This is a genomic window from Corallococcus silvisoli, from assembly GCF_009909145.1.
Lineage (GTDB): Bacteria > Myxococcota > Myxococcia > Myxococcales > Myxococcaceae > Corallococcus > Corallococcus silvisoli.
This window is the reverse complement of sequence record NZ_JAAAPJ010000005.1, coordinates 115,344-225,056: the sequence shown is the minus strand read 5'-3', so window position 1 is coordinate 225,056 and position 109,713 is coordinate 115,344. Positions and strand designations below refer to the sequence as shown.

114 protein-coding genes and 1 tRNA gene (2 of these 115 running past the window's edge) are annotated in these 109,713 nt (G+C 69.7%); 48 read left to right on the top strand and 67 right to left on the bottom strand.

What is annotated here, in order from left to right; all coding sequences use genetic code 11:
• A protein-coding gene (locus GTY96_RS10015) for a phosphatase domain-containing protein (RefSeq protein ID WP_235685506.1) crosses the window boundary here: on the bottom strand, positions 1-636 show its 5' end (the start). 666 nt of this gene lie to the left of the window's left edge; only the first 636 of its 1,302 coding nucleotides appear in the window; its start codon is at positions 634-636; its stop codon lies beyond the left edge, outside the window.
• A 29-nt stretch (positions 637-665) separates the two neighbouring features.
• Here GTY96_RS10015 and GTY96_RS10010 point away from each other — a divergent pair, with 29 nt between their 5' ends.
• Entirely contained in the window at positions 666-1,448 is a 783-nt protein-coding gene (locus GTY96_RS10010) for a 4'-phosphopantetheinyl transferase family protein (protein ID WP_186001869.1), read from the top strand.
• A 4-nt stretch (positions 1,449-1,452) separates the two neighbouring features.
• Here GTY96_RS10010 and GTY96_RS10005 read toward each other — a convergent pair whose 3' ends face one another.
• Positions 1,453-2,205 (bottom strand): hypothetical protein, encoded by a 753-nt coding sequence (locus GTY96_RS10005; RefSeq protein WP_161664589.1) that lies wholly within the window; start codon positions 2,203-2,205, stop codon positions 1,453-1,455.
• 73 nt (positions 2,206-2,278) lie between these two features.
• Entirely contained in the window at positions 2,279-3,049 is a 771-nt protein-coding gene (locus GTY96_RS10000) for a thioesterase II family protein (protein WP_143900809.1), read from the bottom strand.
• Positions 3,050-3,274: 225 nt separating this feature from the next.
• Between GTY96_RS10000 and cysD the strand changes: the two genes are divergently transcribed.
• From cysD to GTY96_RS09970, 6 genes are all read left to right on the top strand, one after another.
• A complete protein-coding gene (cysD, locus tag GTY96_RS09995) occupies positions 3,275-4,180 on the top strand; it encodes a sulfate adenylyltransferase subunit CysD (RefSeq protein WP_221938228.1) in 906 nt (301 codons plus the stop codon).
• Positions 4,180-5,445 carry a sulfate adenylyltransferase subunit 1 gene (locus GTY96_RS09990; protein ID WP_143900805.1) on the top strand — a complete coding sequence of 422 codons (1,266 nt, stop codon included), beginning with the start codon at positions 4,180-4,182 and terminating at the stop codon, positions 5,443-5,445. The genes cysD and GTY96_RS09990 overlap by 1 nt, the downstream gene beginning before the upstream one ends.
• Positions 5,446-5,457: 12 nt before the next feature.
• Positions 5,458-6,018: an adenylyl-sulfate kinase gene (gene cysC / locus GTY96_RS09985; protein ID WP_143900803.1), complete on the top strand. Its 561-nt coding sequence runs from the start codon at positions 5,458-5,460 to the stop codon at positions 6,016-6,018.
• A gap of 141 nt (positions 6,019-6,159) precedes the next feature.
• A complete protein-coding gene (locus tag GTY96_RS09980; protein ID WP_161664719.1) occupies positions 6,160-7,950 on the top strand; it encodes an FHA domain-containing protein in 1,791 nt (596 codons plus the stop codon).
• An 8-nt stretch (positions 7,951-7,958) separates the two neighbouring features.
• Positions 7,959-12,050 carry a TOMM system kinase/cyclase fusion protein gene (locus GTY96_RS09975; protein WP_235685505.1) on the top strand — a complete coding sequence of 1,364 codons (4,092 nt, stop codon included), beginning with the start codon at positions 7,959-7,961 and terminating at the stop codon, positions 12,048-12,050.
• Position 12,051: 1 nt separating this feature from the next.
• Positions 12,052-12,471, top strand: coding sequence for a BMA_0021/BMA_0022 family TOMM bacteriocin (locus GTY96_RS09970; RefSeq protein ID WP_143900799.1), 420 nt, complete (start codon positions 12,052-12,054; stop codon positions 12,469-12,471).
• A 41-nt stretch (positions 12,472-12,512) separates the two neighbouring features.
• Here GTY96_RS09970 and GTY96_RS09965 read toward each other — a convergent pair whose 3' ends face one another.
• Genes GTY96_RS09965 through GTY96_RS09950 form a run of 4 tightly spaced genes read right to left on the bottom strand, consistent with a single transcriptional unit; the run spans position 12,513 to position 19,211 of the window.
• Complete coding sequence (locus GTY96_RS09965) at positions 12,513-13,898, bottom strand: SagB family peptide dehydrogenase (RefSeq protein WP_161664587.1); 1,386 nt, start codon at positions 13,896-13,898, stop codon at positions 12,513-12,515.
• Positions 13,899-13,908: 10 nt separating this feature from the next.
• Entirely contained in the window at positions 13,909-15,066 is a 1,158-nt protein-coding gene (locus GTY96_RS09960; protein ID WP_161664586.1) for an amidohydrolase family protein, read from the bottom strand.
• 3 nt (positions 15,067-15,069) lie between these two features.
• Positions 15,070-17,022, bottom strand: a complete 1,953-nt coding sequence (locus tag GTY96_RS09955) for a radical SAM protein (RefSeq protein WP_161664585.1) — start codon at positions 17,020-17,022, stop codon at positions 15,070-15,072.
• An 8-nt stretch (positions 17,023-17,030) separates the two neighbouring features.
• Positions 17,031-19,211: a TOMM precursor leader peptide-binding protein gene (locus GTY96_RS09950; protein ID WP_143900791.1), complete on the bottom strand. Its 2,181-nt coding sequence runs from the start codon at positions 19,209-19,211 to the stop codon at positions 17,031-17,033.
• Positions 19,212-19,303: 92 nt separating this feature from the next.
• On the opposite strand from GTY96_RS09950, the gene GTY96_RS09945 reads away from it, so the two are divergent.
• Positions 19,304-20,980 (top strand): S53 family peptidase, encoded by a 1,677-nt coding sequence (locus GTY96_RS09945; RefSeq protein WP_161664584.1) that lies wholly within the window; start codon positions 19,304-19,306, stop codon positions 20,978-20,980.
• Positions 20,981-21,227: 247 nt separating this feature from the next.
• Entirely contained in the window at positions 21,228-23,633 is a 2,406-nt protein-coding gene (locus GTY96_RS09940; protein WP_161664583.1) for a M20/M25/M40 family metallo-hydrolase, read from the top strand.
• Between the two features lie 37 nt (positions 23,634-23,670).
• Here the strand turns inward: GTY96_RS09940 and GTY96_RS09935 are convergent, their stop codons facing one another.
• The gene (locus GTY96_RS09935; protein WP_161664582.1) at positions 23,671-25,260 is read right to left on the bottom strand and encodes an MBL fold metallo-hydrolase; all 1,590 of its coding nucleotides are present in this window, start codon (positions 25,258-25,260) and stop codon (positions 23,671-23,673) included.
• 980 nt (positions 25,261-26,240) lie between these two features.
• On the opposite strand from GTY96_RS09935, the gene GTY96_RS09930 reads away from it, so the two are divergent.
• Positions 26,241-26,954, top strand: a complete 714-nt coding sequence (locus tag GTY96_RS09930; RefSeq protein ID WP_161664581.1) for a DUF4476 domain-containing protein — start codon at positions 26,241-26,243, stop codon at positions 26,952-26,954.
• An 82-nt stretch (positions 26,955-27,036) separates the two neighbouring features.
• Here the strand turns inward: GTY96_RS09930 and GTY96_RS09925 are convergent, their stop codons facing one another.
• Both GTY96_RS09925 and GTY96_RS09920 read right to left on the bottom strand, forming a co-directional pair.
• Positions 27,037-30,384 (bottom strand): Ig-like domain-containing protein, encoded by a 3,348-nt coding sequence (locus GTY96_RS09925; RefSeq protein ID WP_161664580.1) that lies wholly within the window; start codon positions 30,382-30,384, stop codon positions 27,037-27,039.
• A gap of 636 nt (positions 30,385-31,020) precedes the next feature.
• The gene (locus tag GTY96_RS09920; protein WP_143900779.1) at positions 31,021-31,713 is read right to left on the bottom strand and encodes a DUF1361 domain-containing protein; all 693 of its coding nucleotides are present in this window, start codon (positions 31,711-31,713) and stop codon (positions 31,021-31,023) included.
• 291 nt (positions 31,714-32,004) lie between these two features.
• Here GTY96_RS09920 and GTY96_RS09915 point away from each other — a divergent pair, with 291 nt between their 5' ends.
• Positions 32,005-32,784 carry a glucose 1-dehydrogenase gene (locus GTY96_RS09915; protein WP_235685504.1) on the top strand — a complete coding sequence of 260 codons (780 nt, stop codon included), beginning with the start codon at positions 32,005-32,007 and terminating at the stop codon, positions 32,782-32,784.
• A gap of 251 nt (positions 32,785-33,035) precedes the next feature.
• Positions 33,036-34,001 carry an aldo/keto reductase gene (locus GTY96_RS09910; RefSeq protein ID WP_201755994.1) on the top strand — a complete coding sequence of 322 codons (966 nt, stop codon included), beginning with the start codon at positions 33,036-33,038 and terminating at the stop codon, positions 33,999-34,001.
• A 319-nt stretch (positions 34,002-34,320) separates the two neighbouring features.
• Here GTY96_RS09910 and GTY96_RS09905 read toward each other — a convergent pair whose 3' ends face one another.
• The 3 genes from GTY96_RS09905 to GTY96_RS09895 form a co-directional block, all read right to left on the bottom strand.
• On the bottom strand, positions 34,321-35,883 hold the full coding sequence (locus GTY96_RS09905; protein ID WP_161664578.1) for a tyrosine-type recombinase/integrase: 1,563 nt from the start codon (positions 35,881-35,883) through the stop codon (positions 34,321-34,323).
• Between the two features lie 3 nt (positions 35,884-35,886).
• The gene (locus tag GTY96_RS09900; RefSeq protein ID WP_161664577.1) at positions 35,887-36,093 is read right to left on the bottom strand and encodes a helix-turn-helix domain-containing protein; all 207 of its coding nucleotides are present in this window, start codon (positions 36,091-36,093) and stop codon (positions 35,887-35,889) included.
• Positions 36,094-36,638: 545 nt separating this feature from the next.
• The gene (locus GTY96_RS09895; protein WP_161664576.1) at positions 36,639-36,917 is read right to left on the bottom strand and encodes a hypothetical protein; all 279 of its coding nucleotides are present in this window, start codon (positions 36,915-36,917) and stop codon (positions 36,639-36,641) included.
• Between the two features lie 739 nt (positions 36,918-37,656).
• Here GTY96_RS09895 and GTY96_RS09890 point away from each other — a divergent pair.
• The 3 genes from GTY96_RS09890 to GTY96_RS09880 all read left to right on the top strand — a co-directional run bounded on the left by GTY96_RS09890 (position 37,657) and on the right by GTY96_RS09880 (position 38,619).
• Positions 37,657-37,941, top strand: coding sequence for a hypothetical protein (locus tag GTY96_RS09890; RefSeq protein WP_161664575.1), 285 nt, complete (start codon positions 37,657-37,659; stop codon positions 37,939-37,941).
• A 37-nt stretch (positions 37,942-37,978) separates the two neighbouring features.
• Complete coding sequence (locus GTY96_RS09885; RefSeq protein ID WP_161664574.1) at positions 37,979-38,197, top strand: hypothetical protein; 219 nt, start codon at positions 37,979-37,981, stop codon at positions 38,195-38,197.
• A 68-nt stretch (positions 38,198-38,265) separates the two neighbouring features.
• Positions 38,266-38,619: a hypothetical protein gene (locus GTY96_RS09880; RefSeq protein ID WP_407926973.1), complete on the top strand. Its 354-nt coding sequence runs from the start codon at positions 38,266-38,268 to the stop codon at positions 38,617-38,619.
• A gap of 3 nt (positions 38,620-38,622) precedes the next feature.
• On the opposite strand, the gene GTY96_RS09875 is transcribed toward GTY96_RS09880, so the two are convergent.
• Both GTY96_RS09875 and GTY96_RS09870 read right to left on the bottom strand, forming a co-directional pair.
• Positions 38,623-41,034, bottom strand: a complete 2,412-nt coding sequence (locus GTY96_RS09875; protein ID WP_161664573.1) for a fibronectin type III domain-containing protein — start codon at positions 41,032-41,034, stop codon at positions 38,623-38,625.
• A gap of 1 nt (position 41,035) precedes the next feature.
• A complete protein-coding gene (locus GTY96_RS09870) occupies positions 41,036-41,869 on the bottom strand; it encodes a hypothetical protein (RefSeq protein ID WP_161664572.1) in 834 nt (277 codons plus the stop codon).
• A 289-nt stretch (positions 41,870-42,158) separates the two neighbouring features.
• Here GTY96_RS09870 and GTY96_RS09865 point away from each other — a divergent pair, with 289 nt between their 5' ends.
• The gene (locus tag GTY96_RS09865) at positions 42,159-42,971 is read left to right on the top strand and encodes a BRO-N domain-containing protein (protein ID WP_161664571.1); all 813 of its coding nucleotides are present in this window, start codon (positions 42,159-42,161) and stop codon (positions 42,969-42,971) included.
• 61 nt (positions 42,972-43,032) lie between these two features.
• On the opposite strand, the gene GTY96_RS09860 is transcribed toward GTY96_RS09865, so the two are convergent.
• The 12 genes from GTY96_RS09860 to GTY96_RS09805 form a co-directional block, all read right to left on the bottom strand.
• Positions 43,033-45,660, bottom strand: a complete 2,628-nt coding sequence (locus GTY96_RS09860) for a phage tail tape measure protein (RefSeq protein WP_161664570.1) — start codon at positions 45,658-45,660, stop codon at positions 43,033-43,035.
• A 24-nt stretch (positions 45,661-45,684) separates the two neighbouring features.
• On the bottom strand, positions 45,685-45,885 hold the full coding sequence (locus GTY96_RS09855; protein WP_161664569.1) for a hypothetical protein: 201 nt from the start codon (positions 45,883-45,885) through the stop codon (positions 45,685-45,687).
• A gap of 23 nt (positions 45,886-45,908) precedes the next feature.
• The gene (locus GTY96_RS09850) at positions 45,909-46,292 is read right to left on the bottom strand and encodes a phage tail protein (RefSeq protein WP_161664568.1); all 384 of its coding nucleotides are present in this window, start codon (positions 46,290-46,292) and stop codon (positions 45,909-45,911) included.
• A gap of 47 nt (positions 46,293-46,339) precedes the next feature.
• Positions 46,340-46,777, bottom strand: coding sequence for a phage tail tube protein (locus GTY96_RS09845; RefSeq protein WP_161664567.1), 438 nt, complete (start codon positions 46,775-46,777; stop codon positions 46,340-46,342).
• A 13-nt stretch (positions 46,778-46,790) separates the two neighbouring features.
• Positions 46,791-47,222, bottom strand: coding sequence for a hypothetical protein (locus tag GTY96_RS09840; protein WP_328700819.1), 432 nt, complete (start codon positions 47,220-47,222; stop codon positions 46,791-46,793).
• Between the two features lie 39 nt (positions 47,223-47,261).
• Positions 47,262-47,666, bottom strand: coding sequence for a minor capsid protein (locus GTY96_RS37155; protein WP_201755963.1), 405 nt, complete (start codon positions 47,664-47,666; stop codon positions 47,262-47,264).
• Positions 47,666-47,986, bottom strand: coding sequence for a hypothetical protein (locus tag GTY96_RS09830; RefSeq protein ID WP_161664717.1), 321 nt, complete (start codon positions 47,984-47,986; stop codon positions 47,666-47,668). Before GTY96_RS09830 ends, GTY96_RS37155 begins: the two co-directional genes overlap by 1 nt.
• Positions 47,986-48,642 carry a hypothetical protein gene (locus GTY96_RS09825; protein WP_161664565.1) on the bottom strand — a complete coding sequence of 219 codons (657 nt, stop codon included), beginning with the start codon at positions 48,640-48,642 and terminating at the stop codon, positions 47,986-47,988. The genes GTY96_RS09830 and GTY96_RS09825 overlap by 1 nt, the downstream gene beginning before the upstream one ends.
• Positions 48,643-48,728: 86 nt before the next feature.
• Positions 48,729-49,181 carry a hypothetical protein gene (locus tag GTY96_RS09820; protein WP_161664564.1) on the bottom strand — a complete coding sequence of 151 codons (453 nt, stop codon included), beginning with the start codon at positions 49,179-49,181 and terminating at the stop codon, positions 48,729-48,731.
• Positions 49,182-49,226: 45 nt separating this feature from the next.
• Positions 49,227-50,417, bottom strand: a complete 1,191-nt coding sequence (locus GTY96_RS09815; RefSeq protein WP_161664563.1) for a phage major capsid protein — start codon at positions 50,415-50,417, stop codon at positions 49,227-49,229.
• A 63-nt stretch (positions 50,418-50,480) separates the two neighbouring features.
• Positions 50,481-51,206, bottom strand: coding sequence for an HK97 family phage prohead protease (locus GTY96_RS09810; protein ID WP_161664562.1), 726 nt, complete (start codon positions 51,204-51,206; stop codon positions 50,481-50,483).
• 28 nt (positions 51,207-51,234) lie between these two features.
• On the bottom strand, positions 51,235-52,602 hold the full coding sequence (locus tag GTY96_RS09805; protein WP_161664561.1) for a phage portal protein: 1,368 nt from the start codon (positions 52,600-52,602) through the stop codon (positions 51,235-51,237).
• Between the two features lie 205 nt (positions 52,603-52,807).
• Between GTY96_RS09805 and GTY96_RS09800 the strand changes: the two genes are divergently transcribed.
• Together GTY96_RS09800 and GTY96_RS09795 are read left to right on the top strand one after the other, a co-directional pair.
• Positions 52,808-52,996 (top strand): transposase, encoded by a 189-nt coding sequence (locus tag GTY96_RS09800; protein ID WP_161664560.1) that lies wholly within the window; start codon positions 52,808-52,810, stop codon positions 52,994-52,996.
• A gap of 62 nt (positions 52,997-53,058) precedes the next feature.
• Complete coding sequence (locus tag GTY96_RS09795; RefSeq protein ID WP_161664559.1) at positions 53,059-53,568, top strand: hypothetical protein; 510 nt, start codon at positions 53,059-53,061, stop codon at positions 53,566-53,568.
• 77 nt (positions 53,569-53,645) lie between these two features.
• On the opposite strand, the gene GTY96_RS09790 is transcribed toward GTY96_RS09795, so the two are convergent.
• Together GTY96_RS09790 and GTY96_RS09785 are read right to left on the bottom strand one after the other, a co-directional pair.
• Positions 53,646-55,163, bottom strand: coding sequence for a terminase large subunit domain-containing protein (locus tag GTY96_RS09790; RefSeq protein ID WP_161664558.1), 1,518 nt, complete (start codon positions 55,161-55,163; stop codon positions 53,646-53,648).
• Positions 55,164-55,292: 129 nt separating this feature from the next.
• Complete coding sequence (locus GTY96_RS09785) at positions 55,293-55,859, bottom strand: hypothetical protein (RefSeq protein WP_161664557.1); 567 nt, start codon at positions 55,857-55,859, stop codon at positions 55,293-55,295.
• A 418-nt stretch (positions 55,860-56,277) separates the two neighbouring features.
• Between GTY96_RS09785 and GTY96_RS09780 the strand changes: the two genes are divergently transcribed.
• From GTY96_RS09780 to GTY96_RS09760, 5 genes are all read left to right on the top strand, one after another.
• On the top strand, positions 56,278-56,886 hold the full coding sequence (locus tag GTY96_RS09780; RefSeq protein ID WP_161664556.1) for a hypothetical protein: 609 nt from the start codon (positions 56,278-56,280) through the stop codon (positions 56,884-56,886).
• 34 nt (positions 56,887-56,920) lie between these two features.
• Positions 56,921-57,124: a hypothetical protein gene (locus tag GTY96_RS09775; RefSeq protein ID WP_161664555.1), complete on the top strand. Its 204-nt coding sequence runs from the start codon at positions 56,921-56,923 to the stop codon at positions 57,122-57,124.
• Positions 57,121-57,339, top strand: a complete 219-nt coding sequence (locus tag GTY96_RS09770) for a hypothetical protein (protein WP_161664554.1) — start codon at positions 57,121-57,123, stop codon at positions 57,337-57,339. Before GTY96_RS09775 ends, GTY96_RS09770 begins: the two co-directional genes overlap by 4 nt.
• Before the next feature lie 242 nt (positions 57,340-57,581).
• Entirely contained in the window at positions 57,582-57,959 is a 378-nt protein-coding gene (locus GTY96_RS09765; RefSeq protein WP_235685503.1) for a hypothetical protein, read from the top strand.
• Between the two features lie 379 nt (positions 57,960-58,338).
• Entirely contained in the window at positions 58,339-58,791 is a 453-nt protein-coding gene (locus GTY96_RS09760; RefSeq protein ID WP_161664552.1) for a C40 family peptidase, read from the top strand.
• Between the two features lie 9 nt (positions 58,792-58,800).
• Here GTY96_RS09760 and GTY96_RS09755 read toward each other — a convergent pair whose 3' ends face one another.
• Positions 58,801-59,427 (bottom strand): hypothetical protein, encoded by a 627-nt coding sequence (locus tag GTY96_RS09755; RefSeq protein WP_161664551.1) that lies wholly within the window; start codon positions 59,425-59,427, stop codon positions 58,801-58,803.
• 225 nt (positions 59,428-59,652) lie between these two features.
• Here GTY96_RS09755 and GTY96_RS09750 point away from each other — a divergent pair, with 225 nt between their 5' ends.
• The 3 genes from GTY96_RS09750 to GTY96_RS09740 are packed head-to-tail and all read left to right on the top strand — an operon-like array spanning position 59,653 to position 60,821.
• Complete coding sequence (locus tag GTY96_RS09750) at positions 59,653-59,931, top strand: hypothetical protein (protein ID WP_161664550.1); 279 nt, start codon at positions 59,653-59,655, stop codon at positions 59,929-59,931.
• Between the two features lie 51 nt (positions 59,932-59,982).
• Entirely contained in the window at positions 59,983-60,606 is a 624-nt protein-coding gene (locus GTY96_RS09745) for a hypothetical protein (protein ID WP_161664549.1), read from the top strand.
• Between the two features lie 23 nt (positions 60,607-60,629).
• Positions 60,630-60,821 (top strand): hypothetical protein, encoded by a 192-nt coding sequence (locus GTY96_RS09740; protein ID WP_161664548.1) that lies wholly within the window; start codon positions 60,630-60,632, stop codon positions 60,819-60,821.
• A gap of 54 nt (positions 60,822-60,875) precedes the next feature.
• On the opposite strand, the gene GTY96_RS09735 is transcribed toward GTY96_RS09740, so the two are convergent.
• The 5 genes from GTY96_RS09735 to GTY96_RS09715 all read right to left on the bottom strand — a co-directional run bounded on the left by GTY96_RS09735 (position 60,876) and on the right by GTY96_RS09715 (position 63,486).
• Positions 60,876-61,586: a hypothetical protein gene (locus GTY96_RS09735; RefSeq protein ID WP_161664547.1), complete on the bottom strand. Its 711-nt coding sequence runs from the start codon at positions 61,584-61,586 to the stop codon at positions 60,876-60,878.
• Positions 61,587-61,686: 100 nt separating this feature from the next.
• Positions 61,687-62,082, bottom strand: a complete 396-nt coding sequence (locus tag GTY96_RS09730) for a hypothetical protein (protein ID WP_235685502.1) — start codon at positions 62,080-62,082, stop codon at positions 61,687-61,689.
• On the bottom strand, positions 62,079-62,549 hold the full coding sequence (locus tag GTY96_RS09725) for an SMI1/KNR4 family protein (RefSeq protein ID WP_235685501.1): 471 nt from the start codon (positions 62,547-62,549) through the stop codon (positions 62,079-62,081). The genes GTY96_RS09730 and GTY96_RS09725 overlap by 4 nt, the downstream gene beginning before the upstream one ends.
• 3 nt (positions 62,550-62,552) lie before the next feature.
• The gene (locus GTY96_RS09720; RefSeq protein ID WP_161664546.1) at positions 62,553-63,191 is read right to left on the bottom strand and encodes a hypothetical protein; all 639 of its coding nucleotides are present in this window, start codon (positions 63,189-63,191) and stop codon (positions 62,553-62,555) included.
• Positions 63,192-63,228: 37 nt separating this feature from the next.
• A complete protein-coding gene (locus GTY96_RS09715) occupies positions 63,229-63,486 on the bottom strand; it encodes a hypothetical protein (protein WP_161664545.1) in 258 nt (85 codons plus the stop codon).
• Between the two features lie 108 nt (positions 63,487-63,594).
• Here GTY96_RS09715 and GTY96_RS09710 point away from each other — a divergent pair, with 108 nt between their 5' ends.
• The 3 genes from GTY96_RS09710 (at position 63,595) to GTY96_RS09700 (ending at position 65,586) form a co-directional block, all read left to right on the top strand.
• Positions 63,595-64,161 (top strand): RusA family crossover junction endodeoxyribonuclease, encoded by a 567-nt coding sequence (locus GTY96_RS09710; RefSeq protein WP_161664544.1) that lies wholly within the window; start codon positions 63,595-63,597, stop codon positions 64,159-64,161.
• A 136-nt stretch (positions 64,162-64,297) separates the two neighbouring features.
• On the top strand, positions 64,298-65,305 hold the full coding sequence (locus tag GTY96_RS09705) for a sigma factor (protein ID WP_161664543.1): 1,008 nt from the start codon (positions 64,298-64,300) through the stop codon (positions 65,303-65,305).
• Positions 65,306-65,307: 2 nt separating this feature from the next.
• Positions 65,308-65,586 carry a hypothetical protein gene (locus tag GTY96_RS09700; protein WP_161664542.1) on the top strand — a complete coding sequence of 93 codons (279 nt, stop codon included), beginning with the start codon at positions 65,308-65,310 and terminating at the stop codon, positions 65,584-65,586.
• 9 nt (positions 65,587-65,595) lie between these two features.
• Here the strand turns inward: GTY96_RS09700 and GTY96_RS09695 are convergent, their stop codons facing one another.
• From GTY96_RS09695 to GTY96_RS09645, 11 genes are all read right to left on the bottom strand, one after another.
• Entirely contained in the window at positions 65,596-66,321 is a 726-nt protein-coding gene (locus GTY96_RS09695; RefSeq protein ID WP_161664541.1) for an HlyD family secretion protein, read from the bottom strand.
• A gap of 143 nt (positions 66,322-66,464) precedes the next feature.
• Positions 66,465-67,007 (bottom strand): hypothetical protein, encoded by a 543-nt coding sequence (locus GTY96_RS09690; protein ID WP_161664540.1) that lies wholly within the window; start codon positions 67,005-67,007, stop codon positions 66,465-66,467.
• A gap of 624 nt (positions 67,008-67,631) precedes the next feature.
• Entirely contained in the window at positions 67,632-67,925 is a 294-nt protein-coding gene (locus tag GTY96_RS09685; protein WP_161664539.1) for a hypothetical protein, read from the bottom strand.
• A complete protein-coding gene (locus GTY96_RS09680; RefSeq protein WP_161664538.1) occupies positions 67,922-68,581 on the bottom strand; it encodes a hypothetical protein in 660 nt (219 codons plus the stop codon). Before GTY96_RS09680 ends, GTY96_RS09685 begins: the two co-directional genes overlap by 4 nt.
• A complete protein-coding gene (locus tag GTY96_RS09675; protein WP_161664537.1) occupies positions 68,578-70,230 on the bottom strand; it encodes a DNA cytosine methyltransferase in 1,653 nt (550 codons plus the stop codon). Before GTY96_RS09675 ends, GTY96_RS09680 begins: the two co-directional genes overlap by 4 nt.
• Complete coding sequence (locus GTY96_RS09670; RefSeq protein WP_161664536.1) at positions 70,227-70,658, bottom strand: hypothetical protein; 432 nt, start codon at positions 70,656-70,658, stop codon at positions 70,227-70,229. Before GTY96_RS09670 ends, GTY96_RS09675 begins: the two co-directional genes overlap by 4 nt.
• The gene (locus tag GTY96_RS09665) at positions 70,651-70,830 is read right to left on the bottom strand and encodes a hypothetical protein (RefSeq protein WP_161664535.1); all 180 of its coding nucleotides are present in this window, start codon (positions 70,828-70,830) and stop codon (positions 70,651-70,653) included. The genes GTY96_RS09670 and GTY96_RS09665 overlap by 8 nt, the downstream gene beginning before the upstream one ends.
• The gene (locus GTY96_RS09660) at positions 70,823-71,161 is read right to left on the bottom strand and encodes a hypothetical protein (RefSeq protein WP_161664534.1); all 339 of its coding nucleotides are present in this window, start codon (positions 71,159-71,161) and stop codon (positions 70,823-70,825) included. Before GTY96_RS09660 ends, GTY96_RS09665 begins: the two co-directional genes overlap by 8 nt.
• The gene (locus tag GTY96_RS09655; RefSeq protein ID WP_161664533.1) at positions 71,158-71,775 is read right to left on the bottom strand and encodes a hypothetical protein; all 618 of its coding nucleotides are present in this window, start codon (positions 71,773-71,775) and stop codon (positions 71,158-71,160) included. Before GTY96_RS09655 ends, GTY96_RS09660 begins: the two co-directional genes overlap by 4 nt.
• Positions 71,772-72,044, bottom strand: coding sequence for a hypothetical protein (locus GTY96_RS09650; RefSeq protein WP_161664532.1), 273 nt, complete (start codon positions 72,042-72,044; stop codon positions 71,772-71,774). The genes GTY96_RS09655 and GTY96_RS09650 overlap by 4 nt, the downstream gene beginning before the upstream one ends.
• 170 nt (positions 72,045-72,214) lie before the next feature.
• Positions 72,215-72,288: transfer RNA gene (locus tag GTY96_RS09645), tRNA-Arg, on the bottom strand.
• Positions 72,289-72,521: 233 nt separating this feature from the next.
• Here GTY96_RS09645 and GTY96_RS09640 point away from each other — a divergent pair.
• On the top strand, positions 72,522-73,151 hold the full coding sequence (locus tag GTY96_RS09640; protein ID WP_235685500.1) for a LysE family translocator: 630 nt from the start codon (positions 72,522-72,524) through the stop codon (positions 73,149-73,151).
• Between the two features lie 77 nt (positions 73,152-73,228).
• On the opposite strand, the gene GTY96_RS09635 is transcribed toward GTY96_RS09640, so the two are convergent.
• Entirely contained in the window at positions 73,229-74,560 is a 1,332-nt protein-coding gene (locus GTY96_RS09635) for a carotenoid oxygenase family protein (RefSeq protein WP_161664531.1), read from the bottom strand.
• 442 nt (positions 74,561-75,002) lie between these two features.
• On the opposite strand from GTY96_RS09635, the gene GTY96_RS09630 reads away from it, so the two are divergent.
• Positions 75,003-75,686 (top strand): hypothetical protein, encoded by a 684-nt coding sequence (locus GTY96_RS09630; protein ID WP_161664530.1) that lies wholly within the window; start codon positions 75,003-75,005, stop codon positions 75,684-75,686.
• A gap of 82 nt (positions 75,687-75,768) precedes the next feature.
• On the opposite strand, the gene GTY96_RS38770 is transcribed toward GTY96_RS09630, so the two are convergent.
• Positions 75,769-76,512, bottom strand: a complete 744-nt coding sequence (locus tag GTY96_RS38770) for a putative quinol monooxygenase (RefSeq protein ID WP_235685499.1) — start codon at positions 76,510-76,512, stop codon at positions 75,769-75,771.
• Between the two features lie 331 nt (positions 76,513-76,843).
• Between GTY96_RS38770 and GTY96_RS09620 the strand changes: the two genes are divergently transcribed.
• Positions 76,844-78,235: a hypothetical protein gene (locus GTY96_RS09620; RefSeq protein WP_161664529.1), complete on the top strand. Its 1,392-nt coding sequence runs from the start codon at positions 76,844-76,846 to the stop codon at positions 78,233-78,235.
• Between the two features lie 67 nt (positions 78,236-78,302).
• Here GTY96_RS09620 and GTY96_RS09615 read toward each other — a convergent pair whose 3' ends face one another.
• The 11 genes from GTY96_RS09615 to GTY96_RS09565 all read right to left on the bottom strand — a co-directional run bounded on the left by GTY96_RS09615 (position 78,303) and on the right by GTY96_RS09565 (position 87,317).
• The gene (locus GTY96_RS09615; protein WP_235685498.1) at positions 78,303-78,929 is read right to left on the bottom strand and encodes a CHRD domain-containing protein; all 627 of its coding nucleotides are present in this window, start codon (positions 78,927-78,929) and stop codon (positions 78,303-78,305) included.
• A gap of 111 nt (positions 78,930-79,040) precedes the next feature.
• Positions 79,041-79,925: a LysR family transcriptional regulator gene (locus GTY96_RS09610; protein WP_143900769.1), complete on the bottom strand. Its 885-nt coding sequence runs from the start codon at positions 79,923-79,925 to the stop codon at positions 79,041-79,043.
• Positions 79,926-80,059: 134 nt separating this feature from the next.
• Complete coding sequence (locus GTY96_RS09605; RefSeq protein ID WP_161664528.1) at positions 80,060-80,857, bottom strand: outer membrane protein assembly factor BamD; 798 nt, start codon at positions 80,855-80,857, stop codon at positions 80,060-80,062.
• The gene (locus GTY96_RS09600; protein ID WP_143900763.1) at positions 80,854-81,402 is read right to left on the bottom strand and encodes an RNA polymerase sigma factor; all 549 of its coding nucleotides are present in this window, start codon (positions 81,400-81,402) and stop codon (positions 80,854-80,856) included. Before GTY96_RS09600 ends, GTY96_RS09605 begins: the two co-directional genes overlap by 4 nt.
• A gap of 78 nt (positions 81,403-81,480) precedes the next feature.
• Positions 81,481-82,497 carry a hypothetical protein gene (locus tag GTY96_RS09595; RefSeq protein WP_143900761.1) on the bottom strand — a complete coding sequence of 339 codons (1,017 nt, stop codon included), beginning with the start codon at positions 82,495-82,497 and terminating at the stop codon, positions 81,481-81,483.
• Between the two features lie 47 nt (positions 82,498-82,544).
• Positions 82,545-83,162, bottom strand: coding sequence for a hypothetical protein (locus GTY96_RS09590; protein ID WP_161664527.1), 618 nt, complete (start codon positions 83,160-83,162; stop codon positions 82,545-82,547).
• A gap of 93 nt (positions 83,163-83,255) precedes the next feature.
• Positions 83,256-83,522 (bottom strand): hypothetical protein, encoded by a 267-nt coding sequence (locus GTY96_RS09585; RefSeq protein WP_161664526.1) that lies wholly within the window; start codon positions 83,520-83,522, stop codon positions 83,256-83,258.
• Positions 83,523-83,690: 168 nt separating this feature from the next.
• Entirely contained in the window at positions 83,691-84,080 is a 390-nt protein-coding gene (locus GTY96_RS09580) for a hypothetical protein (RefSeq protein WP_143900755.1), read from the bottom strand.
• Positions 84,081-84,244: 164 nt separating this feature from the next.
• A complete protein-coding gene (locus GTY96_RS09575) occupies positions 84,245-84,766 on the bottom strand; it encodes a hypothetical protein (protein ID WP_143900753.1) in 522 nt (173 codons plus the stop codon).
• A gap of 15 nt (positions 84,767-84,781) precedes the next feature.
• Positions 84,782-86,434, bottom strand: a complete 1,653-nt coding sequence (locus tag GTY96_RS09570; protein ID WP_161664525.1) for a DUF6923 family protein — start codon at positions 86,432-86,434, stop codon at positions 84,782-84,784.
• A gap of 304 nt (positions 86,435-86,738) precedes the next feature.
• Entirely contained in the window at positions 86,739-87,317 is a 579-nt protein-coding gene (locus GTY96_RS09565; protein WP_161664524.1) for a helix-turn-helix domain-containing protein, read from the bottom strand.
• 48 nt (positions 87,318-87,365) lie between these two features.
• Between GTY96_RS09565 and GTY96_RS09560 the strand changes: the two genes are divergently transcribed.
• Together GTY96_RS09560 and GTY96_RS09555 are read left to right on the top strand one after the other, a co-directional pair.
• A complete protein-coding gene (locus GTY96_RS09560) occupies positions 87,366-88,058 on the top strand; it encodes an AzlC family ABC transporter permease (RefSeq protein WP_143900747.1) in 693 nt (230 codons plus the stop codon).
• Positions 88,055-88,363 carry an AzlD domain-containing protein gene (locus tag GTY96_RS09555; protein ID WP_143900745.1) on the top strand — a complete coding sequence of 103 codons (309 nt, stop codon included), beginning with the start codon at positions 88,055-88,057 and terminating at the stop codon, positions 88,361-88,363. The genes GTY96_RS09560 and GTY96_RS09555 overlap by 4 nt, the downstream gene beginning before the upstream one ends.
• Positions 88,364-88,370: 7 nt before the next feature.
• Here GTY96_RS09555 and GTY96_RS09550 read toward each other — a convergent pair whose 3' ends face one another.
• From GTY96_RS09550 to GTY96_RS09540, 3 genes are all read right to left on the bottom strand, one after another.
• Complete coding sequence (locus tag GTY96_RS09550; RefSeq protein WP_161664523.1) at positions 88,371-88,670, bottom strand: hypothetical protein; 300 nt, start codon at positions 88,668-88,670, stop codon at positions 88,371-88,373.
• 352 nt (positions 88,671-89,022) lie between these two features.
• The gene (locus GTY96_RS09545; RefSeq protein ID WP_143900741.1) at positions 89,023-89,730 is read right to left on the bottom strand and encodes a phosphatase domain-containing protein; all 708 of its coding nucleotides are present in this window, start codon (positions 89,728-89,730) and stop codon (positions 89,023-89,025) included.
• Positions 89,731-89,817: 87 nt separating this feature from the next.
• Positions 89,818-90,246, bottom strand: a complete 429-nt coding sequence (locus GTY96_RS09540; protein WP_161664522.1) for a DUF4326 domain-containing protein — start codon at positions 90,244-90,246, stop codon at positions 89,818-89,820.
• A 107-nt stretch (positions 90,247-90,353) separates the two neighbouring features.
• Between GTY96_RS09540 and GTY96_RS09535 the strand changes: the two genes are divergently transcribed.
• The 4 genes from GTY96_RS09535 (at position 90,354) to GTY96_RS09520 (ending at position 94,249) form a co-directional block, all read left to right on the top strand.
• Complete coding sequence (locus GTY96_RS09535) at positions 90,354-91,619, top strand: CCA tRNA nucleotidyltransferase (RefSeq protein WP_143900737.1); 1,266 nt, start codon at positions 90,354-90,356, stop codon at positions 91,617-91,619.
• A gap of 93 nt (positions 91,620-91,712) precedes the next feature.
• Positions 91,713-92,759, top strand: a complete 1,047-nt coding sequence (gene mnmA, locus GTY96_RS09530) for a tRNA 2-thiouridine(34) synthase MnmA (protein ID WP_161664521.1) — start codon at positions 91,713-91,715, stop codon at positions 92,757-92,759.
• A gap of 173 nt (positions 92,760-92,932) precedes the next feature.
• A complete protein-coding gene (locus GTY96_RS09525) occupies positions 92,933-93,859 on the top strand; it encodes an SPOR domain-containing protein (protein WP_161664520.1) in 927 nt (308 codons plus the stop codon).
• Positions 93,860-93,886: 27 nt separating this feature from the next.
• On the top strand, positions 93,887-94,249 hold the full coding sequence (locus GTY96_RS09520) for a cupin domain-containing protein (RefSeq protein ID WP_143900732.1): 363 nt from the start codon (positions 93,887-93,889) through the stop codon (positions 94,247-94,249).
• 45 nt (positions 94,250-94,294) lie between these two features.
• On the opposite strand, the gene GTY96_RS09515 is transcribed toward GTY96_RS09520, so the two are convergent.
• Positions 94,295-94,855, bottom strand: coding sequence for a CREC-EF hand family protein (locus tag GTY96_RS09515; RefSeq protein WP_161664519.1), 561 nt, complete (start codon positions 94,853-94,855; stop codon positions 94,295-94,297).
• Between the two features lie 135 nt (positions 94,856-94,990).
• Between GTY96_RS09515 and GTY96_RS09510 the strand changes: the two genes are divergently transcribed.
• The 9 genes from GTY96_RS09510 to GTY96_RS09470 all read left to right on the top strand — a co-directional run bounded on the left by GTY96_RS09510 (position 94,991) and on the right by GTY96_RS09470 (position 104,478).
• Positions 94,991-95,173 (top strand): ribbon-helix-helix domain-containing protein, encoded by a 183-nt coding sequence (locus tag GTY96_RS09510; RefSeq protein ID WP_014397342.1) that lies wholly within the window; start codon positions 94,991-94,993, stop codon positions 95,171-95,173.
• Between the two features lie 24 nt (positions 95,174-95,197).
• Entirely contained in the window at positions 95,198-96,157 is a 960-nt protein-coding gene (locus GTY96_RS09505; RefSeq protein WP_143902092.1) for a UDP-glucuronic acid decarboxylase family protein, read from the top strand.
• Positions 96,158-96,230: 73 nt separating this feature from the next.
• Positions 96,231-97,175 (top strand): NAD-dependent epimerase/dehydratase family protein, encoded by a 945-nt coding sequence (locus tag GTY96_RS09500; protein WP_161664518.1) that lies wholly within the window; start codon positions 96,231-96,233, stop codon positions 97,173-97,175.
• Between the two features lie 159 nt (positions 97,176-97,334).
• On the top strand, positions 97,335-99,146 hold the full coding sequence (lepA, locus tag GTY96_RS09495; protein ID WP_143900727.1) for a translation elongation factor 4: 1,812 nt from the start codon (positions 97,335-97,337) through the stop codon (positions 99,144-99,146).
• A gap of 4 nt (positions 99,147-99,150) precedes the next feature.
• A complete protein-coding gene (gene lepB, locus GTY96_RS09490) occupies positions 99,151-100,398 on the top strand; it encodes a signal peptidase I (RefSeq protein ID WP_143900724.1) in 1,248 nt (415 codons plus the stop codon).
• A gap of 76 nt (positions 100,399-100,474) precedes the next feature.
• Positions 100,475-101,368 carry an aspartate carbamoyltransferase catalytic subunit gene (locus GTY96_RS09485; RefSeq protein ID WP_143900722.1) on the top strand — a complete coding sequence of 298 codons (894 nt, stop codon included), beginning with the start codon at positions 100,475-100,477 and terminating at the stop codon, positions 101,366-101,368.
• Positions 101,365-102,666, top strand: coding sequence for a dihydroorotase (locus GTY96_RS09480; protein ID WP_186001867.1), 1,302 nt, complete (start codon positions 101,365-101,367; stop codon positions 102,664-102,666). Before GTY96_RS09485 ends, GTY96_RS09480 begins: the two co-directional genes overlap by 4 nt.
• Positions 102,666-103,793, top strand: a complete 1,128-nt coding sequence (carA, locus tag GTY96_RS09475) for a glutamine-hydrolyzing carbamoyl-phosphate synthase small subunit (protein ID WP_161664517.1) — start codon at positions 102,666-102,668, stop codon at positions 103,791-103,793. Before GTY96_RS09480 ends, carA begins: the two co-directional genes overlap by 1 nt.
• 19 nt (positions 103,794-103,812) lie before the next feature.
• Entirely contained in the window at positions 103,813-104,478 is a 666-nt protein-coding gene (locus GTY96_RS09470) for a hypothetical protein (protein WP_143900719.1), read from the top strand.
• Between the two features lie 30 nt (positions 104,479-104,508).
• Here GTY96_RS09470 and pyk read toward each other — a convergent pair whose 3' ends face one another.
• The 3 genes from pyk to GTY96_RS09455 all read right to left on the bottom strand — a co-directional run bounded on the left by pyk (position 104,509) and on the right by GTY96_RS09455 (position 107,413).
• Positions 104,509-105,909, bottom strand: a complete 1,401-nt coding sequence (gene pyk, locus GTY96_RS09465; protein WP_143900717.1) for a pyruvate kinase — start codon at positions 105,907-105,909, stop codon at positions 104,509-104,511.
• Between the two features lie 213 nt (positions 105,910-106,122).
• Entirely contained in the window at positions 106,123-106,914 is a 792-nt protein-coding gene (locus GTY96_RS09460; RefSeq protein WP_186001866.1) for a bifunctional nuclease family protein, read from the bottom strand.
• A 127-nt stretch (positions 106,915-107,041) separates the two neighbouring features.
• Positions 107,042-107,413 carry a hypothetical protein gene (locus tag GTY96_RS09455; protein ID WP_143900715.1) on the bottom strand — a complete coding sequence of 124 codons (372 nt, stop codon included), beginning with the start codon at positions 107,411-107,413 and terminating at the stop codon, positions 107,042-107,044.
• Between the two features lie 80 nt (positions 107,414-107,493).
• On the opposite strand from GTY96_RS09455, the gene GTY96_RS09450 reads away from it, so the two are divergent.
• Entirely contained in the window at positions 107,494-109,311 is a 1,818-nt protein-coding gene (locus tag GTY96_RS09450; protein WP_201755962.1) for an AMP-dependent synthetase/ligase, read from the top strand.
• Positions 109,312-109,401: 90 nt separating this feature from the next.
• Here GTY96_RS09450 and GTY96_RS09445 read toward each other — a convergent pair whose 3' ends face one another.
• A protein-coding gene (locus tag GTY96_RS09445; protein ID WP_143900713.1) for a citrate synthase crosses the window boundary here: on the bottom strand, positions 109,402-109,713 show its end. 993 nt of this gene lie beyond the right edge of the window; the window shows 312 of its 1,305 coding nt (coding positions 994-1,305); its start codon lies off the right edge, out of view — the gene reads right to left on this strand; the stop codon is at positions 109,402-109,404.

The window sequence follows — 109,713 nt, the reverse complement described above, 5'->3', positions numbered from 1 at the left end:
GCGGAAGAACGTGTCGTCGATGTCGCTCAGGACCTTGTTCTCACCGCTGGGAGAGGCCGCGGCCTCCCGCTGGAAGTGGGTGAGCAGCGCCTCGCGCACCGCCGGGTCGTCCACGTCGTCGAACACAAGATGGTGCAGGTCGTGGGAGTCGCCGCCCGCGTCGAGCAGGTTCTTGAACGCGGTCAGCTCGCGGCCCTTCAGGCCCAGGAACAGGTCGCGCAGCCGCGCTTCCGCCTTCGCGCGCGTGGCGCCCTTCTGGAGCGCGGTGGCCAGCGACGCGCGCACCGGCAGGGACAGCTCCGCCGCCCGGCGCGCGCACAGCAGCTCCAGGAGCGCGGTGCGGTGGTCGGGGCCCAGGAGCCGGTCGTCCAGGTCCGACAGCAGCCGCACCAGATCCACGTTGGCGAGCAGGAAGTTCAGCTCCTCGCCGGTGGCGCCCTCCAGCAGGTCCAGGATGCGGCGCTCGTCGGTCCGGTCCGTGTGGCCGTTCATGTCCCGGCGCAGCGCCTGGAGCTTGGTCGTCGCGGCGGACAGGTCCATGCGGCTGTTCTCCCCCAGGTGCGACAGGCCCGGCGCGAGCGCGCGGCCCGCGGAGCCTACGCGGCCCCGGCACGGGCGGACCAGCCCCCGTGACATGCGCGGCGGTTCCTGCTTCCCTGCGCGACATGACGGTGTCCTCTTCCTTCTCGCCCCTGGCCCTGGGTTCCGACGAGGTCCACGTGTGGCTCGTCGAGCCCGAGCGCATCGACGACCCGCGCCTGCTGGAGGCCTACAAGGCCCTGCTGGACGGTGGCGAGCGCGAGCGGCAGCGGCGCTTCCACTTCGAGCGCCACCAGCGTCAGTACCTGGTGTCGCACGCGCTGGTGCGGCTGACCCTGTCTCGCTACGCGCCCGTCGCGCCAGAGGCGTGGCGCTTCGTCCCCAACGAATACGGGCGCCCGGCCATCGCCGGTCCGGAGGGGCAGTGGCTGCGCTTCAACCTGAGCCACACCGACGGCATGGCGCTGGTCGCGGTGGGCCGGGACGTGGACCTGGGCGCGGACATCGAGGACGCGGAGCGCCCCGGGGAGAGCGTGGAGATCGCCGACCACTACTTCGCGCGCGCGGAGGTGCAGGCGCTGCGCTCCCTGCCGAAGGAGCGCCAGCGCGAGCGCTTCTTCGAGTACTGGACCCTGAAGGAGGCCTACATCAAGGCGAGGGGCGCGGGCCTGTCGCTGCCGCTGGATCAATTCGCCTTCGACCTGGTGCCGGGGCAGATGCCGCGCATCAGCTTCGACCCTCGGATGCAGGACCTGCCGGACGTGTGGCAGTTCATGCAGCACCGGCCGTCCGCCCGTCACCAGGCAGCGGTGGCCTTCCGCAGGCCCCGCGGTGGGGCGCTCACGGTGCGCTGGCAGCACACCGTGCCGCTCTCCGGTGACGCGCCCCCGCGCATCGTGACGGCCTAGCGGATCAGGTGAAGGTCGCGTCGTCCAGCGCCACGGTGCCCCCTGGAAGGGGACCCTCGGCGCGGTACAACTCCAGGACGATGTCCGGCGGGGTGGCCGCATCGAGGGCGCGCTGGTAGCGCACGTGGAGCGCGTCGTATCCCTCCCGCTTGACGCGCAGGCGCCTCCAGCCCGTCGCGGCGGCGATGAGCGCGGCGAGTACGCCGAGGACGAGCCCGCCTCGCAAGAGCACGGTGGCCACGACGGTGGCGACCGCCGCCCCGGTGATGAGGGCGTTGGTGCGGAGGGCCTTCCCCTGCGAGCGGTACCGCGCGAGCTCCTCCTCGGTCAGGGCCCGCGCGGCTTCCTCGTGGGAGCGCTGCTCGTCCTCGTCCGACTCCATCCGGTTGAGGTGGACCCGGACGCGATACCAGGACGGCTCGACCTGGAGCCGGTCGTCCGCGGACGTGATCTGGGGGCGGGGACTGCGAAAGTCCTCGCACCCACCCGCCAGCGCGCTTCCCGACCCCAGGTGGAGCCCGAACTCGCGTCCGAGCGTCTCGAACGGCGGCGAGGCCGGCGGAACGAACGGCTCGTCGACGTGGACCTGGAGGAGGTAGCCGCCGTCCGCGCTGGTGTGGATGGCGAGCAGCTCTCCGCGCGCCGCGCTCGCGTCCAGCATCTTGTCCGAGAGGGGGCGCTCCGAAGGGGGGAGCCCCGCGTCCCAGATTCCCACGCACGCGATGTCCGTCCCGGCATGGATGCGGTGCTGAGCCATGCGCGGAAGTATCCGCCGGCCCGGCTTCACGCGCGAGCGGCCGGAGGGCGAAGGGCCCGTCCTCCGCGGAGGCCTAGGGGGTCGTCATCCAGCGCGTCAGGTCCTCGCGCACGGCGGCCAGCACCGGCGGCCCGTGCGTGCGGATGAAGAAGTGGCCCCCCTCGAAGTGGCGGATGCGCACGTCGGCGGTGGACTCCGCGCGCCAGTGCTCCATCGTGTCCAGGCCCACGTGCTTGTCCCCCTTGCCCGCGTACACGGACAGCGGGATGTCCAGGGGGACCGCGTCCTTGCCGTCCTCGGACCAGGCCAGCGCGAAGTCCGCGCGCAGCGTGGGGAGGATGAGCTCCAGCAGCTCCTTGTGTTGAAGGACCTCCTCCGGCGTGCCGTCGTAGTCGCGCAGCTTCGCGATGAAGCCCGGGTCGTCCAGCTTGTGGATGGCCTCCCGCTCGTTGTGCGCCGGCGGGGGCGCCGCCGCCGCGATGAAGCCCAGGGGCTGGGGCCCGCCCTGGCGCTTCAGCGTCCGCGCCACCTCCAGGCCGATGCGCGCCCCCATGCTGTAGCCGAACAGCGCGAAGGGCCGGTCCATCAGCGGCGTCAGCGCCGGCATCAGCACCGCCATCAGCTCCGGCAGCGACTTGAGCGCCGGCTCCATCAGGCGCCGCTCGCGGCCGGGCAGCTGCACCGCGCACAGCTCCACGCCCGTGGGCAGCGCCATGCTCCAGGGCGTGTAGATGGCCGCGCTCCCGCCGGCGAACGGCAGGCAGAACAGGCGCAGCCGAGGCTCGGGCTGCGGCTTGCGGGACGGAAACCAACGATCCAGGACAGGAGTGGAAGCGCTTGCCATGACGCGGCCGTCTATACCATGTGCCGTCGGGGCGGAACGCCTTCCCGCACACTGCGCGAGCCCCCGCGCCACCCACCCGGAGTGCGGCCCCGTGAAGGCGTCCACCCCGTCAGGTCGGGCCGTCGTGTTTCATCACCGGCCCCCGCATGTCTCATCTGGCGTGTCTCACGGAAACTTTCACAGCCACGGTTGGGTGGAGGGACGGTTGTGGTACCTTGCTTGGCCGTGAGCTACGAGCTTTCACATCTTGAGGCGCTGGAAGCCGAGTCCATCTTCATCATCCGGGAAGTCGCGGCGGAGCTGGATCGGCCGGTGCTGCTCTTCTCGGGTGGGAAGGACTCCGCGGTGATGTTGCACCTGGCGGTGAAGGCCTTCTGGCCCGCGCCGCTGCCGTTTCCGCTGATGCACGTGGATACGGGGCACAACTTCCCGGAGGTCCTCCAGTATCGCGACGAACGGGTGGCGGAGCTGGGCGCGCGGCTCATCGTCGCGTCGGTCCAGGAGTCCATCGACGCGGGGAAGGTGACGGAGGAGCGCGGCCCCCGCGCTTCGCGCAACCGCCTTCAGACGCAGCCGCTGTTGGAGGCCATCGAGAAGAACGGCTTCAACGCCGTCTTCGGTGGCGCCCGCCGCGACGAGGAGAAGGCCCGCGCCAAGGAGCGCGTGTATTCCTTCCGCGACGAGTTCGGCCAGTGGGATCCGAAGAACCAGCGGCCGGAGCTGTGGGCGCTCTACAACGGCCGCCACCGCCGGGGCGAACACCTGCGGGTCTTCCCGCTGTCCAACTGGACCGAGCTGGACATCTGGCAGTACATCGGCCGGGAGAACGTGGCGCTGCCGTCCATCTACTACACGCACCGGCGCGAGGTGTTCCGGCGCGACGGGATGTTGATGGCCTGGTCGCCCTTCCTGCCCATGCTGCCCGGGGAGCAGGTGACGACGGAGACGGTGCGCTTCCGCACGGTGGGCGACATGACGTGCACCGCCTGCGTGGAGTCCACCGCGTCCACGGTGGAGCAGGTCATCGCGGAGGTGCAGGCGTCCCGCGTCACCGAGCGCGGCGCGAGCCGCGCGGACGACAAGTTCAGTGAGACGGCGATGGAAGACCGCAAGCGCGAGGGATACTTCTAGTGGAACTGCTGAGATTCGCGACCGCGGGCTCCGTGGATGACGGCAAGAGCACCCTCATCGGGCGGCTGTTGTTCGACACGAAGTCCATCCTCGAGGACCAGCTCGCCGCGGTGGAGCGCACCAGCCACGCGCGGGGCGACGAGTACGTCAACCTGGCGCTGCTGCTGGACGGGCTCAAGGCCGAGCGCGAGCAGGGCATCACCATCGACGTGGCGTACCGCTACTTCTCCACGGTGAAGCGCAAGTTCATCATCGCGGACACGCCCGGGCACCTGCAGTACACGCGCAACATGGTGACGGGCGCGTCCACGGCGGACCTGGCGCTCATCCTGGTGGACGCGCGCAAGGGCGTGCTGGAGCAGACGCGCCGGCATGCCTTCATCGCGTCGCTGCTGCGCGTGCCGCACCTGGTGCTGTGCGTGAACAAGATGGACCTGGTGGACTTCGACGCGAGCGTCTTCGAGCGCATCCGCGAGGAGTTCCGCCAGTTCTCCATGAAGCTGGACGTGACGGACCTGTCGTTCATCCCCATCTCCGCGCTGGGCGGGGACAACGTGGTGACGCGCTCGGAGCGGATGCCCTGGTACCAGGGGCCCACGCTCCTGCACCACCTGGAGAACGTGCACATCGCGTCCGACCGCGACCTCATCCACCTGCGCTTCCCCGTGCAGGGGGTCATCCGGCCCGCGTCCGCGAAGAAGTTCCACGACTACCGCGCGTACTCCGGGCAGCTCCTGGGCGGCGTGATGCGGCCGGGCGACGAGGTGATGGTGATGCCGTCCGGCTTCACCACGCGCATCAAGTCGCTGGAGCTGGCCGGCAAGCCGCTGACGGAGGCGTTCCCGCCCATGTCGGTGAACGTGTCGCTGGAGGAGGAGCTGGATATCAGCCGCGGCGACATGCTGTGCCGCCCGGGCAACCCTCCCGTCGCGAGCCAGGACATCGACGCGATGGTGTGCTGGCTGTCGGACCAGACGCAGCTGAACAGCGGGTCTCGGCTGGCCATCAAGCACACCACCCGCATGGCGCGCGCGATGGTGAAGCAGCTGCACTACCGGCTGGACGTCAACACCCTGCACCGGGACGACCAGAGCCAGGGCCTGAAGCTCAACGAAGTGGGGCGGGTGACGCTGCGCACGACGGTGCCGCTCTTCTTCGACGAGTACCGGCGCAACCGCAGCACCGGCAGCTTCATCCTCATCGACGAGAGCACCAACGCCACCGTGGGCGCGGGGATGATCAACGGTCCCGCGGTGGACAGGTAGGAGCAGACAGCGATGCAACAGCGTCCGGGCTTCATCCTCTGGTTCACTGGCATGTCCGGCGCGGGCAAGAGCACGCTGTCCACCGCGGTGGCGCGCCAGCTCTCGCCCGTGCAGCGCGTGGAGCTGCTCGACGGGGACGAGGTGCGCACGTACCTGTCCCGCGGCCTGGGCTTCAGCCGCGAGGACCGCGAGGAGAACGTCCGTCGCATCGGCTACGTGGCGCGCGTGCTGGCCCGGCACGAGGTGGGCGTCATCACCGCCGCCATCTCTCCGTACAAGAGCTCCCGGGACGAGGTGCGGGCCCTGGCCACCCAGGCCGGCATCCCCTTCCTGGAGGTCTACGTCCAGGCCAGCCTGGAGGCCCTCATCGCCCGCGACGTGAAGGGGCTCTACAAGAAGGCCCTGGCGGGGGAGATCCCCCACTTCACCGGCGTGTCGGATCCCTACGAGCCGCCGGAAGCGCCGGAGATCATCGTGCGCTCCGACGCGGAGACGGTCGAGGCGGGGCTGGAGCGCATCCTCGACACGCTTCGGGACCGGGGGCTGCTGGTCCCCGCCGCGAGCGCCGCCTAGCACACCGCCGTGGGCCTCCGCTTCGCGCCGGGATGCGTCGTTGTCCCGGCGAACGACTCCCTGGGACGTGCGGGCAGGGCAGGGTGGCCGCGGGGGCTTTTCGGCTAGGCTTCGACACTGGAGGGGGTCCGCGCCGTGCCGATGCTCGTCTACAACCCCGGTCAGTCGGATGAGCTGACCTACCCCCTGGGGGACGCGACCATCACCATTGGCCGCGCCGACGATCAGGCCATCTGCATTCCGCACCGCAGCCTGTCGCGCCAACACGCCCGCATCGAGTCCGCCGACGGCCGCTTCATCGTCACCGACCTGCAGAGCAAGAACGGCACCTTCGTCAACGGCGTGCAGATCCGCCGCAAGGAGCTGCGCCCCGGCGACACGCTGACCCTGGGCGAGCTCGTCTTCCTGCTCACCCGCGACCCCCCGCCCGGGGTGGCCCCCGGCCGTCCTGGCGAGCCGTCCGGTGCCTCCGACGAGCCCCGTCCCCAGCTCACGCGCGCGCTCACCCGCGTGCCGCTGAAGACGCTGGTGCAAGCCGTGTCCGGCCAGGAGCCATCCGCCGAAGAGGCCGCCAGCGCGGCCCGGCGCGCCCGCGAGCGCATGCGCCTCCTCCAGGAGGTGGCCAAGCTGCTGTCCGTCACGGACGACCTGGACGCGCTCCCCGGCCGGGTGCTCGACCTGGCGTTCCAGATCCTCCCCGTGGACCGGGGCGTCATCCTGCTCCTGGACGAGGGCTCCGGGAAGCTGGAGCCGCGCGTGTCGAAGACGGCGGAGGGCGCGGCCGTGCGCGGCCCCATCTTCAGCCAGAACATCGTGGACTTCGTCCTGCGCCGCAGCGTGGCGGCCCTGTTCTCCGACGCGGTGAATGATCCGCGCCTGGGCGCGGCCGACTCCGTCATCTTCAGCTCCATCCGCGCCTCCATGTGCGTGCCGCTCAAGCCGCGCGACGAGGTGCTGGGCGTGCTGTACGTGGACAACGTGTCCGCGCCCCGGAGCTTCTCCGAGGACGACCTGGACTTCCTCGTCGCGTTCGCGGGACAGGCCGCGCTCGCGCTGGAGAACGCCCGGCTCTATCGCCGCATCGAAGAGGAGACGGTGCAGCGGATGCAGCTCATCATGGACGCGAAGCTGGCCTCGCTGGCGGCCATGGTGGGCGGCATGGCGCACGAGCTGCGCAACCCGCTCAACTTCATCAGCAACTTCGCCGGCCTGTCGGTGGGCCTCACGGAGGACCTGGCCGGGGTGCTGGAGCCGCAGCGGGGACAGCTGACGCCGGCCTCCGCGCGCGACGTGGACGAGGCGCTCGCGTGCCTGCGCACCAACGTCCAGAAGATATACGAGCACGGCCGCCGCGCGGACGCGCTCATCCAGGGCATGCTCCAGCACGCGCGCCGCGCGCCCGGCCCGCGCGAGGAGGTGGACCTCAACACCCTGGTCGCGGAGAGCGTCGCCCTGGGCCAGGGCGGCATGCGCGGCGAGCCCCTGCCGGTGCGTCTGGACGCGGAGTACGCCCCGGACGTCGGACGCCTGGAGCTCATCCGCGCGGAGGTCGGCCGCGTCATCATCAACATCGTGGACAACGCGCTCTACGCCATGCGTCAGAAGCGACAGGCACAGGGCGCCGCGTACGTGCCGGTGCTCAAGGTGCGCACCCTGGCGCGTTTGGATCAGGTGGAAGTGCGGCTGCGGGACAACGGTCCCGGCATCCCCACGGAGAGCGCGGGCAGAATCTTCGACCCGTTCTTCACCACGAAGCCGCCCGGGCAGGGGACGGGGCTGGGGCTGTCGCTCAGCCATGACATCATCGTCCAGGGCCATCAGGGCACCTTCCGCATGGAGTCGGTGCCGGGCGAGTTCACGGAGTTCGTCATCACGCTGCCCCGGCGGGGCGGTGCACGGTCGTCAATGGAGCGAGGCTCGGGAACGCGATGAAGAACCCCATGGACCCCCACCTGCTGGACGCCTTCCAGGGCCGCTACGAAATCCTGTCCGAGCTGGGCGAGGGCGGCTTCGGCCGCGTCTACAAGGCCCGGCAGGTGACCACCGGCCAGAGCGTCGCGGTGAAGCTCTTGCGGCTGACGGAGGGCGCGACGCCGGAGTCGGTGGAGCGCAGGAGCGCGCGGTTCGAGCGCGAGATGAAGCTGTGCGCGCAGATGCACCACCCGAACATCGTGCGCCTCATCGACTCCGGGCGCGCGCAGGGCGGCGCCGTCTACTCCATCTTCGAGTTCGTCCCGGGCAGGAACCTGGCGCAGGTGCTCGCGGAGGAGGGCGTGCTGGATCCGGTGGAGGCGCGCCACCTGATGCTCCAGCTGCTGGACGCGCTGGCGTGCGCGCACGCGCAGAACGTGGTGCACCGCGACCTGAAGCCCGCGAACGTCATGGTGGTGCCCACGGGCGCGCGCCGCAACGCGCTGGTGCTGGACTTCGGCATCGGGTCGGTGACGGAGGAGCTGGCGCGCGCGGATGCGCAGCCGCGCATCACCTCCACCAACGAATCGCTGGGCACGCCGTCGTACGCGGCGCCGGAGCAGCTGCGCGGGCAGGCGCCCACGCCGCGCTCGGACCTGTACGCCTGGGGCCTGGTGTTCCTGGAGTGCCTCACCGGCCGGCGCGTCTTCGAGGGCGCCACCGTCGCGGAGGTCATCTTCCAGCAGCTCTCCGCGGAGCCGGTGCCCGTTCCCCCGGTCATCGCCGCGCACCCGCTGGGCAAGCTGCTCCAGCGCGTCACCGCCAAGGATCCTTCGCAGCGCACCGTGACCGCGGAGGTGCTGCTGCGCCAGCTGGAGGCGGTGGACGTCTCCAACCTGCCGCGCCGGCCCACGCCCGTGCGCATCCAGCCCGCGGCGCCCAACGCGGAGACGGCGACGGTGGAGCTGTCCAGCCGCACGCCCAACGCCCTGTCCACGCGTGGCCGGAGGTGGGCGGAGGGCGAGCGCCGGCAGTTGACGGTGGTGTGCTGCACGCTGTCCGCCACCCAGACGGCGCCGGGCCCGGTGGACATCGAGGAGCTGGACCACGTGCTGGGCGCCCAGCAGGAGGTCTGCATTGAAATCGCCCGGCGCTACAACGGCCACATCGCCAGCGCCCTGGGCGACATCGTCCTCTTCTACTTCGGCTACCCGGCGGCGCGGGAGGACGACGCGCGGCGGGCCGCGCAGGCGGCGCTGGACATGGTGGCCGAGGTGCGCCGCCGGGGCCGCGCCATCGAGTCCGAGCACGGCACGCGGGTGGAGATCCGCGTGGGCCTGCACACCGGGCTCGTGGTGTCGCGCGAACAGCGGGACCCGACGCTGTCCGGGCTGGGCTTCGTGGTGGGCACCACGCCCAAGCTGGCCTTCCGCCTGTCCACCTCCGCGCCCTCGGGCGCCATCCTCGTCACCGGGGACACGCAGCAGCTGGTGCGCAAGCACTTCCCGCTGGAGCCGGTCCCCACATCCCCCGACGAGCTGCTGCCGCCCGGCCTGGAGACGTTCGTGCTCCAGGGCGCGGACGCCACGTGGAGCGGCGAGGACGACGCGCTGTCCCTGGTGGGCCGCGCGCGGGAGCTGGAGCTGCTGCTGGCGCGCTGGGAGCAGGTGCGCGCCGGGCAGGGGCAGGCGGTGCTCGTGTCCGGTGAGCCGGGCATCGGCAAGTCGCGCCTCACCCGCGAGCTGGGCGACCGGCTGGGCGTGGAGCCGCACACGTGGCTGGAGGCGCGCTGCACGGCGGACAGCTCCAGCCAGGCGTACTTCCCCGTGGTGGACCTGCTCACGCGGATGCTGGACCCCCACCGCGACCTGCCGCCCGAAGGCCGGCTGAAGGGACTGGAGGCGCTGCTGTCCGGCTACAGCTTCGACCTGGCGGAGACGCTGCCGCTGTTCGCGCCGCTGCTGTCGCTGCCGCTGCCGCCGGAGCGCTGGGCTCCGCTGGACGTGTCACCGCTGAAGCACCGGGAGCTCACGCGCCACGCGCTGCTGGCGTTCCTCGCCGCGTTGGCGGAGCGCCAGCCGGTGGTGCTGGCGCTGGAGGATCTGCACTGGGCGGACCCGTCCACGCTGGAGCTGCTCAAGGAGCTGGTGGCGGAGGTGTCCTCGTCGCGCCTGCTCGCGGTGTTCAGCGCGCGGCCGGAGTTCGAGCCGCCGTGGCCCGCGTCCTCGGTGACGCAGGTGGGGCTGGGGGCCCTCGCGCGCGGCGAGGTGGAGCGGCTGGCCACCGCCGCCGCGGGAGGCCCGCTGTCCCCCGAGGCGCTGGAGGAGATCGCCTCGCGCACGGACGGCATCCCCCTGTTCGTCGAGGAGCTGGTGCGCTCGCTTCGCGAGTCCGGCGCGCTGGTGGAGCGCGAGGGCCGCTTCGCGCTGGAGGCCGGCAAGGCGGGCCCCGCGGTGCCGGGCACCTTGCGCGACCTGCTCGTCGCCCGGTTGGACCGGCTGGGCCGCGGCAAGGAGACCGCGCAGGTGGCGTCCGTGCTGGGGCGCGAGCTGACGCACGAGCTGCTGCGCCACGTGAGCCCCCTCACGCCCGAGGCGCTGGAGGCGGACCTGGAGCGGCTGGTGGGGGCGGGGCTGCTGCACCGCAAGCGCCGGCCGAAGGGGCCCGTGTACCTCTTCAAGCACGCGCTGGTGCGCGACGCGGCCTACGACTCCATGCTCAAGCGGTACCGCCAGCAGATGCACGCGAAGACAGCGGAGGCGCTGGAGGCGCACTTCCCGGACGTCGTGGAGTCGCGGCCGGATCTGCTCGCGCACCACCTGTCGTCCGCGAACCTCAAGCGCAAGGCCATCGGCTACGCGCAGAAGGCCGCCTTCAACGCGCTGGTGCGCTCCGCCTACGTGGAGGCCATCCTGTTCGCGCGGCTGGGCCTGTCCTGGCTGGAGGCCATCGAGGACCCGCTGGAGCGCGCGCAGCTGGAGCTGAGCCTCAACGGCGTGCTCGCGCCGGCGCTGATGTCCACGCAGGGCTGGCGCTCGCAGGAGCTGCGCACCGTGGCCGAGCGCTCGCTGGAGCTGCTCCTCACGGTGGGGGAGAGCCCGTACGCGGCCCCGACCCTGTGGATCCTCTCCATCTACTACCACCTGGGGGGAGACCAGCGCCGGGTGCGCGGCCTGCTCGACCGGCTGGTGGAGCTGGCGCGCCGCACCGGCGACACGGGGCAGGAGGCGGTGGCGCTCACCATCCTGTCCAACATCGAACTGCTCGAGGGCCGGCTGGGCGAGGCGAAGGCGAGGGCGGAGCGGTGCCTGTCGCTGTTCGACCCGGTGGCGCACCGGATGCACCGCATCCTCTACGGGCAGGACACCCGGGTGGGCGGCGAGTCCGTGCTGTGCCGGGGGCTGTGGCTGCTGGGCTTCGCGGACCAGGCGAAGGCGCACGGCGAGGCCGCGGTGGCGTGGGGCCGGGAGCTGAACCACGGCACCAGCATTGGCCTGTCGTTCATCTACCTGCTGCTGATGGCCCAGGAGCACGGCGACCGGACGGAGGCGCTTCAGCTCATCCACCAGCACGCGGAGCTGTCGCACCGCCATGGCCTGCTGGAGCAGTCCGCCTATGTGGGCATCCTGCGGGGGTGGGCGGTGAAGGACCTGGAGGCGACGCGGCGGGGCGTGGCCATGCGGGAGGCCTTCGGCACGGAGATGGACCAGCCGGCCTACTACGCCATCCTCGCGGAGCTGGAGCTGGAGCTGGGCCACGTGGACGCGGCGCTCGACACGGTGGAGCGCGGCCGGCAGCGGGCCCAGGCCCTGGGCGAGGGCTATCACGAGTCGAAGCTGCTGCGCGTCAAGGGCCAGGTGTTGCTGCGGCGCGACGGGCCCACGGCCCCCGCCGCGGAGGCGTGCTTCCGGCAGGCGGCGGAGGGGGCCCAGGCGCAGGGGGCCCGGATGCGCGAGCTCCAGGCCGTCACCGCGCTGGCGCGGGTGCTCCAGGCGACGGGGCGGCAGGAAGAAGCCCGGCTGCGGTTGCAAACGGTCTACAGTACCTTCACCGAGGGGCTGGCGACCCCGCCCGTCTCGGAGGCCCGGGCGCTGCTGGCGGCGCTGGGAGGAGATTGCTGACATGAGCAAGAAGAAGCCGGAGTCGAAGGCCGTGCCCGCGCCGGCCAGGGCCCGTCCCGTGGCGCGCAAGCTCCCGCGCAAGGCGGGGGCCCAGGCCACGGTGAATGACTGGCAGGCCGTGTGGATGCGCGCCGTCGCGCTCGCGTGGAAGGAGCCCGCGTTCGAGAAGGCCCTCCAGGAGGACCCGCGCCACGCCCTCAAGCAGCGCTTCGACTTCGAGCTGCCCGCGGGCATCCACCTGAAGGTCGTCCCCGCCACCGCGCAGGACACGGCCAAGGCCTCCGACTGGCTGCTTCACAGCGCGGAGGTGGAGCTGCCCCTGCCCAAGAAGCCGGCCAACGTGGCGGACCACGCCGTCGCCCTCTCCAGCCTCACGGACACGTACAACCGTTCGCACTGCTGCGGCAGCCCCTGCTGCTGACCGCCTTCCCGTGAGGCCCGGTGGGGGCCGGGGGATGAGGCCTACGGGTCTCCCCCCGACACCGCGAAGGCGCCCACGGAGGCCTCCCCGAAGCCGTCCACGCCCGCCACGCGCTGGAAGAAGTCCGGGTCGCTGCGCCCCAGCGCGTAGGGCCTCAGGCCCAGCGCGGTGGACACCAGGTAGAGCGTCTGCACCAGCGCTCCGGTGTCCTGCAGCACCAGGGCGTACGCCAGCGTCTCGTACTTCCAGGCGAGCCGGGGCACGCGCGCGGCCACCACCATCAGCACCTCCGGCCGCTCGAAGGGCTCCACCGGCGCGCGGGCCTCGTCCAGCAGCGCGTGGAACTCCGGCGTGGGGCCGCACAGCCGCTCCAGCCGGTGGCCCAGCGGATCGTAGTGGTAGGCGCCCGGTGCCAGCCCCTGGCACTCGCCGACGAGCGGGTACAGCTCCAGCGCGTACACCGCGCCCGCGCCCGGGTAGGGCCGGTCCGTCACCTCTCCGTCCTGCGTGGTGCGCACGTCGCGCACGCGCGCGGCGCGGAAGAGCAGCTCCCCCAGCTGGCGCACCGTGAGCGGGGACGCGCCCCGGCCCCTCAGGCTGCGGCGGGCCTCCAGCACCTCGGTGAAGGTGCGGTCCCCGGCGCGCAAGGCCTCCACGTCCGGGCGGTACAGCTCCACCGCCTCCTGGGTCACCGGCGGCTTGAGGGCGGGCGGGTTGGGCAGCTCGCCCCGGAAGCGGTAGGTGGCCCCCGCGCGCGTCTGGTGGCCCCAGCCCCGCGAGCGCAGGTGGAAGAGCAGGTCGTGCGGCTCCCACTGGCGCAGGGCGGTGAGCGTCTCCTCCGACGCCGGCACGTCCAGGCCGTCCGGCACCAGGATGCCCGTCTCCGCCAGCAGCCGCACCAGCTCCCGGAGCGTGAAGGACTCGATGCCGGTGTTGAACTGGTTGAGCCGCGCCAGCAGCGTGGGGCGGGCCATGTCGAACAGCAGCGACACCACGCGCCGGTCATGCACCGCCGCGGTCGCGTGCACGGTGGGGCAGTCCAGCACCGCGCGGCCCTCCGCCATGCGCGTGTGCGCGAAGCGCGACAGCTGCAGCGGCACCGTCGCGTCGAAGGTCGCGCGGTGGCGCAGGAAGGACGCGGAGGCCGGCGTCAACGTCAGCAACAGGTTGCCCCGCTCCTCCACCGTCCACGACAGGAGGCCGCCGTCGCTGGCCAGGTCCAGCCAGTACCACGCGAGCGTCGTGTCCGAGCCCGCGGTGGCCGGCACCTCCGACTCGTGGATGCCCCCGTCCGCGAGCGACTCGAAGACGGCGCGCACACCCGGGGCCAGCGGGCCCAGCCGCAGCGAGCGGCCAGGGCCCTCCACGCGCGCGTCCTCCGCGTCGGGGCAACGCAGCGCCACGCCTTCGGCGAGCGACAATCTCATGCGAGCGGCCTCACGGTTCCACACCGTAGAACCGGGTCGGGTTTTCCCAGAGAACCTTTCGTAGACGACTTTCGGTCATTGCGTCACGCAATGACAGCAGGGAACCCAGCACATCCTCTCCGTGGTCCAGATGCGGGAAGTCGCTTCCGAAGAGCAGCCGCTCCTCGGGGAGGTGCCGCACCACGTCAGGCAGGTAGGGTTCATCCGGCTCCACGGAGACGAAGCAGTGGCGGCGCAGGTAGGCGGATGGCGGCTGCCGGACGGTGGCGGCGACCTCCGCGCCCACCGCCCGGTACTCCTCGTCCAGACGCCAGGCCCAGTACGGCAGCCAGCCGCAGCCGGCCTCCATCGCGCCGATGCGCAGCGCGGGGTGGCGCTCCAGCACGCCCCCCTGGAGGAGCGCGAGCAGCCCCATCATCAGCTCCATGGGGTGGGCGCAGGCGTGGTTGGCGAAGCGGGTGTCGAAGCGGTCCGCGCCCGCGGAGGGCACGTAGACATGGCCGCTGCCGTGCAGCACGACGGCGAGGGAGCGGGCCTCGCACTCCGCCCAGAAGGGCTCGTAGGCGGCGTCGGACAGGAGCCGGCCGCCGATGGGGTTGGGGCGCACCATCACCGCGCGCCAGCCGAAGCCCGCCACCCGGCGCGCCTCCGCCACCATGGCCTCCGGTTCGTGCCGGCTGATGAGCCCCACGCCCCGCAGGCGCTCCGGCTGGTGCGCGCAGAAGCCGTGCAGCCAGGTGTTGTAGACGGACGCGAACGCGGTGGCCACGGACGGCTTCAGGGGCCAGAAGCCCTCCAGCAGCAGGGCCTGGGTGGGGAAGAGGGCCGCCATGTCCACGCCGTCGCGGTCCATCTGGGCCAGGTACACGTCGGGCCGCTGGAGCAGCTCGTTGCGGCCCAGCTGCGCGTACGCGCGCGCGGAGAACTCCACCCACGCGCGCTCCGGCATGTGGTTCCACAGCGGCTTGCCGTGGACCTCCGGGAGCGGCTGCACGGGCACCAGGCCCAGGGCGCCCAGCCGCGCCAGCCGCGCCTGGAGGGGTTCGTCCGGGAGGCGTCCGGGCCGGGGCGCGTGCTTGCGCAGCGCGGGCTCCAGCTGTTCCGCCCAGAGGCCCAGGGGCTCCAGGACGTGCCGGTCCGCGTCGAAGATGCGAAGGCCGTCGCGCATGCGTCAGGGTCCCCAGCTCGCGAGCTCGTCGCGCACGTCCTTGAGCAGCGCTTCCAGCAGGCCGGTGCGGCGCGCCTGGGTGCGCAGGGCCTGCTCCTCCCCGGACTCCAGGGCGCCCGGGTGTCCTCCGCGGGCCTCCACGGCGCGGTCGCACAGCTCGCGCAGGAACTCGTGGTGCTGCGGCTGGAGCGCCTGGAAGCCCTCGCCCCAGCGGGCGACGAAGTCCACCAGGACGTCTCGCGAGGCCTCGGGGACGTCGCGGCGGTCGGGCAGGTCGCGGCTCAGGCGCACGTAGAGGTCCGGGAACACGTCGCGCAGCGCGGTGGCGAAGGGGGCCGGCACGTACACGGGCTGCGTGTCCGGGACGAGGTCGCCCTGGCGCTCCAGGGCCAGCACGGCGTCGAAGTCCGTGAAGAGGCGTTCGTGCCGGCGGCGCTCGTTCTGGTTGCGCGCGAGGAAGAACACCGCGCGCGGCAGCATCGCGGGCGCGGCGCGGCGGATGCCCGAGAGCGTGTCGCCGATGGCCGTCCGCTCCCCGGGCGTCAGGGCCCACGAGGCGGTGGCCTCGCGCAGGAAGCGGTCGGTGACGGGCTCCGGCCACTCGGGCTCCCGCACGCGCGGTGGGCGCTCGATGCCGGCGATGAACGCCCGGATGCGCTCACAGGCCGCGTCCCACGTGGACAGCCGCTCCACCAGGTCGCGGAAGCCCTCGAGCAGCTGGGGCCGCGTCATGCCCAGGGGCATCACGTTGAGCACGATGGCCCCTCGATCCTTCGCGTGCGCCTTGCGGGGCGTGGCGAGGCGGCCCTCCGCGCGCAGCCGCGTCCACAGCTTCGTGCCGCGCGGAGCCTGGAGGGGCGCGACCACCACCCACGGCAGGTGGGCGCGCTGGATGTTGGCGTGCAGCGAGTCGAAGACGGCCGGCGTGTCGTGGTCGAACCCGACGATGAAGCTGCCCCGGGGCCCGATGCCGTGGGCTTGAATGCGCAGCAGGTCGCCCATCAGGTCCGCGCGCACGTTCTGATGCTTCTGCGCTTCCTTGAGCGCGGCGGGGTCGAAGGACTCGATGCCCAGCACGACGGTGTAGAAGTTGGCGTCCGCCATCCCTTCCAGCAGCGCGGCGTCGCGGCTCAGGTTCATCGTCACCTGGGTGAAGAAGCGCAGCGGGCGGGGCAGGGCGCGGTTGAGCGGCACCAGCCCCGCGAGCACCTCCTTCGCGTACGCCGCGTCGCCGATGAACTCGTCGTCCGCGAAGAAGACGCCCTCCGCCCCCAGCGCCGCGTGGCCGCGCACCTCCTCCAGCACCCGGTCCACGGGCTTGTGCCGCTGCTTGCGGCCGTAGAGGTAGATGACGTCGCAGAACGCGCAGTCGAACGGACAGCCCCGCGTGGTCTGCACGGAGCCCCAGGCGTAGCGCGGGAAGTCCGCCGCGACGGCGTCCCAGCGCGGCATGGGGCTCTCGCTCATCGCCGGCTTGTCGATCTGCCGGTACTCGGGCGCGTACTCGCCCTGGAGGTAGTCGGCGAGGAAGCGCGGCCAGGTCCGCTCGGCTTCGTTGACGAAGAGGGCGTCGAAGAAGCCCCGGTAGTCCTCCGGCGCCGCGGAGACGGCGGGGCCGCCCGCGACCACGGTGGCGCCCTGGTCGCGGAAGAAGCCGCCCAGGAAGCGCGCCTGGTACGTGAGCGCGGAGTACATCACCGACACGCCGACGATGTCGTAGTCGGGGAGCACCGTGTCCGCGCGGATCTGCCCGTGCAGCTCCTCGTCCCAGATGTCCACGCTGAAGGGGGCGGGCGTGAGCGCCGCGAGCGTCGCGCAGGCCAGCGGCGTCATGGTCGCGCGCTTCACGAGTCCGCGCTCGGGATCGAAGTCCTCCGTCTCGCGGTCCACGTGGCGCCGGTCCGGTCCACACTGGACGAGCAGGACGCGCGGCTGGACGGGGGAGGACGGGGCCATGGACCGGTTCAGAAAGAGAACGGCACGGGGTTGAGCTGCGCTTCGGTCAGCGGGGCCGAGAGCCACCCCATCCGCACGGGGACGTCATACAGCCGCCCGGGACCCAGCCGGGGCCAGAAGTGCCGCAGGCCCGGGACGACGACCTTCACCGCCGAGACGCCTACGTCCGGCCGGGATTGTTCCACCACCAGCGTTTCCAGGCCCACGCGCGCGGCCCGCGCCACGCACTCGGCCACGTCGTCCCGCAGGTCGCCGTGCCACACGCGCGGGAAGTCCGCGGCGCCTCGCGCGGCGGCCGTCTCCTCCGGGAAGAGCCAGGAGGGGTCCTCGTGCGCGCCGGTGTCCCAGGGCGACGGGGACGTGTCCTTCGGGTCGTAGCACTGGGCCACCTCCGTGAGCGCGCGCTGCACGGCGAGCTTCGCGTCGAAGTGACTGCCGCACCCGGCCCAGGCCCGGCCGCGCTCCGGCGACCAGACGAGCGCGACGAACACCGGGATGCCCAGGTCGTGCGTGAGGTCGAGCACCCATGAGCGCAGGCCCAGCGATTGGTAGTGCGCCTCCACGGAGGTGAACCACGGATCGCCGAAGCCGTGCAGGTCCACCCGGGGGCGGCGCAGGCGGTTGTACCACCAGAGCGCCACCGCATCGCGCTCCACCAGCTCCAGGAAGCCCTGGAGGATGGCCTCCTCCACGCAGTTGCCCGCGGCGTTCCCGTTGGAGTTGAAGAGGCAGAACGGGCCGCCCGGGGGCGCGGGCGCGAAGAGGTACGCGAACGACGTGGGCACGTACTTGCGCTCGCCATGCGTGAGCGACCACGCGGGGCTCCAGTCCATGGGTTGATCCGCGTAGGGCTGGGGCACCGCCGTGCGCGCGTCGCGGCGCGCGCCGCCTTCGGTCCGGGCCTGGAGCTGCGCGGGGCTGAAGTGCTGGAGCGCGTCCGGGTGCACGGCGCGCGGGCCCAGGGAGGAGGCGGTGGCGTGGACGCGGGGCTCGTCGCCCTGGAACACGGCGCTGTGGCGCTCCAGGGCCTCGCACAGCGCGCCCGCGCGGGCCTGGGCCTCCGTGCGGCCCTTGCCGCTGGCCACGCGGTGGAAGTCGTCGGAGGCGGGCGCGTCCGTCCACGGGCACACGCGGAAGACGGCGGACTGGATGTGGCCCAGGGGCGCGTCGCCCGGCACCGCGCGCAGGTCGCTCACCACGCCTGTCACGGGGCTGATCAGGTGACGGTGCCGCTCCCAGGTCTCCTCGGGCGTGAGGATGCGGTGGCCGCCGTCGTCCGTGAAGCGCTTGGGGCGCGAGGCCAGCACCAGCGGCTGCTTCGCGCGCGCGTCCAGCCAGGCCGGGTCGCCGCACTCCGGGCACTGCGGGCGCCGACTCACCGCGTGCGGCTCCAGCTTCCAGGTGGAGAAGTCGAGCGTCCACAGCCGCGAGAAGTCCACGCCGGTCGTCCCGCTCACCACCCAGCGGGCCACGAGCGTCGCGGCGAAAGACAGTCCCGCCTGCGCGGTGGTGGGCAGGCCCGTGCGGGGCGGGCGGGCCGGGCTCCCGCGCCGCGCGAGGTATTTCTCGATGGGGCGGTTGTCCAGCAGCCGCGCGGTGAGGCACGCCCAGCAGGCGCCATCCCCAGGCCCGACGACGGGCCCCGCATGGCACGCCGTGCCGGACACCTTCACGGGCAGGAACGCGGCGCCCGCGTGCCGGGCCTCGCGGGCGAGCACCTCCGCCTCGGGTGACAGGTAGTCGTCCACCAGCAGCACGTGGCGGTCCGCGTCCTCGCGCACGTCCAGGCCCGCGTCCGCGAGCGCATCCTCCAGCCGCGCTCCGTCCTCGCCTTCCACGGCGCGCACCGCGACGGCCGTGTCCAGGAGCCGCCCGGCCGCGACCGCCGCGTCCAGGCCCAGGGACTCCCAGAAGCCGGCGACCCCGGCGTCGAAGACGTCGTGCGCCTCCTCCACGTGTCCGCGCTCCTCCAGGAGCGACAGCGCGTAGAGCACCTCCGGGGCGGAGGCCCGTCCCACCAGGGTGGAGATGACCTGCGCCACGGAGCGCTGGCCATCCAGCAGGGGCACGATGCTCGCGTGCAGCTCGCCCTCCAGCAGGAACTGGGCGCGCTCCCCGACGAGGAAGACGCGCCGCGAGTCGATCACCTCGGCACGCAGGTGGGGCTTGAGGCGGAGGACTCGGTCCATGGGCAGGCGGGCGAGCCTACCCGGGCCCCGTGCCGGTGGATATGATCGGCCGCCGCGAAGGGGGCACGGACGCGCGTGGTAGAACGCCGCGCATGGCCCGCATCTCCCTGTCGACGAGCGCGCGTGTGTCTCCGGAGTCCATGCACCCGCCGCTCCGGCGCCGCGGTGCCACCGGCCTCGTGGAGGTGACGCTGGTGGTGCGCCACGGCTCGCCCCTGCCCACGGTGGAGCAGCTGTGCGTGGATCCTCCGCGCCGCGCGCTCACCCACGAGGAGTTCGAGGCGAAGTACGGCATGTCCTCGAAGGACCTGGCCACCCTCCAGCGCTTCGCGAAGTCCCACGCCCTGCGCGTCGCGTCCGTCCAGCGCGACCGATGCCTCGTGCGCCTCGAGGGGGACGCGGCCGCGGTCCGGAAGGCCTTCGGCGTGGACCTGTGGCGCTACCGGCACGGCGACGCGTCCTACCTGAGCCACACGAAGCCCGTCGAGCTCCCGCGCTCCTTGCACGGCGTGGTGGAGTGGGTGTTCGGCCTGGACACGCGTCCGCTCGTCACGCACAGCATGTCGGCGCTGCCCGTGCCGGTGGAGGCGGCGGCGCAGGCCGGTCTGCGCTCCTACCCACCGCCGGACGTGGCGCGCATGTACCGCTATCCCGCGACGCAGGGCGCTGGCCAGTGCGTGGGCGTCATCGAGCTGACGGGCGGATATCGCCCCGAAGACCTGGACGCGTACCTCGCGTGGATGGGTGTGGAGCGCGAGCCCCCGGTGACGGTGGGGCCCAACAAGCCGACCTTGAGCACGGCCTCCAACGCGGAAGTCACCCTGGACGTGGAGCTGGTGTCCGCGCTGTGTCCGAAGGCGCGCGTGGTCGTCTACAACGCGGGCTCGAAGGACTACTCGCTGACCGACTACCACCGCGTCCTGGCCATGGCGATCAGCGACCGGGAGAACCTGCCGTCGGTGCTCACCACCAGCTGGTCCTTCTACGAAGGCTCGCTCATCCAGCAGGGCGATGAAGCGGCCTTCGAGCGGCTCTTCCGCGAGGCGGCGCTGCTGGGCATCACCGTGTGCGCGGCCTCCGGGGACCTGGGCTCGCAGGTGCCCGTGCCGGGCGGCTCTCCCACGCGGGCCATCACCCTGGCCGCGACGAGCTACCCGGCCGCGAGCGCGCTGGTGCTGGGCTGCGGCGGCACGACGCTTCAGGCCGCCGGGGACGCCATCCTCCACGAGCGGGTGTGGAACCGGCTGGGGGAGGTCATGTCGATGGGCGCGCTGGGGGCCTCCGCGTCCGCGGGCGCGAGCAGCGGCGGGGTCAGCGCCATGAACGCGCTGCCTCCCTACCAGCGCGGGATGAACGTGCCGCACCAGGTGATGACGTCATGGACGAGCGGGGTGTTCGAGTTCGTTTCGTCCACGTCGGGCCGAGGCGTGCCGGACGTCGCGGCCAACGCCGACCTCCACACCGGTTACCAAATCTACTTCAAGGGGCAGAAGGGCGTCGCCGCGGGCACCAGCGCCGCCGCGCCCATGTGGGCCTCGCTCGTCGTCCTCCTCAACGAGTCCCTGGGCCAGCGCGTGGGTTTCCTCCATCCCCGGCTGTACGCGCTCGTCGCGGAGGGCGAGCCCGTCGTCCGCCGCATCACCCACGGCGGCAACGGCGCGTACTTCGCCCGCGAGGACGCGCTGTGGAACGCGTGCACCGGCCTGGGCTCGCCGGATGGAGAGGCGCTGCTCAAGGGGCTGCGCAAGCTCCAGCGCCGCAAGCACTGAAGACTTCGAGCACCCGCCGGGGCCCGCGCCGCCCGGCCCCCGTCGCGTGACAGTGGCGTGTCCGCGGAATCCGGGGTGACGTAGAGTGGCCGCGTGATGGCCCCCCTCCGTCGGGGACTCCGCGGTCCTTCGGTCCGCTGGGAGCGGTGCCCCCGGTGGTGCGTGCGTTGGCGCGGCGGGGACCCCGGCGGTGATCCGCGAACACCCGCGCCCCCTGCTGAAGGGATGGCGCCTGAAGGACTGAACCATGAGCGACACCGCCGCGACCGCGGCCCTGGAACGAAGTGCCTCTCACCGCGCGGCTTGGGTGGCGCGGCTTGGGACCGCGGTGCTGGGCCTGGGCGTGCTCCTGCTCGTCCTTCGCGGAAGCCCGCTGCCGGAGCCGCTGACCGCCACCGCTCCGGCGGAGCGCTTCTCCGCCGCACGCGCCCGGGAGCACCTGCGCTTCATTGGCGCCGGCCCCCACGCCATTGGAACGCCGCGCCACGCGGAGGTGCGGGACTATCTGCAAGCCCGCCTGCGGGACGCAGGCGCGGAGGTCCAGCTCCAGCGCGAGCCCGTCTTCGCACCCGCGCAGGGCGTGCCCCGGCCCGCCGCGACCGTGGAGAACGTCGTGGGGCGGCTGCGGGCGAAGGAGGGGGCGAAGGGCACGACCGTGATGGTCGTGGCCCATTACGACTCCGTGCCCACGGGCCCGGGGGCGTCCGACAACGGGGCCGCCGTCGCGTCCATCCTGGAGGTGGCGCGGGCGCTCCAGCAGGGGCCCGCGCTCGCTGGCGACGTGGTGGTCCTCTTCACGGACGCGGAGGAGCAGCACCTGCTGGGCAGCACCGCCTTCGCGGCCTCCCACCCCTGGGCCCGCGAGACGGGCGTGGTCCTCAACGTGGATGCGCGCGGCGACGCGGGGCCGCTCCTGATGTTCGAGGTCTCTCCGGGCGGTGGCTGGCTCGTGCGCAGGCTCGCCGAGGAGGCCCCGGACGTCGGCGCCGGTTCGCTCTTCACGGCGGTCTACCAGCGCATGCACAACGCCACGGACTTCACGGCGCTGAGACAGGGAGGCTGGCAGGGGCTGAACTTCGCCAACGTGGAGGGGACGCAGGCCTATCACACGCGGCGGGAGACCGTGGACGCGGTGTCCGACGGGCTCCTCCAGCAGCAGGGCGACACGCTGCTCGCGCTCACCCGGCGCATCTCCCGCGAGGCGTCCGTTCCGGAGGGCGAAGAGCTCATCTACTTCAATGCCGGACCGGTGCGCGTCCACTACCCGAGAGCGTGGGCCGTCCCCCTGGCGGCGTTCTGGGGACTGCTGTTCGTGTTCGCGGTCATCCGGGCCCGTCAGCGCAAGCAGCTGCGCCTGTGGGCCGTGGTGCGGGAGGCGCTGCTGCTCGTGTTCGTGGGCTTCCTGGCCAGCAGCCTCGCGCGGCTCGCGTGGCCCCTGCTGCGCGCGCTCCAGCCGGCGTTCCGCGCGGTCAACCGTTCGGAGACGCAGGACAACGCGCGGTTCGTCCTGGCGGTGGTGCTGTTGGTGATGGCGGTGATGGGCGTCGTGCTGTTCATCCGGCGGCGGGCGCCGGTCCTGGAGGTGGCCGCGGGCGGCTGCGTGCCGTGGGCGGTGATCTGCGTCCTCGTGAGCATCGCGCTGCCGGGCGCGAGCGGGCTGTTCCTCTGGCCGCTCGCGGGCATGGTCCTGCTGCTGCTGTGGCTGGGAGGCCGTGGGCCGGAGCCGCTCACCCCGTGGCATGTGCCGCTGTGGGGATTGGCGGCGCTGCCGCTCCTGCTGTTGCTGCCGTCCGTGCTCGCCACCTTCTTCACGGTGCTCCCGCTGGAGCGGGCCGCGGTGCCCTCCGACCTGTTGGTGCTCGGCATCTCGCTGCTGGCGCCCGGCTGGGTCTGGCTGTGGGGCAGGGGATTGCCGTGGGCGTCGGGGGGCGCGGCGCTGGTGGGCCTGGGGCTGCTGGGGTCGCTGGCCGTCGGCCAGCGCTTCGACGCGGAGCACCCGCGCCCCACGGGCCTGCTGTACCTGGTGGACGCGGACACGCGGACCGCGCGCTGGGTGACTTCGGATGCCGTGCTCAACGACTGGACGCGGGCGTACCTTGGAAGCGGCCCGGCGCATGAAGCCGTGGACGCGTTGCCGGAGGTGAAGGGGCCGTTCTGGACCGCGCCCGCGCCCGCGCCCGCGCTGGAGGACGCGCCTCGGGGCCCCACGGTCGACTCGCGGGTGGAGCCCCTGGAAGGAGGGCGCCGGAAGGTGTCGCTCCGCATTACCGCCGCCCATCCGGACGCGGCCTTCGTGGACGTGCAGGTGCTGCCGGGGGATGCGGTCGTGTCCGCGCGGCTAGCGGGTCAGCAGGCCACGGGCGAGGCGCTGCGAACGCGCAACGCGGCCCAGGGCGTCCTCCTCCGCTACTGGGTTCCGCCCGCCGGGGGCTTCGACCTGGAGCTGGAGCTGACGGCGGGCGGCAATCCCACCGTGAGGGTGGGGGAGCACACCTACGCGGTGCCTCCGTCGGTGACGCGGGGGCTGCCCGCGCGGCCGGAGGCCAGCATGTCCGTGCCCTTCGGAGAGGGCCTGGATGAGGGGATGCGGGTGACGCGGACGCTGCGGCTGGAGGCCGCGGCCACCCCGGTGGCTCCTGGCCCGACCCCCTGACGGCCCGGCGTCATCCGCCGGGCGTCACACCTCCACGTCACTCCAGGATGCGCTCCATGCGGAGGAAGGGGCGCTCCGCGTGGATGTTCCGGGCGCGGCAGACGTCGATGAACTTGTTCGATTCGATCATCTGGGGCGCGGTCTCGTCGTACTGGAGCACCATGACGTGGCGCAGCCAGGGCTCCTGGCCCATGGCGTAGATGAACACCTCGTTCGGCTTGAGGTGGTTGAGGATCTCCGTGGCGCGGGCGCTGTCGGAGCCGTTGAGCCGCCGCGACTGGTCCATCTTGCGCGGCAGCGGCTGGCTGAGCAGCGGGCCGTACATCCAGCTCATCGGGCCGCCCTCGCACTCCATGCCCAGGTAGAGCGCATCCAGCGGGCCCACCAACTGCGTGAGGTGCTGGTACAGGCGCGGCTCCAGCGCGTTGGAGTCCGCGGCCATCAGCAGGGACCGGCCGGCCAGACGCACCAGGTGCGCCGTCTTCGCCTGCACGGCCAGGTCGCTGTGCTCACCAATGAAGGGGATGCCCATCAGCGAACCGCCGGGGATGCGGATCTCCTGAAGGTCGTCGATCTCCACCACGTTGCGGAAGCCCGTCTGCTCCAACACCAGCCGCAGCGACGGATCCGCCAGCGAGTACGCGTTCGCGCGGGGCACGACGATGGTGCCGATGCGGTGGCGAAGCTGCAGCAGCGTCTCCATCATCAGGTGGTCTGCGTGACCGTGGGTGATGAGGACGTAGTCGATCTTCTCCGGCAGGTCCGCGTGCGTGAAGCGCCCCTGCTCCGTGGGGAACTCGTAGCTGATGACGGGGTCGGTGAGGACGGAAACCTCGCGCGTCTCCATCAGCACGCACGCGTGGCCGAAGTAGCGCACGCGCACGCCCGGGCCGGTGTACGGCTCTGGCTTGCGCGGCGCCGTCTCCGTGAAGAGGTCCGCGAAGGCCTCCGCGGCCGACGAGGGCACCCCGAGCATCTCCGCGACCCGCCCGGGGCTGCCCGGGGTGTGGCGCATGCGGAAGAGGGCGTCGATGCCTTCGTGCCGGAAGGGCACCTGGAGCCACAGGGGCGAGTCGCCCTCCAGGCGAGGCGTGCTGAAGACGTACTTGCGCGCGTCCCCGGAGACGCGCATCAGCGAGATGCTCTGCGACGACTCCTTGTAGAGGCTGCTGCGGTAGAGCAGCGGCTCCATGATGCGGGCGTTGGCTCGGTGGGCGAGGTCGTAGTTGAGCTCCACGTAGCCGCGGAGCAGGTCCGGCACCTTGGCGTACAGCGGCTCCAGCGACTCACCCTTGGAGCTGGCGAGCAGCTGCTCCAGGTCCGATACGGCCTTGGTGTAGGCCAGCATGTCCGCGTGGTCGCGGGTGGTGCGGTCGAGGAGCGCCTTCACGTCGCCCACGCGCGAGACGGGGTGGTTGATGAAGGGGCCACCCATCAGCGCCGGGTTCTGGAGCGCGGCGACGTGCACGTCCGGGTTCGCGACGAACGACTGCATCAGCTTCAGGTGCAGTCGGGACACGAACAGCGGCGCGGTGGCGGGGGAGATGAGGTACCACCAGACGTACCACTGGTTGAACAGCGGCTCGATGGCGACATCGGGCTTCAGGTACATCGGGCGGTCGAGCATGGAGGGTCTCGCGAGGGGTGCCCGGAGAGGTTCGACCCGGGCGGAGGAAATGGGGCTGCCGATGGAGGCAGGCAGGCATCCGGGGAACTCCGGAAGCATGCGCATCGCGCCCATTTTGATGAATCCCGCGCTGACTTCAAGGTGCTGACGTTCTGGGATGGCCGGTCTTTCTTCATCCTCCGGCTGGGCGGTGTTGAAGCCCTGCCGGAGGAGCCGCTCCATGGCTGATGGCACTGAAGTCAATGGTTCATGGATTGTGGCGTCCTCGGCATAATCACCAGCAAGGCTGCATATTCTCGTTTTCGCGTGCCTTCTGCCACCCTCGCCCTCGCTGGGTGTCCAGGCGGAGCGGCGGCTCGCCAGCGCAGCGTCGACCCCCGGGGAGCTTCGGCCCTGGGCATCATCGTGGGCGAGCGCCAGCGCCCGGAGTGTCGAGCCACGGCGTCCCTCCATCCCGGGCGCTGACGACCTTTCCGAACTCCTCATTCGGCCCGGTGAGCGGGAAGGCCCACTGGAGGACTCCCGCGAGGGACCGGGCCCCCCAGCTCCGCCGCGCCCGCGCGCCCGGTGCCAATGAGGAGCCCATCACCACCAACCCGAAGCACACCCGCTTCCCAGCGTTCATGACATCGCTCCCCCCTGTCTCCGGTGTCCTCGGCCGGGGGAGAGACACTGAGGACATGGATGCGCGCCATGGCTCTGGTGAAAACAAACGTTTGTTATTCCTGGGGCACCGGGGGACGCAAGGGATTGGACGTGGGGCCCCGCGATGCCCGCCTGGAGCGAAACGACGCAGGCTGGGGGAGGACCCTGGCCGCCGCGGGCATCGGTCCCCCCGGTCCGTGCCCCCCCTCGCGGGCTTGTCGCATCTAAACCGTCCACTTCCGTTGAATAAATGTACCGTGGGGCCGTGGAGAGGGCGACGGCGGCAGTGACGCCCTTCAGGCGTCCCCTCATCCGCTTTGACTCCAGGAGCTTCGATGCACCCGATGGTTCGCGCAGCGCTTGCCTCATCCCTGCTGTTCTCGTCCCTCTCCTTCGCCCAGGGGGCGGAGGTGAACATGCAGGTGGACGTCGATGATCAGGACATGCCTTCGGCGCGCATCAACATCCGGGCGTCGGGCATGGACGGCGAGGAGGGGGCCTCCGTGAAGGTCAGGGCGTCGGGCATGGACGGCGAGGAGGGGGCCACCGTGAAGGTGCGCGGCGGCGGCACCCGGATGGACGTGAAGGTGACGGGCGGGACGATGACGGAGACGCGGACGACGACGGAGACGCGGACGACGACGCACTCGGGACGTGACCACGGGGAGCGGATGGGGGGGCGCGAGGTCCACGCCGAGCCTTCGTACCGCGACTGTGGCACGCCTTCGGACGAAGGCTGCAACATGCGGCGGGACGGACAGTTCCCGATGGACGCCAGCACCTGGCGCGGCTTCTACCAGTCGCTCAAGAGCGAGAACAACGAGATCGTCCGGGAGGAGAAGGCGGGCAAGATGCTCCGGCGGGTCTACCTGACCGCGGCGCAGTTCGGCCTGGTGTTGGATCTGTTCCGCAATGAAATCACCCGCCTGGACGTGGCGAAGATGGCCGCGCCCCACGTGGTGGATCCGCAGCACGCGCTGGGCTTCTCGTCCAAGTGGAGGAACTCCATCAGCGGCAGCGAGTACACCGACCTCATCACGGAGCAGTAGACGGGAGCGCTCCAGCGCCCTCCGAACCTTCCCGCCCCCCTGCCCGTGTGAACGAGGCAGGGGGGGCGACGCGTTCACTGCTTCAGCGGCGGCGGCGGGACCACCGCACCCACGCCCCGAGCGCCGCCAGGAAGAGGGGCGCCGTGGGCGTCGAACCGGCGACGGGGTTGCAACCGCAGCCCGACGCTGGCTCGGGCGTCTCATCCACGGGAGCGCCGGCATCCGGAACGCCCGCGTCCACGGACCCTGCGTCGGACCCACCGTCGGGCTCACCGCCATCCGTGCCGCTGCCGCCATCCTGAGGGGCCTCGTCGACGACGGAGAAGCCTCGCTCGGGGGATGGGGCGCTGGAGGCACCTTGGGGACCCACGGCGCTCACGCGCCAGGAGTAGCTCCCCACGGCGAGCGCCTCGTTCACGGCCAGGGTCCTGGTCGTCTCCGTCGTCCTGTACAGGCGAAGGCGGGTGCCCTCCTGGAGGATCTCCAGGTCGTAGGCGAGGGCATCACCATCGACATTCGTGGAAGCGCCCCACCGGAACGTGACGAGCCCTCCTGTCAGGTGGGCGTCCGCCTCCGGCGAGATGAGCACGGGCGCGGACGGCGGATGCTGGATGTTCGTCACCTGGATGGAGACGGTGGCGACGGCGGAGAAGAACTCTCCATCCGACACACGGAAGGAGAAGCTGTCCGGGCCGGAGTAGCGGGCCGCGGGCTGATAGGTCGGGTTGACTCCAAAGCCAGTCAGCGTGCCGTGCTGGGGCGGCGTCAAGAGTTGATAGGTCACGCTCTGTCCATCCGGATCCGTGCCCTGGAGCGTCAGGGCCAGGGGGGTATCCACTGGCGTGGACACGGACTGTCCCACGGCCGCGGGCGGACGGTTGTCATTGAAGGTCACGAGCCGTCCTCGGATCCGGTAGCCCCAGTAGGGCGCGGTCCTGTCGTCGTGCGAGTAGGCGACGAGGGCCGTCCTGCCGGATCCCAGAAACACCACCGCGGGCGTCTCTTCGTTGTCAGTGCTCCCCGCGATGACAAACCCCTGAGGCTCACGAACGATGCCCGCGCTCGTGACCCGCGCCCCGTAGACATTGGAGTCAGGGCTGCTCACCACGCTGTCCTGCCATGTGACCAGGTATTCCGTTCCCATCGAGGCCACCGAGGGGTAGCGCTGGTAGCGCTCCGTGGCGATGACGAACCCCGATGGGTCGAGCCGCGCCCCTGCGCTCGTCACCCGGGCTCCATAGATATGGGGAATGTTCCTCCCGCTGAAGCCTGCCCATGCGACCAGGTAGTCCGTTCCATTCGAAGCCACCGAAGGGAATCGCTGGTTGTATCGCTCCGCGGAGATGACCAGTCCCTCGGGGTCCAGCACCGCACCCGTGCTCGTCACCCGCGAGGCATGGATGTCCCAATCACTGCTGCCGGTCGCCGACCAGGCGACGAGATAGTCCTTGCCGTTGGACGCCACGGCATGGGTGTCGTATTCACCGAGGGAGGGGGTGATGAGGAATGCCGAGGCATCCAGGGCTTCGCCTGCTCCAGAGACCCGCACTCCCGCGAGGAATCGGGGGGTCCACTGCTCCTCGGACGCCTCGAAGACGAGGAGGTAGTCCGTGCCATTGGAGGCCAGCTTGGGGGAGGTGGCGTCCCCAAGGGGCGCGGGGGAGAGGGGACGGCCCCGTGGATTCACCACCTCGCCTGTGCGGGTAATCCGTGTACCGAGAATCCGACCCTGTGGATAGTCAAAGCCCACCCATCCAACCAGGTAGTCGGTCCCATTGGACGCCACCGTGGGGTGGTAGTAGGCCATCCCTTCGGCCATTCCCAAGGCGATCTCGAGTCCCGACGGATCCAGGACCTCGCCCCGGGGGTCGACCCGCACGCCGACGATGCTCTCCCCGAGATTGCGCCGGTCGTACCAGACGACAAGGAAGTCCGTGCCATTCGATGCCACCACGGGTGCGGTCTGTGTGCTGGCCGCCATGGCGAGGATGATCCCCGTTGAATCGAGGATGGCGCCTGCTTGCGTCACCCTCATCCCGAAGGCGTCCCAACCGCTCTCCCAGGCGATGAAGTAGTCCGTCCCGTTGAAGGCCACCGCCGGAGAGTCGCCGCTCGGGGAGAGGGCCTGTCCGGCCACATCGACCACGGTCCCCGCATTCGTGACGCGTGTCCCACGGAGGCCGTTGTAGCCCGAGCGATTGTCCGTCCAGACGACGAAATAGTCCTCCCCGTTTGAAGCAACGGATGGATTGGCCTGCATCTTTTCGGCGGTGGAGATCGCGAACCCGGGGCCGTCCAGCACCGCACCCGTGCTTGTCACCCGCGTCCCGAAGATGTCCGACTCGTCATTGACCGTGTCCTTCCAGGCAACGAGGTAGTCACTGCCATTGGAGGCCACCGAGGGCGTCCGCTGTGAATGCGTCCCCGTGGCCAGCGCGACTCCTTGCGCGTCCAGCACGGCGCCCAGGCCGGAGATCCGTGCCCCGAAGATGTCGCCCACCCCGTCGTTGCGCTCATCCTCCCAGACCACGAAATAGTCCGTGCCGTTGGAGGCCGCGGCGGGCCGGCTCTTCGCGCCCGCCGACGTGGAGATGGCGATCCCCATCGGATCCTCGACGCCACCCGCGCTTGTCACCCGTGAACCGAACACCCCGTTGGTGCCAATCCACGTGACGAAGTAGGCCGTCCCATTGGACGCCACGGCTGGGGAGTACGAGTGCTGCTGGGTGAGGATGAACGGCGCGGTGTCTGGCAGCCCTCCTCCTCCGGTCACCCGTGCGGCCATGGCGCGAGTGGTGGTCCCGGTGCGGTCAATCCAGGCGACCAGGTAGTCCGTACCGTTGGAGGCCACGGAGACATCGGAGACGGAGCTGGTGCCGCGAGAGATGTCGAGGCCCCAGGAGTCCAGCACCGCCCCGGAGTTCGACACGCGGGTCCCGTAGACCTGCATGATGCTCTCTCGGTAGTCCTCCCAAACGACGAGGGAGTCAGCGCCATTCGACGCCACGGCCGGCTTTTCATGGAGTGAGGTCTGCGGCCCTGGCACGGGCTGATCCATGCCGAACTCCGGAGAGATGACGGGCGCCACGGTGGCGGGGAACACGGACGAGGACACCACTTCCGTGGGTACGCGGAGCTGGAGGGTTCCCGCGACGTACCGCGCCTGGAGCGGCGTGCTTCGGCCGGAAGCCTCTACCCAGGCCGCATGGCCGTAGCGAACCCCCAGCCCTGTTTGCTCATCCTTGAAGTGGAGGCCCTTCTCCGTGGCTCCGACATAGGTCAACCCCTTCGCGGGCAGCGTCAGCACCAGCTCCCCCGCGCCCGTGGGCGCCGAGGAGAAGACCCATTCCTGCTGAAGGCCGTCCTCCGTGTTGCGCAGGTGCTCGACGACGCCGTCCCGAACCAGGGTGAGGTCTCCGGTTCGCTCCAATCGTCCCGGCTCCGCCCTCTGCGCGGCGCCCTGGACTCCACGATGCCAGCGCATGGCGCCCAGCCTGAGCGGCGCACCCTTCGTGTTCGCTCTCTGCGCAGGGGCGCGCTGCGCGGGGGGCACCGCGCCAGGGGACATGAAGGGCGACAGTGTCAGCCCCTCGGGTCCTGCCGTCACAGCGTAGGTGGAGTGGCCCCCGCTCCACGCCTGTCCGTCGGGCCGGAAGGCGAAGTGGACCTGTCGCATGACCGCGGAGACATCAAAGGGAGCCTGGGTCGTGAGAGGCGATGATGGCGCCACCTCTGGCGGATCCTTCTCTGGCGTGGAAGAGGACAGACAGGAGAGCAGTGTCACGGCGACGAGCACTCCGAGGAGTGACCGCGACAAGGCGGCGGAGGGGCGAGGCATGATCAGAGGACATCCCGCGAGGGACCCCGGAGCCCTCTGGCGCCGGGGTCGGTGAATGCCAGACGTTGAGTGCGCTGGCTTTACCAGGGCTGTTCGCGGGGAGTGCCTGAAAAGCGGCCCGTGATGAAATCATGAGACCATTTGGATGTGATTGTTTTTTGGAGGGGCGCGACGAACAGGTGCCATGGACGCCGGCCCAGGAGTTCCTCCGGCGGATGACACGCCGCTTCAGCGAGTGGATGAAGAGAACAGGCGGGAGGTGAGCGCCTCGTAGCCTGCGTAGGACAGGGGGATCAGCAGGGCGAAGAAGACGGTGATGCTCGGAAGATAGGGATGGGACAGGGGGGCGCTCGCGTGGGAGGCGATGGTGGCCAAGAGGCGTCCCGGATCCGTCAGCACGTCCCAACTGTTCCAGCGCTCCACCCGGCCCAGGTAGATGCCGTAGCCACACAGGAGCGAGGTGACGCCAACGAAGCCCCACGCCGCCGTCCGGCCCCACCGCGCCTCCAGCCACTGCTTCCAGATCTCCAGCGACAGCAGGCCGAGCAACCACCCGGTGGCGGCGAACAGCGCCAGAAGGGCCGCGTCGAACCAGAGCGGCACCACGGGGCGTGGGTGCAGGTGGATGAAGTCGGTGACGAGGTAGGGCGCGTTGGGAAAGAGCGCGAGCCAGGCGAGGGCCAGCGGTGCCAGGAGCCAGGTCCGCCCGAGGCCTCGCACCATGAGCACCCGTGCGAGCAAGGCCAGGGAGTAGGGCGCCCACGCCAGGAACAGGTTCCACGTCAGGAAGGCGAAGCTGGCGCGCTCGCTCCATTCGAGTCGAAAGGCCAGCAGGCCCACGGCGAGGACGCTGCACAGGGTCGCGGGCAGCAGCCCGTGGCGGTGCAGGACGGAGAGGAGGGTGGGGTGGGGTCGAGGCATGGTGGCGTGTGGCGAGCGAGCCGCGCGCCGTGGCGGAATGGCCACGGTGGGCGGCCCCAGGCAGGGCGTTGACCCGGAGGTCCGTCGCCGGAGCCATCCGAGAGGCCGACCTGGAGCAATCCGCGGGCCAACCTGCTGGCGACGCGACCCTCGCGAGCGGGTTCGAGATGCACCGCGAGCCCCGTCGAGGATTGTCCAGCGGGGCTTAAGGGGCCTTCAGTCCGAGCGCACCTAGTGTGCCTCCGCCGTCGCGCCTATTCGTTTGTTCGTGAGCCTCGTGAAGGAGTCCAAATGAATAGCGATGCGTCAATGCGTTCGTGGTTCGAAGGGAAGGTGGCGTTGGTAACGGGGGCGGGCTCGGGGATCGGCCTGGCGACCGCACGAGCCTTCGCCGAGGCGGGCGCGGCCGTCGTGCTCGCGGACATCCGTGAAGACGCGGCCCGGGTCGTGACTGAACAGTTCAGCACGTGGCGCGACAAGACCCTCTTCGTGCGATGTGACGTGTCCGATGAGGCGCAGGTCAAGGCGCTCGTCGAGCGCACGGTGTCGTCCTTCGGGCGACTCGATGCGGCCTTCAACAACGCAGGCATTCAGGGTCCGGCGACCGATGTCGTCGACGAGGAGGGCGCCCAGTTCGAACGAATCCAGGCCACCAACCTGCGCGGCGTCTGGAACTGCATGAAGCACGAGCTGGTGCGGATGCAAGCACAGGGGAGCGGCGCCATTGTCAACTGCTCGTCCATCGGTGGGCTCATCGGCATCCCGGGGCGTGCGACCTACCACGCGTCGAAGTTCGGCGTGATTGGCATGACCAAGAGCGCGGCGCTCGAGGTCGCGTCGAAGGGCATCCGGATCAACGCCGTCTGTCCGGGCGTCATCGAGACGCCCATGGTCGCGGGGATGCTGGAGAAAGAGCCGGCCGCGATGAAGGAGATCCTTCGTGACCAGCCTATTGGCCGGCTCGGGCGCCCCGAGGAGATCGCCTCGGCGGTGCTCTGGCTCTGCGGCCCGGGAGCGAGCTTTGTCATCGGTCATGCGCTCGCCGTCGACGGCGGATTCACGGCGCACTGAGCTTCAGACCCCATCGTCAACAACACGGAGGCATCTACATGGACAGCGATCAGCGTGACGACTCACGGCGGCTGGAGCGCCGTGCCTTGCTTACGGGAGCGATTCTCGGAACCGCTGCATGCGCGGCGCCGTCCCTCTCCGCCTCCCGGAGCGAGCAGGTCTCGTCGGGGCGTTCTCCATCGCCCCAGTCGTCGGCCTTGAGCCTGGCGGTCATCAGCGAACGCCGCGGACTGGGCTCGGGGCCTTTCCGCATGGAGGTGTCCGCGCTTGGCTTTGGATGCATGGGGCTGAACCATCATCGTGGCGTTGCCCCCGAGCGGAGCGCCATGATCGCCCTGATTCGTCAGGCCGTGGAGCGTGGCGTCACGCTCTTCGACACCGCTGAGGTGTACGGCCCGTTCATCAACGAAGAGCTCGCGGGAGAGGCGCTTGCGCCGTACCGAGGTCGCGTCTGGGTCACGACGAAGTTCGGCCACCGCATCGTCGACGGCAAGCATCTCGAAGGACAGATGAACAGCCGGCCCGACGGCATTCGAAAGGCCGCGGAGGCCTCGCTCAAGCGCCTCCGCGTCGAAGCGATTGACCTCTACTACCAACATCGCGTCGACCCTGAGGTGCCGATCGAAGACGTCGCCGGTGTGGTGAAGGACCTGATTCAAGAGGGCAAGGTGAAGCGGTTTGGACTCTGCGAAGTTGGCGCGCAGACCATCCGTCGGGCCCATGCGGTTCAGCCGGTGACCGCGGTCCAGAGTGAGTACTCCCTGATGTGGAGGGAGCCGGAGAACGGCGTTCTGCCCGTGCTCGAGGAACTGGGGATCGGCTTCGTTCCCTACAGCCCGCTGAACCGGGGCTTCCTGGGCGGCGCACTGAATGAGTACACGCGCTTTGACTCCGGCAACGACAACCGCAACACCCTGCCTCGGTTCACGCCAGAGGCAATGCGGGCGAATACGGCCATCGTGGAGACGCTCAGTCGCTTCGGCAGGAGCAGGGGGGCGACGCCGGCACAGGTCGCGCTGGCGTGGCTGCTCGCGCGGAAACCGTGGATCGTTCCCATTCCGGGCACGACCAAGCTGGCGCGCCTCGAAGAGAACTTGCGGGCCGCCGAGATGAAGCTGACGCCCGACGAGCTCCGCGACCTGGAGGCGGCGGTCTCGAAGGTTGAAATCGTAGGCGCTCGATATCCCGTCGAGCAGCAGCGACAGGTGGGGCAGTGAGCCGACCCCACTTCGGAGCGCAGGGGGCGGTTGGCGCAGGCGGAGTGGGGTCGTTCTTGTTCAGGCCGACGGCACGCTGATCTTCTGAGACCGGCTTTGGTGCTGTGCTCTCGGTGCGCGTGATGGTTGTATGGGAGCGAGCGCAGCTCAGCTTACGAGGAGTGCATGGCCCAAACCGTTCGGACGAAGAGGGTGGGACGTGTCATTGCCTGGCTGACGGGTGTCGCCGCTCTCTGTGGCGGGGCTCTCTTTCTTGATGGGCTGGGAGAGCCCTACGAGCAGGCCTGCGGCAGCCTCAAATGCGAGATGAGCTGTCTCATCACGAAGGGGGCGCTGAGCCGCGACAAGTGCGTCTACGGAGAATGCAGCTGCAGCCAGTGAGCCACGACGACCAGCGCCGCCGCCTCGCTCTCGGCAGTACGCGGAGGTGGGATAGGCCTGTCCACGTCGCGCCAGCGCGCACTTGCTGCCTCGTGGGGCCCGTTGCCCCCGGCCCGACAATTTCCTGAGTCGGGCCGGGGACTTGAGCTGTGACCCCGACAGGAATCGAACCTGTGGCCTGCGGTTTAGGAAACCGCTGGGCCCGCTGTCTCGCGCTTTCTCGCAATTCCTCAACCATGCCCGGCATCGCTATCCCTTTGCTTTCATTCGGGTTGTTACCGTCGGGTGGATTCTCGCCACTCCCCACTGAACCCCGCCCAGCCCCAGGATTTTCTCCCACAGGACTCCCAGGCTTTGCCGTCGGCATCAGGATGGCGCCCACCGCGTTCGCGCCCCGGCGAAGGTGCTCGGGCAGGGCGCGCGCGTACCGCGCTTGCGTCAGCTTCGGGTCGCTGTGGCCGAGCACCTTCTGAACGAAGTGGATGTCACCCGTCGTGGCGTAGCCGAGGGTCGCGTAGGTGGACCGCAGCTCCTTGAACCGCAGTGAGATTGGGACCTCCTTCCAGCGCGCGGACCGTCCGCAGCGTGGGCATGCGAGGACTGCCCGCATGGACACCATGTCCCCCTTCCATCCGCATGCCGTACGGAAGCAGTACGGCTGCGTGCCCTGAATGAGACCAGCCCGAACGCATGCCCGCGCAATGACGTCGTGGGCACGCCAGTTGTTGGTGTACTGCGCTCCGTTCTGTCGGCAGAAGAGGTACTTCCCAGGCGTCTTGAGCTGTTGCTCCAGCAGAGAGACAAGAACCTCCGGGATGGGAACTCGCCGGTCCTTGTTGTTCTTCGGGCCTCGAATGAGGACATAGCGCTCAGCGATGTGCGTGTCGTCCTTGAGTGCTTTCCGGACTTCAGCCTTGCGCGTACCGGTGAGCGTGCTGAACAACGCCGCGGCCGCGAGGTGCGGCTTCATCACCTCAATGAGGCGGGTGAACTGGTCGGGGTCGAAGAATCCAGGTTCGCGCTCGGGGACATCGACTTGCCCGGCCTCCTTGAATGGGTTGTCGCCAGTGAAGGACTTCGCCGTCTCAGTCAGGAACGTGTACAGGCCCTGGCCGGCCATCCGCACATGCTCTCGCGACTGAGGCGAGAGATGCGAGAGGGCTGCAAGCAGCTTGAGCACATCAAGGGGCAGGACATCCTTGAGGAGCCTCGTCCCCAGCGCCTTCTCGACGTGGGCCAGGAGCTCCCGCTGCCGCTTCTTCGTCTTGTACTCCTGGGGCAGCGTCTCCAGACGCAGCGCGATCCCCTCGGACACCGTGAGGTCGGGCTTGGGGGCCTCCTCGAGCCCGTTGCGGATGCGCCAGGCCTTCTGCTCGGCTGCATCCGCGAGCCTCTTGGCCTCGGTCTTCGTCGCTGCGGGGAGTCGCTGCTTGAAGGGGCGGCCCCTCTCGTCCACCCAGCCGCCGTACCAGCTCTTCCTCCTCTGAAATACGTACGCCATGGCCTAGTGCTCCCCGCCGCGGCTCTGCTTCTCACGCCAGTCCATGAGCGCCGACGGGCTGAAGCGCAGGAGTCCCCCCAGCTTGAAGCTGGGCAGCGTGCCCGCCGCAGCCCAGCGATACAGCGTCTTCTCCGACACGCCGAGAAACTGCGCGGCGCGGCGCACGTCCCAGGCGTCCTCCAATGCTCCGTTGCTGACTGCGCTATTCATCGACTCCCCCGCTCGGACGACACTGAACAAGATGATAGGTCAAGAAGGTGGGCAACGACCCCAAGGGTCGAAGCCTCGTCCGCAGCCGTTTGCGGGCACATGCCCGCCTCCGGTCGCGCGCGCGTTGAGCACGCGCCGTGCCAGCGGCGTGAAGAGGAGCGCTGATGTCGGTTCGTCTCGCGGCGAGACAGGGGTCCAGCGCACGAGACGGTGCAGGTGCCGAACCGTTGGAGCTGTCGTTGGGATGGCCGTCGTGCCCTGCGTGACCCATGCGAACCCCACCCAGAAACAAAGTGGCACTCCGTCGGCGGAGATCAGTAACGCCGACGGAGCGCCGTGGGGCGGGTGTCCCGACATCACTCGGGTGCACCGGCCTTTTCTGGCGGCCCTCGCACCCGGAACGGGGCGCTAGCCAAAGCTCGATTTGGGAGACGACTCGCCGCTGATCTCACTGCTTCAGCGAATCGTTGGAACGACTAAAACCTGAACTAGGGGTAACACCAGTCAGAGCGTTGCGCAAGTAGGCAGCGCAACGCGCGCGGCACTTACTCCTGGCCAATGGGGCGGTAGCACTTCCCCCGGTACTCGTACTGCTTGTCTCCGCACGGAGCCTTCTTCGAGGTTTCCACCCAGCAGCCGCCGTTGATGAACTGCTCGCTCGCGTCGGTGTCGCAGTCCTTTGTCTTCTGCCCTTTGAAGGGCCGCTTGGGGACCTCCAGCGACATCTCGGGAGCGTCGGACGTGGATGCCAGGAAGACGAGGCCGCCCGCTGGCTGGTTGCCGCCGCCATCGGGAGACATCTCCGGCGCGCGGTGGGGCATCATGATGGAACCCAAGATTGCCGCCCCTGCGAGCACAATGGAGACGTAGCCGCTTGTCAGCGCGCCTCCCCAGGTCCTCGCAAGTGCCCTACGCGCGCGCCTCCAGTACCTGCGCGAGCGCAGGATAGGTCCGCGGGGCCGAGCTGGTGCGCGCAGGTGCGCCATTGTGGCGGCCAGTTCGCTGCGCGTGCAGGTGGATTGCACCATCGCCTTGGCGAGGCTCAAGGCACCCTCCGCAACGCGCGCCGCGTCCGCGTCGGATGCAGCCTCCGACACGTTGGCCAGCCGGACACGGACTCGCGAGGGCGCATCCTCTGTCGCTGCTCGCGCGGAGACGACCAGGTCCACATCCACGTCCGGGTGGAAGTCCGGGTGACGTCCCGTGGCATGAAGGTCGAGCGACGGCGCGCCCGTCCTGGCGTCGCGCACCTGGTACAGGCGGCCCAACAGGATACGCCGATAGCGGCGGATGATGATGTCGAGCGGACGCTCACGGCTCCCCACGCGCGGGGCCTTCGTGCTGCTGCCTCCGCTGCGCAGGGACACCGACTCCGGACCCCGCCAGATATTCTCTGCCTGTCGCATACGCCCTCGCTCGGTCGCCTAGCGCCGTGGCGCCCGCCACCTTCCCAAGGGAGCATGCGCGCATCGAAATGTATCCCAAGTGGGATTCAAGTCAAGAGGGCTGGGTTGCAGGTGGGACTCACATTGGGATACAAATGTGCTGCGCACGGAGGTGCCGATGCTGTTCGAGCCCGAGGAAGAGAAGTTCGACGACCAGTTCAGCATGCGCGCCCCCGCCTCCCTCAACGAACGCGCCAAGGCGATGAAGGAGGCAGAGCGACTTCGCTCCATCAACAGCGCGCGCGTCAAGGCGATGCTCCTCGGCTTCAGCGTGTTCGACTGCCTGTCCAAGCATGCGGATGCGGTTCGTGCCCTGGCGGCTAGCGAGCGTCTCGGGCCTGACGAGGTTGCGGTCCGCTTGCTGGAGGAGGCCCTTGCCGCTCGGGAGCGAAAGCGGCGGTAGGCCTGGTGGCACCCCTTCTCCTGCCGGAGGAGGGCCGATGCGACCCCGCCGACCCACGAAGCCGTCACTGGATCTGCAACGTCACCGGCAGGTCCGCGCGGACTACCTGCGCGACCTCGCCCGCCTCCAGGGCGTGGCCGAGCCGCCGCCCCAGCCGCGCGAGGTGCCTCCGGAGGAGCGCTGCCCCACCTGCGGCGGACCGACCTTCGTCATGAGCTACGGCCGGGTGTGCAGCCTCGGGCTGCACGATGGGTGAGCCAGGGACTGGCCGCATTGTCCGCGCGCGGCTTTGGGTGCTACGCATCGCGGCAGGAGGTGGTTCCCGTGATGCGGATGCTTGCCATTGCCATAGCGCTGTCAACCGTTGCTTGCTCCAAGGGGCTCGACACCATCGAGTCCGCCGAGGCATTTGCGAAGACGCGCGGCGTCGTGCTTACCGAGAAGACGGAGGACGCCAAGCAGATGGTGGCGCCACGCTGCTTCGACTATCAGTCCGGCGCATCGAAGGTCGGAATTCTCCAGTTCAACTCTGTAGACGCCGCGCGGAAATGGAAGGAGACGATGGATGGAATCCCGCTTGAGCCTGCCCAGCGGATTCAGCATGGCGCCATCGTCTTCGAGGTACGCGGCGAGTCCGATGCGGAGAAACAGAAGGTCGCTGCCGCGCTTCAGCCTTGAGTCTCACGCCTCCGCGCGGAAGCGCACGCCGTCGAGGTTGAACTCCGTCGTGCTGCCGGAGATGGGCGTCACGGAGCCGTCGGACGTGATGCGCACGCGGCCGACGACGGCGCCGCAGTCCACGAGGAGGCGCTGCTCATTGAGTGGCCGGTAGCCTGCCGGGAGCACGAACGCTGCGCTTCCCATGGTGCCGGACTTCATTCCGCCGCCGAGCACCACGTCTCCCGCGGAGTTCTTGTAGTAGTTCGGGTTGCGTGGGGCGCCGGCGCCCACCCAGCCGGAGGCGCTAATCATCGACGCCTGCTGGTAGTCCTGGGGGCGGGGCTGCCACGCGACGCGCGCGGAGTCCACGTAGAGCGTGTACGCCAGAGGGTTGGCCTTGCCCACGAAGAGCTGCGCGTACCGGGCCCCGAAGGGCGCCACCACGTTGGCGCCGCGCCCCAGCTCCTGCCACGAACCCAAGGACGCCTGGACCTGGTCCACCACGACTGCGCTGATGAAACCGAACGAAGCGTCGAGCCAGCGGATGAACAGGATGCCCTGGTGGGCGGGATTGACGGCCTCGCTGCCCTTGCTGACCATCGCGCTGGGGAAGAGCAGATCCCCCGGCCTGACGACGAAGGGCTGGCTGCCCAGGAGCGTGGCCAGGAGCGTCGGCGCGAGGCGTACGGAGCGCAAGCCGCTGAACACGGTGGAACCGGTGGCGCCGTCGAAGGCGTCCACGCCCCACGTCCCGGGGGAGAGGCTCCATCCGTCTGGCGGTGCGGCCGGGTCGCTGAGCGCCTCGAAGTCGGCGTTGAGCGGTAGCACCGCCCACGTCACGTTGGGTGCGAGCATGGCCGGCGCGACGTACCTGGGCGCGAGCGTCACCTCCGCGCTGGCCGGTCCCGCGTTGCCCTTCAGGTCGCGGGGGATGACGCGCGCGTAGTAGGCGCGGCCGGCCACCAGGTCGGCCACCTCGAAGCGCGTGGCGCGGCTGGTGGCTCGGTATGTCGCCTGGGACGGAATGAAGCTGGACGAGCTGCTGACGTGCAGTTCGTAGGAGTCCCATGCGGGCCCGTCAGCGGCAGGCGTCCAGGCGAGACTGAAGCCGTTGACGGTGTTCGCCGCCACGAACCCCGACGGCGCCGCGGGCCCGGTGAAGGTGGCGGACTGCGCGATGCCGGGGCGCGCGTCCCTCTCCATCCACTCCGCGCGGCTCGTGCACGGGCGGCCCTGTAGCTGGAGCTTCGTGCGTGCTTCACCGGAGGTGGCGCACTCGAACTCCACGGAGACGATGCCCAGGCGCTGAGTCACATCGAAGTGCACGCCGTCGGGCAGCACCTGCACCAGGTCCGCCGCATGGAGGTACCAGTGGATGCCGGGCAACGTCAGCGACAGGCTGAGCGCCGACTCGGACAGGTCGGCAATGGCCGCGTCCGCTAGGCGCTGCGCCTCCGCGGCGGTGTCGATGAGACTGGAGCCGCCCTCGGCCACCTGCATCCACCGGCGCCCGTACAGCGCGACGCTGGTGGGGTTGGTGGACGTCACCGTCTTGCGCTTCTTCTCGCCACCGACGTCCTTGTCCAGCTTGTCCATGTACACGACCTCCACGACGTTGCGGACGTGCTCCAGACTTCGCTTCAGCTCGCTGACCTCCAACACGTTGTCCGGGCCGAAGGTGGCGACGGGCGTGTCCGTCAGTCGGTCCGGGCTCCAGATCGTCAGCGCGAAGGCGGCCGCGTCCTCGCGCCAGCGCATGCGCACGTCCCATCCAATCTGCTCCGCGAGAAAGCGCACGGCATCGAGGAGCGGCTCGCGCTCCTGCACGTAGGGGCCGCGCACCGACGACGGATTGACGGGCGTGTAGAGGCCGAAGGCAGACATGCCGTTGTCGTTGAGGATGGACTGGATGACGGACTGGACAGGCGTGCCCGCGGCACTGCCGTAGTTGCGCTCCACCTCCGCCCACGTGTCTTGGAGGAGTCCGCCCAGGTCGCGCCCGGTGATGCGCAGCTCCTCGCCGCCGGCGTCCACCTCGTCGATGCGGCCGCGCCACACCTCGCGCCAGGCGCCTGCGGGCACGTCCACGCGGCGCGTGTCGAGCGGCACCGTTGCCACCTCAACGCGCCAGTAGGCGCCCTCGCGCAGCAGCGGCTGGTAGCTGCCGTCCACCGTGTTGAGAACGCTCCCGACCACGAGGGGCGAGAGGCTGAGGCGCTTGCCGTCCGGGCCGTTGCGCACCACGGAGGCACTGGCATCAGACACTGGCGCGTCGATGCTGTCCGACCAACTCACGCCGAGCAGGTAGTCTCCGGGCAGGAGGGTGGAGAGGTCTGTCCACGCGGCGCCACGCTGCACCATCACGCGCGGGTGCGAGCCGAAGCCCGCGGGGCAGGTGATGGCCGCTACCTCGGCCGTCGTAAGAGTGCGCATGTCAGGTGCCCTCCGGCAGTTGCAGCAGCTCAAAGTCGAGGTACTGGCCCTGCACCCGCGCGCCGTCCTCGTCGTACTCCACGGCGGCGGCGTCACCCGCCGTGCCCAGCACGCGGGCGGGTTCGGGGAGTCCGGTGCCATCAGCGCGGTGGTACGGCAGCGGGCCCCAGGGGGCCGTCGCGGCGGCCCACTGAGGCACCCACGCGCGCGGCATCGTGTACGGCAGGTAGACGAGGTCGCTCACCGCGATGTCATCGGCGGTGGCGCGCACCGTCAGCGTGCCCCCCGAGATGGAGATGACCAGCCCCACCTCACCATCCAGGTCATCCACGATGCCCAGCTCCGAGCCATTGGCGTAGAGCTCGTCAGGCCCGAAGAGCAGCGCCACGTGCATCCAGCCGGGGCCGATGGACGGGCCGCGCACCCAGCAGCCGACGGTGGCGTCTGCGCGCGTGCCCAGCGCCCACGTCACCGCCTCGTGCGGGTTGAGGTACATGGCGCCCTGCCCCCATCGCCCCGAGATGTCCGTGCCTGCCTGGGGCACTCCAGTCAGGAGCGACGGCACCGCGCCCTTGCTGGAGGTGTAGGCGTTGACGGCCGCGTGCCCGAAGGCCCAGCTGTGCCCCTCGCCGTCGATGAGGCGGCGCAGGGCCTGGGCCTCCGCCATCGGCAGGGGCGGCGTACCGGCGGACCACGTGTTGATGCGCGCGCGGGTGCCGCTCATCGCCCAGCCGGAGTACGTGCGCACGCGCGGGCCCAGCAGCGTGGGCTTCTGGGTGAGCCCCTTGGACGCGGAGCACCGGACCTCGATGCCGCTGAGGGTGAGATAGGCCATGCCCTTGGAGAAGGGGCGGGCGTGGTGCGTCCCTCGCTATGGAGGTGTCGTGCCCAGGCGTGCTGTGCGCGGCACTCGGCGGTGCGCGGCGATGCTTGGCGGCAACGTGCGGCAATATCCGACTGGATACCTGTGCAGTCGTACCTGCGAGAACCAACCTGGTTAGTTGACAGGGTTGGGAGTGGCGACCTACGACAGGCGGTCAGGCCGTCGGTGCGGATTGGGGGTGACTGATAGCCTGCGCGGGGGGGCTGAGCCCTTCGCGAGGTGTTTCTTTCGAGGGAGCCCCATGTCCAGTTGCAAGCCCAGCAGTCTGCAGACGTTCGAGTTCGAGTCCAACCAGAAGGTTCGCACTGTCACCGGCCTCGACGGTGAACCGTGGTTTGTGGCCAAGGATGTCGCGGAGGCTCTGGAGTACCGCATGGCCAGCGACATGACTCGGACGCTGGCGGAGGATGAGAAGGGTACGCACGTCGTGCGTACCCCTGGGGGAGAGCAGGAGATGACAGTGATGAGCGAGCCGGGCCTGTACCGCGCCGTCTTCCTGTCGAAGTCGGCGAAAGCCGAGCCCTTCCGCCGTTGGGTGACGGAGGTTCTGCGTTCGATCCGCAAGACCGGCTCCTTCTCCATGCCAGGCGTGCAGCCCGCGGCGCAGGCCCGCGCGCTGCCGACACCCACCGAGGAGAAGGTGGCCGCGCACTTCCTGGCGATGGACCTTCTCGCCCGCCGACCCGGAGTCCGGGCGGGCATCGCCATGGCTGTGGGCCTGGAGGCGATTCACACGGACACGGGGCTCACGATGGAGCCCTACCGCAAGGCGCTTCCTCCGGCTGCCGGACCCATTGCCGACTTGAATCCGACGAGGCTGGCTGTGGCGCTGGGTATGCCGAAGAACAACGGCAGCGCCGCGAAGGTGAACCGCGCACTGACGAAGCTTGGCCTCCACGAGAAGGACGGTCGCAACTCCTGGTGCCTCACGAAGAAGGGGGCGGCATTCGGTGAGCAGCTCCCGTTCAAGAACGGGGGCCGGTCCGGCTACCAGATTCTCTGGCTGCCCTCTGTCCTCGACCTGCTCCGCCCCGAGTTCCCATCGAAGACGTGAGCGTAGGCCCCCTCGCTGGAAGCGGCACGGCCCGCCCCGGACACCCAGGGCGGGCCCAGCGCTACGCGTACCGGGGCGAGACTGCAGCGGACGTGCCGTACCGGCGGATGTTGAGCCTTCGCATGGCGTCGTCCACCGTCTGCATCGACGTCTCGATGGCCTCGTCGATGTCGTAGCCCACCACCGTGAGGTTGATGGCGGGCAACAGTGGGAAGGCGACGGTGAGTCCGTCAGGCGCGGACACCGGGTCGCCCACCGTCGTGGACGGCGGCGTGGGCGCCTTGCTGCCGGGGGACGTGTTCGGCCCGTCCTGCTCGTCCTGTGTCTCAAAACGCCGGAGCGCCACCTTCCAGATGTCGGGCACGTTGGACAACGCCTCGTTGACGTCCTGGAGCGCGTCGCGGTTCTTCATGACTTCCGCCGTCTCCTCGGCCTTGGCCATGGCCGCGTCCCAGGTGAGCCCCTCCAGCTCCTGGAGCGACTTCGCCAGCGCTTCGGTGTCGAACTTCGCGGACTCCATGCTGCTCGCCCAACCCTTGAGAAAGCCGAGTGGGTGAGCCCCGAAGATGGAGATGTCCCCCAGCTTCTTGAACACCCACTGGATGGCCGAGATGATGCCGTTCCAGACGCTGGCGATGCCCTTGATGATGTATCCGATTGAGAGGCCCACGTACCGGAGGACCTCAAAGAGCCCGTGCAGGACGACGTTCAGCAACCACTTGAGCGGCTTCTCCAGGGCACCGAGCGCACTGTTGAGCATCGCGAAGGTGGGGGCGAGAGCTTCGAGCACCGCACCCACCATGACGAGGACCGGGGCGATGGACTCCATCGCGCGCCCCATCGCCTCCAGCACGGGCGAGATGATTTTCGACAGCATCTGCACGATGTATCCGACCGCGCCGACGATGGGCTTGAGCCCTGTAGCAGCGGCGCCGAAGAGGTTGGACAGCTCCTTGATGACGCCGTTCATCACCTCGATGACCTCGGCCATCTGGTCGCTGCCCATGAATAGCTCCGCCACCACGGCGATGATGGCGCCCCAGACGCCTCCCGCCTGAAAGCCCTGCATGGCAGTGTTGATGACGTTGCCCAACTCGCCAAGGCTCGCGATGAAGCCGTTGATGAGGTTGGCCTTCGCGGCGTCAGCCGCTGCCTTTGCATCCTCGGCTGCCTTGCGGATGGCCTCCGCGAGCGCCTCGGCGTTGTCCTTGATCATCTTGTTGTAGGCAGCCATGGCCGGAGAGCCCAGCCCGCCACGCAGGCGCTCCGCGAAGCGCTCCGTTCCTTTGTTGCCTGCGGCGGACACCTCAATGCCGTTCTCATCTGCGGTGCGCAGGGTGGCCGTCTCGTTCCCGTTGAAGAGCGAATTGATGACGGACTTCAGCTCCTCCATCTTCCCCTTCCACTCCTCGACCGTCTTTGAGTTGAGGACGGCCGCCACGATGTCCTGGATGCCGGAGAGGGAGTGCTGAATGCCAACGCTCGCCATGTCCTTCGCGGCGCCCAGGGCGTCCTTCGCGCCGTCGGTCGCCTTTTGGACCAGCGCTGTTGCGCCCTTGGTGAACTCCGAGGTGGCCTTGTCGAGGCTGTCGCTCGCGGCGTTTCCAACGGCGCCCAACGCCGCCTTGATTTCCTGCTTGAGTTGCTTCCCCGTCAGCCCCTCAAGCGGCATGAACGCTCCCGCCACACCCTGCATTCTGGCCGCCTCGGCTATGGGACGGATAATGCGGGCTGCACCGGCCACCAGGAAGGCGACGAAGTCGAGGGACCGGTCCACCATGGCTTCGACGGCGCCCGCTACGATGCTGAAGGCAAGGCGGAAGATGTTCGCGAGCTTCAAGCCGAGGTCGCTCAAGCCTGCCATCATTTCAGCGATGGACTCGGACATCGCGCTCCATGCCTCCTTGGCCAAGTACTTGATGTCACCCCACGACTTGTAGACGCTGCCGACGAGCAGGGCGATGCCCGCGAGCGCGGCGACGACGGCCAGGATAGGGATGGCCGCTGCGGCGAAGCTCATGGCCATTCGCCCAACGCTACTCAGGAGTGAGGGGACGGACTTCGCGAAGTCCGCCACCGCGGAGCCCAGCCCGCCGACGCCGGACTTCATGCCAGCCAGGGCATTGCCGATGTCCACCTTCGCCAGCGCCTGGAAAGACTGGAAGGCCTTGCCCGCGCCGGCACCCAGGTGCGTGAACACCGGAAGGACCTGCTTGGTCATTCCCAGGAAGACGCCGAAGCCCTTGAAGAGTCCCTCCATGGTACCCGCGAGCTTGCCGATGGCACCGATGCCGAGGCCCACGCCGGCCACCCACCCCGCCATACTGGCCGCCGCCCTCTTCGTGGCAGGCGAGAGGGACTGGAGCTTCGCCACCACCTGCTCGATGAAGTGCGAGACCTGCTTCACCAGCGGCATGAAGAGGTCCCCCAGCTCCGCGGCGAGCGTGATGAGCAGCGCCTTGATGTGCTCGGTCTGCTCCTTCATCGCCGCATTGGACTCGCCTGCCGCCGCCACCGCAGCGGCGATGCCTGCGGCGACGACGGCGCCGATTTTTCCGATGGGATCCGTGGCCTCCTTCACAGCCTTGGCGACCTTCTCTGCCTGCTTCACCAGCTTCCCCAGCGAAGCCACTGCCTCACCAATCGACGCAGTGACGGCGACGTAGAGGTCTCCGACCTTCAATGCCATGACAGGACTCCCAGGGGACTACGCCTACCGCTTCGGCGCGGGCTTCGGGCCGAAGCGGTAGACGGTGGTGTTGGTGCTCGGTGAGGCGGTGCGCGGGGAACCGGAGGCGCCCGTTTTCGGGAAGCGCTTCTCCATCTCCTCGCGCTCCTGCTCGCTGTAGGCCAGCAGGTTCACGACGTCGGACCAGGGCCAGCTGCGAACCTCTTCGGGTGCGCAGTGCATCATTTTCGCCACCCCGTAGATGGCGCTCAGTTCGGGGTGGCTTCGGAGTTTCCCTTGGCCTCCTCCACCGTCTGGCCACCGAAGGCGGCGGTGAAGTCCTTGCCGTACTCGTCCAGCCAGGGCTCGTGCTTCACGGCCTCCAGGTCCTCGGGACCCAGGACGCGCCGGAAGCCGCCCGGGTGGTAGAGGCACATGATGGCGACCCGGGCCACGAAGTACATGCCGGCATCCGGGCTGGTGGCCTCGTTCTTGTCGTCGACTTCTCCGGCCTTCTTGGCGCTCTCCAGCGCGGCCGTCTTGTCGCCCGACGAAGGCTCGCAGATGTCGTAGTCCGCACCCTCGATGGTGATGCGCTTCACGAACTTGCGGCGGGTTCCGATGGGCTTGCGGTACACGGGGGTGTCGTTCATGTCTGTCTTCTCCAGATTGAAGGGGTACGAAGTGAGGAAAGGGGCGGCTACACCTTGACGGGCGCGCCCTGGCCGGTGAGGGAGACCTTGAGCGGCTCGACGTCCGTCATCGCGCCGCCCGTCTCGAAGCTCGTCACCTTCACGCGGTAGCGCGTGCCCTGGCCTCCCGCCGTTGCTTCAGCGTCCGTGATGACAGTGAGGTACCCGTCAAGGCCGCTGAGAAAGTGCGTCTCCAGGCGGTTCTGCGCGGCGTTGTCCTTCAGCCGGTGGCCGGTGATGGTGCCGGTGAAGCTGCGCATGGTGGTGGCGCTCGTCTTCCAACCGGCCTCCGCGCTGCCCATGTAGTTCTTGTCCACCGTGTCGGCGGTCAGAGGGATGGACAGCTCCGAGAGACCGTCGAGGCGGTCCGCTTCGGAGAGCGCCCCGGAGGGGACGGTGGTGGTGAAGTAGGCGTCCTGGGCCTGGATGATGGTGGGTTCAGACACGGTGCAATTCCTTTCACTTCGGCGGGAAAAACTCTTTCAGAGCCTGCTCAAGGGCTGCCTTCACGCTCTTGCGGCCGAGGGAGCGCGAGCGGCGGAATGCCTGCTTGAGAAAGTGCGGCGGGGGTTCGGTCTGCCGGTCCCAGTGCACGCCCTCGTGGATGGCGCCGGCCGCGTGGTGCGCGTAGCCCGCCACCCAGGTGACGGAGAGGCGCCGGTCCATCCGGAACTCGGGGCCATCAACGAAGCCCGTGTCCGCGAGAGGGCGCGTCTCGGCCTTCTCATTCATGTGCTCGTCGTACTCGACGGTGCTGGTGCCGCGCGGCACGTCGAACTGGGAGAGGTCCAGCGCGTGGCGCACGGTCGCGTAGCAGGCATCCCCCATCTTGCGCAGCACCGGCTCCGGGTGCTGGCGCAGCTTGAGGAGCGGAGCGAGGTCGAGCTTCACGCGGACAGGCATGCCTCCAAGAAGGGGCGGCCTCCGGCGTCAGGCGGCGTAGGCCAAGGTGACGGTGAAGACGAAGCGGTGCCGGTGGTTGTCGTCCGCGCCCAGGTACGACGGCATGCCCTGCGCGCGGCAGGAGACGTAGCCGGGCACGGCCGCCAGGTGCAGGACGCTCCAGCACTGTCGCGCCAGTGTCTGGGCATCCGGGTACGTGAGTGCGCGCACCAGCACCTGGACGTCTGGCTGGAGGAAGCTTCTCCCCGTGCCCATGTAGTCCTCGGGCGCGTCGCCCGGCACCTCGCGCACGGCCACCACCTGGGGCGGCGCGCTGAGGGGCCAGGGCCCGCGGTAGAGGCTGGGCGGGGAAGACGTCCGGGAGATGCCCAGGCCCGCCGCGTCCAACACCTCGGCCACGTGGAGCTCGACGTCTCGCAGCTCGGCGCCCATCAGACGTACACCTCGTAGTGGTCCAGCGCCCCGCGGATGTCGAAACACGGAGTGATGCGCAGTGGGCGGCGCCGCGTGGCGAGGTCGCCCGGCGTGGTGCCGGGCAGCCAGAGGGCGTCCCCGGGCTTCACCTCCACCGTGGTGAAGAGGACGGCCTCGGAGGTGGCGTCGGTGCCGTCGGAGGTGACGAGGCGCTTCGTGCTGCCCTCGAAGCGGCAGGCGTGCACGGTGGGCGCGGAGAAGTCCTCCTGCCCGCGGTCGTTGGCGCCCAGGAAGCGCGCGAGGCCGAAGCGCTGCCGGAGACGGTGGCCCAGCAGCATCACGCCGCCCCCTGGCGCGGGCGCCGGTAGCGGGCCACCAGGCGCCGCGCGCGAGCGGGCACCGCGGGGAGCTGCCCGTCCTCGTCGGTGGCGCGCGTCAGGGACGTGCCGCCGATGGACTCGGAGACGGCCTCCTCCGCGCCGTCCCCGCTCACCAGCACGCCCACCACCATCTGCGCGGCGAGCTGGAGGTCCGCCGGCAGGTCCACCACCAGGGCCGCGTCCAGGGCCGCCTGGCCGGGCGTCACCCAGCCCGCGTCGTAGGTGACGACGAGGGCGCCCGTGTCCTCCACGTGCAGCGGCGTGGAGGACACGCCGGGCGACCAGGTGCCGGTGAAGGGCCATGCCTCGCCGCGCGCCACCACGCGGCCCATGAGGGCGGACTCCAGGGCGTAGGCGGTGGCGGGCAGCTCCGCACCGTACACCTCCACGCGCGTCACCTGGCGCACGCCCCCGGAGCGCAGCCAGAGGTAGCGCCCGCCCGCGCTGGCCACGGACTCCACCACGGCCATGCGGCGGTGCAGCGGGTAGCCCACGTGCGCCGCCAGGGCCAGGGACGCGGCGGAAATCAGCAGGGGCAGGCGCTCGGGGTCGGCCGCGTCGCGCACGGTGGCGGGCAGCTGGGCGGCGGTGAGCAGGTCCTCGACGGCAGACATGGGGCACCTCGGGCAGAAAGAGGGCCGGGGCGGCACGAGGCCACCCCGGCCCGGGCAGGCACGGGAGGGGGAAGGCGTGCCCGCCGCTACACGGGGAGACGGTTGGAGCCGCCGAGCACCAGCACGGCGCCGGTGAGGAGCGTGGGGGAGGCGCCGCCGGTGAAGGCCAGCACCTGCTTCACCCTCACCTGGTCGTGGTCATCGCCCATGAAGGAGAGGTCCACGTCCAGCTCCACGGCGCCGTCCACCGCAGTGGCGACGACGGACAGCGTCTGCCCGTCGCGGTCCACAACTGGGGCCCACGCACCGGGCGCGCCCTCGTCGCCCGCAGTGCTGCCGCGCGACTCGAAGGTGAAGGTGGCGCTGATGCCGGTGGGCGTGCCGGTGACGGCGCCCACCGCGACGGCGAGCACCGCCGAGCGGAAGGGAGGGACGTCGATGGCGGGGCCCTGCGTGGTGCCGGCCGCGCGCGCCGCGGGGGCCAGGGCCAGGGTGTTCGTCTTGATGTACGCGCCGATGTTGGCGAGAGAGGGATGCATGGATGGACTCCGGGAAGGTGGAAGAGGGAGGGCGCGGGGCGCGGCCTAGTAGGTGACGCCCGTGCGGATGGAGAAGGCCTTCGGGCGGCGCACCTGCCAGTCGCCTTCCTGCACCCCGCGCAGCGTCTTGCGGTCGCGCTTGAAGTCGTTGCCGTTCTCGCCCAGCTCGATTTCCAGCGGCGCGGCGTTGCCGAAGTACAGCTCCTGCGCGAGGCCGAAGCCGATGAGGTTCTTGCCCGCCAGCGTCTGCGTGTGCCCCACGGGGAAGCCGTTGATGGTGGGGTTCTGGAGGTCCTGGAGGCCGGGGAACACCCAGCCGCCAGTGCCGGACGCGGGCGCGTCGCGCAGGCTGGACAGGTGCATCATCGTCGTGGACGTCATGAAGTAGAACGGGTTGGCGCCCTCCAGCGGGATGTTGGCCTCCAGCACGTCCGCCACCATGGACTTCAGGTCCGCCACCTTCTGCTCGATGGAGGTGCCGCTGATGGCCTTCTTCGTGATGCCCGCGGTGTTGAGGATGCCGGTGGGCGTCTTCGGGCCCTTGCCCACGAGGCCCGCCTGGTCAAAGGCCAGGCCCATGGCGCGGCCGACGTCGGCGGCGAGCTGCTCGGCGGAGCGCAGGTTGCCCTTGCGCATGAGTCCGTTGCCGATGCGAATGGTGCCCATGGCCTTGAAGGCGCCGAGGATGAGGTCCCCGGTGTCCAGGTCGGACTCGCTGGCCTCCTCATCCTCGCCCTCCCACTGCACCTGCACGCCGTCGTTGATGACTCCGATGGTGAGCTTCGCGCCGTAACCGGACTCGATGCGCGGGCCCGCGCGCAGGAGAATGGAGGCGGGGCGCAGGACGTCGATGATTTCCTCGCTGCGCGACTCGCGGGCCCAGAGGTTGCCGCCCTGCGCGAAGACGGACTCGAAGACGCCGGCGGACTTCAGCTTCTCCAGCCACTCGCGCAGCGGCTGGTTGAGGCCCTTGGACTTCTCGCGGCCGGTGCGGTCCTCGTACTCCAGGAAGGCAGACTTGAGGCGCACGCCCAGGGCGGCGAGCGCCGGGTGCTCCGTGTCGAACATGCCCTTGTACTTCAGCAGGGCAGGCCCGCGGCCGGGCACCGCGGGGCTGGTGATGGCGGGACGCGCGGCGAGCGCGGCCTCGACGTGCTTGGTGATGAGGGGCGCGAGCGCGGCCTCCACCACCGGAGGGACGGCTGCGGGCGGGGTGGGCTTCGGGGGGACGGACATGACGACTCCTGCGAAAGGGTGGGGTGCTGCGTCCAGGTGGAGAGAAGGGGCGGCGCCGCGCGGCTACTTCTTCTTCGTGACGAGGCTCCGGAAATACTTCGTCACCGCGTCCTCGCCCTCGGCGGGCGCCTCCTCGGACTCCTCGCCGTCCTCGCTCTTCGTCTCCTCGGACGCGGGCGCGAGCTTCGTCACCAGCGCCTTCAGCTCGGCCACCATCGCCTTCGTCTCCGCGATGTCCTTGGCCATCGTCTCGAACGTCTGCTGCACCTCTTCGGGGGTCGCCATGCTCTTCAACCTCTGCGCGGAGCGCTTTGCGGGAATGCCGGTGATGGACACCTCCAACAGCTCTGCCTCCAGCACGTCCTCGCCGCCCTTGTCGTTGGGGCGGGCGGACAGCGTGAGGTAGCCGATGGAGCACGCGCGGAGGGTGCCGGCCTGCACCTTCTCCGCGCACAACCTGGACAGCTCGCCGACGCCGTCGAAGACGGGGGACATGAGCGGCTCGCCGCCCTCCCACCAGATACGAGCGCGGCCCACGGGCAGGCGACTCGCGGCCGTCATGTCCTGGTGGCTGTGGTCCCAGAAGAGGGGGACGTCCGTCTCGCCCGCCGGCAGGCGCAGCGCGCCCGCCGCCATCCTGTCGTCGTCGCGGTCGTACTCCTCCGGCGGGTCAATCAGCCGAAAGACGGGAGGCGTCGCCGCAGCGGGTGCCGTGGTCGCGGCGGCGGGCTCGTAGAGCTTCAGATTGAGGGCGCGCGTGCTGCGCTTGCTGCGCGGGCGTCTGTCCATGCTCCAGAAGAAGGGGCGGCGTCTGGCGCTACAGCCGTCCTTCTTCGCCGCTTCGGTCGCGCGGAGGGTTGGGCGTGGCGTTCGCGGACGCCGACTGCGGGTTGTTGCCTCCGCCCGCGCCGGGCAGTGGCGGTGGGCGCTTGCCTTCGAGGAGCGGGTCCGGCTCGTAGCCCGCCAGCTCGCGGACCTCGTTGTAGGTGAAGGCCTCGGTGGGCTGCGTCGTCATGAGGCGGAAGACGCGCTCGAACTCCTGGGGGCGCGGGTCATCGTAGTCGAGGATGGCGTCCCGGTCGACGAGGGGCACCAGGCAGTGCTGGTACCAGGAGCGCCAGAACTCCAGGCGGGGCAGGACGGCGAAGTCCGCCAGGGTGTACTCGGCGCTCTCCGCGGTGGAGCGGTTGCTGGCGGTGAGATCGCCCACCAGCTCCGGCGGCACGTTGTAGTTCTGCCGGATGAAGTCCAGTAGGCCCTTCTTCAGCTCCTCCGTCTGCAACTCGCGGAAGTTCACCTGCACCTGGGCGAGGGTGACGCCGGCCGGCGCGAACCAGACCTTGCTCGCGTTGTGGGGCCCCTGGTGCGCGGCGTTGAAGCGCTTCTCCATGTCCTGGGCGGACTCGCCGGTGGTGCTGCCATCGTCATCGTTCTTGTTGTTCAGACCGACGATAGCGGCAGGGATGCCGCCGCGCTCGAAGGTGGACTTCGTCGCGCGGGAGATGGCCTCCACCGTATCCAGCTCATCGCCCAGCGCCATGCCTGCACCCGCGCCTCGGTCCTCCGGCGCTTCCGGATCCAGGTGCTTGGGCCAGAGGACATCCGCCTCGGGCACGGCGCCGATGAAGGTACTGTGGCTGATGAAGAAGTACGGGTTGTCGGGCGTGGGCGTCATGAGGACGCGGTGCGGAGGCACCACCTCCCAGCCCACCACCCGGCCGGTGTCGTCGCGGCGCAGCCAGAGGAAGGCCTCGCCCACCAGGTCCACGTGCACCTGCTGAAGCTTCCGGTAGGCGCGGCCGGGGTAGCGCGGGTGAGGCGCCTCCAGCAGACGTAGCAGCTCGTGGTCCGACAGTTCCACCAACTCCCCGGAGGCTGTGGCGTCCTTCAGCGCCTTCGCACGTAGTCTCGGGTTGGCGGACTTCAACCGCTGGTCGAGCACACCCAGTACGCCGGGGCGGACGCGCTTGTAGACGCGCCAGCGAGGCGTGGCTACCGCCTCCGCGACGGTGTCCACGACGGTGCGCAGCCAGCCGTTTTCCTTGTATGCGCGCAGCACTTCGCGGGTGCCGCGGCGCGGACTGAAGCTGACGAAGGGAAGCGCGTGGGCGAGTTGCTGCCCACCGCCCTTCGGGCCCGGCACGAGGCCGAGCGCCTTGGCGACGCGGTGTAGGAGAGAGGCCATGCCAAGAGAGAAGGGGTGGGGTGGCAGCACGTCCCGCCGCGCGAAGTGGCGTGTGCGAGGGCGTTATGCTCTGCTCGCGGACTCACGACGTCGAATAGAGTCACAGAGGGGGTTGGCTATGTTGGATGAGCGGGTTATGAGCACCTGAGGCGAATGGTTCGCGAACGACGCCGACCGCATCCTCTCCAATGCTCGCAAGCTCGGCATGACGCCTGTCATCCACTCCCACCCGAGCCGCAAGCACTCGCCGCCCTTGGACCGCACCCGCTACCGGGTGGAGTGCTTCATCCACGACCTCAAGCGCTTTCGGTCCGCTGCTACCCGCTACGACAATACGGCGACCTCCTACCTCGCCGTCCTCCATGTCGCCTCCATGCTTCTCTGGCTGCGTTAATCAGGGATAGCCTCTGGTCCTGCTCTGTAGATTTAGGAGTGTCATGTGATTAGATAGAGCTCATGCCTGCTTCCACCGACTACGAACTGCTCGCCAGAGCCGCTGACTTCACGCTTCGCAACGCACAAGAGGTGGAGGAAAAAATCCTAAAAGAGCTTGAGACGCGCGCTGACACCCCCCACGTGGATGCATTGCGCATGCTCACGATACAGAGAACTATTGTGGCAATCGGCACAGTGCAAGCATTCGAGGGGCTGTTGCAACTGAACAAAGGATGGACGAATGCCTTCAAGGAGCTTGACGCGCAGATGAGGTTGACAGGACATGTCGATTTAGCAGAGCGCTTTGATTATCTCCTAAACGCAATCAACGCTCTCAAGCACGGCCATGGCCGGAGCTACAATAAGCTGGAGCCCCAACGCGCCAGTCTGCCATTTGCTGTGCTGCCGCGTGGCGAACGATTCTTCAATGAGGGTGATGTGTCAGAAGTTCCGCGGCTGGTTGATGTGGACGGAAAATTTGTGGAGCAGTGTTCTGAAATCATTAGGGAGATCGCACGTGTGATCGGTTAACACCACTGCGTCAGGGGTAAGCCCCAGGTGGAGTGGGCGACGGAGCGCTGGGCACGCAGGCCGTAGGCTTGCGGCTTCTATTCCGGATTGGTCTCTGTTTCAGATGTCGCCTCGGCTGCGGCACCGATGTTCCGCCGCATTTTCACGACGTGCTTGTAGATGGGCCACACCATGGCGTCCACGCGGTCATCCCGCGCGTGGCCTCCGGGGGCGCCGGTGAACTTGCCGAGCTGCTCCTCCAGCTTGTCGTGTCGCCCCACCATGTGCACGAGGCCCGCCACCGCGAGCATGGAGACGGGCGCCGCGCGCTCGGCCTTCGAGTTGCGCGCCCGCTCGGTGAGCACCTTCACCTTCGCCAGAGTGTGGATGGTGGAGCGCACCATGCTGCCGCCTGTGTTCGTCTCCGCGAAAATCCAGATGCGCGGGCGCCCGCCGCCGTCCTTCTTCGCGAAGGGCTCCCACGCCTTGAAGGCCGCGACGGCCTTCTTCGCCCAGGCCGCGGGCTCCGGGCTCTTCAGCGAGAGGTCCGCGAGCACATAGGCATGGTCGCGTCCGTCCGCCTCGCGGCGCACGCCCACCACCACGATGCCGTGTTCGTCCGCGCCCTTCTTCTCCCCCGTCGCCGGGTCCAAGCCGATGACGATGAAGTCAAAGACGGAGGGCTGTTCCTTCTGCTTCACGCGCGAGGCGTTCCAGTCCACACCCCGAAAGAGGGCGGGGTCGAGGTCGAACTCCAGCTCCCCGTAGAACTCGCGCCTGCCGATGGCGCTCTTCGCCGCGTCGCGCGCCTGGAGGGCGTAGGCGTCGTCCAGGTGCGCGCTGTTGTCCAGCGTGCTGGAGCGCGAGAGTACGAGGCCATCCCGCTGCTTGAGGATTTCACGGAACAGCTCCGTGGGCGCGGGTGTGGTGGTGATGACCTTGCGGCTGGAGAGGCCCAGCTTGCGCATCCGCGCGGACGTGCCGCGGCCGACGCGGCAGCACTCGTTCCAGACGGCGACGGGGTCCTTCTTCCAGGCGACCACCTCGTCCAACCACTCGAAGGTGTAGCCGTAGCCGCGGAACTTGTCCGCGTCCGCTGCCGGCAGGTAGTCGGCTTTCACGCCGTTGGGGAAGACGAGCTGCTTCTTCGACTTCAGGTGCTCGGGGCGGAACCATGGCGGCGCCAGGGTGATTATGCCGCTGGGCCCTTCGAGCTGGTTCTTCTGAATCTCCGTGTACGTAGGGCCGACGATGAGGATGCGTGCTTCGGGGTCCGCCTTCGCCTCGCGCAGCACGGCGCATGCGCCCGCGTGCGTCTTGCCTGCGCCACGGCCCCCCAAGAGGAACCACGTCCGCCAGCGCGCGTGCTCGGCGGCAATCATGTCCGGCGGCTGCTGGGCGGGGCGCAGGGAGTACTCGGGCTCGTAGTAGAGGACGAGCAGCTCCTGCGGCGTGAGGCCCATCCGGTCCGAGAAGCCCGCGGTGGTGCCGAACTTCTCCCGGAGGAAGAGCGCCAGTTCATCCAGGCGCGAGTGGCGCCCGTGGGTCTCGGGGCGGATGACGGGAAGGCCCTGGAGCAGGTCCTTCCCGGCGGTGACGGCTTTCGCTTTGGTCATGTCCTCCCAGAAGGGGCGACTACTTCGGGCAGGCGATGGCGCGGGTCCGGGCCACCAGCGCGGCCACGTCGGCGGCGACCTGCTCCGCGCCTGTTCTCTCCTCCTCCTGCGCCAATTCTGAGATTGGTTCTACTCCTCCGAGGAGGGCGGGGGCGCTGCCAGCTTCTTGTCCTCGTTGGTGAGGAAGCGGGACAGCCGCTCCGCCAGCGTCTTCTGGGCCTCGTCAGGCGTGACCAACTCGAAGGCGCCACCGTCGCTGCCGGTGGGTCCCGCGGTGCGGGCCACGGTGAAGTTCTTCGGGTCGCTCACCCCGAGGCGCCAGCGGATGTACTTGTCGTTGAAGGCTCGGTTGCCGATGTTCTCCAACTGGGCCTCCTGGAGCACCCGGCGGAAGTGCGCGGCGGCCGCCTCGTACTCCATGACGAACGCCGTGTAGGCGTCCTCCTCCCCGCGCTCGATGGCGTCGGTGCCACGCGTGCGCCATCCCTGGACGACGGTGTCGGTGGTGCCGACGGCAGCGGCCGCGTCGCGCAGGGTGTCGCCCGCGGCGATGCGGCGGCAGAGTTGTGCGCCGAGCTGGGGCGTCAACGTCGTCACCGGCCCGGGCTTGCCCAGGGGCCGGTAGTTGAGCAGCGGGTCGAGGCTCACCACCTCCTCGGGCTCGCGCTCGGTCTTGTGGTCGCGGTGGCGGGCCATGCCCTCCAGAAGGGGCGCCAGCGGGCCGCCAGCGCACGCGCGCTCCGGCACGTTCGCGCCTACGGGCGAGCGCCCAGGACGCGCCAGCGGGCCGAGGGAACGCGCAGGGGCCGAAAAAATAGGGGGTTCGTCTCAGAGTTCGCCGGGGATTTCCGGGAGATTTCCGCGCCGCAGGATTGCAGCGCTCCGAGCAATCCCGATTTTTTCCCACATTGTGGGTTTCCCACCCCAGGGGGCGTGCCCGCCACGAATGGAATGCCCGCCCCGCCCCTGCGTCTGTGTCCTACATGGGGCTCGTCGAACTGATGTCGCGGATGCACGCTTCGTGATGGATGGCGCATTCGACCCCGGGATTGGGGCAACTCGTGTTGGTCAGGAAACGCCAGTAAGTTGAAACTCATCACTGGAGGACGTCCTCATGCCGAACCAACAAACGAATTCGATCGCCTACAAGGTCACGGTTAACTCTCAGTTTGTGCAGATGCTGCTTGATGCTCTGCCTGACGCGGCGAGGACCCGTCTCGATAAGCTGATGGATGCCCGTGCGGCGCAGGCCACACGTGAGGCCAAGCCTGTCCCCGCTGGCTTCCTTGGGTTTGCAGAGATCGAATCGACCGACGTGGATGGGTATCACGTCGTCTTCAACTGCGACCTCAAGGAGCGGTGCCTCGACATCATGCACGTGGGAACCGAAGGGTGTCGTTGTCCTGTCGGCGTTCGTGGCCAGCAAGGCGGATGCCGCTTGGACACCTACGAGCTCGATGACCTGCTGAAGTTTGTCGACACGCTCGCCTACATAGCAGCGTCTTCGCATCTCTCGTCTGTAGTGCTTCCGGTCCATGTCTGGAATCGGTATGCCGAAGTCCGCGCGCCTGGCCAGGATGATCCAAGGAGAATAGTCATGGCGTGCAATCCCTACGGACAGGTCGCTATCGAGGTCACGCGCGACGGCATGCACCTTGACATCTGCTCGCTGCTTGCGTTGCACGGGTCTGGAGAACTGGCTCGCCGCAGCAGGCGCCTCTGAGTTCGGAGGCGCGAGGCACCCCTTCTGTCGGGGCATGACCAACTACCCAGGCCGCATGACGGTGACGGACCACGAGGGGTGCGAGGTAGGCACCCTGATGCCCGTGGCGCCGTGGCTCGATGGACTCCTGTACGACAGCCGCATCCCCCGGCCGCGCGTCGATGAGGCGGTGGGACGCCTTCACCTCGGCTGGTACGGATGGGACGCGGACGGCCGCGACGCGGAGCCCGCACGATGAGCGAGCGCCGCTTCCCCCTCCTCGTGATTCAGAAGGACCTCGACAACGGGATCCCCAGGACCATCCCGTGGTCCCTCGCGGAGCGGGCTTATGCCGTCTACGCGCGTCGCTACGGCACCGACCAGTCCTTGGCGCGGCTTGCGGAGCGCGGCGGCTTCGGCCCCGGCGAACTGGACATGTTCGTCCCTGGGTGGCGCCAGGAGATGGGGCTGTGACGTCCTGCACCTGCCCGCGCAACCGCGAGGACCTGCCGTGCCCGGTGCCAGGATGCCCTGCCGGCGTGGACGTGCCGCGTGGCTACCACCAGGACAGCCACGGCGTGCGCTGGCGCCGCGAGCTCGTCCCGGGGCCAGCCGGGGAGGTCTCCCGGTGGGCGTGGACGCGCTGGGCGCCAGCGGAGCCGCGCAATCCACGCGCTCCCGGATGACGCCGCCCCTTCTGTCCGGGCATGTCCCCCATGAGTCCTGAGTTCGCCGCCGTTCTCGTCCTGGCCGTGAGCCAGCTCCTCGTGCCCCTCCTCAACGGCCTGCTGTCGCGACGGCAGACGAAGCACGAGTCCGCAGTGGACCAGGTGCCCCTGCTGGTGCAGTCGCTGGGCGCGGTGGCCCAGGACGTGCGCGACATCAAGACGGAGCTGCGCGTGGTGAACGAGCACGGCGCGAAGCTCCAGACGCAGGACCTGCGCCTTCGAGCCATCGAGGACTGGATGGGCGCCGCGCGACCGCAGCTGCACCAGGCCGTGAACCACGTCACGGTGCTGATGGGGGAGCGCACCTCCCGGCAGCTCCAGCACGCCGCGAACGTGGCGGCCAAGGACGCTAGCTCCAGCGGCTGACATCCACGACGGGAGGTCTCAGCACGCAGCCTTGCATTTGTAGAATGTCTCATCGCATGACTGCAACGACTCCACATTGCCGCCAGCTTTCTTGTCGCAATCGGTGTGTGCCCAGACGCAGGCTTTCTCGCAGGGAGAATCAAAGTCGACAAAGCAGCCGTACATGTTTGCGGTGGACTTCTGCTCTCTTGCGGTGTCGCCCTCGACGTGGCCGCAGCCTGCAAGCAATCCAACAGTCATCAGCCTTGCGACGATTGATGCCCGCATTTGTTGTCCTCTTTGTGCCGGAAGCCTGTCTTGCGATGATAGCGCTGCCATTCACTACGAGCCAACTGACGCCCCTTCTCCGGGGAGCACCTCGCAGTCCCCGGAGACCGTCATGGCCATCACCTCGCAGCGCGCCGCCTTCCTCCAGCTCGTCCTCTCACAGATGCATGAGCCCTACCGGTGGGGGGCGAAGGGGCAGCGTGCCTCGCCGGATGGTCCGCGCATCTTCGATTGCTCGGGCCTCGTGACCTGGGCCTTCCACCAGGTGGGAGGGAAGGACTGGCGGGCGACGCACAACACGGACCGGCTGTGGGCGGAGTGCGCGCCGGTCGCGCGCGCGGCGGACCTCCTGCCCGGGGACCTGGTGCTGTACGGCCGGGCTGGGGACCCGGACCACGTGATGGTGCACATGGGCGCGGGCGTGGTGGTGGGCGCGTCCGGCGGCGGCAGCAAGACGCTCACCCTGGAGGACGCGGCGCGCGTGGACGCGAAGGTGAAGGCCTTCGCTCGCGCGGAGTACCGGCCCGACATCCTCGGCTTCCGGCGCCTTCCCTTCGCCTCCTGATTGAGCGTCCTACGCCTGGGTTGGCGGAGGATGCCGGGTCAGCAGCACGCCCAGCATCCACTGCCACACCCCGCGCCAGTCGATGCCCGGCACCCCCTCTCTGTCGAAGTGGTCGAGTGCCTCGCCAACAGTCGCGCCAACGGGCCAACGAATCATGACGGCGGCGATGGTCTGCTGCCGCGGGTTGTCGCTGGGCGCCTCCAGCATGACGCGCCACTGCCGCCCGTCTCCCTCCGACGCAATCAGCATGTCCGCGACAGGCCAATCGCGGCCCCGGTCATCCGGGAGCGTGATTCCTACTGCGCCCGGGACCGACACATGGAGCGTGCGCTCGCGCACCGTCACGTCGTCGCAGGTGTAGCCGAGGCACTCCGTGGTTCGGGCGGTGCGAGCCAGCTCCTCCGACACCACCATCGAGTGCTGCCCATGGGCTGCCCACCGCAGTTGCATCCAGCGCTCCAGCAGCACCTGGCGCGCCGCCACCAACTCACGCGCGGACGCGTCTGCGAGCACGGCCCGCTGTGTTGCGGCAACGTGCTGGTCGTGCTCCACGTCCCAAAACCAGTCGTAGCCCACGCGCCATGCCGCTTCCTCCAACGCCAGGAGCGGCATCTCTCTGGCGATGCGCAGGGCCATGGACGCCGAGAGACGTCCCGCCTCTACCGCAGCCTGTAGTGCCGAGGGGCCGCCTCGCCCCCAGTAGACGCGTGCCTCAATGCTCGGTCCCAGCCAGTTCAGTACGTACATGGGGGGCAGTAGGAGTTGCACCCGCGACGAGGGGAATACCTCCAACGGGGGAGCCGGGCGCGGCACCCCTTCTGGGTGGTGCAGCCCAACCGCAGCACCTGGAGAGAACACCGCATGTCCACGCCCACTGCCGTGCCGTACACCCCGCCGCCGGAGCAGCGCTCCAACGCCGATGCGCTGCTCGTCAACGCGAGCCCCGACGAGCTGCACCTGGCCGAGCGGGCCTATACCGCCTACGGCAGCATCACTGGCGGGCGCTCCGCGGTGACAGGCGCCGAGCTGCCCGCCTTCAACGTCTGCAACCCGGTGGTACGCGCTGGCTGGGTGTCCGCCATCCGCGACGTGGCGGGCGCCCTGGTGGTGCACGCAGTGCCGAATGCGGCTGTGAAGTAGCAGGCCGCCCCTTCCTCCTGGTGCAGCTCAACCCCCAACGGGAGCAACACCATGAAGAAGTGCCTCACCCTGGCCGCGTGCATCGTGGCCGTCCTAACCGCTCCGGTGGCCCTGGCCCAGACGTCCACCAGCTCCGGCGCGGATCCGGGCATCCAGTCCGTGCTGGTGGCGGCGGCCGTCAGCGCCGTCCCCATCATAGCCACGGCCCTGGCTACCCTCATCGCGGCCGCGCTGCTGGCGCTCACCAAGAAGCTGAACGCCCAGGCTGGGGACTCGAAGCTGGCCCAGGTGGGGGCCCGCGTCTCCATGCTGGCTGAGTCCACCGTCCGCGAACTGGAGGTGACGCTGCGGCCGAAGCTGGAGGCCGCCGCCGCCGACGGAGTCCTCACTGCCGAAGAGCTGGCGATGCTCAAGGCGACGGCGCTCGCGCAGCTCAAGGCGAGCCTGGGCGAGCACGGGCTGAAGGAGCTCCAGGCGGTGCTGGGCCTCACCGCCGGCAGCATCGGCACCTTCCTGGGCGGCCTCATCGAGGCGGCCGTGGACCGGATGAAGGCGGGCAAGGCCACGCCCACCGCCACCATCGCGGAGGAAGTCGTCTCGGCCGCGCAGGCCCTGGGCGCCATCGGGAGCACGGCCGCGCTGGCGACGGCGGTCCCTTCGATGCCCCGCGGGTAGCAGTCGACGCGGGGCTGTCGCGGGTGCTGTCGGACGTACCGGTGCGGTCGGGCTACCTGGAGGCCCAGGCGGGCGTCTCCTCCCTCACGGGCGCCTACGCGCGCCTGGAGGGCGGGGCGAGACTCCGACAGAACCTGGGCATCTTCGCCTTCACCGAGGCTAACGCCCGCGAGCGGATGGCCGGCGCGGGTGTGCGGTGGACGTTCGGCTGGTGATGCACTGCGGCCCGCCTCGGAGGTTCGGGGCGGGCCGCGTGTTGGGGGCTAGATCTACTTGATGAGCTTGGCCTTGATGGGCTTGGCCTTGATGGCGTGTCGAACCTGCTCTGGGCTTGGCAACGCGCCTTTTGGCGCGGGTAGTCCCAGTGGCTGGCCGACCAGCACCGCCGGACGAGCACCCTTGCTTGCGCTGTCCATCGCCTCAGACGAGAAGAATGCGTCCAGCCGCTCGACAGTCTTAACCCCTGCGCTGATGGCTTCAGTTGACGCCTTGAGCTTGTCGACGGTCTGACGCATGTACTCCGTGAAAAATGCATCGCTACGGAGCAAGAATTGGCGCCGAGCAGCGAGAGGTGCATCGCGCAATGGCATCGCTGGAACAGCAGGGCGCGGTTGCAATCCTCCCACGCTGGACCGGTACCAAAGTCCCCATGCATCGCGTACTCGTTCAAGACTAACGGCCTCATGGGGCGACAGATTCACAATAGCGTGAACAAGTCTTTCGTCAGACGTTGACGGCACCGCAGGTCGCTCAAGCGGGAAGTCCTTCAGCGAAACGCCAAACTTCTCGCCAAGCATTCGTGCTCGGTCGCACAACTGCTCTACTAGGAAACCGATTTGGCTATCTGAACGCTCCACTTCCGTTGGAGGAGGCGGCGCAGGCAGGAACGCTGAAGAGAGGGGTTCCACAGGGCCGAACGTGCCGTAGCCAGGCTCTACTACGCCAATGCCCTCCGGCTGTCCGAGGGTGAACTTGCTCATCATTTTCTTTCTACGAGACATCGTCGGATGTCCGTGCACGGGAGTCGTGCGCCGTCGTGGCAAGCGAACAATAACGCGCGCCCCAAATTGTGCAACTGGATCAACCCGGCGGCACTGCGAACCCCTGCACCTTGTGTCCAGGCAGCGTGTCCTGGTGAACCATCGCGCCCGCCGCGTCCAGCCAGGCGCCGCACGTGGCGCAGGGGTGAACGCGGCAGCCACCGGCCAGGACCTGGGCGGCCACCTCCGGGTGGAGCACTAGCAGCTCCAGCGCGCCGGACGGACGGGCGCGGGGGATGCCAGCGCGGCGGAGCTGGGCTGTCAGCGCCTCCACGCGGGCCCAGGCCTCGCGGGAGAGGCGCAGGCCGTCGATGCGCACGGTGGTGCCCGCGGGCGCGCGGCGCCGCTCCGGGGGCGTCTTCGTCTTGTCGTGGGTGGGCACGGTCGCGGACATCGCACGCGCGGGACGGGTGCGCCACGCGCGGGCAGTGTTCATCCGTCCAGCCAGAAGAAGTCGTCCCCGCTGGCCAGTGCCTTGGCCAGGAACTCGCTGAACGACGCGGCAATCTGGCGGGTCTCCACGGGGTCGGGGAACGTCTCGTGGAAGGCATCGAGGAGGGGGTACCGCCCGCCTTCCTTTCGCGAGACGTCCGCGAGGATGTAGTCGCCGTCCTGGAGGTAGAGGAGCGTGTACCAGGAGGCCGGGCCGTCCTTGTCCGACTCGCTGCCGCGGATAGCAGCTCGGCCGCGGCGGATTTCGTCGAGCGAGAGGACGCGGTAGTTCGCGGTCAGCCGTGGACGGAAGAGGGCCGCGCCGTTGCAGTGCAGGTAGAAGGCGCGCAGGTCGGGGTCCAACTGCCAGCCCGCGCGCGCCTCGAAGGCCGCGATTTGCTCCGGCGTCGCAGGCGGTTCCGGGTAGTGGTGCCGGGAGACTTCGGCCAGAAGGCTGTCCATCGAGGGCATGCTTTAGTCCACGTAGGGCCGCGCGGGGCCGGGCGTACTCCACTGTCCACCGCCAGAGTAGCAGGCCGGGTACTGCTGGTTGAGCACCTGATGGATGTCAGGCGGGACGGGCAGCACGTTGTTGGGGGCAGTCGGCGGGCCGCCATGCCAGAGGTCGAAGATGTGGTGCCCCTCCCAAAGCGCTCCTCCGCTCTGGGGCCAGGCTCCAAAGTCCTCCGCCCAAGCCTCCCGGAACCCGTCTCGCGCCCGATTCCAGACGCGCCGCTGCTGGCTGGTGTTGGAGATGGTTGGATAGTCGCAGCAGCAGTGGGTGATGGCCATGCGGCCGCCTGCAGCGGCGGGCATGAAGAGGTAGCGCCCCTGCCAGTCGCCCTTGATGTCGGCCAACCAGATGCAGCCCATCAGGGCGCGCCCCTGTCCCGCGCACTTCGACTCGCACCTGGACATGAACGCGGCGCTGCACTGCCAGGGCCCGTAGTAGATGGTGGTCCGGAGCTGGCCGCCGTCCGGCGTGGTGACGACGGGGCCCACCCACTTCCCCGCGGCAGGCTTGCCGACGGCGCCGACGGTGGCCGAGCCGCACCCGACGAGGGCGAGGACGGCGGCGACACCCGCGCCGCGCACTGCTCCAATGCTTGTCATGCAATCCATGACAGCATGGTCATCACAGATAAGTAAGTCATCGTGGAAGCGCGCCTCCCGACGGGTAGGGGTGGGGCGGACTCGCGGCGAGGACAGATTGCTCCACGACCTCCAGGGCCACGCGCGCCCCCAGGACCTGGAGCGCCTGGTGCTCAGCCGCGCGGTACGCGGTGCGGGCCATCTCCAGGCGCGTCCGCGCCGTGAGACTGCCGTCCATCTTCCGCTGCGCCTGCTGCAATGCTGCCTCCGCCTGCCCCAGGCGCTGCGCGAGCGCCTCCCTCGTTGTCTTGTCCATGGCGCGCGGCAAAAGCAGGAGCCGTGCCGCCCGGAGCGGTTCCGGTTTCGCCTCCTCGAACGAGGCCCAGGAAGATGAACCGCTCACCGCCGCCCCTTCTGTCCGAGCATGGACAAGGCGGCAGGCGAAGGCTTCGGGCGGTGCGAGGTGCGGCTGGTGCTGCCGTACCCACCCTCCGCGAACACGTACTGGAAGCCCACCCGGGGGCGCGGGCTGGTGCCCTCCGGCGAGGCCCTGGCCTACAAGGCTGCCGTGGCGCGGCTGGTGGCGGCCACCGGCGCCCAGCCGCTGGCCGGGCCTGTGTGCCTCTCCCTCACGGCGTACCGCCCGCGCCGCGTGGGCGACCTGGACAACACGCTGAAGGTGCTTGGGGACGCCCTCAACGGGCTGGCCTGGCTGGATGACGAGCAGGTGGTGTCCATCCACGCGGACCGCGCCGATGACGCGGAGGCGCCCCGCGTGGAGCTTGTGGCAACAGCCGCGCGGCACGCCACTCCGGAGGAGGCCGCCGCCCACCGGCAGGCCCGAGCGGAGAGGGCCGCGAAGGCGCGGGCCACCCGGAACCGGAACCGCGCGGCGAAAGCGAAGGCGAAGGGGCAGGCGCCCCGGAAGCAGCTGGCGGACCTGGCGACGCCCGCGGTGCGGCGGGGCCGGGCGGGTGGCGCTGTCAGGTAGGCGTGGTAGCTGAAAAGACGACGGGCCCGACCGGGGAAGACGGTCGAGCCCGCTGAAGCCAGACGCGCTGGGAGAAGCACCGCTGGGGACGCCAGTATACCGCCCCTGCGCGCGTGCGCACGGGCAGGAGTCCTCGATGCCCGCCTGTGCCCTTCGTCTTCACGCCGCCCTCAGCCTGACGCCCCCGCCCGGCACGCCGCCGGCACCCACGCCCGACGACGAAATGGAAGCGCTGCTCCACCTGCTGCGCGAGCTGCCCGACGGCTGCCCGGAGCAGCGGCGCGCGGAGTCGCGCCTCGCCGTGCTGGTGCGTCCCCACGTCGTGCGCGCCGCGGGCGCGGTGGCGCGCCGCTGGAAGGTGTCCGCGGAGGACCTGGAGCAGGAGGGGCAGGTGGCCACCTACAAGGCCTGGCGCCGCTTCGTCCCGGGGCGCGAGCCCGGACGCTGCCTCTACCCGGCCTACGTGCTGCGCCTCGCGCGGCAGGCCATGGAGCGCTACGCGGCGAGCGAGCGCAACGCCGTCTACGTCACGGACCACGCGCGAAAGCGGCTCCGGCGCGCGAAGAAGGCGGCGCGGGCGGAGGGCGTGCCGGTGTCCGCCGCGCTGCGCGCCCAGGGCCTGGACGAGGCATCCATCCTGACGCTGGGCGAGGGCTCCATCTCCACCGTCTCCCTGGAGCACCTACTCGCCGGCGAGGACGGCCGGGACTCCACCGCGAACGTGGAGGCGCGGCTGGGGCTGGTGGACACGACGGTCGCGCGCCACCAGCACGTGGCCGAGCGTGAGACGGCCCTGGACGCGCTCTACCAGCTTCCGCGCCTCCAGCGCGTGGTGATGCAGGCGCTGGCGGGGTACGGCCGAGCCCCGGGCGCGGAGCCCTCCGAGCGCACCGTCGCGCAGGAGCTGCGCCTGCCGGTGGACGAGGTGCACCGGCTGCGCGCTCGTGCCCTGGCGCGGATGCGGGAGGCGATGGCGGTGAAGGGGCTGGGGCCGGAGCGGCCCGTGCTCGCCGCAGGGAAGCTCCGGCGACACCGAGCGGGCGCGCCCCGGGACATGCGCCCGCGCCAGGTGGGGCTGGGCGCCCAGCTCGGGCTGTCGCTTCCCGCCGTGGAGTCCCGGCGCCCGTCGGCGTGGGAGGCGTAGCCGTGCCCACCATCGTCGCGAAGAAGGCGGGCACGTGCACCGCGGCCGGGTGCGGCGGGCGCATCCTCAAGGGGGAGTACGTGGAGTACTCCGCCGCCACCGGTACGCGGCACCTGGAGTGCGCGAGCGCGGAGCAGGGCCGGCGCCCCAACCTCAAGGCGGGCACGTGCCGGTGCGGCGCCGCGGTGGCCCCACGCGAGGGCTCGCTCCTCCTGAAGGAGACGAGCCGCGCGGGACGCTTCCAGAAGCAGTGGCTAGTGCGGTGCGCTCGCTGCGGGTGAGCAGCGAGCCTACGCGATGAGCGCGGGCAGCTCGTCGCCCGGCTTCGGCAGCAGCTCCAGGACGTCCCCTTCCTTCAGGGTGAAGTTGTCCCCCGGGAAGGCGATGTAGATGGGCAAGTCCGCGACGTCCTCGACGCTCGTCACCTCCGCCGTCGCAGTGGTGCCCCGGATGCGCCAGGTGTCGCCGCGGTGGACCTCGCGTAGCCCGCGCTCCACCGCGATGTAGAAGCCGTGCCCCTCCGCGTCGGGCGCCACCGCAGTCACCTTCACGGCGACAAGCGCCGCCGCGTCGCTCTCGGCAGTGGCCGCGCTCGCCTCCTCCTTCAGCGGGGGCACGGCCGGGGACGGAGTGGGCTGCCGGCGGCGCGCGGACCGCAGCGCCTCCAGCTCCAGGCTGGCGCGCGCCGCTGCTAGCTCGTCCTGGGTGCGGAGGATTTCGTGGTGCCGCACCTGGGAGCGCAGCGCCTGCACCTGGGCGATGAGGGCGTCGCGCTCCGAGCGCAGCAACTCCATCTGGGTCTCCGCCCGCTCCACGCGGAGGCGGACGAGCACGTCCACCGCGCGCCAGGCGCGGCGCTCGCGCGCCGGCAGGTCCTCCCACTCGGGCAGGAGGTTGCCCGCGCCGTCATGCCTGTCCAACGCCTCCAGGTAGGCGTCGTGCAACCGCCGCACGTCACGGCCGTCGCGTTCCAGCTGCTTCAGTCCAATGCCTGCTTCCGTCGTCGCTGCGTTCATGGTGCTGCCTCCTGCTGGTGGTGCTGCTGGGTGGACCCTCGCGCGGCTCCCGCGCGAGGGTGAGAATCCGGGGCGGCGTCAGATGGCGCGATGACCGCGCGTTTGGCCGATGGGGGAAATCCCTCGGAGGGGGAATAGGGCTCTCAATGGGTGGCCTCTCCAGCGGCGTGGATGAGGACGGAGCGGGCCGGGGCATTGAGCCGCGCGAGGGCGGCCTCGATGAGCGGGAGGAAGTCGTCCTGGACGTGCGCGGCGGCGAATTTGTCCGGCGCCTCCAGGACGAGCATGTCGCCCTCCAGCGTCGGGCTCAGCCGCGCGAGCTGCTCGACCACGTGGCGCTTTCCGTCCGAGTGGAGCGCGGCAAGGACGCGGCCCCAGGTGGCACCGGCCTCGGTGGCAGGCAGCGCCGGTCCGCACGCGGTCTCTGCCGGGGCGTCCTGCTCCGGGACGTGCCGCTGCCACACCTCGGTGGCGATGAATGCCTGCGCCGGGCACAGCGGCTTGCGCCCCTTGGCCCAGTCGTCAGAGAGGAAGGACTCCCAGGCGCCCCTGAGGCGCGCCTCGTTGCCGCCCACGGCGGCGAGCGCGCTCCGGTACCACTCCGTCCAGCCGGGCGGCGGGGACTGAGGGATGGCTCGCGGGAAGGCTGCGAGCCGGGCCTCCTGGGCCCAGGCGAAGAAGGCCACTGCCGGCGAGGGCGGGGCGTCGGCCTCCGGCGCCGTGGCGGCGAGGGACGGGGCCGACGAGGGGCGGACGGACTTCGGCGCCGGACGGCCGTCGGGAGCTCCAGCCCAGCGCGGCTCGGCGCCGCCAGCGGCAGCAGCAGACGGGGAAGGGGGTAAGGGGGAAGGGGGAGTGGGTGCGGGAGAGGGGGAAACCCCCACAGGGGGAAGGGGGCGCGGCTCGCTCCGGACGGCAGGCGTCACGGTGACGCTTGGTGACGTCACGGTGACGGGCTGTGACGTCACAGGCATCACGGTGACGTCACGGTGATGGTTGGTGACGTCACGAGGCGTCACGGTGACGTCCGGTGACGCTTCGCGCGTCTCGCGCCAACGGCGGGAACGGAGGGCGCCGGGGCTGTTCGGGTCGCCGCGGCGAGGGGCAGCCATGGCCACCTTGGGGCCAGACGGCGCGGGCGCCTGCGCCGCGAGTAGGTCCGCCAGGAAGGCCATGGTGCGCTCGTAGGCCGCGCGCTCGCCTTCAGCGCGTGCCTCGGCGCGGATGCGCTCCTCACGCTCGCGCGCCAGCTCCGCGCGGAGGAACTCGGTCTCGTCGTTCACCCTTGGGGTAGGGCAGGTGCTCATGGACTACGACTCCTCGAAGGTGACGGACGGGATGGGGTGGGGCGGGACGGGCGGCACCAGCACGCAAGGCGGGTGACGGCAGCAGGTGGGCGGTACGGGCCTGTCCAGGCAATCGGCCTGCCACGCGATGCCGTGCCGGCAGGTGGGCCACGGGCCCGGGTGCATCGCGCGCACCTTCTCGTTGGCGATGCGCGGCGCGTGCGGGGCGGGCAAGCCCGAGTCGGTGATGGCGGCGCCCAGGCGAGGCACGCCGCAGTCCTCGCAGGGCACGACAGGCATCCGGCAGCGGTGGCTCATGGCGACACCCACGCGGCGCAGGCGTGGGGTGGGCACCCGGGCGCGGTGCAGCGCCAGGTGCGGCACGTCCGGCAAGGCGTCATGGCGCGGCGACACGCGCACTTCCGCAAGACACGCTCGCGCAGCGTCGCGGGCTCGCGACCTCCGCTGCGTGCGGCGCGGGCCTCGTAGGAGTCCCAGCGCGCCTTGTCTGCCTGTGCGACAGCGCCGAAGCCCAGCCGCACGCGGGCGAGCACTGGCGCGGGCAGCTCCCACAGCGTGTCCGCGGGGCCAGGATGGCAGGCCACCGGCTCCGGCAGGGCCACCACGTCCTCCAGCCACAGCCCGGCGGGCCCCGAGTACCAGCGGGACTGCCGGTCGGCGTCCGGGTACAGCGACACCGCCGCGACGCGGCCCACCGCCACAACGGCGCCGGCGGGCAGCTCATCCGCGCGCGGGGCGCTGACGCCCGGCCCGTGCCAGGAAGCCATCCACACCGCGAACTCCGGCATGTGCTCCGCCGCGCACACCGCGACGTAGGAGTCCAGCACATCCCCTGCCGGCGGCGCGTGCAGGTTGAGGACGGGGGCGTTGCGCACCTGGACGGCCCAGGCGAGCGGCTGAGGCTGCGTCACGCCGAGGATGGGGACGCGCATGGGGGCATCGCACGTGCTCACGCAGCCTCCAGGCCCTGAATGCTGTCGCCCAGATTCGCCCGCACTACCGCCTCGGCCGCCTCGGGGCAGACGCTGTTTCCAATGAGGCGCACCTTCGCGGCCTTCGACGTGGCGGCGCTCATGTCGTAGGTGGCGGCGAACCGGCCGAACTGCGCGCGGAGGAGCTCCTCCGGCTCCAGCATCCGCATGCCGATGTCCACGATTTGGTGCTCGACACCAGCCACCGTTACGAGCCCCATCCGCGCCTTGGCCGTGATCGTCCGCATGGGCCTGTCCACACGCTGCCCGGAGGTGGCGTCGTCCCCGTAGTAGCTCGTCAGGAAAGCGCGGACGTCGGCGGTGTGGTCGCCCACGCCCAGGCTCGCGCTGACCAGCGCGTGATGGTCCTGCGCGGTGATGGTGCCGAGCGGGCGCCCGTCGAAGGGCACCCCGACGACACCGTTCCCAAAGTGCTTCGCGATGAAGGCGGAGACGAGCGCATGCTTCTGGCCGTCGGCCACCACCGTGCCCAGCGGCTGGTGCAGGTCCAGGTAGCGGGCGCGCTGGCCGGGGCGCTCCCCGTAGCCCGTCTGCACCAGCGTCGGGGCTACGACGGCGTGCCGGTTCTCCGTTGTCACGGTCGGCAGCGGAGCATCAGCGGCCGTCATTCCAGCGCTGGACGTGCCGTGGTCGATGGTGACCATGGTCGGCATCACTAGCGCATGCCCGCGGCGCTGCGCCGTCACGGTGGAGAGCGGCGCGTCGATGGGCTCGCCGCGGGCGGCCTCGCCCCCGTGGTTGACTTTGATGAGCGACGGCACCATCACCGCGCGGTCATTTTTCGCGGTGATGGTGCCCACCGGCGCGCTCACAGGCGTGGGCGGCGTCTGCCCCGCTCGGCCTCCGCATCCGACGATGTAGGGCTCCGGGCTTTCGAGCACGAAGCGCCGAAGGCCCTCCGCGATGCGCCAGAGCGTCTTCTCCGCGAGCGGGCGCTTACGAGTGAAGATGCTCGGGCACGGGAGGCTCCAGTCGATGCACTCCGCCGCAGTGCGCAGAGGCAGCTTCCCGGGCCCGTGCGTCGGCTCCGGCCAATGGATGGGCTGACCGTCACACCTCGCGACGAGGAAGAGTCGGCGGCGCCGCGTGGGCGCGCCGTAGAGCGACGCGTCCAGGACGCGGAAGTCCACGGTGTAGCCGAGCAACTCCAGGACGCCGCGCCACTGCTCGAACGTCTCTCCCATGCGCGCCTTGTCCGGGCGCCCGTCAGGCCCCAACGGACCCCAGGTGCGAAACTCGGCCACGTTCTCCAGGAAGATGCAGCCCGGGCGCACGTCGCGGGCCCAGTCGATGACTACCCACGCGAGGCTCCGGATGCCCTTTTCCCTGGGAGTGCCGCCCTTCGCGACGCTGAAGTGCGTGCAGTCGGGACTCGCCCAAAGCACGTCCACAGGACGACCCTTCGCCACGTCGCGCGGGGGCACGTCCCAGATATCCGCTGTGAGGTGCTGCGTGCGCGGGTGGTTGGCGGCATGCACGGCGAGCGCAGTGGCGCTGTGGTTGATGGCCACATCGACGTCGCGCCCGAGCGCCGCCTCGATGCCGGTGGAGGCGCCTCCTCCGCCAGCGAACAAATCCACGACGAGCCCTCGGCAGTGGCGCTTGCTCATGATGTCGCCTCCGCGTGGGACAGGTCTTTGGACGGGCCACGCACGCCACGGAACAGCTCGCGCTCCGTCAGCCCGGCGCGCTCGGCAATCCACGCCGTGGTGCCCTGCTTCGCGACGATGTCCGCCTGGGTCGCCTCGCACGTGCACGACACGCCCGGGCAGGTCACCTCGTCCTTCGCCTTGAGGCGGTGCCCCTGCGTCTTGTGTCCGCACTCGCCGCAGCGGTGGACGGCAGCGCGGCGCACCAGCTCTTCCGGCGTGTCCGCCAGCAGGTCCACCGCCGCGCGCCCGGTGCCGAAGCGCACCCACCACTGCCCGTTCGGCTTGCGCCCACGGAAGCGTCCGCCGCGCACCGCGCGCACGAGCGCCTTCGTCCGCTTGTACTCGGCCATCATCCGGTCGAGCTGCTGCCAGATGGACTCAGCCACGGGACACCTCCTGCTGCGTGGAGCGGCCACCGGACAGGACGCGCAGCACGGGCCGACCGGTGTTCGGGGTGGATGCGCGGGCCTCGCGGCGCGCCAGGAGGAGCAGCACCGCGGACGTCAGGTGCAGCAGGACGGCCACCAGATGGAGCGCGCCAAAGACCAGGTCACGCATGCGAGGCCTCCGCACCGACGGCGACACGGACCTTCTGCCGCCAGGAGGCTTCCCGCTCCCGAGCGTCGCTCCAGAGGTCGCGGCAGCGCTTGACGCTGCACGTGCCCGCCGGCACGTCGGCGCGCTCGCTGTACACCTGCGCGAAGGACCGCTTCGCCCAGCAGATGGCGCAGCCGCCAAGCTGCATCAACTGCGCCTCGTCGTGGAGGCGCTTGCGCAGCAGGCCGAGCTGATGCGGCGGCGTCGTCGCCAGGAGGTGGGCCACGGCCTTGCGACGCATGGCGGGAGTGGTGAGCAGATGCTGCTGACGGGGCTTCCTGGCCGCGCTCACGGAGCACCGCCGTCTTCGCGCACCGCCGCGACCTGGACGTCGAGCCCCACCAGCACCTGGCCAGGGATTGCCTTGCGCTCCCCGAACCTGTCGGCAAGGGCGCGCACCAGCGTGTGCACGTCGCGGAGCTGCTGACGGAGGCGCAGGACCTCGTCCACCGTCTGCTCCAGGTGCTGCCGGCACACCGTCGGCTCGCGGTTCATAGTGCTGGACGTCGAACAGGCGCTGCACTTCGGGACGGGCGAGGCCTTCTGCCGGAGGCGCAACTCGAAGCAGTCCACCGCCTCTCCGGCCTGCCACCGTGCGTACTCGATGCCGTCAAGGACGGCCTGGCACTCCCGGGCGTCCACGCGGAGTCCGGCGCCGTCCGCGGCCGTGGACAGGGCTGCGCGCAGAATCTCGTTCACGGGCCTGAGATGCCGCCGGACAGGGAGGCCGCGGGGGTGCTCCAGGGCGTTGATGAGGCTGCGGCAGTCGGCGGGGTCCAGTTCGAGCCTGCCGCCCTCGCTCGCGACGTGCCCCAGGGACGCGGTGAGGACCACGCTCAGTGCCTCGGGCGCGGCCGTCTTTGCGGACGTGGCCCGCTGCTGTGCCTTCGTGGAGGTGCGCTTCACCGGGCACCTTCCTTCTGGGCGACGCGCTCACGAAGCTGGTGCAGCTCCACCAGGGCCGCGCTGAAAGCATGCTCGGTGCAGCTCCCCTCCAGCGCAGTGCACGCGGGGCACTCCGCGGTGGGCGGCACGGAGCGGATGAAGCGCGTCAAAACGAGGTCCGGCGCCGTGGACTGCCGTCTCGGTCTTGGGACGGACGTCGGGATGTTGCAGAACGCCGAGTCGAACGCTTCGTAGGCGTACCTACCGAAGCCCGTCCCGGCACCGTCCACGCGCCAGCCGTCAGGCGTACGGTGGAAGTGCAGGGAGAAGGTGTCCGGGAGCCGGGGCGAGGCGGCAAGGGCCTCGCCAGAACTCCCACCGGACTCCCAGCCTCGGCCGGCTGCCGTGCCTTGCGCCCCCGGCCCGACATTTTCCTGAGTCGGGCCGGGGACTTGGCCAGTGACCCCGACAGGAATCGAACCTGTGGCCTGCGGTTTAGGAAACCGCCGCTCTATCCAACTGAGCTACGGGATCGAGGTGGTGCAAACCCCTTATACCAGGGCGGAATCACCTCGCAATGACCGTGAGGGGGGCATCGGCGTGGGAGTCTCGGGCTCAACGGGCCCGTCCACGTCACCCCGTAGTCCTTCGGCATCAGGGCCGCCGTGTCGGGCGGGGTATGCGGGATTCGCAGAAGGCCGCCGGGTCGTAGTCCCCTCCCGTGAGACGCGATAGACCGCTGGCACCCTCCTCATGGGGGACGTCCCATGCCAACCGCCGCCAACCTGTTGCTCTTTCTCGGGGCTTCGCTCGCGCTGAATGTCACGCCGGGGCCCGACATGCTCTATGTCATCACACGAAGCGCCTCGGAGGGGAGGCGTGCGGGCGTCGCGAGCGCACTCGGCATCGCGGGCGGCACCGTCTTTCACTCGCTCGCGGTCGTCCTCGGGCTCTCCAGCCTGTTGATCGCCGTACCCTTCGCCTACGACGCCGTGCGCTTGGGTGGGGCGGGCTACCTGGTCTTCCTCGGTCTGCGCACGCTGCTGAGGCCATCCGGTGTGGCACAGGGGCCACGTGTCGAGCCCGCCAGCCTCTGGGAAATCTTTCGCCAGGGCGTGGTCACCAACGTCCTCAACCCGAAGGTCGCCCTCTCTTTCCTCGCGTTCCTTCCTCAGTTCGTTGTGCCCGGTAGCGGTAGCGCCCCCGGGCAATTGCTGCTGCTGAGCGTGCTCTTCAACGTGTCGGGTACGCTGGTGAATCTGGTCGTGGCCTTCGGCGCGAGCCGCGCCGGACAGTGGGGCCGCGCCCGTATCGGCGGCGGCGTCCTCGCGCAGCGGATCACGGGAGCCGTGTTCGTGGGGCTCGGTGTGCGTATCGCCCTGCAGCAGCGGAGCTGAGGCGCCCCAGGAGCGCCGAAGGCGTCCGCTTCTCCGCGTCGTGGCCCCGGCATGCGTCCCGCGTTCGCGCACGCCGCTCAGCGCACCCTCGGCACCCACGCGCCGTGGAACCCGGCTGGCACCCGGCGCGGCAGGTGAACGGTCGCGACGGGGTCCTCGTCGATCGCGCGTGCGTCCAGAATCACCAGGTCGCTGGAGTCCGTCGCCGAGCGATAGACCATCACCAGCAGCCAACCGTCGTCCTCGACGATGCCTCCTGGGCGCGGCACGAACACGGGCTCGCTGTTCTGGTCGCCAGCTTGCACCGCGTAGTGTGTCGTCGCGCCGCGCTCGTGATCGAAGCGGACCACGCCGCGCATTTCGGCGTTGGTCGGCTGCTCCGTCGCATACAGGTAACGGTAGTGGCGCCCCGTCCGGTTCTCGTTGATGCGCGGCAGCTCGATCCCGCCGTCGGTGAGCGGCCTTTCGTCAACCCGGCCGCTCGCCGTATCGATCTCGTAGCGCCACAGGACTCCAACGGGGTTGTCGACGAACCTCCCCGTGCTCGCGTCGAGCCGCAGGTACCACGGGTAGCGGACCGCATCGAGCACCACGCAGGCTTCGTCGCGGTCATACGCGTTGACGACGTGCTGGATGAAGCAAGGCTCGATGCCGAACCAGCGCACGTCGCCGCCGTGGCGCGGGATCACGCCGATGCGTGCCTTCCGGTCATCGTGCCAGCGCAGCGGCATCCGGTGGCCCTGCTTCAGCATCGAGAAGTCGTACCCGACGTTCAGGTCGAGCAGCAGGCTGCGGGTCGCGGTGATCGCGATGTCGTGCATCATCGACGGCGCCGGTACATCCACAACGACGTCGACGCGCTGCACGCCCTGCGCGTCCGCGACGCCGTAGCGCAGCCACGGCGCGCGCCAGTCCGCGCGAAACGCGATGAGCTCGCCCGTCAGCGGATCGACCTTTGGATGCGCGGTCAGCCCGCCGCCGAGCCCGGCGTGCCTGCGGGGCTCGCCGAGCGAATCCAGCTCGGCGGTGATCGCGAACGGCGCGCCACCCTCCGCCAGCGCCAGCAATTCGCCCGCATGCAGCAACACGTTCACGTTCGGATTGGTGTCGGGCAGCTGCGGCACCCGCTCGGGCGCGTACACGTCAGCCCAGCGGCGCGTGCGCGCCCAGCGGTTCCGGTAGCCGGCCGCGCGGCCATCCTCGAACGAGATCGCGTGCAGCATCGCCGCTTCCGGCCACCAAGACAGAACGTCGTTGCCCTCGAAGCGGCCCCGCAGTGGGTTCGGACCGTTGCGCAGCAGCGCTCCGTTGAGTTCGCGCGGGATGTCTCCGGTGACGGCCAGGTCTACGAGGTCGACCTCGTCGGCGACCGGCGCGACCGCGCCGCGGTTCAAATCGAATGCAGTCATGACGTTACCCCTGTCAGCCGTCTTCGGTCGGCGGCGGAAGGGCACCGCCAGTCGCCGACCAAAGGCCGTGTAGGAAGAAAGCAGCGTGGAGGCTGTCCTCGCGTCCACCTGGAGGAAGGAATCAGGATGACGCCATTTCTATCCGGGTATAAATGTCGCGTCAATATCGCCCGGGTAAAATAGGACAGGCAGCCTGGGGTGCGCCGGTCACGCCGCCCCGGCGGAGACCGGAGCGCCGCGAACGCGTGCAAGCACCCCGTCGAGCGCGACATGCCCTTCGAGCGTCTGCGCGAAGCGCGCGCCCGCTTCGTTGGCGAGCCGTGCGGCGATGCGTGCACCGAGGAGTCGCCGTACTCGTGATGCAATCATGAGTCAGCGGTGATGAAGGTCCATCCGCGAATTCCGTACCTTGTGTCCATCCACTCCAGGAGGTAGCAAGGTCATGAATCGGCGACGGGAGTCGTGTGTTTCAAGCCTCGTGTCTCGACGGGCGGTCCTGCTCTTCACCGCGCTCTGGCTCGCGGTCCTGACCCCCGGACGCGCCGCCGCGGAGCTCCCGCTGCTCTCGCTCGGCTCACTCTCCGACGATGAACTCCTGTCGGACGTGCTCGTTGGCTCCCGCCAGATGGGCATGGGCCTGGTCATCCCTTTCCCCTGCACAAGCGAGACGGACGGCCTCGCGCTCGAGACACGCCAGCGCTACAGCAACGCCGCCATCAGCGTCGACGCGGCGTATTGGCTGAAAGTCGCGTATCAGTCCGCGCGCCGCCCGGTCGGCGTCGAAACGCAGTTGGGCCTCCATGTCCGCACCGCCACACGCGACAGCGAGTATGCCGGCCTGGGCCCCTCCCTTGGCCTCACGGTCTCGCGAGAATTCGATCCGCCGCGTTGCATGTGCCTGAATGCGCTCAAGACCTTCGTGGGCGTGCAGGGCAGCACTGTGATGTCTCCGGCCAATGGGCAGCTCCAGGTGCCCGTACGCGCGAGCCTGGGTCTCCAGGCCCGCTTTCGCGGATTTCACTTCATGCTCGTGGGGCGCGGCGGCTGGGATGACGCAAGCCTTGGATTCAACGCGCGTCCTACCGTCGATGTCACGATGGCCATCGGCCTCGTCCGCTTCCTCTGAGCTTCCGCCTGCACGGGCTGCGGCGCGGGGCGCACGCCGGAAGGCACACCTCGCGCCTGGTGTCATGACGGGCGGGGGACGCTCAGCGCTTCACCGCGAGCACGTCGACCTTCTCGATGAGCGGCGGCTTCGCGAGGACCTCCGGCGCCTTCGCCTTCATGGCCGCGGCGACCTTGCCACTCAGATGCGACTGACGCCCCTCCTCGTCGGCGAAGGTGTCGAAGATGCCGAATGTGGTTGACGACAGCTTCAGGGCATACCAGTGCACTGTGTCCAGCTCGTCGCGAATGATGGGCAGCGCACGCTCCAGGAGCTTCTGCACTTCCTCCGCTCTGCCCGGCTTCGCCTCCAGGGTGACGACCAGGGCCTTTGTCTCGGCGACGTCGGGCGTGTCCGGCGTCTGGGCGGCGAGCAGGTCCACCGCCTGGATCGTTGGCGGTGTCGCCAGCAGCTCTGGCGCTTGCGCCATCAGGGCCGCGGCCACCTTGCCACTCAGGTGCGCCTGACGGCCCGCCTCGTCGGCGAACGTGTCGAAGATGCCGAAGGAGGTCGGACCGAAGCGCAGCGCGAACCACTGTGCCGTCGCCGGCTCCGCCTGGACCAGGGCAAGACCTCCCTCCAGGAACTTCCGCACCTCCTCTTCCTTGCCCGGCTTCGCCTCCAAGCGGACCAGCAGGCCCACGTGAACAGTCTCTGACTTCCGCGCTTGCGTCGTCGTCATGGCTGCACCCGTCGTGCTCTTCGAAGTGGATGCGCAGCCCAGTCCCACCAGGGAGGCGGTCAGCGCGAGGAAGGTCATGCGGTACGGCTTCAGGAAGAGATGCATTGAACGGCTCCAGGAGAGGCCGGATGGCGCAGGGGATGCCACCGCGACCGCGACGGGGACATATAGACCTCGCGTCTGGCCAATGTGAGGCCCCCGGCACCAATGGACCGATAGTCATCACCCATGCGCAAGGGCCTCCCCGGACCGGGGGACGGTGCCCCAGGCCTCTCGGGGTGACGCCCTGACGAGGCTTTGGCCACGCTCGAATCACTTCGTCAAAAATCGGCTCTTAAATCGATTCGAGAAGTCCGCTCGTTGACGGAAAGCCCGGGGGAATGCCCCGGGTCTGGCGAGCCGGATTCGCTGGCCCCCTCGATGAGGAACGTGAGTGATGCTGAAGAAGCAGAGTGTTTCCTGGATGTTGGTGATGAGCGGCCTTGCGCTGCTCGCGGCCTGCGCCCCCGAGCCCAAGCCCGTCGAGGTCATCCCCTCTCCGGGGAAGGGAGACCTGGTGCTCCTGATTGAACGGGAGGCCAGAACGGGCCCCTATGTCGAGAGCACGGCGGAGCGCTTCCGCATCGTCGCCTCGGGTGAGGTCTTCAAGGCGGTGCGGTGGAGCGCCGACTCAGGCTCGCTCGAACCTGACGCGGAGCGGGTGACGTGGACGCTGCCCGCGGCGGGGACCGCGTCGTTGTCCGTCTCCGTGGAGACGGAGTCCGGGAAGTCGGCGGAGGGCTCGTTCCACTTCAACGTCATCGCCGCTCCGCTCGCCCCCAACACGGTGATTGATTCCAGCCCGGACGTCACGGGGGGCACCTGTGAGCTCGCGTTCGACAACGCGGGCAAGGGCCATATCGTCTACACGAACGACACGCACAACACCCTCTGGTACGGCAGCTGGGACGGTACGACCTGGAAGACGGAGCAGGTTGACGGCCCCAGCTTCAACACGGGCGGGGTCTTCGTCACGAAGCCCGTGCTCGCGATCGACGCGGCGACCGGCACTCCCCACGTCGGCTACCTCAAGGGGACCGGCGCCATCGCGAACGCCACGTTGCGCATCGGATACGCCACGCGCGTGAATGGCGCGTGGGTTCGCGAGAACCCGGACACCGCGGCGGCGACTCGAATGGGCATCGCGCTCAACCCCGATCAGGGCCAGCCCGCCATCATCTTCGCCACCGGCCAGGCTGGAACCATCCGGGTCGCGACGCGCACGGCGGCCAATACCTGGGCCAGCGCGCTGCTCCCGCTCAACACGTCCTATCTCAACAGCGACCCTGTCTTCGACGCGACCGGAGGGCTTCACGTCGTCACGACCCAGGTCACCAACAACGTCGCCACCAACTACCTGCGCGTCATCCGGGGCTCGGCCATCGAGTCCTTCCGGATGGAGGACACCGGCTCCTTCGCCCCCTGGCTCTCACTGGTCTGGGGCCCGAGCCAGCACGTCCTCGCGCTCTCGAACACGATCCCCGAGGGCGACAAGTCCGCCATCGATGACATCACGTTGGGCACGCCCCTGACGTCCAGCACCATGAACTCCTCGCCGGTCGACTACCGCTTCGCCTCCTCCGACCTGGCGTTTGGCGGCGGAAAGCCTGTCGTCGCCTCTCGCAACGGGACGGCGCTGCAAATCAGCACGACGGACGCGCTGGGCTTCTGGACGTACACCCAGCTGGGGTCGGTGGATGACAACACCCGCCCGAGCGTCGCGATCCGCCCCACGGACGGAACGCCGCACGTCTGCTACCAGCGTGATGGCAAGGTGAGCTTCCAGTAGCATCTGGCTGGGAGTCACGGCTCCTGTGCGTCGAGCCGTGACTCCGGGGCCAGCGCGGGAGCCCGCGCTACGGCTGGGCGGCGTAGAGCTGGCCCCGCATCTCTCCGTAGAAGGTATGGGCCTTCGTGTGGAGGTTGAAATAGAGCACGCCCTTGCGCGCCAGGGACTCCAGGCTGGCCAGTGTCTGGGTTTGCGTCAGGAAGCCCAGCTCCGCAGGGCAGCTCTCCGGCAGGCCGGACTTCATCCCCTTCATGTCCTTGACGTAGGTGATGTTCTTGTTGGTCAGCTCCACGGAGAGCTTGCCCTGGGCGAGTGTCTTGGGCAGCGCGCCGAACTCGCCGAAGTCCACGACGATGGGGCCGAGCACGCCCGGCGGGCCGCAGTGCACGTGGAACATGAGGATGTCCTCGGGATTCACCCCGTCCACCTGGACGTCGACGTAGGCCTTGCTCAGGTCCTTGGAGAAGCGAAGCTGCCCATAGCCCCGGGACTTGCGGCGGTCGCGGGGCGTCGACGGTGCCGTGGCGCCGAGGCTCTTCTGCAACAGCTTCGGCGTCTCCGACTCCTCACCGGGCTCCTGGGCGGGGCTCAGGAAGGCCTCGTAGACGGTGAAGGTCGTCGCGCCCTCGGAAGGGTCCTTGGCCTGGGCGGACTGCATGAACAGGGCGACGGACAGGACAGCGAGCTTCGGCATGCGCATGGTGGACTCCCCCTGGGAATGAGCCCGTCATGAGTAGCCTGCGTCCCGGACCGCGGGATGGCCAAAGGTGGACAACCCATGGCCGGATCCTGGCGGCGCCGCGGCTCAGAGCGGTTCGATGAACCGGCGGATGTCTTCGAGCACCCGCTGGATCTTGGGAATCTCGCGGAGCGCCTCCGGCACGCTGATGCGGACGGCGCGCTCCCGCCCCACCACGCCGGGCAGCACCGGGACGCAGGTGCCCTGGGCATGGTCGGGATCCGGCAGGTCCGCGCTGGGCACCAGCCCGATGCCCTGCCCGGCGAGGCAGCAGGAGCGGATCAGGTGGATGTCCGACGTGATGAGCGTGGGCTCCACCCGGAACGCCATCCCGCCGAGCACGGGCCAGAGACACGCGTCGCCCCCCGGAGCCGCCCACGCGAACAGCTCGTGGTCCCGAAGCGCCTCCAGGGTCCGGGGAACACCCCGGCGCTCCAGGTACTGGGGGCTGGCGATCAGCCCCTCGCGCACGCGGAGCACCACCTGTGAGAGCCACGGTCCCCGGGGCATGTCCTCTCCGAAGTGGATCGCCATGTCCACGTTGTCCAGGGGTTCGGACAAGGGGGCGTCGCTGAAGCTCGCCTGGACCCGCAGCAGCGGGTAGGTGGTCCGCAGCAGCCCGAAGAGCGGGGCGAGCAGGTGCGGCGGGAGCCCGACGGGCAGCACCATCCGCAGCAGGCCCGCCGGGGCCTGGCCCACCTCACGGATGGAGGCCAGCAGCGCGCTCGTCTCCTGCATCATGATCCGTCCGCGCTGGGCGAGGACTCCACCGGCTTCGGTCAGGACGATGCCCGTCCGGGTGCTGGTCAGCAGCGGTACGCCTGCCCTTGCCTCGAGCGCTTCGACGCGCCGCCTCAAGGTCGTGCGTGAGACGCCCAGCGACTCCGCGGCGGCCAGGAACGACCCCGTCTCCGCGACGTCGAGAAACGCGCGCAACTCTTCCAGGTCCATGTGCCTCCCTCGGGAGTCGGCCCACGTTGAAGGAGCTCCCGCGACGCCGTGGGCCCAGCCACGAAAAATGTATCGCTTTCGCGGCCACGGAGGCGCCCCGTGTTTCCGCCGCGGGCCCCGGCCTGGGGGATGTCTCACGGCCCCGAAGGGTGGAGGAGCCCTTGAAGGCGGACGAGATGGGAAGATGTCGGGTAGCGCGCGCCGAACGCCTCCGCGCGCTCGCGTGCCTCGGGGACGCGGCCCAGTCGCACCAACGCCTCGATGGCGATGACTTCTCGCTCCTGGGCGAGCGTCCCTGCCGGGAACCGCGATGCATGTGCCTGGGCGCTGGCGAGCGCGCGCTCCGAGTCGCCTCGTCGCAGGGCTTGATGGGCGCTGTCGAGCAATAGCAGCTCTTCGTCCTCGGCCGCAGGGGCCACGGACGGGGCAGGCGCGGGGGGCCGCTTCGGTGCTGCGCTGGTGGGCCTCGGGGCAGGTCCCGTCGGTGGAACGCTAGCCGTTGGCGGCGCCACGGGGGCGGGGGGCGCGGGGGACTCGGCTTCGGGCGCGGTGGGCGCGGGTTCCTCGGAGGGCAATGGGGCAGCGGGAGCCGGCGCGATGTCGCGGGTGAGCGGGCGCTCGGCATCGGCGTGCGTCCGTTCATAGACCCGGCCCACGTGGAAGCTGCCCACCGTCCCCGTGAGCACGGCCATTCCGACGAGCACCTTCAGCTTGAGGCCTGACGACACGGCGGCGCTGACAGCGTCTGCGGCTGGAGGCGCGGACGGGGGGCCGGGGGTGGGCGGAGCGGGCAGCGGTCCGAGCCGGGCCGCGAGGGATGCGAGCTGGTCGGCGGTGGGCTCGTCCTCGACGGCGGATCGCAGCAAGCCCCTCAGGTCCGAGGACGCGTCGGAGGTCTCCTCCAGGAGGCGCACGGGCTCTGGCGTGCTCATGTCTCGCCTCCTTGCGTCCGGGCCACGGCGTCCTGGACCTGCTTGCGCGCAGCGTACAGCCGGGCATAGGCGGTCTGCACCGGGCAGCCTACGGCCCGGGCCACGTCGGCCATGGCCCACTGTTCGATCTCGAAGAGGACGAATACCGCCCGCTTGTCCTCGTCGAGCGCATCCAGGATGCGCTCGAGCCGGGCCCGCGCCTGCGTTCGCTCGACCGCTTCGAACTGCTCCGGAGGGCGGGCCTGGTCGGGCGTCCGCGCGACCGCCGTCTCACGGCGGATGTGGGCGCGCTTGCGGTAATCCGACGCCAACCGCATGCAGATTCCGAAGATCCACGCGCCCACGGGCGCGCGTCCGTCGAACTCGGACAGGCGGCGGTGGACGACCATGAATGCCTCCTGACAGACGTCTTCCAGGTCCGCCGGCCGTACGCCCAGGCGTCGCAGCGTGCGCCACACGAAAGCCGCGTGCTGTGTGTAGACGTGCTGGAAGTCGAGGGGCGCGGAGCCGACGGGAGTTGACTGCGCCTGGGTGGGGGGAGGCATCGCGCGTGAGTCCGGAGCCGACGGACTCTAGTGATCTTCCGCGACCCTGGTGAAGCGCCAATGCGCGCGCCTGTCTGTTCAGGGCCCCCGGAAGGACATGCCTACGTCGAGCCCCACTCGGAGCGGTGTGCCCAGCTTCACGCCAGTCGACAGTGTGGGCCGCAGCCAGCCCACGGTCGCGCCCAGTCCCGCGTGCAGCGCCGTGGTTCGGCCCAGTCGTCCCTCCACGTGGAGACGTGGCCCGGCGTCCCCCCGGACGAACAGGTCCACCGTCCGCTCGGCGCTGCCCTGATGATCCACCGACACGAAGGACAACGCCGCGGTCGCGCAGCCAGACACCTCCCAGCCCGGGCCTCCCACCGAGAGCGGGCAGAGCCCTGCCTCGGGGGAAGCCGTGAACAGTTCAAACCGCTCGGCGCCGGGCTTCGCGGTCGCGTGGGGATACATGGCGAGCCGCATGAACCAGGTCCATGCGCCGGCACCTCGCCATGCAACGCTGAGCCCTGGCGCGAACGTGTCGCCGAGCCCCGTGGATGCGGTGGCGGCCAGGGACACCGTGGAGCGCTCTGGCCAGGGCCTGCCTTCGGGGGCAGGCGCTTCTTCGGCGGCGGGCTCCTGGGCCGTGTCGTTCAGCGTCCAGGCCGGGGGCTCGGGCGGTGGAACAGGCTCGGGCTCTCGCTCGGGTGCCGGTGTCCCGGCCTCGTCCGGCGAGGCCTCCCCCTGAGGCTCCCTGGAAACCAGCGCATCCGGATCGATCATCAGCGCGATGACCAGCGCGAGCCGAGGCTCGATGGCGGCGCAGGAGGGCTCGGCGGTGGAGACCTCCCGGCCACCGAGGATGGTGCCCCGTGCGTCCACGAGGGTGAGCCGCGCCGTCCAACCCGAAGCAGCCTCCGGCCCGAGTGTCCCGTGAATGAGGACCTCCGGCATGACGCCGAACACGGCGCGCCCCAACCGCTCCTCCACCGCGCGGGACAGCGGCGCGGCCTGGATGCAGCCTGGAGCTGCTTCCCATTGCAACCCCCAGCGCGCCGGCGTCGCTGGCGTGGCACAGAGCAGCGGGACGACGGCGCCCAGGGGGAGAAGCGGCAGCATGCGGACGCGTTAAACCACGCGGCGCCGCTCCGCGCGACGGCGGGGACTCACAGGTCCAGCGCCCCCCTGCCGGTATCAGGAGGGCCCTGGTTCGCGACCACCTTCACGTCCGTCCCATTGAATGCGAAGAGCGGGATGCCGATCGCGAGCAGCGCGCCGCCTCCAATGAGCGATCCGATGGAGAGCTTGCGCATGAACGGGTCGTCCGTGCTGCCCGTTGCTTCAGTTTGCATGCTGCCGCTGAGTCCCAGGAGAAGCCCTCCCGCCAGGGCGGCGCTGGCGCCCACCACGATGGAGTACCAACCGGTGGCGCGCAGCCCCGAGCTTCCTGGCCGCACGTGCAGGGACACGTTCCGTCCCTGATCCAGCAGGGAGAAGCGCGAGGAGGGGGTGATGCCATTGCCTCCGATGAAGAACTCAGACCGGGGCTCGAGGATGCGCATGTTGCATGGCGCCTGGCACTCCCGCGCGTAGTTGACGATGCCTATCGTGGCCATGCCACGGCTCGAGGCAATGGAGCCCACCCCTTCACTGACGACTCGGAAGAGGCTGACGTCGGGGGAGTCCGACTGGATGTTCACCTGCACCTCGGCGTCGTTCCGCGAGGAGGGCGCGCTTGCGAGCGGAGCGGTGGTGGCGAGACTCAGGGCAAGGATCAGGCTCAAGAGGGTTCCTCCATACGGTGTCAGCGTGTTGCCTGGATGTATGGAGGGACCCTCGCTGGATTTTGAACGGAATTTCGCCCGAGCTTTTGGCGGTCATCGGGCCGGGAAGGGCCGCCACGCCGGGCGCAGGTCGAAAGACGGCTCTCCTGTCGCGGGCATGTCCAACTCCTCGCGGTGCAGCGACGTGCTCTCGTTGCTCACGGCGAAGAGCGTGTAGTGGCCCGCCGGGAGGTGATGGACCCGGACGATGCCAGGCAGGGACTCCACCCACTCGTCAGGGTGGCTCAGCAGCGCCAGCCGCATCAGCTCCTCTTCGCCTTCCGGGATCTCCAGCGCATTCGCGGCCTCCTCGTGCTCCACCCCCGCGATGCTATTGGAGGTTGCCGCGTCGCCGAGGAAACCCTTGCGAGATGGATGGAGGGGAGGGGACGGCTTGAGTCGCGGTGTCGGGACACGCCGGGCGGTCACCCCTGGGCGGACCTCCATGCCAGGGGCGACATGCCACGGACGCGACTCCACCGCGGCGTACTACCAGGGGCTGTTGCCCTGCTTCTCGTGCGGCGTCTCCGTATAGGTGGACTTGAACAGCGAGCCCGCCGCGTTGAGCCCCGAGCCGAAGGCCTCGACGGAGGCCTGCTTGTAGTTGCCGTTCCTGGCGCTCTGGAACGCGTCCCGGCCGAAGTTCAGGGCCTCGCGCTGGTGTGCGTTGACCTCGCTGCGCTCCCCGCGCTCCACCTTGTTGACGTTGTCGATGACGCTGTCCCGGGAACGGTCGGAGATGCCGATGTGCTTCTTGTCGAGGAGCTGGTTCATGCCCTCGACCTGCTGCGAATAGACGCTCGTCTTGCCCTGCGTGGTCTGGTCGATCTGCTTGCGCGAAGGATTGAAGAACGAGTGGTTGCCGTTGACCTTGAACATGAGAGTGCTCCTCCGGGTGGTGGCGGGTGCCCCGCCCGCGGTAGTTGTTTCTTGAAGAAATTGTCGGAGCATGTGGGTCGGAGTTGCTTGGGGACTTTCATCTGCCCACAATTCAGCAAGGGGGCGCCGGGAGGTCCGGCGACCCTGGAGCGCAGCTCGCGGCCTCAGTGGACGATGAACGTCGAGGGCAGCAGCACCTTCGAACCGTTGGACTGGAAGAGGCTGTCCTTCAGGTGGAGCTGGACGACCACGCGCTTGCGCTTCTCCAGATCGAGCCGCTTCGACGTGAATTGGATGGCCGCGGACCGCGCGCGGATGAGGCCCGCGGAGTCCGTTGCCTGATACGCCCCCACGTCGTCGAAGAGCACGCGGACTTGCGCCGTCGTTGCCTCATGGGGCAGGTAGAAATACCCCAGCAGGTATGCTTGGTCCTTCGACGTCAGGTCCATGGTCCGCCCGGCTGGAGCGAGCCGCACCGTGACGGGTCTGCCATTGGCCGTGACCTCCACCTGACCCACGCCCAGCATGACCTTCTGGTACTGCTCCGCGTCCACCCCCTTGAGGCGCAGCTCGAACCGGTCTCCTTCCGGTTCGGCGCCCGGAGGCGCCGGGTTCTCTCCACCACAAGCGCCCAGCGTCATCGCGAGGAACGCACCCGACAGCACAGCGAGTCTTGAAGTCTTCATCGTGAGGTCCTCCCTTTAGAGCTTCGGTTCCTGGGCGTGGGTCATTCCCCAGATGGGATCCAGCTTCCAGAGCTGCTTGGCGAGCGGCACGGCAGTCCTGAGGCCGGATTGGTTGTGGACCTCCAGGCGCTTCAGCGTGTCCGCCAGGACGAACGCGTTCATGGGCAGGCCGTGGTCCAGCTGCGGAAGCACGGGCGCGGTCGTACCGAAGTAGCGCTCGTTGCAGACCGAGGTCACCTGCTCGCGCGCCACCAGCATGCGCAGCGTCGCCTCGTCGGAGCGGCGCGTGTTGTTCGCGGCGAAGGCCGAGTTTGCCCACAGCACACCCAGCGCCTCCTCCACGGTCGACACGTGGCCCAGCGCGCCCAGGGAGATGGGGCCCTGGCTCAGGCACTCGGTCAGCGCCTGCTGGCTGGAGCCGAAGAAGCCACGGTCGCGAGTCACCGGACGAGAGAGGCCGCCCTGGCGCGGCGGCAGGTTGAAGGCGCAGGCGGCGCCGTCCGCGAACTGCGTCGCGGGGCCGGTGGACACCGGGGACAGCGCCCCCGTGAGCAGGTCCACGGAATAGAACGTGTCCGCGCGCGTGGAGTCCGCGTTCGTGGTTCCATAGAAGAACAGCTCCCCCGCAGCCGTGAAGGTGGCGGAGACCATGGCGTTGTTCACGGAGGGGGCGCCGTTGATCAGCGAGGGGAGAGGGTAGTCCACGTACGTCCCCAGCACCGGATCCACCACGGCGACCCGCTGGGTCACGCTGTTGAAGCCGTAGAGCTGGTTGTTCAGCGGGTTCACCGCGAAGTCCGCCATGCGGAACGTCGCGGGTGTCCCGAGGATCACATCGGAGAGCACCGCGCCCGTGGTGGTGTCCACGTGGACGAGGTGGTTGCTGGTGCCCTCGAAGCCCAGGTAGGTGCCGTCCTCCAGGATGGCCCCCGCCGCCCAGATGGCCGAGTCCGCCGCGCCCGTGACGAGCGGCGCGATGACCGTCGCGGACCCGTTCGCGTCCAGGCGGATGAAGCTGGACTGGGTGAGCCCGTCCGACGAAATGGCATACAGGAAGTTGTCCACGTGGTTGAAGGCCAGGGCGTTGTACGGCAGCGACGCCTCGCCCTGCAGGGCCAACGTGCCGGTCGCGGGGTCGAAGATGTAGAGGCGGGACGGGCCCGTGGGCAGGCCACCCCCCGACGAGGACGCGGTCGAGATGTACACCGTGTCATCGCAGTAAAGGATGGGCTGCTGCTGGCAGAGCACGTTGACGCTGCTTTGGCTGGAGCCCACGTCCCAGCCGATGTCGAGGATGTTGGCGAAGCTGACCTCTTCGTTGGGCGTGTTCGGGCTCGCGTCCAGCGCACCCAGCGCCACGCAGGCCTCGTAGCTGTCAACCGTGTACTCACACGTGTATTGGATGTTGCCGCCCACGGGGACCGACAGCGGGGGCGCGGGGCTGAACGTGCAGTTCGCCAGCAAGGGATCCGCCGCCTGCAACAAGTCGGAGGGCAGCGTCTGGTGGACGTTGGTTGCCGTGAACGAGAAGGAGAGCGTGGTGGGATAGCGATCCACCAGCACTTGCTTCTGTCCATTCACCAGCTTGTCCGCGCGGAAATCATGGGCCCAGACCGCGGGAGCCCAGAGCGCCCCACCGAGCATGACCCCCAACCATCGACGGTGCATCGTGTGTACCTCCAGAACCCGGGGCCATCAGGGCCAGGGACGAAGGAGGGCTCTGCACGATGAGTGCCCGTTGTCCAGGCATCGCAAAGCACACAGGTGAAGTGGATTTCGGGGATGTTGGGTCCAGGTGAATGAGAGGAATTGAACCCGGCCCCGTGCGGCGGTGTTGGACGTCCAAGTCCGCTCATGTCAGGAACGGGCTGATTCCTGGCGGCATATTTTCCGGAAGAATTTTGAAACAAATGCAGTCGCGCTTCACGACTGCGCGTCAATGCCCCTGGATGGGGGGCAGGACAGGCGCGTTTCAGCCGTGGACGTGCTCCATGACCATCACCGCGACAGTACGAGGCGCGAGCGCTTCGTAGATGTGGGGCACGTCGCCGGGAAAGGTCGCGTAGTCCCCAGGTCCCAGCTCCACGCAGGCGTCGGTGGGGCCCGCGCGCAGGCGGCCCTTGCTGACGATGAGGTGTTCGACGCTGCCAGGAATGTGGGCCTGGGCATGACGGGAGGCGCCGGGCTCCAGATGGAGGACATAGAGGTCCCTGCGTGCGCCCGGTGGACAGGCGGACAACATGGTGCCGGTGAAGTGGGCCTGCTCGGAGCGGATGGCCGCGCCCTCGCCCGCGCGGATGACGCGCACCTCCTGAGGGGGCGGCGCTACCAGCCGGCTGAAGGGAACCCCCAAGGCGACAGCCAGCGCCCAGAGCGTCTCGATGCTGGGGTTGCCCGCGCCCGCTTCCAACTGGGACAGCGTGGACTTGGAGACGTTGGCGCGCCGGGCGAGCTCCGAGAGCGAGACGTTCGCGCGCTCGCGCTCCCGGCGCAGGGTGACGGCGATGAACTCCAACGGCCCGGGCGGAGGGGGCGTTCGTTTTGATGGCATTTTCGTTCTTATTGACGAACGACGGGGTTCCTGTCCAGATTGGCGCGCATGGGAAACGTGGATCGCGCCCTGGCCCGTGACGTGGGAGCGGTGGCCCTGGCTTCGGCGGTGGTGGGCGTTTCATTTGGTGCGCTCGCGGTGGCGGCGGGGCTGTCGTTGTGGCTGGCCCTCTTCATGTCGATGGTGGTGTTCGCGGGCGGCGCGCAGTTCATGGTGGTGGGGATGGTGGCGGCGGGAGGCAGTCCGGTGGCGGCGGTGCTGGCGGGACTCCTGCTCAACGCGCGGCACCTGCCCTTTGGCCTGGCGGTGGCGGATCTGCTGGGGACCCGGTGGCCGACGAGGCTGTTGGGCGCGCACCTGATGGTGGATGAGTCCGTGGCCTTCGCCATGGCGCAGCGGGATCCGGAGCGGCGGCGCGCGGCATACTGGCTGTGTGGAGGGCTGTTGTTCGTCGGGTGGAACGTGGGCGTCCTGGTGGGAGGCCTCGCGGGTCGCGCGGTGAGCAGCCCCGAGGTGCTGGGGCTCGACGCGGCGTTCCCCGCGAGCATGCTCGCGCTGTTGCTGCCGTCGCTGCGGCCAGCGGGAGCGGGGGAGGAACGCGCGGAGTCCCCTCGTGAACCCATGAAGGCGCGGCGGGTGGCGCTGGTGGGCGCCGTGCTCGCGTTGGTGGCGACGCCGTGGTTGCCCACGGGGCTGCCGGTGTTGCTCGCGGTGCTCGCGGTGGGAGTGGCCCTGCGATGACGCTCTGGCCCATCCTCATCCTGGCCGCGGGGACGTATGGCTTTCGCGTCGCGGGCCCGCTCTTGAGCGACCGGCTGCGCCTGTCCGCGAGGGTTCAGGGGCTGCTGTCGCTGGCGATCATCGCGATGCTGTCGGCCCTGGTCGCCACGTCGACGCTGACGTCGCAAGGGGGCTTCGCGGGAGGGGCGCGGCCGGCGGGGGTGCTCGTCGGCGCGCTCCTGGCATGGTGGCGGTTGCCATTTGTCGCGGTGGTGGTGGCCGCTGCCGCCACCACCGCGGGGTTGCGCCTGCTCGGGTTCGGCTGAGCCCGGATCAGGTCTCGGCGGTGACGCCGCGCTCGGCGTCCGGCTGCTGCTCGCTGCAGACCGGGGCGGTCTCCGCCTGACGGGCCTCGTCCGTCGTCACGGAGGCCGTCGGATCAGAGGGGCTGGCAGGGTAGACGCAGGCGTACCCGGCCTTGCCACACGTGGTGATGCGGGAGCCCTGGCCACAGGTCTCGGTGCAATCGTAGGACTCCGGACAGACGTCGGCGCACTGAACCGGCAGGGCGAAGCTCAGCGCGGGGGACAGGGCGAATGCAGCAGCGAGGGGCAGCAGACGGCTGAAGCGCATGGTGACTCCGACGTGAGGGTGAGGCGACAGTCTTATCCTGAGCATGCGCTCCCGGGAAAGCGGCAGGCCCCGATGGCGCCTGTGCGAACCGCTCGCGGCGCAGGTCATTCATGACACGCATTCGCTGGAGCGGAGCTGACGCGACATGTTGGCGCACCGCATTGGCTTTGCCCGCGCACGTCGCGCATGGATGGCCGGGGTGTCGCCAGCGTTCAACCCTGAACGGAGACATGGCCAGGAGACGTCACGGCCTCCTGGGGACGACATCTCATCCCACCGCGCCTGGTGTTGGCCGGGGAGGGTCCCTCACCCAACGAACGTCGATGAACGCGCTGGGGAAGTCGTTGATGGCCTATGTCCCAGCGCTGTCCCGGGGGGTGACCCGGGTGGGCGAAAGCGCCGCGGTCAGCACATCGAGCGCGCGTGATTGCGAGGCGGCGAGCCGCACCGCTGGCCTCGCCTGTTGAACCCGCGCGAGCGCCGCCCGTGAGTCGGCGGCATCGCCTCGGGCCACGAGGAGCGCGGCGGCGATCATTCCCGTGCGCCCATGTCCCTGCGCGCAGTGGATGTAGAGAGGTCCCGGCAGGGTGGCCAGCTCGCGGAGGACTGGGGCCACCTGGTCCACGGGCACCGTCGAGGCGTCGAGGATGGGCAGCGAGACGTAGCGGCAGGCCCGGCGGATGCCCTCTGGTTCGATGAACTCGGAGGTCAGGTCGAGCACGGCGACGACACCCACGGGCAACTCGCCCGGCAACAGCCGGCGACCGACCAGGACCCCTGGCACGACCTCGTCGAAGGCCCGTTCCCGCGACAGCCAGCGCGCCAGATGCCAGGTGCCCCAGGTGAGCAGCAGGTACGGCAGGAGCGTGAACACGGCCCACGGCCGCATCCGTCCGTCCGGCTGTTTTCCGAAGGCCCGCGCGCCCACGCCGGAGTAGGCGAGCGCGACGACAGAGAAGCTGACCGCGGGCCACAGCAGGAGCCACCCGAAGCCCTGGAGCCGCGAGGCGAGGAAGAGGAGGAGCGCCGCGGCGGTCGAAAAGACAAACGTGTACTTCATGCGTGTCGCAGCGTAGCCGTTCTCAGGGGCCGGAGTTGCCCTCGGCCGTGACGGGCCCTCAGCCCGCGTCCTTCCATCGCGCGGTGTTCACCGGGCGGGACTTGAATCCAGCCACTCGGCGAGCACGTCCGCGTGACACGGGCCCGGCTTGCACCAGCACCCCAACCGCTTGCCGCGCAACGTGCGCATGTCGCGCAGGAAGTCCGGGTCGTGCCGTGTGCGCAGGTGCAGGTACCAACGGAAGGACTCGAATGCGTCCGGCCCTGGCGCCATGCGCCGCTGGGCGTCTTCGCGGATCCGCGCGGCGTCGTCAGCGGGCAGGGCCGCCAACCAGGGCTCGAAGTAGGTGCGCAGCATCGCCTTCCAGGTCTTCACGCCTCCGGGCTTGAACGGGTTGCCGAAGCGGCCCGGGACGGGATTCAGCGGCCCGGGCTTCGCCCAGGCGCGGAAGGCGCGGCCCACGTAGACCTCGCAGGCGTCGTGGACATGCACCGCGGTGGTTCGGGATTCGGACATGGCGCGGCCCCTGTTACCAGACGGGCACCCCCGCCCGGCGATCCGGTTGGCATTGCCCGCCGGAAGGGGGCAACGTAGGCGCCCGCCTCCTCCCACCCCCAGCGGCCATGATCGCCAACCTCCACGACGCCGACATCCCGAAGCCCGTGCTCGAAGTCATCACCCGCCTGCGCGAGCTGGGCCACGCCACCTACCTGGTCGGTGGCTGCGTGCGGGACATGGTCCGCAAGGTCCACCCGAAGGACTTCGACGTCGCCACCAGCGCGCTGCCCGAGGAGGTCCAGCGCGCCTTTCGCAAGGTCATCCCCACGGGCATCCAGCACGGCACCGTCACGGTCGTCACCGGCGGCAATCACGTGGAGGTGACGACGTTCCGCTCGGAAGGCGACTACCTGGACGGACGGCGCCCCAGCTCCGTGTCCTTCGAGCGGGACATCGTCAAGGACCTCTCCCGCCGCGACTTCACCATCAACGCCATGGCGTACAACCCGCTCGACCGCGAGCTGGTGGATCCGTTCGGCGGTCAGGTGGACCTTCCGGCGAAGCTCATCCGGTGCGTGGGGTCCGCGCTGGAGCGCTTCTCCGAGGACGGCCTGCGCCCCCTGCGCGCCGTGCGCTTCGCCGCGGTGCTGGGCTTCACGTTGGATCCCGCCACCCGCGAAGCCATCCCCGCCACCCTGGCCGTCTTCCGCAAGGTCGCGCTGGAGCGCGTGCGCGAGGAGCTCCTCAAGCTGCTCATGTCCCCCCGCGCCGAGACGGGGCTGCACCTGCTCGCGGACACCGGCCTGCTGGAGGTCTTCCTTCCCGAGGTGGCCCACGCGGACGCGGACGCCGCCCGGCTCGCCCGCGCCGCCGTGCAGGCCGCGCCGCTGGACGCGGACCTGCGCGTGGCCACGCTGCTCGCGGATCTGGTCCCCGGCCCCCAGGCCCGAGAGCTGTGCCTGCGGCTGAAGTTCCCCAACAAGTCCGCCGACCTGGTGGGCCTGCTCGTCGAACACGCGAAGCTGGAGACGCGGCTCGCGGATCCGGATCCCGCCCTGCGCCGGCTGCTCGCGCGCGTGGGCCCGCCGCAGCTCCCCGCGCTGCTCTCCGTGGCCAGGGCCCGCGTCCAGGTCCGGACGCCGGAGCAGCTCCCCGCGCTGGAGGCGCTGGCGTCGCGGCTGGAGGCGCTCGCCGCCGCGAAGCCGCCCCTGTCCGCGAAGGAGCTGGCGCTCACCGGAGGGGACATCATGAAGGCGCTGGGCATTGGTCCCTCGCCGAAGGTGGGCGAGGCGACGCGATATCTGGTGGAGACGGTGCTCGATGACCCGTCGCTCAACACGGCCGACGCGCTCCGCGACCGGCTCGCCGCCTGGGCGGTCCGCGGGGCCTGAACGGGAGCCTCCCCCCGGCCGGAGGGCAGGGGAGGGGGCCTGGAGCGCCTCGGGCCGTGCGTCCCGGCCCGGGGGCGTGTAGGAAGGAGCCCCATGCGAGTCGTCGTTGCCATGAGTGGCGGGGTGGATTCCTCGGCCGCCGCCGCCCTGCTCAAGGAGCAGGGCCATGAGGTCATCGGCATCACCCTGCGCGTCTGGTCCTACGAGGGCAACGCGAAGTGCGGCAGCTGCTGCAGTCCGGATGACATCGACGACGCCCGCGCGGTGGCCCAGACGCTGGGCATCCCGTTCTACGTCGCGAACGCCGAGGAGATCTTCCAGGACCGGGTCGTCAACCCGTTCGTCCAGTCGTACCTGGGCGGCAAGACGCCCATCCCGTGCGTCAGCTGCAACCGCGACGTGAAGTTCAACTTCCTCCTCAAGCGCGCGCGCGCCCTGGGCGCCCGGCTCGCCACCGGCCACTACGCCCAGGTGGAGGAGGTGGACGGGCGCTTCCACCTGCGCCGCGCCGTGGACGCCGCCAAGGACCAGAGCTACTTCCTCTTCACGCTGGGGCAGGAGGAGCTGCGCGACGTCCTCTTCCCCGTGGGTCACCTCACCAAGGCGGAGGTGCGCGCCGTCGCCGAGCGTCACCAGCTGCCCACCACCCACAAGCCGGAGAGCATGGAGATCTGCTTCGTGCCCGACGGCGACTATGCCGGGTTCGTGGAGAAGGTCGCCGGCCCCCAGCCGTCCGGAGAGGTCGTGGATCCAGAAGGGCGCGTGCTGGGCACGCACCAGGGCATCCACCGCTTCACCGTGGGTCAGCGCAAGGGACTCAACCTGGGAGGTGGGGAGGTGCGCTACGTCCAGCGCCTGGAGCCGGAGACGAACCGCGTCGTGGTGGGGCCCGCGGAGGGCACCGGACGCGACCGCTTCGGCCTGCTCCAGCCGCACTGGGTGGACGCGCCGCCCCCGCCCGAGCAGGCCGTGGAGGTCCGCATCCGCCACCGCCACGCCGGCGCCCCGGGCCGGGTGCACATCTCTCAGCACGGCCTGGTGTCCGTGCAGCTCGACGCGCCCGCGCGCGCCGTCACGCCGGGCCAGGCCGCGGTCGTCTATGACCGGGATCGCGTGCTCGGCGGCGGGTGGATCGTCTGATCCGTTCCAACGTCGCCGGAGCCTGACTTCCGGCCCCGCCCGCGTCGGTGCGCATGCGCCCGCCACCTGGGGTTCCGTGAATTTGACCGGCCTGGGGGTGGGGCGTAGCTTGCGCGCACGCTGTCGCTACAGGCCGTAACACGGCCCGAGCGCGCGACGAGGTTCGCCCTGCCATGCGTGACGCCCACCGGATGAAGGAGAAGTTCGACGTCTCGTTGGACAACCGGCAGATCGTCAGCCTTTTGATCGCCGGCATCGTCGTGATGGGCGCGGTGTTCGTGCTGGGCGTGGTGGTGGGCAAGAAGCTCTCCGGCGACGCGCAGACGGCCGCCGCCCCGGACCTGCTCTCCGCGCTGGACGCCAACGCGCAGGTCCTCCACGACGCGCGCAAGGAGCCGCCGCTCACCTTCCCGGACGAGCTCACCCGCAAGACGGCCACGGAGTCCCTGCCGCCGCTGCCCGTGGTCAAGCCCGCCGCGAAGCCGGAGGCCCCCAAGGTCGCCGCCGCCGCGAAGCCGGAGCCGAAGCCCGCCGAGGCCGCGAAGGTCGCCGCGAAGCCGGAGGCCCGGCCCGCGGCGCTGACCCCCACGCCGGACCCCGACACGGGCGAACTGCCCGCGATGGACGCCGCGGAGGAGGACGCCATCGCCGCCGGCAAGCCGGTCGTGAAGCCCGCGGCGGAGCCCGCGAAGGTCGCCGCCGCCGCGAAGCCCGAAGTGAAGCCCGAGCCCGTGAAGGGAAAGGTGGAGGAGACGCCGGTCGCCACCCGCACCGCCGCGCGCGACGGGGGGATGAAGGAGGCCATCGCCCGCGCCCAGGCGCTGCCCCCGGAGCCGCCGCGCCCGGCGGAGGCCGTGAAGGGGGGGGCGTTCACGCTCCAGCTCTCCGCCTTCCAGACCCGCCCGGACGCCGACCGCTTCGCCGCCCGGTTGCGTGACCGGGGCTATGCCCCCTATATCCTGGCGGCGGAGGTGCCGGGCAAGGGCACCTGGTACCGCGTCCGGATGGGCAGCTTTGCCTCGAAGGAAGCCGCGGGCCGTTACCTGGCGGACTTCAAGCGCGAGACCCAGCTCGACGCGTACGTGGCCGGCACGAACTAGCGCTGGGCAAGGAAGAGACGAAGCAACATGACGACGACGAAGCGGGTGGAGAAGCCCTGGGGTCACGAGCTCATCTGGGCCCACACGGAGCGCTACGTGGGCAAGCTCCTGCACGTGAAGCAGGGGCACAAGCTGAGCCTCCAGTTCCACAACCGCAAGGACGAGACCATCCACGTCCAGAGCGGCAAGCTCCTCTTCGTCGTCGACGAGGGCCAGGGCCTCATCGAGAAGGAGATGAACCCCGGTGAGAGCTACCACATCAAGCCGCTGACCAAGCACCGCATGGTCGCCCTCACCGACTGCGACATCCTCGAGGTCAGCACCCCCGAGCTGGATGACGTCGTGCGGCTCGAGGACTCCTACGGCCGCGTGGGCACCAGCACCCCGTAGTCCCCCTTCGCGCCGGCGCGCCCACACGGTGCGCCGGCCGCGCCGTCACTTCCCGGCAGGCTGCGCGGCGGGGCTGGGGTTGCGGGTCCACTGGTCGACGGTGCCATCCCCGTCCAGGTCCTCGCCAATGCGGTCCACCTGGCCGTTCTCCCAGTACTCCCAGTAGTCCACCCGGCCGTCGTGGTTCGCGTCGCGCTCCTTCCGCACGAGCGTGTCGTTCTCGTAGTACAGCCACGAGTCCGTCTTGCCGTCGCCGTCCAGGTCGCGTTCACCCAGGGTGCGCTTGCCCTCCGAGTACTGGTACGTGGCGTCCACCTTGCCGTCGTAGTCCAGGTCCATCACCTCGCGGACCTTCGCGCCCTGCGGATCCAGGTACTGCGTGACGTCCACGCGGCCGTCCCAGTTCAGGTCCAGCTCCTTGCGCACCAGCACGTCCTTCACCCGGTACTCCCAGACGTCCGGCCGGCCGTCGCCGTTGGCGTCCAGCTCCGTCACCGTCTCCCCGGGCACCTTCTGGCCCCGGATGGCCTCCGCCTCGGGGCGCTTGTGCGCCGCGTCAAGGGGCTCCGCCGCTTTCTTCCCGGCGCAGCCAGTGAGCGCGCCCATGGTCAGGAAGCCCAGTAAAATCAGCTGGTTGCTAGGGGACACGGTGCCTCCGGGTGGGGCGGGGCGCCATGTTCACGCTCTCCGCACTCCGTGCTTTCGCAGGCCACGTCATTCCATATATTTTCACGTATCGCCATGGCCCGAAAGAAAGTCAGCACCACCATCTACATCACTCCGGAGCAGAACGAACTGCTCAAGGCGCTGAACCAGAAGACGAAGGTGCCCGTGGCCGAATACATCCGGCAGGGCATCGACTTGGTGCTGGAGAAGTACAAGGCGCAGCTGCCGGGCCAGGCGACCTTCGACGAACTTTCCTGACGAACGAGGCGTGACGTGACGAGCATGCGTGGCAAGCGGGCGGTGGTGCTGGGTGGTGCCGGATTCGTCGGCTCGCACCTGTGTGAGCGGCTCCTGGACGACGGCGCGGCGTCCGTCCTCGCGGTGGACAACCTCATCACGGGCAATGAGGCGAACGTCCATGCGCTCAAGTCGCGCGCCGGCTTCCAGTTCGTGAAGCAGGACATCACGGAGGGGCTGGAGGTGGACGGCCCGGTGGACTTCGTCCTCAACCTGGCCTCCCCCGCGTCCCCCATCGACTACGCGAACCTCCCCATCGAGACGCTGCGCGTGGGCTCCATTGGCACGGAGAACGCGCTGAAGCTGGCGGAGAAGAAGAAGGCCGTCTTCCTGATGGCCTCCACCTCGGAAGTGTACGGCGACCCGCTGGTGCACCCCCAGAAGGAGGATTACTGGGGCAACGTGAACCCCATCGGCCCGCGTTCGGTGTACGACGAAGCCAAGCGCTACTCGGAGGCCATCAGCGCCGCGTACGAGCGCAGCCGGGGCGTCAACGTCCGCATCGTGCGCATCTTCAACACCTACGGCCCGCGCATGCGCCTCAATGACGGCCGCGTGGTGCCCGCCTTCGTGGGCCAGGCGCTCAAGGGCGAGGACTTCAGCGTCTTCGGGGACGGCAGCCAGACGCGCTCGTTCTGCTACGTGAAGGACCTGGTGGACGGGCTGGTGCGGCTGGTGCTGTCGGACGTCCGGGGCCCGGTGAACATCGGCAACCCGCGCGAGATGACCATCAAGCAGTTCGCGGAGGCCGTGCGTGAAGCCGCGGGTGGAGGTAGGCAGATCGTCTACCACCCGCTGCCCAAGGATGATCCGAAGCAGCGTCAGCCGGACATCACCCGCGCCCGCACGCTGCTGGGGTGGGAGCCGAAGGTCGCGCTGGAAGATGGTCTGCGGGACACCATCGCGTACTTTCGAGAGGTTGCCGCTCGTTCCCCCGCGGCATAGGTTGGCCGCGCGCGTGTGAACGCGAGGTAGACGACGGCCCGGCCCCCTGGCGGCCGGGTCAGGGGAGAACGGCGTGAAAGTCCTGGTAACGGGCGGCGCGGGCTTCATTGGCTCGCACGTGTGCGATGAGTTCCTGCGCAATGGCCACGAGGTCATCGCGTTGGACAACCTGTCGAGCGGCAAGAAGGAGAACCTGGATCCGCGCGTGCGCCTGGCCGTGCACGACATCCGGAGCCCGGAGGCCGCCGAGCTCATCCGGAGCGAGAAGCCCCAGGTGCTCTGCCACCTGGCCGCCCAGATGGACGTGCGCCGCAGCGTGGAGGACCCGAGCTTCGACGCGGACGTGAACATCCGCGGCATGCTCAACCTGCTGGAGGCCGCGCGTCACTCCGGCGTGAAGAAGGTCATCTTCAGCTCCACCGGCGGCGCCATCTACGGCGAGCAGGACTTCTTCCCCGCCACCGAAGGCCACCCCACGCGGCCGGTGTCGCCCTATGGCGTCTCCAAGGCGGCGGGCGAGCTGTACCTGGGCTACTACCGGGCCCAGTACGGCCTGCCCTATGTCGCCCTCCGGTACGCCAACGTGTACGGCCCCCGGCAGAACCCGCACGGCGAGGCGGGCGTGGTGGCCATCTTCAGCCAGCGCGTCATCGCGGGGCAGGGCTGCACCATCTACGGCGAGGGCAAGCAGACGCGGGACTTCGTCTTTGGCCCGGACGTGGCGCGCGCCAACTACCTGGCCTTCCAGAGCGACTACGTGGGCGCCGCCAACATCGGCACCGGCGTGGAGACGGACATCAACCGCCTCCATGAGCTCATCGCCCAGGCCGGCGGCAGCGCGCTGAAGGCCGCGCATGCCCCGGGCAAGCCGGGTGAGCAACTGCGCTCCTGCATCGACGCGTCGCTCGCGAAGAAGGTGCTGGGCTGGGAGCCCTCCGTGCAGCTGGCGGACGGCCTGCGCCACACGCTCCAGTTCTTCCGTGATCAGGTCGCGGGCCCCGCCCGGGTCCGGGGCTAGGCAGGCCCGCTTTCGTGCCCCTCCCTCTGGCCAGGATGCCGGAGGGCGCGGGGGGCGTCCGGTGGGGGAAGCGCCCGGCGGGCGAGCGTGCGCGGCCGTGGATTTTCGGGCGGTTCGGTGTTACCTACGCCCGCTTCGCGACCGACGAGCGCCCCGAACATGCCGGCTGAAAACGCGCACATCCGCAACTTTTGCATCATCGCCCACATCGACCATGGAAAGTCGACGCTGGCCGACCGCCTCCTGGAGAAGACAGGCACGCTGACGAAGCGTGAGGCGCAGGCCCAGTTCCTCGACAACATGGACATCGAGCGAGAGCGGGGCATCACCATCAAGGCCCAGTCCGTGCGGATGACGTACACCGCCAAGGACGGCCAGAACTACGTCCTCAACCTCATCGACACGCCGGGGCACGTGGACTTCGCCTACGAGGTGAGCCGCAGCCTCGCCGCGTGCGAGGGCGCGCTGCTCGTGGTGGACGCCAGCCAGGGCGTGGAGGCGCAGACGCTCGCCAACGTCTACATGGCGCTGGACCACAACCTGGAGATCATCCCGGTCATCAACAAGATCGACCTGCCGTCCGCGGACGTGGAGCGCACGCGCGGGGAGATTGAAGACGTCATCGGCATCGACGCGTCCGTCGCGGTGCCTGCCTCCGCGAAGGAGGGCATCGGCATCCACGACATCCTGGAGTCGGTAGTCCAGCGCGTGCCGCCGCCCACGGGCTCGCCGTCCGCGCCGCTGAAGGCGCTCATCTTCGACTCCTGGTACGACAACTACCGGGGCGTGGTGACGCTGGTGCGCGTGCTGGAAGGCACGCTGAAGCTCAAGCAGAAGATCAAGATGTTCAGCAACAACAAGGTCTTCGAGGTGCAGGAGCTGGGCGTGTTCAGCCCGTTCTCGCGCCCGGTGACCCAGCTCATCGCGGGCGAGGTGGGTGTCCTCGTCGCCAACGTGAAGGAGCTGCAGGACGCGAAGGTCGGCGACACCGTCACGGAGGAGGCGCGGCCCACCGAGCAGCCCTTCCCGGGCTTCAAGGAAGTCAAGCCGATGGTGTTCTCCGGCATCTTCCCGGTGGACTCCGCTGACTACGAGAACCTGCGCGACGCGCTGGCGAAGCTGACGCTCAACGACTCCGCCTTCACCTACGAGCCGGAGTCCTCCACGGCGCTGGGGTTCGGCTTCCGCTGCGGCTACCTGGGCCTGCTCCACATGGAGATCGTCCAGGAGCGCCTGGAGCGCGAGTACAACCTCAACCTCATCACCACGGCGCCGTCCGTGGTCTACCGCATCACCACCAGCAAGGGTGACGTGATGCTGGTGGACAACCCCGCGAAGCTGCCGCCGACGCAGAACATCGCGAAGTTCGAGGAGCCCATCCTCACCTGTCACATCCACGTCCCCAACGAGCACCTGGGCTCCATCCTGAAGCTGTGCCAGGACCGCCGGGGCGTGCAGAAGGACATCAAGTACCTGGGCTCCAGCGGCACGCGCGTGCAGGTCACGTACGAGATGCCCATGGCGGAGGTCGTGTTCGACTTCTTCGACCGGCTCAAGAGCGTGTCGCGCGGCTACGCGAGCCTGGACTACGAGCTGTCGGACTACGCGGAAGCGGACCTGGCCAAGCTGGACATCCTCATCAACGGGGAGCCGGTGGACGCGCTCTCCGTCATCGTGCACCGCGAGCGCGCGTACCTGCGCGGCCGCGAGGTCTGCGAGAAGCTCAAGGAAGTGATTCCCAAGCAGATGTACGAGGTGGCCATCCAGGCCGCCATCGGCGCGAAGATCATCTCCCGCGAGACGATCTCCGCCATGCGCAAGAACGTCCTTGCCAAGTGCTACGGCGGCGACATCAGCCGCAAGCGCAAGCTCCTGGAGAAGCAGAAGGAGGGCAAGAAGCGCATGAAGCAGGTGGGCACGGTGGAGATTCCGCAGGAAGCCTTCCTCGCGGTCCTCAAGACGGAGCAGTAGCCCTATGAGCACGGCCAGTCCTTCCGCGAAGCTGGGAGCGGCCATGGCCGCGCGCCGCACCCCCGAGCAGCTCAAGGCCCGGCGCCAGTTGATGTGGCGCGAGCTGCTCACCAGCCTGTGGGCCCCGCTGTGTGGCGTGGGCCTGGCGTTCATCCCCTACGTCACGCTGATTGAGATGGCGCCGGGCACCGCGTCCTGGGCCCAGCCCCTGATGAAGGGGTTCGGCCTGCTGATGGTCGTGGCCTTCGTGGGCCTGCTGGTGTGGCGCAACGCCTCCCGGAAGGAGTCGCAGCTGCGCACGCTGCGCCACGAGGCGCGCGAGCTCATCGCGGAGGACGAGCGCATCCTCGTTCGCGTGGGGACCAAGGTGCCCGCGTCCGTGGCGGACCGCCTCACCGAGCAGGCCCTGCGCGTGGAGTCCGCGTCCGTGGCGGGCGAAGTGGAGCCCCTCCGCGCGGAGCTCAAGGCCCTGGAGACGCTCACCCAGGAGCACCTGGGCGCGTACCGGAAGCAGTCCGTGTGGGACTTCGTGGGCGGCTTCGGCAAGGCGCTGCTCATCGCGCTGGTCATCCGCACCGTGCTGGTGGAGCCGTACCGCATCCCCTCCGGCTCCATGCTGCCCACGCTCCAGATTGGCGATCAGGTCTTCGTCAACAAGTTCATCTACGGGGTGCGCATCCCGTTCATGAACGTGGTGCCCTTCCGCATCGTGCGGGCGCCGCAGCGCGGGGACGTCATCGTCTTCAACAACCCCGTGGACGAGTCCAAGGACTTCATCAAGCGCGTCGTCGGCATCCCCGGCGACACGGTGGAGATCGTCGATGGCGTGGTGCGCATCAACGGAGAGGTCCAGCCCCGCACGCTGGTGACGCCGGACTACGTGGTGCACAACCAGGACGACACGACCGGCCGCTGGTTCGACCAGGAGGAGGTCCTCTATCGCGAGGACCTGGACGGCGTGGTGCACGCGGCCCTCCAGCACCCCATGCGCCTGCCCGGCCGTGAGCACGAGGGGCCCTACAAGGTTCCGGCCAACAGCGTCTTCGTGATGGGAGACAACCGGGACAACAGCGCGGACAGCCGCTACAACCTGGGGGGCCCTGGCGGCGCGGAGGTCGCCTATGTCCCGTATGGCCACATCAAGGGCAAGGCCATGGTGGTCTGGCTGTCGCTCGGTTGGGGCGGCCTGCTGGGCAACCTGTTTGGCGGCACGGGGCTGCGCGTCGAGCGCTTCTTCGAACCGGTGCGCTGAAGGACGCTGGATCCGGGCCTGCCTCGCGCCGTGCTTGACGCAACGTGCGGCGCGCGGTACGCGGCGGCCCCGGCCCATGAGACATCTTCTCGGAATCGCAGGCTGGCGGCGGGACGAGCTGGAAGCGCTGCTCGACCGCGCACAGGCACACCTGCCCGGCGGACCGGATGCGTCGCACGTGTTGCGGGGCCGCGTCGTGGCGAACCTCTTCTTCGAGGACTCCACCCGGACGCGCTCCTCCTTCGAGGTGGCGGCGCGCAAGCTGGGGGCGGACGTCCTCAACTGGAGCTACGCGGGCTCCTCGGTGTCCAAGGGGGAGACGCTCCTGGACACGGCGCGCAACATCGAGGCCATGGGCCCGGCGGCCATCATCATCCGCCACCGCTCCTCGGGGGCGCCGAGCCTGGTGGCCCGGCACGTGAAGTGCGCGGTGGTCAACGCGGGCGACGGCGCCCATGAGCACCCGTCCCAGGCGCTGCTGGACGCCTTCACGCTGCGCCAGCGCTGGGGCGCGCTGGAGGGGCGCACGGTGCTGATCGTGGGCGACGTGCTGCACAGCCGCGTGGCGCGCTCCAACCTCGTGTGCCTGAAGGCCCTGGGGGCGCGTGTCGTGCTCTGCGGGCCGCCCACCCTCCTGCCCCCGGGGCTGGAGGAGATGGGCGGGGAGGTGACGCACCAGCTGGATGCCGTGCTGCCCCAGGCCGATGCGGTGATGTGCCTCCGCCTCCAGACGGAGCGCATGTCCGAGGCCTTCCTGCCCTCCCAGCGGGAGTACTCGCGCCTGTTCGGACTGACGCCCGCCCGCGCGGAGCGGATGAAGCCGGACGCGCCCGTGCTGCACCCGGGCCCCATCAACCGCGGCGTGGAGCTGTCCCCGGCGGTGGCGGACGGGCCCCGCAGCGTCATCCTGGATCAGGTGGCCAACGGCGTCGCGGTGCGCCGGGCCATCCTGGAGGTGTGCGCATCATGACGACGGTGCTCTTCCAGCGGGCGCGCGTCATCGACCCGCGCAATGGCGTGGATGGCGTTCGTGACGTGCTCGTGACGGACGGGAAGGTGGCTCGGGTGTCGGACGCCCCGCTGCCCGCGCCGACGGACGCGCGCGTGGTGGACGCGACGGGGAAGTGGCTGGTGCCGGGCTTCATCGACCTGCACGTGCACCTGCGCGAGCCGGGAGAAGAGGGCAAGGAGACGGTCCTCACCGGCTGTCGCGCGGCGGTGGCGGGCGGCTTCACCGGCGTCGTGGCCATGCCCAACACCAAGGTGGTGAACGACACCGCGCTCGTCACGGAGCTGGTGCTGTCGCGCGCGCGGGACGCGGCCCTGTGCCACGTGTACCCGGCGGGCGCCATCACCAAGGGGCTCAAGGGCGAGGAGCTGTCGGAGGCGGGCGAGCTCATTGGCGCCGGCTGCGTGGCCCTCACCGACGACGGCCGCCCGGTGATGAACGCCGCGCTGATGCGCCGGGTGCTCCAGTACGCGACCCAGTTCGACGTGCCGGTGATGGTGCACGAGGAGGACCTCACGCTGTCCGCCGGCGGCGCGATGCACGAGGGCGCCACGTCCACGCGGCTGGGCCTGCGCGGCATCCCCGCCTCCGCGGAGGTGGCCATGGTGGCGCGCGACCTGGTGCTCCTGGAGGAGACGAAGGGGCGCCTGCACGTCGCGCACGTGTCGTGCGAGGGCAGCGTGCGGCTGATCCGCGAGGCGAAGCGCCGCGGCCTGCGCGTCACCTGCGAGGTGGCGCCGCACCACTTCACGCTCGATGACCGCGCGGTGGGGGACTATGACACCCACGCGAAGATGGCGCCGCCGCTCCGGAGCGACGTGGACGTGAGGGCGCTGCGTGAGGCGCTGGTGGATGGCACGGTGGACGCCATCGCCACGGACCACGCGCCGCACGGCGTGTCCGACAAGCTGGTGGAGTTCGAGAAGGGCATCAACGGCATCGTCGGCCTGGAGACGGCGCTGGGATTGACGCTGGCCCTGGTGCATGAGGGGGTGCTCACCCCGCGCAGGGCGGTGGAGCTGTTGTCGGAGGGGCCGGCGAGGGTATTCGGCCTGCCAGGCGGTCACCTGGCGCCTGGAGCCCCAGCGGACATCACGGTCGTGTCCCCTGGGGAGGAGTGGACGGTGGATGCCCACCGGTTCTATTCCCGCAGTCGCAACACGCCCTTCCACGGGCGCACGCTGAAGGGTCGCGTGGCGCAGACGTGGGTGGGTGGCCGGTGTGTGTTCGAGGACGGTCAGCTCAAGGAGTCGCGGTGATGACGAAGCGGGCGGTGCTCGCACTGGCGGATGGCACCACGTTCGAGGGGCGCGCCTTTGGCGCGTCCGGCGAGACGGTGGGTGAGGTGGTCTTCAACACGTCCATGTACGGCTATCAGGAGATCCTCACGGATCCCTCATACGTGGGGCAGATCGTCACCATGGCGTACCCGGAGATGGGCAACATCGGGGCGAATGGGGCGGATGAGGAGGCGGGGCAGCCGCACGCGGTGGGCATGGTGGTGCGCTCGCTGACGCGGACGCCGTCCAACTGGCGCTCGGAGGAGACGCTGGACGCGTACCTGGCGCGCCACGGGCGCGTGGGCATCGAAGGCGTGGACACCCGCCGGCTGGTGCGCCACCTGCGCACGCACGGCGCGCAGACGGGCATCATCTCCACGGAGAACGTCTCCGCCGCGGCGCTGTCCGAGCGCGCCCGCGCGGCCACCGGAATGGAGGGCCTGGACCTGGCGACGGGCGTCTCCTGCAAGGAGCCGTACGTCTTCACCACGCCGTCGCCGGATGTGTTCCTCGCCCTGGGGGACAAGCGCCCGGAGCCGGAGCTGAAGTACGACGTGGTGGCCTACGACTACGGCCTCAAGCGCTCCATGCTCCAGTACCTGGTGGACGTGGGCTGCCGCGTGACGGTGGTGCCGTCGAACACCACCGCGGAGCAGGTGCTGGCGCGCGGGCCGCACGGCGTCTTCCTGGCCAACGGCCCGGGCGACCCGGCCGCGGTGAAGGGCGCGGACCGCACCGTGGCGGCGCTGCTGGGCAAGGTGCCGGTGTTCGGCATCTGCCTGGGGCATCAGATCATGGCGCTGGCGCTGGGCGGCCGGACGTACAAGATGAAGTTCGGCCACCGCGGCGGCAACCAGCCCGTGAAGGACCTGACCACCGGCAAGGTGGAGATCACCGCGCAGAACCACGGCTTCGCGGTGGACGACGCCAGCCTCAAGGGCAAGGCCGTCGTCACGCACATCAACCTCAACGACGGCACGGTGGAGGGTCTGGCCGTACCGGACGCACGGGCCTTCAGCGTGCAGTACCACCCCGAGGCTTCGCCCGGCCCTCACGACGCGCGCTACCTGTTCAGCCGCTTCGCGACGCTGATGGCGGGCTCGTAGGAAGAGGCGCACACCGGCCATGGACACCGCGCTGACCCCGTTGTCGTACCAGCCGTATCTGGACCAGCTCATCGCCTTTGGCAGCGCGGAGCCGCGCAAGCCGGACCTGCTCGACGCGAAGGCGGAGTACTTCCGCCTCACCGGCGAGGTGTTCGAGGACGACAAGCTCTTCGAGCTGCGGATGGCGTCTTTCCTGGACTTCTACCTCTACGACCGGGTCTCGCCGCTCACCGGCAAGACGCCGGCCGCGGAGCTGTACGAGCAGCGCCTCCAGTCCGCCGCGCCGGAGGAGGCCAACGCCTTCCGCAGCTTCACGGAGACGGTGCACGGCCTCTTCGAGGTGCGGAAGCTGGCCAAGGGCATGGTGCGCCTGCGCGAGCTCTTCTCCGGCAAGGACTTCGACGTGACGGAGCGCCGTCACATCGCGGGCCTGGCGACGGGGGACGTGCTGGAGGCGCGGCTGGTCCCCTTCGGCGGCCACCTGCTGTTCTCCTCGGCCTTCTGCTACCACCCGGCCCTGGCGCTCAAGGCGATCAAGGCCGAGGTGAAGCGCCGCAAGAAGAAGGAGCCGGCGCGCCCGGCCAAGGACCTGGTGTGGGAGTGCGCCCGCCGGGCCCTCAACGTGGAGCGCTACCGCCAGTTGGCGGTGGAGAAGATCTACGACTTCGAGCAGAAGGTCCTTTAGGCCTCCTGCTCGGGGCATCCGCCGCGCTCGCTAGACGCGGTGGATGCTCATCAGGTTGGTGTTGCCCGGCACGTTGAGCGGCACGCCGGCCACCACGATGACGGACGCGCCCGGCTCGCAGAGGTGCTGCTCGTGGCAGAGCTTGCGCACCTGCTTGAGCATGGCGTCCGTGGACGTGACGCGCTTCACCAGCCGCGCCGTGACGCCCCAGTACAGCGCCATCCGGTTCACCGCGTCCGGGTTGGGCGTCAGCGCGATGATGCGCGCGTCGGGGCGGAACTCGGAGAGGAGCCGCGCGGTGTGGCCGCTCTCCGTGTAGGCCACGATGGTGACGATGCCCAGCTGTCGCGACGCCGCCACCGCCGCCGCCGCGATGCCGGTGCCCACGTCCTCCGAGCGCTCGAAGGGGGCGTGGGGCAGGGGGATGGCGCTGGTGCGCTCCGTCTCCGCCACGATGCGCGCCATGGTGGCCGCCGCGTCCACGGGGTAGCGGCCCGCGGCCGTCTCGCCCGAGAGCATCACCGCGTCCGCGCCGTCGAGGATGGCGTTGGCCACGTCGGACACCTCCGCGCGCGTGGGCCGGGCGTTGTTCACCATGCTCTCCAGCATCTCCGTCGCGACGATGACGATGCCGCCCATGCGGTTCACCTCCCGCACGGCGCGCTTCTGGATGGCGGGCAATTGCTCCAGCGGCATCTCCACGCCCAGGTCGCCGCGGGCCACCATCACCCCGTCCGACTCCGCGGCGATGGCCTCCAGGTTCTCCACCGCCTGGGGCTTCTCAATCTTGGAGATGAGGGGCGTCTTGCGCCGTGCCACCAGCGCGCGCGCGTCGCGCACGTCCTGGGCGGTGCGCACGAAGGACAGCGCCACGTAGTCCACGCCCACCTCCTGGCCGAACGCCAGGTCCACCTTGTCCTTCTGCGTGAGGGTGGGCACCGACATGGCCGTGCCGGGCAGGTTGAGCCCCTTGTGGTCCTTGAGGAGGCCGCCCACCTCCACCCGGCAGGACACGTCCTGTCCCTTCACCTTCAACACGCGCAGCCGCACCCGGCCGTCGTCCAGGAGCACTTCATGGCCCTTCTCCACGTCCCGGGGAAGGGAGCGCACCGGGGTGGGGATGATGAGGCCGTGGCCCTGCACCGCGCGCGTCGTCACCGTCACGGTGTCGCCCGCCTTCACCATCAACTGGCCGCCCTCGAAGCGGCCCAGGCGCACCTTGGGGCCCTGCACGTCCTGGAGGATGGCCACCGGCACCCCCAGCTTCTTCGACACCGCGCGGATGCGCAGGATGCGCTGCCGGTGCTCCTCGTGCGTACCGTGGGAGAAGTTCAGCCGGGCCACGTTCATGCCCGCCTGGACCAGCCCCTCGATGACTTCCTTCGAGTCCGACGCCGGGCCCAGCGTGCAGATGATTTTCGCCTTGCGCATAGGGCCGCGCATCCTAGCCGCTCGGGGTCGGCGGCTTGACAGCCTCGCGCCCGAAGGACTAACTCTTCGTCTCACGCGCTGGGCGGAAAGTTACCGCCAGCCAGCGCACGGCATTCGTGTCTCTCAGCTGCCTTGAGACGAAGAAAGCCCGGCTACCCTGGGAGGGGGGGCCGGGCTTTCTTCGTTCCGGGCTGGGCCCGGGTTCGACGGCGCTCAGAGGTCGATTTCCTGGCCCTTGCCCCTGGGGAGCACCGGAGGGTGGTCCTTCAGGGCGCGGTCCATGCCGATGTCCTCCGAGTGCGGCGGGGTGCCCGAGCTGGGGCCCATGGGCGGCGGCGGGGGCAGGGGACCCATGTCCTCACCGCCCTGGCCGCTGCCACCCACGCCCATGCCCTGCTGCTTCTGGAGGGCTTCAATCTCCGCGCGGGTGATGCCCGCCAGCGCCAGCACCTTGCGCGTCACGCGGATGCGCGCGTTGCTGTGCATGGCCATGGCGATGGAGTCCGAGGGCCGGGCGTCCAGCGCCAGCTCCTTCTTGCCCTGCTGCAGGAAGACGCGGCCGGAGTAGACGTTGTCGCGCAGGTCGTCGATGCGGACCTCCGTCACCTTGCCGCCCAGCTTCGACACCACGTCGTCCAGCAGGTCCTGCGCCAGGGGCTGGGGCGGTGGGCGCTCCGCGAGCCGGAAGGCGATGGAGACCGCGGCGCCCTCATCCACGAAGAGGGGCAGCACCGTCTCCCCGTCCTTGGTGCTCAGCACGACGGCGTGCGTCTGTGCCTCCATCAAGGGCACCACGTCCTTCACCTCCAGCTCCACCAGCTCCGAGCAGGCCTTGGGGTCCGTCCCCTTCTCGGTGCGACAGGGCTTGTCCTTCCCTTCCGCCTGTCCGGAGGCGGCGATGGCGCCGGGGATCCCAAACGCGGGAAGGAACAACGTCCCCCCCAGCGCCAGCACCACGGCCGTGAACGGAGCGACGAAGAAGTTGGCGCGGTTGGACGTTTTCACATCCCTAAGCTACGCACCTCCCCCTTCACCGGGAGGGCACCGCACTCCCGCTGTCGCGAGCGGCCCCCGGGCCCTGGCCCTCCAGGTTGGAGGGCAGCCAGGCAGGCGGGAAGAAAACGAGGGAGGCCTACCGGTCCTCTTCGGTCTCTTCCTCGTCGTCGTAGTCCTCGTCGTCCTCGGACTCCTCGTCGTCGTCGTCCTCGTCGAGGTCGTCGTCCTCGGACTCCTCCTCGTCCTCCTCTTCGTCGTCGAGCTCGTCCTCCAGCTCCTCGGCCTCGAGCGTCATCGTCACCGCGAACTTCTTGCTCAAGGTGGCGATCTGCGCGCGCATCTCCGTGAGCGCGGCGACGAAGTCCTCCGAGAGGTTGGCGGGCGCCTTCGCGTCGCAGTGGGGACAGACAATCTTTTCCGTCCCCTCGATGAGGTCCTGGGCTTCCAACTCGAAGCTGGCCTCGCACTTCTGACAGGTGAAGTCGATGCTCATGGTCGGGCGCGGCATACAAAGCCGGTGAACATGCTGTCAACGGCAGAGACGGGGGGACATGGAACGGCCCGTGCGCTTCCACTACGTTCCCCCGGATGGACCTGCCCAAGACGATGTTGCATGCGCTCCATGACCAGGCCGCGCGGATGGAACACCGCCCGGCGCTCTGGTCCCACCACGGCGGCGCCTATGTGCCCACCTCGTGGTTCGACTATGCCCAGCGCGTCAAGCGCTTCGCCCTGGGGCTGCACGCGCGGGGGTTCCGGGAGGGGGACCCGCTGGGCATCCTCAGCTTCAACCGCGAGGCATGGCACGTGGCCGACCTGGGGGCCATGGCCCTGGGAGGCGTGCCGGTGGGGCTCTACACCACCAGCAGCCTGGAGCAGCTCGTCTACATCCTGGGGCACTGCGAGGCGCGCTTCCTCCTGGTGGAGAACGCGAAGCACCTGGCCACCGGGCTGGAGCTCCAGAAGCGGCTGCCCGCGCTGAAATACCTCATCGTCGTGGACGCGCCCACCCCCCTGCCCGAAGGCGTCCTGCGCTACGCGGACGTGCTGGCGGACGGCGCGAAGGCGGACGAGGCCCCCTACTGGGACAGCGTCCACGCGCTCCACCCGGACGGGCTGGCCACGCTCATCTACACGTCCGGCACCACCGGTCAGCCCAAGGGGGTGGCGCTCAGCCACCACAACCTCGCGTGGACGGCGAAGCAGCTCATCGACACGCTGGGGTACCGGGACCTGGAGGACGAGCGGCTCGTGTCCTACCTGCCGCTGTCGCATATCGCCGAGCAGATTGTCTCCCTGCACAGCCCCCTGATGGAGGGGATGCAGGTGTACTTCGCGGACTCGATGGACGCGCTGGGCAAGAACCTCCAGCAGGTGCGCCCCACCATCTTCTTCGCGGTGCCGCGCGTCTGGGAGAAGTTCAAGTCGAAGGCGGAGGAGGGCCTGGCCGCGCAGCCGCCGCTGAAGCGCCGGCTGGTGGAGTGGGCCCGGGCGACGGCGTTGGAGCGCAACACGCGCGCCTTGAGCCAGGAGCGCGTGCCGTCCTTCCTGGAGGCCAAGTACGCCCTGGCCCAGCGGCTCGTCTTCGCGCCGCTGAAGGCCCGCATCGGCCTGGACAAGGCGCGGCTCTACTCCACGTCCGCGGCGCCCATCGGGCGGGAGGTGCTGGACTTCTTCGCCTCCATCGACGTCGTCCTCCTGGAGGCGTGGGGCATGACGGAGCTGTCGGGCCCCGCCACGGTGAGCACCCCTGAGTGTGCCCGCCACGGCACGGTGGGCCGCCCCATGCTGGGCGTGGAGGTGCGCATCGCGGAGGACGGGGAGATCCTCGTGAAGGGCGGCAACGTGTGCCTGGGCTACCACCGCAACCCGGAGGCCACGCAGGAGCTGCTGGAGGACGGGTGGCTGCACTCGGGGGACGTGGGGGAGCTGGACGCGGAGGGCTTCCTGCGCATCACCGGGCGCAAGAAGGAGATCATCGTCACCTCCGGCGGCAAGAAGACGTCGCCCGCGAACATCGAGGAGCTGCTCAAGGGCGTGTCCCCCGTGGGCCACGCCCTGGTGGTGGGCGACCGGCGCAACTACCTGGTGGCGCTGGTGACGCTGGAGCCGGACCGGGTGCGCCGGTTCGCGCGCGAGCGGGGCTTGCCGGAGGACGCGGCCGCGCTGGCCATGGATCCGCGGCTCCACCAGCACCTGCAGGAGGCCATCGAGCGGGAGGTGAACCCGAAGCTGTCGCGCTTCGAGGGCATCAAGCGCTTCCGCGTGCTGCCTGGGGAGTTCACCATCGAAGGCGGGGAGCTCACGCCCAGCATGAAGGTGCGGCGCAAGGTGGTGGAGCAGAAGTACGCGGCCGCCATCGACGCGCTCTACGCCGAGCCCGGGGGCGCCGTCGCCCACGACTAGCGCGGTGCCTGCCTGGACATGCGAAAGGGGCGAGGGACTCGTCGTGAGTCCGTCGCCCCTCCCGTGCTTCAGCGCGTGTTCAGGCGCGGGCTACTTCTGGCCCGTGCGCTTGTCGCGCGCGATGTAATCGCGGCGGCCGGAGCCCGTGTAGACCTGGCGGGGACGGGCGATCTTCTGCTCGTTGTCCTTCACCATCTCCTCCCACTGCGCGCACCAGCCCACCGTGCGGGGGATGGCGAACAGCACGGGGAACATCTCCGCCTGGAAGCCCATCGCCTCGTAGATGAGGCCCGAGTAGAAGTCGACGTTGGGGTACAGCTTCCGCTTCACGAAGTACTCGTCCTCGAGGGCGATGCGCTCCAGTTCGAGCGCGATCTCCAGCAGCGGGTTCTTGCCCGTCAC

Excerpts from the sequence above, each read along its gene's own strand:
- GTY96_RS10010 (WP_186001869.1), top strand. The coding sequence starts at position 666 with ATGACGGTGTCCTCTTCCTTCTCGCCCCTGGCCCTGGGTTCCGACGAG.
- GTY96_RS10005 (WP_161664589.1), bottom strand. The coding sequence starts at position 2,205 with ATGGCTCAGCACCGCATCCATGCCGGGACGGACATCGCGTGCGTGGGA.
- GTY96_RS10000 (WP_143900809.1), bottom strand. The coding sequence starts at position 3,049 with ATGGCAAGCGCTTCCACTCCTGTCCTGGATCGTTGGTTTCCGTCCCGC.
- cysC (WP_143900803.1), top strand. The coding sequence starts at position 5,458 with ATGCAACAGCGTCCGGGCTTCATCCTCTGGTTCACTGGCATGTCCGGC.
- GTY96_RS09980 (WP_161664719.1), top strand. The coding sequence starts at position 6,160 with ATGCTCGTCTACAACCCCGGTCAGTCGGATGAGCTGACCTACCCCCTG.
- GTY96_RS09975 (WP_235685505.1), top strand. The coding sequence starts at position 7,959 with ATGGACCCCCACCTGCTGGACGCCTTCCAGGGCCGCTACGAAATCCTG.
- GTY96_RS09970 (WP_143900799.1), top strand. The coding sequence starts at position 12,052 with ATGAGCAAGAAGAAGCCGGAGTCGAAGGCCGTGCCCGCGCCGGCCAGG.
- GTY96_RS09965 (WP_161664587.1), bottom strand. The coding sequence starts at position 13,898 with ATGAGATTGTCGCTCGCCGAAGGCGTGGCGCTGCGTTGCCCCGACGCG.
- GTY96_RS09960 (WP_161664586.1), bottom strand. The coding sequence starts at position 15,066 with ATGCGCGACGGCCTTCGCATCTTCGACGCGGACCGGCACGTCCTGGAG.
- GTY96_RS09955 (WP_161664585.1), bottom strand. The coding sequence starts at position 17,022 with ATGGCCCCGTCCTCCCCCGTCCAGCCGCGCGTCCTGCTCGTCCAGTGT.
- GTY96_RS09950 (WP_143900791.1), bottom strand. The coding sequence starts at position 19,211 with ATGGACCGAGTCCTCCGCCTCAAGCCCCACCTGCGTGCCGAGGTGATC.
- GTY96_RS09945 (WP_161664584.1), top strand. The coding sequence starts at position 19,304 with ATGGCCCGCATCTCCCTGTCGACGAGCGCGCGTGTGTCTCCGGAGTCC.
- GTY96_RS09940 (WP_161664583.1), top strand. The coding sequence starts at position 21,228 with ATGAGCGACACCGCCGCGACCGCGGCCCTGGAACGAAGTGCCTCTCAC.
- GTY96_RS09935 (WP_161664582.1), bottom strand. The coding sequence starts at position 25,260 with ATGCTCGACCGCCCGATGTACCTGAAGCCCGATGTCGCCATCGAGCCG.
- GTY96_RS09930 (WP_161664581.1), top strand. The coding sequence starts at position 26,241 with ATGCACCCGATGGTTCGCGCAGCGCTTGCCTCATCCCTGCTGTTCTCG.
- GTY96_RS09920 (WP_143900779.1), bottom strand. The coding sequence starts at position 31,713 with ATGCCTCGACCCCACCCCACCCTCCTCTCCGTCCTGCACCGCCACGGG.
- GTY96_RS09915 (WP_235685504.1), top strand. The coding sequence starts at position 32,005 with ATGAATAGCGATGCGTCAATGCGTTCGTGGTTCGAAGGGAAGGTGGCG.
- GTY96_RS09910 (WP_201755994.1), top strand. The coding sequence starts at position 33,036 with ATGGAGGTGTCCGCGCTTGGCTTTGGATGCATGGGGCTGAACCATCAT.
- GTY96_RS09905 (WP_161664578.1), bottom strand. The coding sequence starts at position 35,883 with ATGGCGTACGTATTTCAGAGGAGGAAGAGCTGGTACGGCGGCTGGGTG.
- GTY96_RS09900 (WP_161664577.1), bottom strand. The coding sequence starts at position 36,093 with ATGAATAGCGCAGTCAGCAACGGAGCATTGGAGGACGCCTGGGACGTG.
- GTY96_RS09895 (WP_161664576.1), bottom strand. The coding sequence starts at position 36,917 with ATGATGCCCCACCGCGCGCCGGAGATGTCTCCCGATGGCGGCGGCAAC.
- GTY96_RS09890 (WP_161664575.1), top strand. The coding sequence starts at position 37,657 with ATGCTGTTCGAGCCCGAGGAAGAGAAGTTCGACGACCAGTTCAGCATG.
- GTY96_RS09885 (WP_161664574.1), top strand. The coding sequence starts at position 37,979 with ATGCGACCCCGCCGACCCACGAAGCCGTCACTGGATCTGCAACGTCAC.
- GTY96_RS09875 (WP_161664573.1), bottom strand. The coding sequence starts at position 41,034 with ATGCGCACTCTTACGACGGCCGAGGTAGCGGCCATCACCTGCCCCGCG.
- GTY96_RS09870 (WP_161664572.1), bottom strand. The coding sequence starts at position 41,869 with ATGGCCTATCTCACCCTCAGCGGCATCGAGGTCCGGTGCTCCGCGTCC.
- GTY96_RS09865 (WP_161664571.1), top strand. The coding sequence starts at position 42,159 with ATGTCCAGTTGCAAGCCCAGCAGTCTGCAGACGTTCGAGTTCGAGTCC.
- GTY96_RS09860 (WP_161664570.1), bottom strand. The coding sequence starts at position 45,660 with ATGGCATTGAAGGTCGGAGACCTCTACGTCGCCGTCACTGCGTCGATT.
- GTY96_RS09855 (WP_161664569.1), bottom strand. The coding sequence starts at position 45,885 with ATGATGCACTGCGCACCCGAAGAGGTTCGCAGCTGGCCCTGGTCCGAC.
- GTY96_RS09850 (WP_161664568.1), bottom strand. The coding sequence starts at position 46,292 with ATGAACGACACCCCCGTGTACCGCAAGCCCATCGGAACCCGCCGCAAG.
- GTY96_RS37155 (WP_201755963.1), bottom strand. The coding sequence starts at position 47,666 with ATGGGCGCCGAGCTGCGAGACGTCGAGCTCCACGTGGCCGAGGTGTTG.
- GTY96_RS09830 (WP_161664717.1), bottom strand. The coding sequence starts at position 47,986 with ATGCTGCTGGGCCACCGTCTCCGGCAGCGCTTCGGCCTCGCGCGCTTC.
- GTY96_RS09825 (WP_161664565.1), bottom strand. The coding sequence starts at position 48,642 with ATGTCTGCCGTCGAGGACCTGCTCACCGCCGCCCAGCTGCCCGCCACC.
- GTY96_RS09820 (WP_161664564.1), bottom strand. The coding sequence starts at position 49,181 with ATGCATCCCTCTCTCGCCAACATCGGCGCGTACATCAAGACGAACACC.
- GTY96_RS09815 (WP_161664563.1), bottom strand. The coding sequence starts at position 50,417 with ATGTCCGTCCCCCCGAAGCCCACCCCGCCCGCAGCCGTCCCTCCGGTG.
- GTY96_RS09810 (WP_161664562.1), bottom strand. The coding sequence starts at position 51,206 with ATGGACAGACGCCCGCGCAGCAAGCGCAGCACGCGCGCCCTCAATCTG.
- GTY96_RS09805 (WP_161664561.1), bottom strand. The coding sequence starts at position 52,602 with ATGGCCTCTCTCCTACACCGCGTCGCCAAGGCGCTCGGCCTCGTGCCG.
- GTY96_RS09800 (WP_161664560.1), top strand. The coding sequence starts at position 52,808 with ATGACGCCTGTCATCCACTCCCACCCGAGCCGCAAGCACTCGCCGCCC.
- GTY96_RS09795 (WP_161664559.1), top strand. The coding sequence starts at position 53,059 with ATGCCTGCTTCCACCGACTACGAACTGCTCGCCAGAGCCGCTGACTTC.
- GTY96_RS09790 (WP_161664558.1), bottom strand. The coding sequence starts at position 55,163 with ATGACCAAAGCGAAAGCCGTCACCGCCGGGAAGGACCTGCTCCAGGGC.
- GTY96_RS09785 (WP_161664557.1), bottom strand. The coding sequence starts at position 55,859 with ATGGCCCGCCACCGCGACCACAAGACCGAGCGCGAGCCCGAGGAGGTG.
- GTY96_RS09780 (WP_161664556.1), top strand. The coding sequence starts at position 56,278 with ATGCCGAACCAACAAACGAATTCGATCGCCTACAAGGTCACGGTTAAC.
- GTY96_RS09775 (WP_161664555.1), top strand. The coding sequence starts at position 56,921 with ATGACCAACTACCCAGGCCGCATGACGGTGACGGACCACGAGGGGTGC.
- GTY96_RS09770 (WP_161664554.1), top strand. The coding sequence starts at position 57,121 with ATGAGCGAGCGCCGCTTCCCCCTCCTCGTGATTCAGAAGGACCTCGAC.
- GTY96_RS09765 (WP_235685503.1), top strand. The coding sequence starts at position 57,582 with ATGAGTCCTGAGTTCGCCGCCGTTCTCGTCCTGGCCGTGAGCCAGCTC.
- GTY96_RS09760 (WP_161664552.1), top strand. The coding sequence starts at position 58,339 with ATGGCCATCACCTCGCAGCGCGCCGCCTTCCTCCAGCTCGTCCTCTCA.
- GTY96_RS09755 (WP_161664551.1), bottom strand. The coding sequence starts at position 59,427 with ATGGCCCTGCGCATCGCCAGAGAGATGCCGCTCCTGGCGTTGGAGGAA.
- GTY96_RS09750 (WP_161664550.1), top strand. The coding sequence starts at position 59,653 with ATGTCCACGCCCACTGCCGTGCCGTACACCCCGCCGCCGGAGCAGCGC.
- GTY96_RS09745 (WP_161664549.1), top strand. The coding sequence starts at position 59,983 with ATGAAGAAGTGCCTCACCCTGGCCGCGTGCATCGTGGCCGTCCTAACC.
- GTY96_RS09735 (WP_161664547.1), bottom strand. The coding sequence starts at position 61,586 with ATGAGCAAGTTCACCCTCGGACAGCCGGAGGGCATTGGCGTAGTAGAG.
- GTY96_RS09730 (WP_235685502.1), bottom strand. The coding sequence starts at position 62,082 with ATGAACACTGCCCGCGCGTGGCGCACCCGTCCCGCGCGTGCGATGTCC.
- GTY96_RS09725 (WP_235685501.1), bottom strand. The coding sequence starts at position 62,549 with ATGCCCTCGATGGACAGCCTTCTGGCCGAAGTCTCCCGGCACCACTAC.
- GTY96_RS09720 (WP_161664546.1), bottom strand. The coding sequence starts at position 63,191 with ATGACAAGCATTGGAGCAGTGCGCGGCGCGGGTGTCGCCGCCGTCCTC.
- GTY96_RS09715 (WP_161664545.1), bottom strand. The coding sequence starts at position 63,486 with ATGGACAAGACAACGAGGGAGGCGCTCGCGCAGCGCCTGGGGCAGGCG.
- GTY96_RS09710 (WP_161664544.1), top strand. The coding sequence starts at position 63,595 with ATGGACAAGGCGGCAGGCGAAGGCTTCGGGCGGTGCGAGGTGCGGCTG.
- GTY96_RS09705 (WP_161664543.1), top strand. The coding sequence starts at position 64,298 with ATGCCCGCCTGTGCCCTTCGTCTTCACGCCGCCCTCAGCCTGACGCCC.
- GTY96_RS09695 (WP_161664541.1), bottom strand. The coding sequence starts at position 66,321 with ATGAACGCAGCGACGACGGAAGCAGGCATTGGACTGAAGCAGCTGGAA.
- GTY96_RS09685 (WP_161664539.1), bottom strand. The coding sequence starts at position 67,925 with ATGAGCCACCGCTGCCGGATGCCTGTCGTGCCCTGCGAGGACTGCGGC.
- GTY96_RS09675 (WP_161664537.1), bottom strand. The coding sequence starts at position 70,230 with ATGAGCAAGCGCCACTGCCGAGGGCTCGTCGTGGATTTGTTCGCTGGC.
- GTY96_RS09665 (WP_161664535.1), bottom strand. The coding sequence starts at position 70,830 with ATGCGTGACCTGGTCTTTGGCGCGCTCCATCTGGTGGCCGTCCTGCTG.
- GTY96_RS09640 (WP_235685500.1), top strand. The coding sequence starts at position 72,522 with ATGCCAACCGCCGCCAACCTGTTGCTCTTTCTCGGGGCTTCGCTCGCG.
- GTY96_RS09635 (WP_161664531.1), bottom strand. The coding sequence starts at position 74,560 with ATGACTGCATTCGATTTGAACCGCGGCGCGGTCGCGCCGGTCGCCGAC.
- GTY96_RS09630 (WP_161664530.1), top strand. The coding sequence starts at position 75,003 with ATGAATCGGCGACGGGAGTCGTGTGTTTCAAGCCTCGTGTCTCGACGG.
- GTY96_RS38770 (WP_235685499.1), bottom strand. The coding sequence starts at position 76,512 with ATGCATCTCTTCCTGAAGCCGTACCGCATGACCTTCCTCGCGCTGACC.
- GTY96_RS09620 (WP_161664529.1), top strand. The coding sequence starts at position 76,844 with ATGCTGAAGAAGCAGAGTGTTTCCTGGATGTTGGTGATGAGCGGCCTT.
- GTY96_RS09615 (WP_235685498.1), bottom strand. The coding sequence starts at position 78,929 with ATGCCGAAGCTCGCTGTCCTGTCCGTCGCCCTGTTCATGCAGTCCGCC.
- GTY96_RS09610 (WP_143900769.1), bottom strand. The coding sequence starts at position 79,925 with ATGGACCTGGAAGAGTTGCGCGCGTTTCTCGACGTCGCGGAGACGGGG.
- GTY96_RS09605 (WP_161664528.1), bottom strand. The coding sequence starts at position 80,857 with ATGAGCACGCCAGAGCCCGTGCGCCTCCTGGAGGAGACCTCCGACGCG.
- GTY96_RS09600 (WP_143900763.1), bottom strand. The coding sequence starts at position 81,402 with ATGCCTCCCCCCACCCAGGCGCAGTCAACTCCCGTCGGCTCCGCGCCC.
- GTY96_RS09595 (WP_143900761.1), bottom strand. The coding sequence starts at position 82,497 with ATGCTGCCGCTTCTCCCCCTGGGCGCCGTCGTCCCGCTGCTCTGTGCC.
- GTY96_RS09580 (WP_143900755.1), bottom strand. The coding sequence starts at position 84,080 with ATGTTCAAGGTCAACGGCAACCACTCGTTCTTCAATCCTTCGCGCAAG.
- GTY96_RS09575 (WP_143900753.1), bottom strand. The coding sequence starts at position 84,766 with ATGAAGACTTCAAGACTCGCTGTGCTGTCGGGTGCGTTCCTCGCGATG.
- GTY96_RS09570 (WP_161664525.1), bottom strand. The coding sequence starts at position 86,434 with ATGCACCGTCGATGGTTGGGGGTCATGCTCGGTGGGGCGCTCTGGGCT.
- GTY96_RS09565 (WP_161664524.1), bottom strand. The coding sequence starts at position 87,317 with ATGCCATCAAAACGAACGCCCCCTCCGCCCGGGCCGTTGGAGTTCATC.
- GTY96_RS09560 (WP_143900747.1), top strand. The coding sequence starts at position 87,366 with ATGGGAAACGTGGATCGCGCCCTGGCCCGTGACGTGGGAGCGGTGGCC.
- GTY96_RS09555 (WP_143900745.1), top strand. The coding sequence starts at position 88,055 with ATGACGCTCTGGCCCATCCTCATCCTGGCCGCGGGGACGTATGGCTTT.
- GTY96_RS09550 (WP_161664523.1), bottom strand. The coding sequence starts at position 88,670 with ATGCGCTTCAGCCGTCTGCTGCCCCTCGCTGCTGCATTCGCCCTGTCC.
- GTY96_RS09545 (WP_143900741.1), bottom strand. The coding sequence starts at position 89,730 with ATGAAGTACACGTTTGTCTTTTCGACCGCCGCGGCGCTCCTCCTCTTC.
- GTY96_RS09540 (WP_161664522.1), bottom strand. The coding sequence starts at position 90,246 with ATGTCCGAATCCCGAACCACCGCGGTGCATGTCCACGACGCCTGCGAG.
- GTY96_RS09535 (WP_143900737.1), top strand. The coding sequence starts at position 90,354 with ATGATCGCCAACCTCCACGACGCCGACATCCCGAAGCCCGTGCTCGAA.
- mnmA (WP_161664521.1), top strand. The coding sequence starts at position 91,713 with ATGCGAGTCGTCGTTGCCATGAGTGGCGGGGTGGATTCCTCGGCCGCC.
- GTY96_RS09525 (WP_161664520.1), top strand. The coding sequence starts at position 92,933 with ATGCGTGACGCCCACCGGATGAAGGAGAAGTTCGACGTCTCGTTGGAC.
- GTY96_RS09520 (WP_143900732.1), top strand. The coding sequence starts at position 93,887 with ATGACGACGACGAAGCGGGTGGAGAAGCCCTGGGGTCACGAGCTCATC.
- GTY96_RS09515 (WP_161664519.1), bottom strand. The coding sequence starts at position 94,855 with ATGGGCGCGCTCACTGGCTGCGCCGGGAAGAAAGCGGCGGAGCCCCTT.
- GTY96_RS09510 (WP_014397342.1), top strand. The coding sequence starts at position 94,991 with ATGGCCCGAAAGAAAGTCAGCACCACCATCTACATCACTCCGGAGCAG.
- GTY96_RS09505 (WP_143902092.1), top strand. The coding sequence starts at position 95,198 with ATGCGTGGCAAGCGGGCGGTGGTGCTGGGTGGTGCCGGATTCGTCGGC.
- lepA (WP_143900727.1), top strand. The coding sequence starts at position 97,335 with ATGCCGGCTGAAAACGCGCACATCCGCAACTTTTGCATCATCGCCCAC.
- lepB (WP_143900724.1), top strand. The coding sequence starts at position 99,151 with ATGAGCACGGCCAGTCCTTCCGCGAAGCTGGGAGCGGCCATGGCCGCG.
- GTY96_RS09485 (WP_143900722.1), top strand. The coding sequence starts at position 100,475 with ATGAGACATCTTCTCGGAATCGCAGGCTGGCGGCGGGACGAGCTGGAA.
- GTY96_RS09480 (WP_186001867.1), top strand. The coding sequence starts at position 101,365 with ATGACGACGGTGCTCTTCCAGCGGGCGCGCGTCATCGACCCGCGCAAT.
- carA (WP_161664517.1), top strand. The coding sequence starts at position 102,666 with ATGACGAAGCGGGCGGTGCTCGCACTGGCGGATGGCACCACGTTCGAG.
- GTY96_RS09470 (WP_143900719.1), top strand. The coding sequence starts at position 103,813 with ATGGACACCGCGCTGACCCCGTTGTCGTACCAGCCGTATCTGGACCAG.
- pyk (WP_143900717.1), bottom strand. The coding sequence starts at position 105,909 with ATGCGCAAGGCGAAAATCATCTGCACGCTGGGCCCGGCGTCGGACTCG.
- GTY96_RS09455 (WP_143900715.1), bottom strand. The coding sequence starts at position 107,413 with ATGCCGCGCCCGACCATGAGCATCGACTTCACCTGTCAGAAGTGCGAG.
- GTY96_RS09450 (WP_201755962.1), top strand. The coding sequence starts at position 107,494 with ATGGACCTGCCCAAGACGATGTTGCATGCGCTCCATGACCAGGCCGCG.